The following is a 113,572-nucleotide window of genomic DNA, read 5'->3' on the forward strand; positions in this document are numbered from 1 at the left end:
GGTCGCCGTGGCCGGACGCCGGGGCCGGCAGCGGCTGTGGGACCTCGCGGAGCGCGTCTATCCGGCCGGCACCCCGGTGCTGTCCCCGAAGGAGGCCCACCGGGGGCGCACCGCCCGGCGGCTGCGCTCGCTGGGCATCGTGCGGGCCGGCGCGCCGGGCACGCCCGCGGAGCCGCTGGCCCTCGGAGAGGTCGGGGTCGAGGCGGTCGTCGAGGGCGTTCCGGGCACGTGGCGGGTGGACCCGGAGGCGCTGGGACGGCCGTTCGGGGGGCGCACGGTGCTCCTGTCGCCGTTCGACCGGCTGGTGCACGACCGGGCCCGGATCCGGGACCTGTTCGGCTTCGAGTACACCCTGGAGATGTACAAGCCGCGCGCCGCACGGCGGTGGGGGTACTTCGCGCTGCCCGTCCTGCACGGGGACCGGCTGATCGGGAAGGTCGACGCCGCGGCCGACCGCAAGAGCGGCACGTTCGCCGTCTCCGCGGTGCACGAGGACGTCCCCTTTCCCCCGTCCACGGCCGAGGCCGTGCAGGAGCAGCTCGAGGACCTCGCGGCCTGGCTGGGGCTCCGTCTCTCCCGGGGCGGCTGAGGCTCAGGCGGCGGCGGCCGGCTCCGCCCCGCCGTGCCGGTCCCCGGGGTGCTCCCCGCCCGGCACGATCCGCAGATCGGTCAGGTCGGCGCCGTCGAGCAGCGGCAGGATCGCGGTGGCCAGCAGGGCCAGCGCCGAGCCGTAGGCACCGGCGCAGCTCTCCGCCACGACGTCCATCCGCACCGAGAGCCCCTGCGCCCCGCTGCAGCGGGCCGCGCACCCGGCCACCGCTCCGGCCCGGCCGAGCGCCTCGACCGTGCCGGCGTCGACCCGCCCGGAGGTCCTGACCGTGGCCTCAGCGACCCACCGGGTCCCGGGGCCCGGGGCGTCCGGGCGTGCTCCCGCCTGCGCGACGTCGTCCATCGTTGCCTCCCCCTGGCTCGTCCCCGTGCCCCGGCTCCGCCCCCGAACCCGTGGTCACGACCTTGCGCGATGGTGCTGCGGCCGGCCCCGGCCGCCCTTCCATGGTCGGGGCCCGGCGGGGCGCCCCGCCAGCATCCGCTCCCGCCGGTGCGCTTTCCGGACCACCGGTGCCCGTTCAGGCGCGCAGCGTCGCCGCCGGGTTGCACCCGTGGCGCTCGCGGTAGGCGGCCGCGAAGCGCCCCCGGTGCACGAAACCCCACCGGGCCATCACCGTCTCCACGGTCGTGCCGGTGCCGGGAGCGGCCTCGAGCAGCGCGCGGTGCGCCGCGTCCAGGCGGGCGTCCCGCAGCCGGTGCGTCGGCGTGGTGCCCAGCTCCCGCCGGAACGCCGCCTGCAGGCCCCGGGGGCTCATCCGGGCCGCGGCGGCGATCTCGGCCAGGCCGATGTCCTCGTCCAGGTGCGCCTCGATGTGGGCCAGCGCCCGCCGCACGGCGGACGGCGGGGTCGCGGGGCCGCCGGTGCGCTCCCGGGAACGCTCCAGGAAGGAGCCCGGGAACGTCTGCAGCAGCGCCGTGACCAGGCACCGCACGGTCTCGGCGCGCACCAGCGGCGCCCGCATGAGCTCCTCGTGCGGCAGGACGTCCCGCCCCAGGTGCCTCACGGTGGCGCTCCAGTACCGGGCCATGGCCGGGTCCACCGGCCGGTCCCCGGTGAACTCCAGCCGGAAGTCCTCGTCGCCCAGCAGCCGCCGGGCGTGGGCCTGCACCGCCGCCGGGCGCAAGGAGACCGTCATGAGGTCGAGCTCCGCCCACCGGCTGGAGAACGGGCGGCGCGGGAACAGGAACGGTCCCCGGCGGGCGAAGCGGTCGCCGCGGCCGGTGGCCGTCAGCTGCCCGCCCAGCACATGGCCCACGCGCAGCACATCGGTGCCGTCCGTGCTGCCGGCGGCGGAGGAGCCGCCCAGGCGCAGCCGCTCGTGCCGCAGAGGTCCGGTGCCGGCCGAGGAGAGCTCCATCCGGAACGGCTCGTCGGGACTGCGGCGCACGTCCCGCACCGCGAAGACCCGGTCGAGCACGGCGACGCCCTCGGCGGGGTCCCGGGTGGCGAACGCGGCCCGGTGCATCTGCTGATCCATGCTGAGCAGGCTACGTGGGGAGACCGGCGGGGCAGCCCACTGTGACGGCGCGTTGAGCGGCCCGTGCCCGTGCGGCACAACGCGCCGGGCGGCTCAGGCGCCGCCGGGGCCCGCCCCGAGGCGGTCGAGCGTGTCGGCCACCCCGGCGGCGAAGAGATCGAGGTCGGGGACGACGTCGGCGTCGGCGACGACGCCGAGGTTCAGCTGCCCCGCGTAGGAGAGCGCGCCCACGGCGAGGGCGACGTTGCCCTGGACGGCGCCCAGCTGGAACAGCTCGAGCACCCGGGCGCCGCCGAGGCGCAGCGGCTCCGGGGGGCCGTGCAGGTTGCTCAGCCACAGGTTGACGAGCCGCTGACGGTGCATGGTGCGGGCGGTCCACCGCTGCAGCAGGCGGCCGCCGGGCACGTAGGGCGGGCGGTGGCGCTGCGCCGCGGTCACGGCCGCGATCCGGGCGAGCCGCGCGGCGGGGTCGGTTTCGCCCAGGGGGACCGGCACGATCCGCACGCCGGTGCGGTTGCCGCACGTCTGCCCGGGCCGGCGGACCGAGACGGGCACCGACACCTTCAGCACCAGGTCCGGGCTCAGCTCGCCGCGTGCGGCCAGCACGGCGCGGACGCCGCCGGCGGCGGCGGCGAGCAGGACGTCGTTGACGGTGCCCCCGTGACGGTGGGCGGCCTCCTTGGCGGCCGCCAGGTCCGCGCGCACCAGGGCCAGGGCCCGCCGGCGCCCCACCGGCCGGTTGATCGACAGTGCGGGCGCCCGTCCCTCGCGAGCGACGGCGCGCAGCTGCTGCACCAGACCCGCCGGCGCCGTCCACCACCGGCCGGATCGGGGAGCTCTGTCCGGCGGCGCCCCCGGTGTCCCGGCGGCGGTCAGCGGGGGAGCGGCGTCGAAGAGCGGGGTGAGCAGCGCCAGGGCCGCGATGCCGTCGGCGACCACATGGTGCATGCGCAGCAGCAGGCCGAGGCGCCCCCCGGGCATCCCCGGCAGGAACCACATCTCCCACAGCGGCCGGTCCGTCGCCAGGGGGCGCTCGTCGAGCTCGCGGCAGACGGCGAGCAGGGCGTCCTCGTCCGCGGGCTGCGGAAGCGGGCGCACCCGCACGTGGCGGCCGATGTCGAATCCCGGCGCGTCGGCCCAGCGCGGGCGGCGCAGCCGGTGCCGCGGACGGACGAGGACCTGGTGCAGGCGCGGGACGTCGCGGATCCGGCGGCCCACGAGCTCCTGGACGGTCCCTGCGGGCAGCCGTCCGTCCGCGGTGAGCAGGGCGGTGCCGTCGAGGACCGCCAGCGCGGCGATCGGCATGGGCGCCCCCCGCTCCTCGACGCGCAGGAAGCTCGCGTCCAGGGGGCTGAGCCGCTCGTCCCCGGGGCGGGCGCGTCGTGGTCGTCCTCGCACGGTCGTCCTCCGTTCCCGCGCACGGTCTTCTCGGGGCTCGCCCCACGACCTCCGGTGTCTAGGGCCGGGGGCCGCCGGTGTCCGGCGTGTCCTGCGCCAGCTCCCCGTACTCCTCGACGTCCACCAGCACGGCGGGTCCGGCCTGGGCGACCTGCAGGGCCACGGCCAGGCTCGTCACGTCGTCCTCGTCCAGGGGCTGGTCGGGCAGGTCCACGGCGTAGCGGGCCTCGCCGTCGACCACCACGGGGGTGATGTGGGCGGCGCCGGCCGCGAGGTCGACCACGGTCGCGGGGGCGACCACGTCGAGGGCGTCGGCATCGAGAGCGCCGGCACCGGGGGCGTCCGCGTCGTCGGGGGGAGCGGGGCAGGTCATGGTGTCCGTCCTTCGTCGGGGTGCTGCCAGGCTACGTGCTCCTCCGGCCGCCGGGCCGGACCGTGCGCCGTGGCGCGTCCGGTGCGGCGCCGGTGTGCCGGGCAGGGGCTCAGCGCAGCGCGCGCTTGATGTCCGCGCGCTCCTTCTCCAGCTTGCGCACCCGGTGGTTCAGCCGGAAGAGACGCACGGAGCCGACGAGGCCCATGACGAGGGCGCCGGCCACCGCCGCGAAGAGCATCGCGATGCCGAGGGGGAGGGCGAACTCCCAGCCGAGGAAGCGGAAGTCCGTCGCGACGTTGTTCTGCAGGATGAAGACCAGCAGCAGCACCAGGATCAGCAGCCCCAGCAGCAGGGCCGTCCACATGGCCCCCGAGACGCCGCGCTTCTGCTGCTCGTCGAGGGCGGGGTCGGTGCGCACCGGGGGCGGGCCCGGTGCCCGCTCCGCCGCGGTCGGCGCCGGCCCCGGTGCCGCGGAGGGGGTCGGTGAGGGTGTCGTGCCGGCCGGCCGCGGGTCCTCGGGCGGCAGGCCGGGGCGCGGTGCGTCGGGGGACTCGGGGGTGGGTGCCATGACGGTTCTCTCCCTGCTGGTGCGGACGCTCGCGGAGACGCTCGTGCTCCCACCGTAGCCCGCCGCGGGGCGGCGCTGAAGCCCCGGGCCGGGTCAGTCCGGCGCAACGGCCGTGCGCAGGAAGCGCAGCGTCTCGGCGGCGACCCGTCCGAGCGTCACCTCCTGCCCCAGCGCCGCCGACCGGCCCGTCCTGAGACCGTGGTCGGCGCCCTCGACCGGGACCACCTCGACCGGGTCCACCTCGACCGGCGGCGCCCCGTGCACGGCGGCCCGCAGCTCGGCCGCGGAGCCGAAGGGGTCCCGCGTCCCCTGCAGCACGAGCACCGGCACGCGCGGCGTCAGCAGCTCCTCGAGCCGGGACCGCTCCGGCCGCCCCGGCGGGTGGAGCGGGAAGGCCAGGCACGCGACGGCCGCGGCGCCCACGGCCCCGGCCGTGCGGCACGCGACACGGGCTCCGGCGCTGCGGCCGCCGACGACGAGGGGTGCCCCGCCGGCGAGCTCGGCGACCGCCGGGGCAGCGGCCAGCCAGGCGGCGTCCAGGGCGGCCGGGCGGGGCGCGATCCGCCGGCCGGCCACCACCCAGGGCTGCTCGTGCCGGACCACGGTGACGCCGTGCCGGGGCAGCTCGGCGGCGAGCGCGGCGAGGTCGCGGGACCCCGCGCCGCCGCCCGCGCCGTGCCCGAGCCACAGCACGGCCCAGGGGGAGCCGGCGGGGGAGGAGGCCGCGGAGACCAGGAGGCGTCCGGGGCCGGTCCCGGTGGGCACGGTGATCTCGTCCGGTGGCGGCATGGTCCCCACGGTAGCGGGACGGCCTAGCATGGCGGGATGGCACCAGCACGGACACCGCGCGGCACCCGGCCGAGCCGGGCGGACCTGGAGGCCGCGCGGGACACGACCCTGCCGGACCTGCTCGGCCCCGGGCTGCGGCTGCTGATCTGCGGCATCAACCCCAGCCTGTGGGCCGCGGCCACCCAGGCGCACTTCGCCCGCCCGGGCAACCGCTTCTGGCCGGCCCTGCACGACGCCGGACTCACCGGCCACCTCGTGGACTGCTCCGCCGGGATGAGCGACGCCGACCGGGAGCACGTCGTGGGCCGCGGCCTGGGCATCACCAACCTCGTGCGCCGGGCCACCGCCCGGGCGGACGAGCTGGACCCCGCCGAGTTCGTGGCCGGGCGGGAGCGGCTGGCCGGGCTCGTCGCCGAGCGGCGTCCCGCCGTCGTCGCGGTCGCCGGGGTCACCGCCTACCGGCACGCGTTCGCGGACCCCCGGGCCGCGCTGGGGCGCCAGGAGCGGGAGCTGGCCGGGGCGCAGCTGTGGGTGCTGCCCAGCCCCAGCGGGCTCAACGCCCACGCCTCCCGGGCGAGCCTGGCCGCGGCCTTCGCCGAGGCGGGGCGCGCCGCCGGGGTGCCGCTGGGCCCCGGCCCCTCGCTCGGCGCCGACCGCGCCCGGCCGCCCCGGCCCTGACCGCGCCGGCCCCGGCACCCGCCGGTCCCGGCCGCGACGGGCGGGCTCAGACGAACAGCAGCAGGCTCACGGCCATGACCGCCATCCCGGCCACGAGCCCGTAGACCGACAGGTGGTGCTCGCCGTACTCCTGGGCCGTGGGCAGCAGCTTGTCCAGGGAGATGAAGACCATGATCCCCGCCACGCCCGCGAACACCACGCCGAAGACGGCGTCGCTCATGAACGGGAGCAGGATCAGGTACCCGAGCACCCCGCCCAGCGGCTCGGCCAGGCCGGAGAGGAACGAGTAGCGGAACGCCTTGCGCCGGTCGCCCGTGGCGGAGTGGATGGGCACGGCCACCGAGATGCCCTCCGGGATGTTGTGCAGGGCGATGGCCACGACCACAGGGATCGCCACGGACGGCTCCTGCATCGCCGCGACGAAGGTCGCAAAGCCCTCCGGGAAGTTGTGGATCGCGATCGCCACCGCCGTCATGGTGCCCATGCGCATGAGCCGGCGCTGCCGCCCGCCGTCGTCGTGCGGGTACTCGTGCGGGTTGACCCTGCTGGGCACGAGCCGGTCGATCACGGCGATCAGCGCGATCCCCCCGAAGAACCCGCCCGCCGTGGCCCACGCCCCGGCGCGCTCCCCGAGCTCCGCCACGAGGGCCACCTGGGCCTTGACGAAGATCTCGACCAGGGACACGTAGATCATTACCCCGGCGGAGAAGCCGAGGCTGACCGCGAGGAACTTGGCGTCGGTGCGCCTGGTGACCAGGGCCAGGAAGGCCCCCGCCCCGGTGGCCAGTCCCGCGAACAGGGTCAGGCCGAAGGCGAACAGCAGCTCGTTCACGGGCGGGTGGACTCCGTTCCGGCCGGGGGATGGGCGCTCGCAGTCTAACGAACACGGGCGGGGCGGACGGCCGCCCGGTGGGCGAAGATGGTCCGGTGACCTGCGCGGAGGACGGACCCATGACCGACGACGGCGCGGCCCGGCTCCGGGCCGGGCTCGCGGAGCGCTACCTGGCCGCGTGGCAGCTGGCCCCCGACGGGCGGTCCCGCGACGACGACGGCGCCCTGGCGCTGCCGGTGCGCACCCGGGCGGGGGAACCGGCGCTGCTGCGGATCGGCCCGCCGGGTGCCCGGGCCGAGCACGAGCACCTGGCGCTGCGGCTGTGGAGCGGGCGCGGCGCCGTGCGGCTGCTCCGGGCGGAGCCCGCGGACCGGGCGCTGCTGCTCGAGCGCACCGGCGAGCGGGACCTGCGGGCCCTGCCGGACCTGGAGGCCTGCCGGGTGCTGGGCGAGCTGACCCGCACCCTGGCCCGCCCGCCCCGGCCCCCGTTCCCGGCGCTGTCCGCCGCGGCCCGGGGCTGGCGGGAGGACCTGGCCGGGGCCGCCGAGCTGGACGCCCGGTTCCCGCGGCGCTTCCGGCGGCAGGCGGTCGCGAACCTGGACCGGCTGCTGCGCGACGAGCTGGACACCGCCCTCGTGCACCAGGACCTGCACCCGGGGGCCGTGCGCGCCGCGCGGCGCGCCCCGTGGCTGGCCACTGGGGCGGACCCGGTGCTCGGCACCGTGGAGTTCGCCCTGGTGGCCGCCCTGTGGCCCCGCACCGAGGCCGCCGGCCACGGCGGGGCCCTGGCCGCGGCGCTCGAGGACCGGATCGAGGCGCTGTCCCTCGCGGCCGGCGCCGACGCCGAGCGCCTGCGCGCGTGGGCGCTCGTGCGGTTCGCCCTCGCCGCCCGGGAGGAGGCGGACCGGCCCACCGGCGCCCCGCACCGCGCGATCAGCAGGCTGGTGCAGCTGTGCAAGGCCGTGCAGAAAGGCGGCTGATCCCCCGGCCGCGCTCCCGGCTGTGATCCAGGTCACGGGATAGACTCCAGCACGTTTCCCGAGCACCCCCTGCTCGATCCCATCACCCCCCTGGAGACACCGTGAAACGTCGTCCATCCACCGTCCTGGCCGGTCTGCTGTCCGCCACCGCGGTCGGCGCCGCCCCGGTCGCCGTCGGCCTCGCCGCCGCCGCACCGGCCGCCGCCGCGCCCCCCGCCGTGACCCTCGTCGGCAGCCTGCAGGACGAGCTCGGCTGCTCCGCCGACTGGCAGCCGTCCTGCGCCGAGACCGTCCTCGCCCCCGTCGGCGGGGGCACCTACGAGGGGACCTTCGAGGTCCCCGCCGGCACCTGGGAGTACAAGGTCGCCCTCGACGGCGGGTGGGACGAGTCCCACCCCGCCGAGAACCTGCCGCTCGTGCTCGAGGGCCCCGCCACCGTGGTGTTCAGCTTCGACGACACCACCGACGCGGTCTCCGTGCGCCCGGCCGCGGTGGGCGGCGAGGAGGTCACCGAGCAGGACCGGGCGCTGGCCGGCGACAGCCTGCGCGCCCCGGTCACCTCCGAGCAGTTCTACTTCGTGATGGCCGACCGCTTCGCCAACGGCGACCCGTCCAACGACACCGGCGGGCTCGAGGGGGACCGGCTCGAGCACGGCTTCGACCCCACGGACAAGGCGTTCTACCACGGCGGCGACCTGCAGGGCATCCAGGAGAAGCTGGACTACATCGAGGGCCTGGGCACCACCGCCATCTGGCTGACCCCCTCCTTCAAGAACCGCCCGGTGCAGGGGGAGGAGGGCGCGGAGAGCGCCGGCTACCACGGCTACTGGATCACCGACTTCACCCAGATCGACCCGCACCTGGGCAGCAACGAGGACATGCAGCAGCTCGTCGACGCCGCCCACGCCCGCGGGATGAAGGTCTACTTCGACATCATCACCAACCACACCGCGGACGTCATCGACTACGCCGAGGGCACCACCGACTACGTCACCAAGGCCGAGGAGCCCTACCGCGACGCCGCCGGGGAGCCCTTCGACGACGCCCGCTACGCGGGCTCCCCGGAGTTCCCCGCGACCGATCCCGCGACGTCGTTCCCCTACACCCCGACCTTCCGCTCGCCGGAGGACGCCGGCGTCAAGGTCCCCGAGTGGCTCAACGACCCGAACCTGTACCACAACCGCGGGGACTCCACCTGGTCCGGGGAGTCCGTCACCTACGGCGACTTCGTCGGCCTGGACGACCTGTTCACCGAGCGCCGCGAGGTGGTCGACGGGATGGTGGACATCTACTCCGCCTGGGCGGAGATGGGCATCGACGGTTTCCGCATCGACACCGTCAAGCACGTCAACCTCGAGTTCTGGCAGGAGTTCAGCCCCCGGGTGCTCGAGGCGGCCCGGGCGCGCAACGAGGACTTCTTCATGTTCGGCGAGGTCTACGACGCCGACCCGGCGTACCTGTCCTCCTTCACCACGGACGGCCGGCTGCAGGCCGTGATCGACTTCGGCTTCCAGGCCCGGTCCCTCGAGTTCGCCAAGGGCGGCGCGACCACGTCCCTGCGGGACTTCTACGCCGCCGACGACCACTACACCGACACCGACTCGAACGCCTACCAGCTGCCCACGTTCACGGGCAACCACGACATGGGCCGCGCCTCCTGGCTGCTGTTCGACGCCGGTTTCCGGGACGAGGAGCTGCGGCGGCGCGTGGAGCTGTCCAACGAGCTGATGTTCCTGACCCGCGGCCAGCCGGTGGTCTACTACGGCGACGAGCAGGGCTTCGTCGGCTCCGGCGGGGACCAGCTGGCCCGCCAGGACATGTTCGCCACCCAGGTCCCGCAGTACCTGCAGGAGCCCATGATCGCGGCCGAGCCCGGTGCGGCCGACCGCTACGGCACCGACCACCCGCTCTACGAGCAGATCGCCGAGCTCTCCGCGCTGCGGGCGGCCCACCCGGCGCTCGCCGACGGCGCGCAGCTGCACCGGTACTCCTCCGACCAGGACGGGGTCTACGCGTTCAGCCGGATCGACGCGGACGAGCGGCGCGAGTACGTGGTGGTCACCAACAACTCCGAGCAGACCCGGACCGTGACCGTGCCGACGTCCTCGGACAACACCCAGTTCACCGCCCTCTACGGGACGGACGGCAAGGACAAGCGCAAGTCCGGCAAGGACGCCCGGCTCGACGTCGAGGTCGCCCCGCTGTCGACCGTCGTGTACCGGGCCGGGCGGGCCCTCAACCCCGAGCAGGAGGCCCCGCAGGTGCGCCTGCAGGCCCCCGACCTCGGGGCCGACGGCCGGACCGAGCTGCGGGCGGACGTCCCCGGCCGCGGCTTCGCCCAGGTCAGCTTCGCCGTGCGTCCGGCCGGGACGCAGGAGTGGACGGCGCTGGGCACGGACGACAACGCCCCGTACCGGGTCTTCCCCGACACCGCCGACGTGGCCGACGGGACCCTGCTCGAGTACCGGGCCGTGCTGAAGGACTCCTCCGGCAACCTCTCCGCCTCCTCGGCCTGGGCCGTGGCCGGTGCGGGGGGCGCCCCCGCGGACGGCGGGGGCACGGGCCCGGTGGTGGGCGAGGTGCAGCAGCCGGACGCGGTCTCCGTGCCCGGCACGCACAACACCGAGATGGGCTGCGACGCCGACTGGGCGCCCGCCTGCGAGCAGGCGCAGCTGCGCCTCGACCCCCAGGACGGGATCTGGAAGGGCACCTTCGACCTCCCGGCCGGGGGACACTCCTACAAGGTCGCCGTCGACCGCGCCTGGGACGAGAACTACGGCGCCGGCGGCGCGCTCGCCGGGGCCAACATCGGCTACGACGCCCCCGGCGGACCGGTGACGTTCTACTACGACCCGGCCACGCACTGGGCGACCACCGACGCCGACGGGCCCCTGCTCACGGCCTCCGGCACGTTCCAGGACGAGCTCGGCTGCGCCGCCGACCGCACCCCGGACTGCCTGCGCCCCTGGCTGCAGGACCCGGACGGGGACGGCACCTACGCGTGGTCCACGACCCTGATCCCGGCGGGGGAGTACACCTTCCGCGTGGTGGAGGACCTCGGCGCCGGCGCGGCGTACGGGCAGGACGGGGCCGTGGACGGCGCCGAGGTGAGCCTGACGGTCCCCGAGGACGGGATGGTGGCCACCATCGAGTACGACGCCGCCACCCACGAGATCCGCACCCGGACGGGCGCGGCCGAGCAGCCCGCCGCCGGCCCCGACCTGGGCACGGCCCGGGCCGCGTGGGTCGGGGCGGACCTGCTGGCGGTCCCGGCGGGCACGGTCCCGGCCGGCACGGACCCGGCCCTGCTGGACTGGTCCCTCACCTGGGGTCCGGACGGCGCCCTGGCCCTCGACGCCGAGACGGTCACCGGCGGGCGCAGCGTGCCGGTGACCGTCGCGGAGCTGCCGGCCGGCGTCGTCGCCGAGCACCCCGAGCTGGCGGGCGGGACCGCCCTGCGAGTGGACCGGCGCACCGCCCGGCAGGCCGGGGAGATCCTGGCCGGCCAGGCCGTGGTCTCCGCCACCGACGGCACGGGCCGGATCGTGGCCGCCACTGGCGTCACCGACGCCCGGTAGCACCGCACCGGCCCGGGCACCGGGCGCACGGAGAGGCCCCCGGAACCGCGGTTCCGGGGGCCTTTCCGTGCGCCGGGGCCGGCGGGCGCTCAGCCCTTCACGCCACCGGCCAGCAGCCCGCGGACGAAGTAGCGCTGCAGGGCCAGGAACACGATCATCGGCACGACCATGGACACGAAGGCCCCGGCGGAGAGCAGGTGCCACTCCGAGCCGCGCGTGCCGGCCAGCTCCCCGAGCCGCACCGTCAGGGGCGCCACGTTGAGGTTGGAGCCGAAGGTCAGGCCCACGAGCAGGTCGTTCCACACCCACAGGAACTGGAAGATCGCGAAGGACGCGATCGCCGGGACCAGCAGGGGCAGCAGCACCCGGAAGAAGATGGTCACGTGCCCGGCGCCGTCCATCCGCGCGGCCTCGATGAGGGTCCGGGGGATGTCCATCATGAAGTTGTGCAGCAGGAAGATCGCCAGCGGCAGGGCGAAGATCGTGTGCGAGAGCCACACCGCCCAGAAGGACCCGGACAGGCCCCACTGGTTGTACTGGGTCAGCAGCGGGATCAGGGTGATCTGGATCGGCACGATCTGCAGGGCGAACACGGCCACGAACAGCCAGGAGCGGCCGCGGAAGTCGATCCACGCGAACGCGTAGGCGGCCAGCAGCGCCAGCGTGATCGGGATGACCACCGCGGGCACCGTGATCACCACGGAGTTGACGAAGAACGCCGCGAAGCTCGAGGTCGCGGACCCGGTGATGACCTCCTCGTAGTTGGCCAGGGTCACGGACGGGTCCGCGAAGAACGTCCACCAGCCGGAGCGGCGGATGTCCAGCTCCGGGCGGAAGGAGGTGATCAGCAGGCCCAGCGTGGGGGTCGTCCACAGCACCGCGATGAGGACCGCGGCGAGGGAGGCCCACGGCGAGCTGAGCTTCGTCCTCGCCCGTGCGGCCCGCTCCCCGAGGCCGCGGCGCCGCCCCGGGGCCACGGTGGTCCCGGCGGGGCCGCTGCGCTCCGGGCGGCCGTCCTCGACGAGGTCCTCGGGCGAGGCGGGCGGGATGTTGGCGGCGGTGGTCATCGCTGCTCCTCGGAAAGCTTCATCTGCCGGATGTTGTAGAGCACGATCGGGACGACCAGCACGAACAGCGCCACGGCCAGCGCCGCGCCGATGCCCGGCTGCCCGAGCGGGAAGCTCTGCGTGTAGAACTCGTTGGCCACGATCGAGGTGCCGAAGTTGCCGCCGGTCATGGTGCGGACGATGTCGAAGACCTTCAGGGTGCCCATCGCGATCGTGGTGATCACCACGACGATCGCCGGGCGGATCGAGGGCACGGTGACGGAGGCGAACATGCGCCAGGCCCCGGCGCCGTCGAGCCGCGCGGCCTCCATGATGTCGTCCGGGATGGCCTTGATGGCCGCCGAGAGCACGGTCATCGCGAAGCCGGTCTGGATCCAGATCATCACGGCGATCAGGAAGAAGGTGTTCCAGGGCGGGTCCAGCAGGAATTGCTGGGGCGGCACGCCCAGCCACACCAGCAGCTGGTTGAGCAGGCCCGTCTGCCGGACGCCGGGCTGGTCCGGCTTGAACTCGTAGACGAACTTCCAGATGATCGACGCGCCCACCAGCGAGATCGCCATGGGCAGGAAGATCAGCGTCTTGGCGAGCTTCTCGAACCGGGTCCGGTCCACGAGCACCGCGTACACCAGCCCCACGGCCGTGGCCACGGTGGGCACGAGCAGCACCCACAGGGCGGTGTTGAGCAGGACGACCTGGAACCCGTCCTCGGTCAGGATGGTGCGGTAGTTGTCCAACCCCACCCAGGTCTGCCGGTCCCGGGCCTGGAAGGAGCCGAGCACGGTACGGGCGGCCGGGTACAGCAACCCGAAGACCAGAAGGGCCACGGCGGGGCCGAGGAAGCCCACCAGGGGCACCCAGCGGGGCAGGGAGGGCCGGTCGACGAGCCACAGCACGGCGGCCGTGACCCCCACGAACAGCAGGATCGCCACGCACATGACGATCAGTTTCTCCGCCGTCGTGTCGGCGTTCAGCAAAAGGTCCACGAAGAGCTCCTCAGGGCTCGGTTCCGGCGGCCGTCGTCGGCGCCGCGGGTCCGTCCGGCGGCACGGGGCGGGCGGGCCGGGTCGCGGGGACCCGGCCCGCCCGCCGGTGCGTCACGGACGGCCTGCGGTCACTCGGACGGCCAGCTCTTCTCGATGTCGGCCAGGACGGTCTCGCTGTCCTCGCCGAGGGAGATCCAGTCGGTCATGCCGTTCCAGAAGGACCCGGCGCCGACCGCCGCGGGCATGAGGTCCGAGCCGTCGAAGCGGAACACCGCGTTCTCGTCGGTCAGCTGCTCGTAGGCCAGCTTGTCGATCGGGGACTTCAGGTTCTCCGGGTCCAGGCCGGAGTTGGCGGAGATCCAGCCGAACTCGGTGGCCTGGGCCTTGGCGTTGGACCACTCCGGGCTGGTCAGGTAGGCCTGGAAGGCCTGGACCTCGGGCCGGTCGGCGAAGGCGACGGTGAACTCGCCGCCGCCCAGGATCGGCTTCTCGTCCTCGGACTTGCCGGGCAGGTAGAACGCGAAGACGTCGCCGTCCTCGGCCACGTTGGTGCCCTCGGGCCAGTTGGCCTGGTAGAAGGACGCCTGGCGGTGCATCCAGCAGGACCCGTCGAGGATCGGCAGGCCGGCGTCGCCGAAGGCCGTGGTGGCGATGGAGCGCACGTCGCCCAGGCCGCCGTTGACCATCTTGTCGTCCTTGAGGATCGCCCCGGCCGCGTCCAGGGCCTCGACGACCTGCGGGTCGTCGAAGGGGATCTCGTGGTTGACCCACTGGTCGTAGGCCTCGGGCCCGGCGGTGCGCAGCATGGTGTCCTCGAGCCAGTCGGTGGCCGGCCAGCCGGTGGCGTCGCCGGACTCGATGCCCGCGCACCACGGCTTGGCCCCGGTCCCGGCGATCGTGTCCGAGAGCTCCATGAGCTCGTCCCAGGTCTGGGGCACCTCGTAGCCGGCCTCCTCGAACATGGAGGGCGAGTACCAGACGAAGGACTTGGCGTTCGCCCCGAGGGGGGTGCCGTAGAAGGTGCCGTCGACCGTGCCGTACTCCTTCCAGGAGGGGTCGTAGTACTCGTCGACGTTGGCCGCGGCGTCCTCGCCGACCGGCTGGATGACGTCCGGGTGGTCCTCGGCGATGGTCCGGATCAGGCCCGGCTGCGGGACGAACGCGACGTCGGGCGCGCTGCCGGACTGCAGGCGCACGAGCAGCTGCGCCTCGAACTCGCGGGAGCCCTCGTAGACGATGTCCGCGCCGGTGCACTCCTCGAACGGCGCGTAGGAGTCGATGTGGGACTGGTCCTCGGGCGCCACGATCGAGGTGTAGACGCTCACGCTCTTGCCGCTGAGGTCGCCGTACTGCTCGAACGCGGAGCAGTCGACGTCGCCGCCGGCTGCGGTCGCGCCCTCGGAGCCGCTGTCGCCGCCGCAGGCGGTGAGCGTCACGGCCGCGGCCGTGGCGGCGAGCGCCAGGGTGATGCGTCGGGTGGAGGGGGATGTGGACATGGGCTGTCTCCGATTTCCCGGTCGGCCGGCGTGCGGGCCGGCCATGCGATGGTTTCGACTTCCGCACTCGGAGCCTGGGAAACCACGGGGGTTACCGCCGAGGAACATTTGTGCGAACGCGATGAAGGTACCACAACAGTGACCTGGCACACATTGGGTTCGGGACTCGAAGACAAGGTGTTGCAAACGGAAATGCGCGGTCCCCGTGAGGCCGGCCCGGCCGCGCTCGCCGCCGGGGCTCCGTGCGCGCGGCCCGGAGGCGGCCCGGCGGTGCGGTGCGCCGGGTCCGGGGCCGGCCCGTCACACGGTGCGGAGCCCTGGGGCCGGACGGACAATGAGGGCGTGAGCGCCGAGACCGTGCCGCCGGATCCCTCCCTGCGCGAGCCCGGGGAGCTGCTCGCCGAGCTCGGCGTGCAGGCCGACCGCGGGCTGAGCTCGCCGGAGGCCCGCCGGCGCCTGGAGCGGCACGGGCCCAACGAACTGCGCTCGGCCCCGCCCGTCCCGGGCTGGCGCAGGCTCCTGGCGCAGCTCCGCGACCCGCTCATCCGCCTGCTCCTGGTCGCGATCGTGGTCTCCACGGCGGCCTGGGCGGCCGAGGGCGCCGCGGGACTGCCGGTGGACGCGATCGTCATCCTGCTCGTCGTGGTCGCCAACGCGGTGCTGGGCCGGGTCCAGGAGGTGCGCGCCGAGGACGCCGTGGCGGCCCTGGCGGTGCTCACGGCCGCGAACTCGACCGTGCTGCGTGACGCCCGGCTCACCACCGTGCCCTCGGCCCAGCTGGTGCCCGGGGACGTCCTGGTCCTGTCCGAGGGGGATGCCGTGGGCGCGGACGCCCGGCTGCTCCGGGCCACGGCCCTGCGCGTGCAGGAGGCGTCGCTCACGGGGGAGTCCGAGGCCGAGCTGAAGGACCCGGCCGTCCTGCCGGGCCCGGTGCCGCTGGGCGACCGGCGGAACATGGTCTACCGGGGCACGGCGGTGGCCCAGGGGGTCGGCCGCGCCGTGGTCGTGGCCACGGGCATGGACACCCAGATGGGGGCGGTCGCCCGGATGCTGGACCGCACGCAGGCCGACCCGTCCCCGCTGCAGCGGGAGGTCGCGGCCGTGTCCCGGTCGCTGGGGCGGATCGTCGTGGCCGTCGCCGTCGTGGTGATGCTCGCGGTCGTCCTGGTCCACGGGGTGGAGGGGGTGCAGGACCTGGTGACGGTCCTGCTGCTCGGGGTCTCCCTGGCCGTCGCGGCCGTCCCGGAGGGGCTGCCCGCCATCCCGTCCCTGGTCCTGGCGATCGGGGTGCGGGCGATGGCGCGCCGCAACGCCGTGGTCAAGGACCTGCACTCGGTCGAGACGCTCGGGGCGGCCTCGGTGATCTGCGCGGACAAGACCGGCACGCTGACCCGCAACGAGATGACCCTCCGGCGGATCGTCACCCCCTCCGGGACGGTGGAGCTCTCCGGCTCCGGCTACGCCCCGGAGGGCCGGGCCACCGTCGTGGACGCCCGTGCTCCCGCCGGGCAGGTCCTGCAGGAGGCGCGCGGCGTGCTGGTGGCCGCCGCGGCGGTGAGGAGCTGTCCGGGCAGGCCTACCGCACCCTGGCCGTCGCCGGGCGGCGGGTGCCCGAGCACGAGACGGACGCGCCGGGCGAGGCCGCGGAGCGGGACCTGGTCTGGCTCGGCGTGGTGCGCGTCCTGGACCCGCCGCGCGAGGAGGCCGCGGCGGCCGTCGCCCAGGCCCGGGCCGCCGGTGTGCGCACGATCATGATCACGGGCGACCACCCCATGACGGCCGCGCGGATCGCCGCGGACCTCGGCATCGTGCCGCCGGGCGCCCCCGCCCTCACCGGCCTGCAGCTGGACGGGCTCACCGACGAGCAGTTCCGGGACGCGGTGCGTGACGTGTCGGTGTTCGCCCGCGTGGCCCCCGGGCACAAGCTGCGCATCGTGGACGCCCTGCAGGCCCTGGGCCACGTGGTGGCGATGACCGGGGACGGGGTCAACGACGCCCCCGCCCTGAAGGCCGCGGACATCGGGGTGGCCATGGGCCGCACCGGCACGGAGGTCACCAAGGAGGCCGGGCGGATGATCCTGGGCGACGACGACTTCGCCACCATCGTGGCGGCCGTCCGCCAGGGGCGGGTCATCTTCGACAACATCCAGAAGTTCCTGCGCTACCTGCTGTCCTCCAACATGGGGGAGGTCGCCACCGTGCTCCTCGGCGTCCTGCTCGCCGGGGCGCTGGGCCTCACCGCGGCCGGGGACGGCGGGATCGCCCTGCCCCTGCTGGCCACCCAGATCCTGTGGATCAACATTGTCACCGACTCCGGGCCCGCGCTCGCCATGGGCGTGGACCCCGAGATCGACGACGTCATGGCCCGCCCGCCGCGCCGGCCCGGGGACCGCATCCTCGACGCCGGCCTGTGGGTGCGGATCGTGCTGGTCGGGCTCGTGATGGCCGGCTCGTCGCTGCTGAGCGTCGACGTGTTCCTGCCCGGCGGGCTCGTGCCGGGCACCGGCTCCCTCGAGGAGGCCCGCACGGCCGGGTTCACGACGCTGGTGCTCGCCCAGCTGTTCAACGCCCTGAACTCCCGCTCCGAGCGCTCCAGCGCCTTCCACCGGATGTTCGTCAACCCCTGGCTGTGGGGCGCCCTGGGCCTCGCCGCGGCGCTGCAGGTGCTCGTGGTGCACGTCCCCGTGCTGCAGACCGCGTTCGGCACCGCGGCCCTGGACGCCCGGCAGTGGGCGGTGGCCGTCGGCGCGGCCTCCCTCGTGCTGTGGGCCGAGGAGCTGCGCAAGCTGCTGGCGCGGATCCTGGCGGGGCGGACCGCGGCGGGCCGGGTCCGGGGGCGGCGGGTCCCGGGGCGCCCGGGCCGTCAGTCGGCCCGGTGGCCGAGGGCCTCGACGGTCTCCGCGGCCAGGGCGATCCCGGCGCCGCTGTAGAGGTTGAAGACCGTGCGCACCCCGTGCCCGCGCAGCTCCTGCACCTCGTCGTCGTACTGCGCCACGGCCGCCACGGCTCCCGTGAACCCGGACTCCGTGAGCTGGCGCAGGGCCACGAGGTTGGAGCCGTGGAAGGGCATCGCCAGCACCGCGATCCGCACGTGGCCGGTCGCGATCACCCGCTCCCAGAACTCCTGGTCGGTCGCATCGGCCTCCTGGACGTCGAAGCCCTGGGCGCACAGCCGCTCGACCCGGTCCGTGGCGTTCTCGATGCCCACCACGGAGAACCCGTGCTCCCCGGAGAACTCCTGGTAGGCGGCCTGTCCGACCCGTCCCATGCCCAGCACCAGCACCTCGGCGTGACCGATGTCGATGGGCCGGTCCTCCGGGTGCAGCCGGTGCTCCGGGTGCTCCGGCAGCCGCCGGGCCAGGGTGCTGATCAGGGGGGAGCCGCGCCGGTTGACCAGCGCGGAGACCACGAAGCTCGCCGCGACCGCCACCGAGAGGACCACGAGCCAGCGCTCCGTGAGCATTCCGGCGGACACCCCGATGGCCCCCACGATCAGGGCGAACTCGGAGTGGTTGGCCAGGGCCAGCCCGCCGCGCAGCGACGTCCGGCGGCGCAGCCCGAACAGCCACAGCAGCAGCACGAACAGCATCGCCTGCACCGGCACGAGCACCAGCAGCAGCAGCCCCAGGAGCACCGTCATGGAGTCCGGCATGCCGTTGAACCCGATCGAGACGAAGAACGCCACCAGCAGCAGGTCCTTGAGGGTGAACAGGGTCCGGGAGAGCTCGCTCGCGTTCGCGTGCGAGGCCAGGAGCATGCCCACCAGCAGCGCCCCCAGGTCCCCCTTGATCCCGACCGCGGAGAAGGCGATGTAGCCGGGCACCAGGGCCATGACCACCCCGAACAGCGCCTGCATCTCCCCGTGCCCGATCCGGTCCCAGACCCGGCGGAACACCCAGGCGGCCGGGACCAGCAGCACCAGCGCGAAGGCCCAGGGGCTCGGCGGGTGCTCGTTCGTGGCGGTGATGAACACGACCGCCGCGATGTCCTGCATGATCAGGATGCCGATCGCCACGCGCCCGTAGAGGGACGTGGTCTCGCTGCGCTCCTCGAGCACCTTGAACACGAGCACGGTGCTGGAGAAGGACAGCGCGAAGCCCACCAGGGCGAGCGTGGGCAGGTCCGCGTCGGGCAGGGCCAGACCGGCCAGCATGAACAGCCCCAGGAAACCGGCGCCCAGGGCCGTGCTGAGCACCATGTGGATCCCGGCGGTGCCCCAGACCTCCTTGCGCAGCAGGAACCGCGGGTCCAGCTTGAGCCCGATCCCGAACAGCATGAGGGTCACGCCGATGTCGGCGAGCTCCTCCACGGCCGCCAGCCGCTCCACGCCCAGGCCGTTGAGCACGAAGCCCGCGGCGAGGAACCCCACCAGGGGCGGCAGCCGGAGCAGGACGGCCAGGGCGCCCGCGCCGAAGGCGACGACCAGGTACACGGCGACCGTTGTCACAGGAGGCTCCCTCGCCGGGCCGGTGGGTGGGGACCCTCCCAGTCTAGGGGCGGAGCACCTCCCCGGCGGGGCCGGGACGACATGCGCCCGTCCGGCGCCGTCCGGTCCGCCGACCGCCTACAGTGGTCGCAGCACCGCGGCAGCACCGCGGCTGCCCCGGCGCCGCGGCAGCCCAGCACCGCCGTGGTCGCCGCACCGCGCACAGGGGAAGGACCGGAGCATGCACGAGAGCCCGCGGCCCGCCGGCAGCACGTCCGCGCTGACGCGGTCGCAGCGGCTGGACCGGCTGCCGTACACCACCGAGCACCGGAAGCTGCTCGTCGGCTCGGGCGTCGGCTGGGCCCTGGACGCCATGGACGTCGGCCTCGTGTCGTTCGTGATGGCCGCCCTGGCCCAGCAGTGGGCGCTGAGCACGGGGGAGCTGTCCCTGCTCGCCTCGATCGGCTTCGTCGGCATGGCGGTGGGGGCCGGGCTGGGCGGGCTGCTCGCCGACCGGCTCGGCCGCCGCCAGGTGTTCGCGCTGACCCTGGTCGTCTACGGGCTGGCCACCGGCGCGTCCGCGCTCGTGGGCTCCCTCGCCGCGCTCGTCGTGCTGCGCTTCGTGGTGGGCCTGGGCCTCGGCGCGGAGCTGCCCGTGGCCTCCACCCTCGTCTCCGAGTACTCGCCCCGGCGGATCCGCGGCCGCCTGGTGGTGGTGCTCGAGTCCTTCTGGGCCGTCGGCTGGATCCTGGCCGCACTCATCGGCTACTTCGTGGTGCCGACCTCCCCGGACGGATGGCGCTGGGCGCTGGTCGTCGGCCTGGTGCCGGCCGCCTACGCGGTGGTCGTGCGCCGGGCGCTGCCCGAGTCCGTGCGCTTCCTGGAGAGCCGCGGCCGCACGGAGGAGGCCGAGGCCGCCGTGCGCGCGTTCGAGCGCGCCCCGGCCCTGGGCCGGTCCCGGGCGGAGTCCGCGGAGCAGGCCCTGGCCGCCGAGGCCGCCGCCGCGCCGGCGACCGGGGCGGGAGGCCTCTGGTCGGCCGGGCTGCGGCGGCGCACCGGCGCGCTGTGGACCGTGTGGTTCTGCGTCAACTTCGCCTACTACGGGGCGTTCACCTGGCTGCCCACGCTGCTGCTCCAGCAGGGCTTCACGCTGACCACGTCCTTCGGCTACGTCCTGGTCATCACGCTCGCCCAGCTGCCCGGCTACGCGGCGGCCGCCTGGCTGATCGAGGTCTGGGGCCGGCGGATCACCCTGGCCGTCTTCCTCGGGGGCTCCGCGGTGAGCGCGGTGCTGTTCGGCATCGTCTCGGTCGGCGCCGTCGTGCTCCCCTGGCAGGTGATCGGCTCCGGCATGGCCCTGTCCTTCTTCAACCTGGGCGCCTGGGGCGCGCTGTACGCCATCGGCCCCGAGCTGTACCCCACCGCGCTGCGTGGGACGGGCACCGGCGCCGCCGCCGCGTTCGGCCGGATCGCCTCCATCCTCGCCCCGCTGTCGGTGCCGGTCCTGCTGGGCCTGGGCGGGGAGCGCTACGACCTCGTGGTGGTCTTCGCGGTCTTCGGGGCCGCGTTCCTCGTGGCCGCGGCGGCCGCGTTCGCCCTGCCCGAGCAGCGCGGCCGGACCCTGGCATGACGTCCCCGCCCGTCCTCGGCGACCGGGAGATCGGCCTCGCCCGACTGGCCGCCCACGGGCTCGTGCGACCCGCTGACGCGGCCCCCGAGGACGTCGTGCGCGCCCTCGGGGCCGTCCAGGCCCAGGACCTGCCCGGCGCCCTCGTGTCGGTCGGGCTGCGCCGGGGCGCCGGGGCCGCCGGGGTGCGCGAGGCCTTCGCCGAGGGCCGGATCGTGCGCACGTGGCCCATGCGCGGGACCCTGCACCTGGTGCCCGCCGAGGAGCTGCGGGCGTGGCTGGCCGTGCTCGGGCCCCGCACCGTCTCCGCGACGGCGGGCCGGCGGCGGGAGCTGGGCGTCGACGAGCGCCTGGACGCCGCCCGGGAGACCGCCCTGGCCGCGCTGCGCCACGGACCCCAGCCCCGGGAGCGGCTGCACGCCGCGTGGGAGGAGGCCGGGCTGCTGGGCGCCCCGGGCCGGGCCTACCACCTCATGCTCGCCCTGCACCTGGACGCGACCCTGTGCATGGGCCCCCTGGCCGCGGACGCCCGCGACCAGCTCGTGGTCCCCGTCGCGGACTGGGTCCCGGGATCGGGGGAGGAGCCCGACCGGGGCCCCGCCGCCCCCGAGGCGCCGCCCGTCGTCGTGCGCTGGGTGCGCCGCTACCTGCGCAGCCACGGCCCGGCCTCCGTGGCCGACGCCGCCCGCTGGGCGGCGCTGCCGCGCGCCACGGTGCGCGCCGCGGTGGCCGCGCTCGACGACGTCGTGGCGGTGCGCGACGCCGGCGGCCAGGAGCTGTGGTGCGCCCCCGAGGTGCTCGAGGCCGCGGTGCGGGCGGACCGCCGGGCCGCCGGGGTGCACCTGCTGCCGCCGTTCGACGAGTACGTCCTGGGCTACGGGGACCGCTCGCACGTGCTGGCCGGCCGGCACGCCGCGCGCATCGTCCCCGGCGCCAACGGGGTCTTCAAGCCCACGGTGGTGGCCGGCGGACGCGTGGTGGGCACCTGGGGGCGCAGCCGCCGGGCGAGCTCGCCGGGACTCGTGCTGGAGCCCTTCGAGGAGCTCTCGGCCACCCGCCGCCGGGCCGCCGAGCGGGCGTTCGCGCGGCTGCCGGTCCTCTGATCCGGCCGCGGGACGGCGCCCGGGGGCCCTCTACCGCGGGGTGTTGACATGCGCACGACGGCCGAGGACCGTGGACCGTCCCAGGACGCGGGAGGAGCCGGCATGGACTACGAGGAGGCCGTCCGGGAGACCTGGCGCCGGGCCCCGGCCGGTGCCGGTGGGGAGTACGAGCGGCTGCGGTCGCTGGTCCACTACGCGAGCCTGGCGCCGTCCAGCCACAACACCCAGTGCTGGCAGTTCCGGCTGGACGGACGCACGATCTCGATCCTGCCCGACCTCTCACGGCGCTGCCCCGCCGTCGACCCCGACGACCACCACCTGTACGCCTCGCTCGGGTGCGCCGCGGAGAACCTGGTCCAGGCCGCGCGCGCGGACGGCTGGGAGCCGGTGGTGCGCTTCGAGGACCGGCCGCTCCCCGGGCGGGTGCGGGTGGACCTCACCCCGGCCCCGGCCCGCGCCTCCGACCTGTTCGACGCGATCCTGCGGCGCCAGAGCACGCGCACGGAGTACGACGGGACGCCGCTGGGTCCGGACGAGCTGGAACTGCTGCGCTCCGCCGGGACGGGCAGCGGCGTGCGCACCGTCCTGCTGACCGGCAGCCGGGCCAAGGAGACGGTCGTCGACCACGTGACGCAGGGGAACTCGGCCCAGCTCCGGGACCGGGCGTTCGTGCGGGAGCTGAAGCAGTGGATCCGCTTCAACGACGCCGAGGCCGTGCGCACCCGGGACGGGCTGTCCGGGCGCGCGACGGGCAACTCCTCGGCGCCCCGCTGGATCGCCGGCCCGCTGTTCCGGTTCCTCTCCCGCGCCGGACCCGCCAACGAGACGTACGCCCGGAGGATCCGCAGCGCCTCCGCCGTGGCCGTGCTCGTCTCCTCGACCGACGACCCCGGGCACTGGGTGGAGGCCGGGCGGTGCTACGAGCGCCTCGCCCTGCAGGCCACGGCGCTGGGCGTGCGCCACGCCTTCGTGAACCAGCCGGTCGAGGACGCAGCCCGGCGGCGCCGCTTCGCCCGGGCGCTGGGCCTCGACGGACGGCCTGACCTCGTGATCTGCCTCGGGCGCGGCCCCGAGATGCCCCGGTCGCTGCGGCGCCCGGTGGACGACGTGCTGCGCTGACGCCCGGAGGAGCGCCCCGCGGACGGCCCCGGATCCCCGGCGCTGGCCGGGCTCACACGGCGCTGGATAGGGTGGGGCCATGAGCGATCCCACCCGCCTGCAGGCCGACCTGTCCCGCCTCGAGCGCGAGACCGACAGGTTCCTCGCCACGGCCGAGTCCCTCTCCGAGGAGGAGCTGGCCGCGCCCTCGCTGTGCGGCGGCTGGAGCCGCGCCCACGTCGTCGCTCACCTCGCCTCCAACGGGCGGGCCCTCGTCCGGCTGGTCGACTGGGCCGTCACGGGCCGGGAGCAGCGCCCCTACGCGTCTCCCGAGGCCCGCAACCAGGAGATCGACGAGTTCGCCGCCCTGCCCCGCGAGGAGCTGCTGCGCCGGACCCGCGAGAGCGCGGCCTACTTCGCCGAGCAGTGCCGGCGGCTGGGCGGGGCCCTGGCCGTGGACGAGGTGCACATGCACGGCAAGCGGATCCCCGCCCTCGCCGTCGTGGCGCTGCGGAACTCGGAGATCGTCGTCCACCACCACGACCTCGACACGGCCTGGACCCTGGAGCGGGCCGAGCCGGACTCTCTGCTCGACGCCCTCGAGGCGGCGGTGCGCACCATGCGCGCCAAGGACGCCCCCGGGATGACGCTGGCCACCGAGGAGGGCGACGAGTGGGTGATCGGCGACGGCGCCGCGCGCGTCCGGTCCGACCGCGCCGGCCTGCTGGCGTGGCTGGCGCGCGGGCAGACCGGGCGCGTCACGGCGGAGGAGACCCTGCCGGCGCTGCCCACCTGGTGAGCCCCGCCCCGGCGCGCACCTGCTGAGCCGCGGGGTCCGAGCCCCCGAACCCCTGAGCGCCGAGTCCCCAGGCCTTGAACGCGCTGAGCGCCGAGTCCCCAGCCCTCGAACGCGCTGAGCGCCGAGTCCCCAGTGCTGCGGTGTCTCCCCAGGAAAGAGCATGGGGATGCACCAGAACACTGGGGACTCGCCTCTGTGCGTGGGGGCTCGGCGTTGCGCGTGGGGACTCGCTTCTGTGCGGGCGGGGCTCGGCGTCGTGCGGGCGGGGGAGGCAGGGCCGGGGTCGGCGGGGTCACAGCCTGCCGGGGTGCCGCCCGGGTGGTCCCGCAAGGTAGACTGTTCGGTGGCCCGCTGTGCGGGTGCCCCCGCCCGGGCCTCTCCGGGTGCGCGGCGGCGCCCCGGCCGCACCCATCGGGAGGGCTGCACCTCCCCCCGCATCTCCACCCGAAGAGAGACCCACGCGTATGTCTGTAACCTCCACCACCGCCCAGCGCGCCGACCTCCGCAACGTGGCCATCGTGGCCCACGTCGACCACGGCAAGACCACCATCGTGGACGCGATGCTCCAGCAGACGCACGCGTTCTCGGCCCACGGTGAGGTCGAGGAGCGCGTGATGGACTCCGGTGACCTGGAGCGCGAGAAGGGGATCACGATCCTCGCCAAGAACACCACGGTGTTCTACGACGGTCCCTCCGCGAACGGGGAGACCATCACCATCAACGTCATCGACACCCCCGGCCACGCCGACTTCGGCGGCGAGGTCGAGCGCGGCCTGTCCATGGTCGACGGCGTCGTGCTGCTCGTGGACGCCTCCGAGGGCCCGCTGCCCCAGACCCGCTTCGTGCTGCGCAAGGCGCTCGAGGCGAAGCTGCCCGTGATCCTCGTGGTCAACAAGGTGGACCGCCCCGACGCCCGGATCGACGAGGTCGTGGGCGAGTCCATGGACCTGCTGCTGGGCCTGGCCTCCGACATCTCCGAGGACGAGCCGGACCTCGACCTCGACGCCGTCCTGAACGTGCCCGTGGTCTACGCCGCGGGCCGCGACGGCCGGGCCTCCCTCGAGCAGCCCGCCAACGGGTCCCTGCCGGACAACGAGGACCTCGAGCCGCTGTTCCGGACGATCATCGAGCACGTCCCGGCCCCCTCCTACGACCCCGAGGGCGTGCTGCAGGCCCACGTGACCAACCTGGACGCCTCCCCGTTCCTGGGCCGCCTCGCCCTGCTGCGGATCTTCAACGGCACCCTCAAGAAGGGCCAGACCGTGGCCTGGGCGCGGGCGAACGGCGAGCTCAAGAACGTGCGGATCTCCGAGCTGCTGGCCACCAAGGGCCTGGACCGGGTCCCGGCCGAGTCCGCCGGCCCCGGTGAGATCGTGGCCGTGGCCGGGATCGAGGACATCACCATCGGCGAGACCCTCACCGACCCGGAGAACCCGCAGCCCCTGCCGCTGATCACGGTGGACGACCCCGCGATCTCCATGACCATCGGCATCAACACCTCCCCGCTGGCCGGACGCGTCAAGGGCGCCAAGGTCACCGCCCGCCAGGTCAAGGACCGCCTCGACAAGGAGCTCGTCGGCAACGTCTCGCTCAAGGTGCTCCCCACCCAGCGCCCCGACGCCTGGGAGGTCCAGGGCCGCGGTGAGCTGGCCCTGGCCATCCTCGTGGAGCAGATGCGCCGCGAGGGCTTCGAGCTGACCGCGGGCAAGCCGCAGGTGGTCACCAAGACCGTCGACGGCAAGGTGCACGAGCCCTACGAGCACATGACCATCGACGTGCCGGACGAGTTCCTCGGCGCCGTGACCCAGCTGATGGCCGCCCGCAAGGGCCGCATGGAGGCCATGGCCAACCACGGCACCGGCTGGGTGCGCATGGAGTTCAAGGTCCCCTCCCGGGGGCTCATCGGCTTCCGCACGAAGTTCCTCACCGAGACCCGCGGCGCCGGCATCGCCTCCTCCTACGCCGACGGCTACGAGCCGTGGGCCGGGGACATCGAGTACCGCACCAACGGGTCGATGATCGCCGACCGCGCCGGCGTGGTCACCCCGTTCGCGATGATCAACCTGCAGGAGCGCGGCTCCTTCTTCGTGGAGCCGACCTCCGAGGTCTACGAGGGCATGATCGTCGGGGAGAACTCCCGCGCCGACGACATGGACGTGAACATCACGAAGGAGAAGAAGCTCACCAACATGCGTGCGGCCTCCTCCGACACCTTCGAGAACCTCACGCCCCCGCGCAAGCTGACCCTCGAGGAGTCCCTCGAGTTCGCCCGCGAGGACGAGTGCGTGGAGGTCACCCCGGAGGCCATCCGGATCCGCAAGGTGGTCCTCGACGCCAACGAGCGCCTGAAGGCCAACCGCGCCCGCGCCCGGGCCTGAGCCACCGGCCCAGCAGGCGAGCGCAGCAGGCCCGGTCGTGACCCAGCCCGTCCCGTACTACCCCGAGCAGGGCGTCCTCGTGCGCGAGGACGCCCTGCCGGGTCTGCTGCCCGCCGGACTGCGCCCGGAGGACGCCCGGCTGCTGTTCGTGCACGCCCACCCGGACGACGAGTCCATCGCCACGGGCGCCACCATGGGCCGGTACGCGCGACTGGGCGCGCAGGTCGTGCTGCTCACCATGACCCGCGGGGAGCGCGGCGAGGTGATCCCCGAGCCCCTGCGCGGGCTCGAGGTCGGCCGTCCCGGCTGCACCGACGACGGCACCGCCCTGGGCCGCTACCGCGTCGGGGAGCTCGACGACGCCGCCGCCGCGCTGGGGGTGGCCGACCGCTACTTCGCGGGCGAGCCCCCCGCCCTGGACCCCGCCGTGGGCTTCGCCGGCGGCACGGGGCACTACCACGACTCCGGGATGTCCTGGGGCCCCGACGGCCGGGCGGCCCCGGCCGGGGACTCCTCCCCGCACAGCCTCACCGCGGCGTCCCCCGAGGAGGCCGCCGCGCACGTCGCCGCGGCCGTGCGCGCCGTCCGCCCCCACGTGCTCGTCACCTACGACGACGACGGGGGCTACGGCCACCCCGACCACGTCCGCACGGCCGCCGTCGCGGTGCGCGGCGCGGAGCTGGCCGCCCGCCCCGGCACGGACGCCGCGGGCGGGGCCGCCGAGCCCTGGCGCACCCCCCTCGTGTGGGCCGTCGAGGGGGAGGCCCGGGCGGACGACCCCCGCCCGCAGGCCGCCGTGCACGGCTCCGCCGAGCGCAAGCGGGCGGCCATGGCCGCCCACGCCACCCAGCTGGTGCTCGCCGAGGACGGCAGCCGCTTCGCCCTGTCCAACGGGGTCTGGCAGCCCTTCAGCGCCCTGGAGACCTTCCGCCTGCTCGCCGGGGACCCGGACGCCGCAGTGGGGGAGACGCGTGCCGACGCGGCCCCGGCCTCGCTGCCCACCACCCTGGTGACCTCGGTCGCCGCCGGTCTCGCCGGGGCGAGCGTGGCCACGGTGCTGCACGGCGCGATCTGGTACTCGCCGGCGGGCTGGTGGATCCCGTGGGGACTGCTCTTCGCCGCCGCCCTGCTGCTGAGCGTGTCCCTGTGGGTCGGCACCGCCACCCGCCGCGTGTGGGCCGCCGCCGTGCCCGGACTGATCGGCTACCTCGTCTCCTGGTTCTTCGCCTACGGCGGGGACGGGTCGGTGATCGTGGTGACCGATCCGAGCACGGTGGTCGGCGTCCTGGGCCTGGCCTGGTTCGTGGTGGTGTTCGCGGTGACGATCGCCTCCGTGCTCGTCACGGGCCGCTGGGTGCGCGCCCGGCGACGGGCGGCCCACCCCGCCTGAGCGCCCGGCCGACCGCGGCCCCGGCGCACGCCCAGCCCGACGGGCGGGCCCGCCCGCGCACCCGAGGCCCCTCGGGCCCGCCTTTCCCCGCTCGGCGTCCGTTCTGCCGCCGTTCAGCCGCCACGCGGCCGCCGGCGCGGCGGGGCCGGCGGCACCACCCGGGCGGCCCGCACCGACGCGGCGGGGATCAGCACGTCCCCGCGCCGCGTGCGCACCGTCACCGTCCCGGCGTCCCCCTCGGTGACCGGCCCCACCAGCTCGCCCAGGGCGTCGGTGAGCGGCAGCCCGGAGGCGTCGTCGGCGGGCAGGGCGTAGCGCACGCTGACCCGTGTACCGCGGGGCAGGCCAGCGAGCAACTCCAGGGCGGGGGATGACGGAACGGGCGAGGACGTTGAGCCGGATGTCGGGGAGACCATGGCTGTCATCGTAGCCAGGACACGGTGGCTAGACTGGGCGGAGAATTCCAGCAGAAAGGTGTGAAACGCCGTGACCTACGTCATCGCCCAGCCCTGTGTCGACGTCAAGGACAAGGCCTGCGTCGAGGAGTGCCCCGTCGACTGCATCTACGAGGGGGAGCGCTCGCTCTACATCCACCCCGACGAGTGCGTGGACTGCGGCGCGTGCGAACCGGTCTGCCCCGTGGAGGCGATCTACTACGAGGACGACACCCCCGAGGAGTGGGCCGACTACTACAAGGCCAACGTCGAGTTCTTCGACGACCTCGGCTCCCCGGGCGGGGCCGCCAAGCTCGGCAACACCCACACGGACCACCCGATGATCGCGGCCCTGCCCCCGCAGAACCAGGGCGCCCAGTGACCGAGACGGCACGGTCCTTCGGCCTCGCCCTCCCGGACTACCCGTGGGACACGATGGCGCCGTACCGCGCCGTCGCCGCGGAGCACCCGGACGGGGTCGTGGACCTGTCCATCGGCACGCCCGTGGACCCCACCCCGCTGGTCGTCCAGGACGCGCTGGCCGCCGCCGCGGACGCCCACGGCTACCCGACCACCCACGGCACCCCCGCCCTGCGGGAGGCCGTCGTGGCCTGGTACGCCCGCCGGCGCGGCGTGCCCGGTCTGGACCCGGCCGCGGTCATGCCCACGGTCGGCTCCAAGGAGCTCGTCGCCTGGCTGCCGCTGCTGCTCGGCCTGCGCCCGGGGGACGTCCTCGTGCGCCCCACGGTGGCCTACCCCACCTACGACATCGGGGCGCGGCTGGCCGGCGCCGAGGCGGTGGCCGCCGACGACCTCGACGAGCTCGAGGACGAGGTGCGCGCCCGGGTGCGCCTGGTCTGGCTGAACTCGCCGGCCAACCCCACCGGCATCGTGCGCGACGTCGAGTCGCTGCGCCGCCTCGTGGACCAGGCCCGGGGCCTCGGGGCGGTGGTCGTCTCCGACGAGTGCTACGCCGAGCTCGGCTGGGGCCGGTGGGACGTCCAGCAGGGCGGGGCCCCCGTCCCCTCGGTGCTGGACCCGCGGGTCAGCGGCGGGGACACCTCCCTGCTGCTCTCGGCGTACTCGCTGTCGAAGCAGTCCAACGCGGCCGGCTACCGCGCCGCGTTCCTCGCCGGCGACGCCCGGCTGATGGCCAACCTGGTGAACTCGCGCAAGCACGCCGGGATGATCGTCCCGGCCCCCGTCCAGGAGGCCATGCGGGTCGCCCTCGGCGACGACGCCCACGTGCACGCGCAGAAGGCGCTCTACCGGGCCCGGCGCGACCGCCTCGTGCCGGCCGTGGAGGCGTTCGGGCTGCGCGTGGAGCACTCCGAGGCGGGGCTCTACCTGTGGTGCACCGCCGGGGAGGACACCTGGGCCACGGTCCAGCGCCTCGCCGAGCGGGGCGTCGTGGTGGGCCCGGGCGTGTTCTACGGGACGGCCGGGGAGGGCTACGTGCGGCTCGCGCTCACCGCCACGGACGAGCGGATCGACGCCGCGGTGCAGCGGCTCGCCCGCGGCTGAGACGCCCCCGCGCGGCGCCGGGATTGGTCCGCTCGCCGACGGAACAGGTAGGTTGGACCCTGACGATCGCTGTGTCCCGAGACACGCCCGTGCTGCGCCACCGGTGCCGCCCGGCAGGGCCGCCCCGGACACCGGACACCGAAATCCACTCGCGGAGGACGAAGAACATGACCGAGTCTGCACAGAAGACCGAGACCGCTCAGCTCGACTACGGCAACGGCGGACGGCTCGAGCTGCCCGTCCAGGACGCCACCGTGGGCAACCGCGGGTACGCGATCACGAACCTGCTCAAGGAGACCGGCAACGTCGCCTTCGACCCCGGGTTCATGAACACCGCCAACGCGCGCTCGGCGGTGACCTACATCGACGGCAACAACGGCATCCTGCGCTACCGCGGCTACCCGATCGAGGAGCTCGCCCAGCACTCGACGTTCATCGAGACCGCGTACCTGCTGATCTACGGCGAGCTGCCCACCCCGGCCCAGCTCGAGGACTTCGACACCCGGGTGCGCCGGCACACCATGGTCCACGAGGACCTCAAGAGCTTCTTCAACGGGTTCCCGCGCAACGCGCACCCCATGCCGGTGCTCTCCTCGGCGGTCTCGGCGCTGTCCACGTTCTACGCGGACTCCCTCGACCCGTTCGACCAGCAGCAGGTGGAGATCTCCACGATCCGGCTGCTCGCCAAGGTCCCGACCCTGGCCGCGTACGCCTTCAAGAAGTCCAAGGGCGAGCCGATGCTCTACCCGCAGAACGACCTCAACTACACGGAGAACTTCCTCCGCATGTGCTTCGGGGTGCCCGCCGAGGACTATGAGATCGACCCGACGATGGCCAAGGCCCTCGACGTGCTCCTGATGCTGCACGCCGACCACGAGCAGAACTGCTCCACCTCCACGGTCCGGCTGGTGGGCTCGTCCCACGCGAACATGTTCGCCTCGGTCTCCGCCGGGATCAACGCCCTCTACGGCCCGCTGCACGGCGGCGCGAACGAGGCCGTGCTGGCCATGCTCAACCGGATCCAGCAGGAGGGCGTCAAGCCCGAGGAGTTCATGGAGAAGGTCAAGAACAAGGAGTCCGGCGCCCGGCTCATGGGCTTCGGCCACCGCGTGTACAAGAACTACGACCCGCGCGCGCGCATCGTCAAGGACTACGCCCACGACCTCCTCGAGAAGCTGGGCGGCAACGACGAGCAGCTCGAGATCGCGATGCGGCTCGAGGAGAAGGCCCTGGCCGACGACTACTTCGTGGAGCGCAAGCTGTACCCGAACGTCGACTTCTACACCGGGCTGATCTACAAGGCGATGGGCTTCCCGGAGAAGATGTTCACCGTCCTGTTCGCCATCGGCCGGCTGCCGGGCTGGATCGCGCAGTGGCGCGAGATGATCGAGGACCCGGAGACCAAGATCGGCCGTCCGCGCCAGCTCTACGTGGGCGAGGCCGAGCGTCACTACCCGCAGGGCTGAGCCGCACGGCCGGTGGCAGGGCCCGCGCCCCCCGAGGGGGCGCGGGCCCTGCCTTTTGCACCCGCCGCGCGCCCCGGTAGGGTGCGGGCCATGAGCGAGCAGCGGCACACCCCCGAGCGGATCACCGAGCTGGGCCCGGACGAGGTCTTCGTCTTCGGCTCCAACGCCCGCGGCGCGCACGCGGCCGGCGCGGCGCGGACCGCCGTGGAGCGCTTCGGCGCGGTGCCGGGGCAGGGCCACGGCCTGCAGGGGCGCTCCTACGCGATCGACAGCATGAGCGGGTTCCCCACCCTGGAGCGCGAGGCGGACGTGTTCGTGGACTTCGCCCGCGCCCACCCGGAGCTGACGTTCTGGCTCACCCGGGTGGGCACGGGCATCGCCGGCCACGACGAGCGCCGGGTGGCGGCGCTGTTCGCCGACGCGCCGCCGAACGTGGTGCGCCCGCCGGGCTGGTGAGCCCGGGGCCTCAGGACCCGGCGTAGCCCTCCGGGTTGCTCCTCTGCCAGTTCCAGTGGTCGCGGCACATGGTGTCGATGTCCCGCTCGGCCGACCAGCCCAGCTCGGCCAGGGCCGTGGAGGGGTCCGCGTAGGAGACGGCCGCGTCCCCGGGACGCCGCGCCGCGACCTCGTAGGGGATGCTGCGCCCGGACGCCCGCTCGAACGCGGCGTGCACCTCGAGCACCGAGTACCCCTTGCCGGTGCCCAGGTTCCACGTGTGCACCCCGCCGTGCCGGGCGAGGTGGTCGAGGGCCCGGAGGTGGCCCTCCGCGAGGTCGACGACGTGGATGTAGTCGCGCACCCCGGTGCCGTCGGCGGTGGGGTAGTCGTCGCCGAACACGCGCAGCTTCTCGCGTCGGCCCACGGCCACCTGGGCGATGAAAGGCAGCAGGTTGTTCGGCACGCCGGTGGGGTCCTCCCCGATCCGGCCGGACTCATGGGCGCCCACGGGGTTGAAGTAGCGCAGCAGGGCCACGCTCCACGAGGGGTCCGAGGCGGCCAGGTCCACGAGCATGTCCTCGATGTGCTCCTTGGTGCGGCCGTAGGGGTTCTGCGCGTCCATGGGCTGCTTCTCGGTCAGCGGCATCTCCTCCGGGGCGCCGTAGACCGTGGCGGAGGAGGAGAACACGATGGAGCGGCAGCCGTGGGCCGCCATGGCCTCCAGCAGGTTCAGCGTGCCGGTCACGTTGGTGCGGTAGTACCGCAGCGGCTGCTCGGCCGACTCGCCCACGGCCTTGAGCCCGGCGAAGTGGATCACCGCCTCCGGCCGGTGCTGCGCGAACAGGGCGTCGAGCCCGGCCGGGTCCAGCAGGTCGACCTCGGCGAACGCGGCCGCCGGGCGCCCCGCGAGCTCCTCCACGCGCTCCAGGGAGGTCCGCGAGGAGTTGGCGAGGTTGTCCATCACGACGACGTCGTGGCCGGCCTCCAGCAGGGCGAGGACGGTGTGCGAGCCGATGTAGCCGGTTCCCCCGGTGACGAGAATTCTCATGCGCCCAGCGTATCGGCCCGGGCCCGGACAGGCCCTCAGCGGCTCGCGAGGACCAGCACGACGTCGCCCGACGGAGGCGGACCGTCCGGGTGGGCCTCGGCGGCGTCCACCCAGCCGGGGGCGGGGGCGAAGCGGGTGGTCCGCTGGTCGGCCCGGACCCAGCTGCGCCCGTCGAAGGAGACCTCGGCGACGCCCAGCCGCTCGGCGGAGGCGACCGCCCAGTGCGCCACCGCCCAGCCCGTGGGCCCGGCCGGGGCGGGCACGACCACCCGGCCGGCCTCGGCGCGCGCGGCGGGGGCCGCGTCCCCGAAGGCCGCGCCCAGGGCGTCGGCGGCCGCGGCCGCGTCCCCGGGCTGGCCGGGCTCGGCGAGCACGCAGTTCAGGGACGCCTCGGTGCCCCCGGTCAGGCTGTCGGCGAAGGCCCGGGCCAGGGGCTCGTGCCGGGCGTAGGCGTCCGGGTGCGCGGAGCGCTGGACCGCCTGGGCGGCCTCGGTCACCGACAGCCGGGCGTAGTCCACCTCGGCGAGGCGGTCGTAGAAGGCCCCGGTGGCGTAGGACGGGTCCAGGATCTGCTCGACCGTGCCCCAGCCCTGGGACGGGCGCTGCTGGAAGAGGCCCACGGAGTCGCGGTCCCCGTAGTCGATGTTCACGAGCTGGGACTCCTGCAGGGCCGTGGCCAGGGCCACGACCGCCGCGTACGGGTCGGTGCCGCGCCGGACGGACTCGGCGGTGACCAGGGCCGCGTTGGCCGCCTGCTCGGAGGACAGGGTGTGCCGCCGGCGCTGTCCGTCCGGGTCCGTGGTGGCGACCACGCAGCGGGGCTCGCCGGCCGAGGGGCGCCCCGCCCGCAGCTCGACGACCACGAGGGCCCCGGCGGCGAGCACGGCGCAGACCAGCAGCAGCACGAACAGCGACAGCCCGGCCGTCCTGGTGCGGCGGCCGGAGGCGGGGGAGGACACGGGGGCTCCTGGGCGGGCGGGGAAGGCGGGTGCGGAGGAGGAGGCGCGGCCGGGGCCGCAGGACCGGGCATCCGGTCCCGCGGCCCCGGCCGGCGGGAGCCCGTCCGGCGGGGGAGACCCTCCGGGGCGGGGGCTCAGCCGGGATGGGGGCTCAGCCGGGAGGGGGGGCTCAGTTGGCGTGCAGGGCCGCGTTGAGCTCCACGGTCCGCCCGGCGCGCGGGAGCACCTCGACCGCGCCGGTGAGCGAGTTGCGGCGGAACAGCAGGTTCGGGACGCCGGAGAGCTCCGAGGCCTTGGCCGTGGACTGCGCCCCGTCGGCGAGCACGCTCACCCGCGTGCCGGCGGTGACGTACAGGCCGGCCTCGACCACGCAGTCGTCGCCGAGGGAGATGCCCACGCCGGAGTTCGCCCCGAGGAGCACGCGCTCGCCCACGGTGATCCGCTCCTTGCCGCCGCCGGAGAGGGTGCCCATGATGGACGCGCCGCCGCCGATGTCCGTGGCGTCGCCCACGACCACGCCGGCGCTGATCCGGCCCTCGACCATGGACTGGCCAAGCGTGCCGGCGTTGAAGTTCACGAAGCCCTCGTGCATCACCGTGGTGCCGGGGGCCAGGTGGGCGCCGAGCCGGATCCGGTTGGCGTCGCCGATCCGCACGCCCGAGGGCACCACGTAGTCCACCATCCGCGGGAACTTGTCGACGCTGTGCACGGTCACGTGCCCGCCGGTGGCCTTCATCCGCAGCAGGGCGAGGGTGAGCTCCTCGGCGAGCACGGGGCCCCGGTCGGTCCAGGCGACGTTGGCGAGCAGGCCGAAGACCCCGTCGAGGTTCACGGTGTTGGGCCGCACGAGGCGGTGGGAGAGCAGGTGCAGGCGCAGGTACGCGTCGGCGGCGTCGACGGGGGCGGCGTCGAGGTCGACGACCGTCTCGACGATCTCGCTGCGGATGTTGCGGTCCGGGTCGGCGGTGGCCGCCAGCCGCAGATCGGCGTCGAGGGAGGTGTCGACGGCGTCGGACAGGGCCGGGGAGGGGTACCAGACGTCGAGGACGGTGCCCTCCTGGGGGCCGGAGGCCACGACGGTGGCCAGGCCCAGCCCGGAGGCGGGACGACCGGGGGCCGGACGGCCGGCGGCGGGACGAGAGGTGGGAGAAGTCATGGCGTCCATCCTACGGGGGAGGCCGCGGCCGGGCCGATCCGGGCCCGGGACCCCCGCCGCTATGCTGGCAGCCATGATCGCACCCGACCTCGACCTCGCCGCGGACCCTGCCGAGCTCACCGCCGCCCTCATCGACCTGGAGTCCGTCTCCGGCGGGGAGGGGCCCATCGCCGACGCCGTCGAGGCCGCGCTGCGCCGGCTCCCGCACCTCACCGTGCACCGGGACGGGGACGCCGTGGTCGCCCGCACCGAGCTGGGCCGGGGCGAGCGGGTGGTGCTCGCCGGGCACCTCGACACCGTGCCCCTGCCCGCCGTGCCCGGCGCCCGCGGCACCGTGCCCTCGTCGTGGGAGGAGGCCGACGGCCACCGGATGCTCTACGGCCGCGGGGCCACCGACATGAAGGGCGGCGTGGCCGTCCAGCTCGCCCTCGCGGCGGCGCTGACCGAGCCGAACCGGGACGTCAGCTACGTCTTCTACGACCACGAGGAGGTCGACGCCGCGGCCAGCGGTCTGGGACGGCTGCAGCGCAACGCCCCGGAGCTGCTCGAGGCGGACTTCGCGGTGCTGCTCGAGCCCACGGACGGGACGGTGGAGGGCGGGTGCAACGGCACGATGCGCTTCCGGATCACCACCACCGGGCGGGCGGCCCACTCGGGGCGGTCCTGGATCGGGGAGAACGCCATCCACAAGCTGGCCGACGTCCTGGCCCGCCTGGCCGCCTACACCCCGCGGACGATCACCGTGGAGGGCCTCGACTACCGGGAGGGCCTCAACGCGATCGGGATCGGCGGCGGCGTGGCCGGCAACGTCGTCCCGGACACCGCCCACGTGGAGGTCAACTACCGCTTCGCCCCGGACAAGACCCCGCAGGAGGCCGTCGCCCACGTCCGGGAGGTCTTCGCCGGCTACGAGCTGGAGTTCACCGACCTCTCGGCCGCGGCCCGCCCCGGCCTGGACCGCCCCGCCGCCGCGGCGTTCGTGGCCGCGGTGGGCCAGGAGCCGAAGCCGAAGTACGGCTGGACCGACGTGGCCCGCTTCTCGGAGATGGGCGTGCCGGCGGTGAACTTCGGTCCCGGGGACGCCCTGCTCGCCCACACCGACGACGAGCACGTGAGCGCCGAGGCCGTGCGGGAGTGCTACCGGGCCCTCGCCGCCTGGCTCACCGACTGAGCCGCGCTCAGACGGTGGCCTCCTCGGCGGCGAGGGGGCCCTCGGCCGGCTTGGTGGAGCCGCCCGTGCGGTAGCTGAGGAACCGGGAGAGCCACGCGGCCAGCAGCGTCAGCAGGTAGTTGATCAGCACGAAGACCAGCGCCACGACGAACAGCGTCTGGAGGATGTTGCCGTCCCCGGAGCCCAGGCGCCGCCCGCTGGCGAGCAGCTCCGGGTAGGTGATGATGTAGCCCAGGGCCGTGTCCTTGAGGATGACCACGAACTGGCTGACCAGCGAGGGCAGCATGGCCGTCAGCGCCTGGGGGAGCTCGATCAGGCGCAGCGAGCGGGACGGCGTGAGCCCGATGACGAGCCCGGCCTCCCGCTGCCCCTTGGGCAGCTGGTGGACGCCGGAGCGGATCAGCTCGGCGATCACGGACCCGTTGTAGAACATCAGCCCGAGGACCACCGCCCAGAAGGGGACGTTCGACGGCTCGACCAGCCCGGCCCGCCCGATGCCCAGGTAGAAGAAGATCATCATCACGAGCACCGGGACGGCGCGGAAGAACTCCACGACCACGGTGCAGACCCCCCGGACGGGCGCGAGCTGGGAGAGCCGGCCGAGCCCGAAGACCAGGCCGAAGGCGACGGAGAGCACCACGGCCAGCAGCGCGGCCCGGAGGGTGTCCCACAGCCCCGGGAGCAGGAAGTTCTCCCACGTGCGCGCGGACAGCAGGGGGCTCCACTTCGCGGCGTCGAGCTGGCCCTTCTCGGCCAGCTCGCCCAGCACGATCCAGGCGAGGGCCGCCGCGAGCAGCACGCCGAGCACGTTGAGCGCCGCGCTGATCCGCCGGCCGCGGGGTCCTTGGACGTCGAAGAGGACGTTCTGGGTCTTGGCCATCAGCGCTTCACCGCCAGTTTCCGGGAGGCCCAGGTGGTGAGCAGGCCCACCGGGACCACGATGAGGACGAAGCCGAGGGCGACCACCAGGAAGATCGCGATGATCACGTCCGGGCGGAACTCGATCATGGTCTTCATGAGCGAGGAGATCTCGGTGACCGACGCGGCCGCGGCCACCGTCGTGTTCTTCGTCAGGGCGATCAGGGTGTTGCCGAGCGGCGTGACGGCCCCCCGCAGCGCCTGCGGGAAGATGATCAGCCGGGCGGCGGGCAGGAAGGACAGGCCGATGGCCCGGGCGGCCTCGGCCTGGCCGACCGGGACGGTGTTGACCCCGGAGCGGATGGCCTCGCAGACGAAGGCCGCGTGGTAGAGGCTCAGGCCGATGACCGCCCAGTTGAAGAAGTTCTGGTCGAAGTCGCCGGAGAGGTTGATCCCCAGCTGGCTCCACACGCCCAGGACCAGGAAGACGAGGATGATGGTCAGTGGCGTGTTGCGGAACAGGTTCACGTACCCGGTGCCCAGCAGCCGCAGCGACGCGATGGGGGAGATGCGCATCAGCGCGATCAGCCCGCCGAGGACCGCCGAGCCGATCGCGGCCCAGAAGGTCAGCCGGAGGTTGACCCAGAAGGCGGCCAGGACGTCGTACTGCTCGAACAGGCTGGCGAAGTCTGCCAGGTAGTCGCTCACGGGAGCTCCCGGGGATCGGGGTGGTGCTGGGTCACGCGAGGGCCCTTCGTCGTGGATCGGTCGGTGTGCTGCGGGGGCGCCGGTCCCGGGGCCGGCCGGAACCGGCCGGCCCCGGGACCTACGCGTCCGTCGTCACTCGCCGCAGGGCTCGGGCTCCGGCGGGTTCAGCTCCGCGTTGTACGAGTAGTCGGCCCCCTCGGTGTTGGCGGTGACCGCCTCCTCCCAGGCGCCCTCGTCGATCATCTTGGTGATGGCCTCGTTGACGGCCTCGCACTGGTCGGAGCCCTGGGGCAGGCCCACGCCGTAGCGCTCCTCGGAGAAGGTGTTGCCCACCACCTTGAACTTGCCCTGGTTGGCCTCGGTCGCGGCCAGGCCCGCGAGGATGATGTCGTCCGTGGTCACGGCGTCCACCTGGCCGGACTCCAGCGCGGTGAGGCAGTCGGCGTAGCCGGGCTGCTCGACGAGGTTGGCGCCGGGCTGGTCCTCCTTGACCTTCTGCGCGGAGGTCGAGCCCGTCACCGAGCACAGGTTCTTGCCCTCGAGGTCGTCTGGGCCGGTGATCGAGGTGTCGTCCGTGCGGACCAGCAGGTCCTGGCCGGCCACGAAGTAGGGGCCGGCGAAGTCCACGGTCTGGTCGCGCTCCTCGGTGATCGAGTAGGTCGCGAAGATCATGTCGACCTGGTCGTTGGCGAGCATGTTCTCGCGGTTGGCGGAGGGGGACTCCACCCACTCGATCTGGTCCTCCGAGTAGCCGAGCTCGGTGGCGACGTACTTCGCGACGTCGACGTCGAAGCCGGTGTACTGGTCCCCGTCCCGGAAGCCGAGGCCCGGCTGGTCGTACTTGATGCCGATCCGGACGGACTCGCCGGACCCGCCGGTCTCCCCGCCGCCGGCCTGCTCCTCGCCGCCGCCGCCGCACGCGGTGAGGGTCAGGGCCGCGGCCGCGGCCATCGCGGCGAGTCCGAGGGGCTTGGTGTTGCGCATGGTCTGCTCCTTGCAGTCGAGGTGGTGACGTTCGGTCGGAGGGGCGGGTGGACGGTCAGTGGCCGAGGATCTTGCCCAGGAAGTCCTGGGCGCGCGCGGAGCGCGGATTGGTGAAGAACTCCTCGGGGGTGTTCTCCTCGACGATCTGCCCGTCGGCCATGAACACCACGCGGTCGGCGGCCTTGCGGGCGAAGCCCATCTCGTGGGTCACCACGATCATCGTCATGCCCTGCTTGGCCAGGGCGACCATGGTGTCGAGCACCTCGTTGATCATCTCGGGGTCGAGGGCGGAGGTCGGCTCGTCGAAGAGCATGACCTTCGGCTCCATGGCCAGGGCGCGGGCGATCGCCACGCGCTGCTGCTGGCCGCCGGAGAGCTGGGCCGGCAGCTTCTCGGCCTGGTTCGCCACGCCCACCCGGGTCAGCAGCTCCATCGCCTGCTTCTTCGCCTCGCCCGCCGAGCGGCCACGGACCTTCACGGGCCCGAGGGTCACGTTCTGCAGGACCGACTTGTGGGCGAAGAGGTTGAACGACTGGAAGACCATGCCCACGTCCGCGCGCAGCCTCGCGAGGGCCTTGCCCTCCTCGGGCAGCCGCTTGCCGTCGATGAGGATCTCCCCGTCGTCGATGCTCTCGAGCCGGTTGATCGCGCGGCACAGGGTCGACTTCCCGGACCCGGACGGGCCGATCACCACGACGACCTCGCCGCGGCGCACCTCCAGGTTGATGTCCCGGAGCACGTGGAGGTCCCCGAAGTGCTTGTTGACGTGCGACATGCGGACCAGGGCCTCGCCCGTGCCGGGCGCGGCGGCGGACGGTGCGGCGGCCGGCGGAGTGGCGTGTGACATACCGGAAAGATATCCCAGAATTCTTCCGTGTGATGGCGAACACGTTGCGAGCACGTTAAATGCGTACCGATCCGTAGGAATGTTTCGCGTCCGGGCGGTCGCCCGGCAGCCGGGCTCCGCGCGCCCGCCGCATAGCCTGGTGGCATGACCGAACTCTTCGTGGTGCTGACCGGCCTGGTGCTGCTGCTGACCCTCGTGGGCGTCGTCCTGCTCGGCCGCGAGCGGCTCTCCGGCTGGACCGCTCCCGCCCGGGACGGGATCCGCGCCGAGCGCGCCCCGGACGCCCCTCTCGTGCTGCCCGAGGTGATGACGCGGGAGGACGTCGGGCGGATCGCCTTCTCCATCCGGCGCCGCGGCTACGACCCCGGGGAGGTGCACGCCGTGCTCGAGCGCCTCGCCCGGCAGCTGCCGGCCCAGGACCCCGGACCCGGTCCGGCGCGGGGAGCGTGAGCTCCCGGCTGGCCGCCGCCCCCTGGTGGGCCCAGGCCGCGCTCGTCTGGGCGGCCTCCCGGGTGTGGGCGTGGGCCGTGTTCACCACGGTGGGGCGTCAGCAGGGCCCCGGCCCGTGGGGGGACGGCGCCCTGGGCTACCTCGCGTTCACCGGCATCTGGGACTCCGACTGGTACGAGCGGATCGCCCGGGAGGGCTACCCGGGATCCGTGCCGCGGGACGAGGCCGGGCGCGCCCAGGAGAACGCCTGGGCGTTCTACCCGGTCTTCCCGCTGCTCGTCCGGGCGGTGACCGGGCTCACCGGGGCCGGCTGGGACGCCGCGGCCTCGGCGGTGTCCCTGGCCGCGGGATTCGCGGCGGCGCTGCTCGTCCACCGGCTCTTCCTCCGGTTCGCGGCCCCGGACACGGCCCTGTGGGGGCTGGCGTTCGTGGCGTTCAACCCGGTGGCCCCGGTGCTGCAGGTGCCCTACGCCGAGTCGCTGCACCTGGCGCTGCTGGCCGGGGCCCTGCTGCTGGTCTCCCGGGGCCGTCACCTCGCGGCGGCGCCGGTGGTGCTCGTCATGTGCCTGACCCGTCCCGCGGGGGTGCCCTTCGCCGCCGCCCTCGGGATCACCTGGCTCGTGCGGACCGTGGCCCGGCGCCGGGCCGGGCAGCTGCGCCGGGCGGCAGACGCGTTCGACGGGCTGTTCGCCCTGGCGGTGTTCTCCTGCGCCGCCGCGCTGGCCTGGCCGGCGATCGCCTGGTGGGCCACGGGGGAGCCGACGGCGTACACCGAGACGGAGACGGTCTGGCGGGGCGGAGGACTGGTGCCGGTGGTCCCGTGGTTCGACGCCGGGACGGACCTCCTCGGCCCGGTCGCCGGACTCGTGGCCCCGGCGCTGCTGGTGGCGGGCGGTGTCCTGGTGCTGCGCTCGCAGGTGGTGCGCGAGCGGCTGGACCTGCTCACCCGGGTGTGGCTGGCGAGCTACGCCGTCTACCTGCTGCTGTTCCTGCACCCGCAGACCAGCACCTTCCGGCTGCTGCTGCCGCTGTTCCCGCTCGCCCTGCCGCTGGCCGCGGTCTCGGACTCTCGCGCCTACCGGGTTGCGTGCGTGCTCTTCGGCGCCCTGCTTCAGCTGGTCTGGGTGGGCTGGCTGTGGCACTGGAAGCAGCTGCCCGGGGGCGGGGACTACCCGCCGTGAGCCGGTCCGGGGTGGCGCCGACGCGCGCCGCCCCGGTCCCGTGCCGTCCGGGTCCACTGCGACGGCTCGGATAGGATGGGAACAACACCAACTGAGGAAGAGGAGTTCCCACATGGCGGCCATGAAGCCGAGAACCGGTGACGGACCGATGGAGGTCACCAAGGAGGGGCGCAGCCTCATCATGCGCGTGCCGCTCGAGGGTGGCGGCCGGCTCGTGGTCGAGCTGAAGCCGGGCGAGGCCGCGGAGCTCAAGGAGTGCCTGGCCGGCGTGACCGAGTGACGGCCCGCCCGTGACGGCGGAGGGCCCGGCACCCCCTGGGGCCGGGCCCTCCGCCGTGCTGCCGACCCGTCCTGCGCGGTCCCGTCCGGTACGGTTCCTGACGGGGGAGCTCCCTTCCCGGGACCGGGTCAGCGGCGGACGGCGAGCAGCAGGCCCGAGCCGGTGGTGAGCAGCGCGGTGCTGAAGCGCTCGTCGTCCCGGAACAGCCGGTGCACGGCCCGCATGGTCCGGGTGTTCTCCTCGCGGTTGGCCGGCTGCGCCACCTTGTCCTGGTGCAGGGCGTCGTTGACCACCAGCATGCCGCCCGGGCGCAGCAGCCGCACCGCCTCCTCGGCGTAGTCGAGGGTCCCCTCGGAGTCCGCGTCGAGGAACACGAGGTCGTAGGCCCCGGCGCTGAGCCGGGGCATCACCAGGGAGGCGCGGCCGGGGATGGTGCGGGTCCGGCTCGTCGGCACCCCGGCCTCCCGGAACGTGTCCCGCGCCGCGCGCAGGGCCCGGATGTCGGTGTCGATGGTCGTCAGCACGGACGTGGCCGGCAGCCCGCGCAGCAGCGCGAGCCCGGAGACCCCCGCCCCGGTGCCCACCTCCACGACGGTGGCGGGCCGCGCCGACGCGGCGAGCACCGTCAGGGCGGCGGCCGTACCCGGGGTGACCGGCGGGATGCGCAGGGCGAGGGACCGCTCCCGGGCGCGGTAGGCGAGCTCGTCCTCCACGGCGAACGCCTCGGCGTACGACCAGCTCGTCGTCTTGTCCGCGCCCATGTTCCGCCCTTCGTCGCTGTGGTCAATGCGCGCCATCCTACCGGCTGGCTCCCCGCGCCCGGCCATCGTCCAGTCCGCGTCCAGCTTGCCCGCCGATCATGGGACCGACGCCGCGCCCCGCGCCCGGCCCCGCCCACCAAGCGCCCGCACGAAGGAGGCCCGATGCCCCGCCCGGACCGCGCCGCCCCGGTGCCGGCCCGTCCCCGCAGCAACGCGGTCCCGGTGGCCGCCGCGACCGTCAGCGCGGTGCTGACCCTGCTGCTGGGCTCGGGCTACGCGGTCGGGCGCTCCGTCGTGGCGGAGTCGGCGCACTCCGCGGGCACCGCGGAGCAGGCCCCGGTCTCGGCGTGGCGCGGCACCGGCGGGGTCCTGCACGCGGACGAGGCGTCCGCGGACCGCTGGCGCGCGGAGGGCTGGACGCTGCCCACCCTCGCCTCGGACGGCTACCAGGTGCTCTCCATGTCCCGCGACACCCGCTCCGGCCACCCGGTCGTCGAGGTGCGGCTGCAGCGCGGCGAGGAGGTCGTCGTCGTGGTCGAGCAGCGCGGCGGGACCGACCGGGAGAACCCGATGGACGGGATCACCGGGCTGCCCGTGAGCGCCGAGGGACTCCGGTCCTCCCCGGTCGAGGGCGTCCCGCTCTGGCTGGACGCCGGTCCGCCGTGGCGGGTGGTGCTCGTGGGGGAGGACGTGGTGTACACGGTCACCGGGGACAGCGGCCCGTCCGCGATGGCCCGCACCGTCCACCACGTCCTGGCCGACGAGCTCAGCCGGGTGGCCGAGCCGGCCGCGGACGACCCCGGCGTCGCCGAGACGGTGGCCGCCGGGCTGCGCCGGATCTTCGGCTGACCGGCCCGGCTCCCTCCGACTGGTAAAATTTCTTCCTGTGCTCGGCATCAACGGCGGCGAAGCGATCATCCTGGTGCTCCTTGCCCTGTTCATCATCGGGCCGGAGCGGCTGCCGGAGTACGCGGAGAAGCTCAAGGACTTCGTCAAGGCGGCCAAGCGCTACGCCACCGGCGCCACGGAGGAGCTCAAGGAGACCCTCGGGCCCGAGATCGCCGACGTCGACTGGCGCCGGCTGGATCCCCGCCAGTACGACCCCCGCACCATCGTGCGCCAGGCGCTGCTGGAGGAGGACGAGCCCGCCCGGCCCGCCCCGCAGCGCCCCCGGCCCTCGACGACCCGGCTGGCGCCCGGGGAGCGGGCCCCCTTCGACACCGAGGCGACCTGAGCCGCCCGTCCGGGAGGACCGGCCACAGCCGACCGGCCGGCAAGGAGCGGCCGGTGCGGCCCGGTCAGCGGGGGCCGAGGCCCAGCGGCCGGCCGGCCAGCCCGAGCGGCCGGGAGCCCAGCGCGTCGGCCACCGAGCGCAGCGCCGCCGCCGCGGGCGAGTCCGGGGCCGACCACACCACCGGCCGGCCCGTGTCCCCGCCCTCCCGGAGGGCGACGTCGAGGGGCACGCCCCCGAGCAGCGGCACCTCGTAGCCGAGCCGGCGGGTCAGCGACTCCGCGATCCGGGCGCCGCCCCCGGCCCCGAAGAGCTCGAGCACGCTGCCGTCCGGCATGGGCATGCCCGCCATGTTCTCGATCACCCCGGCCACCGTCTGCCCGGTCTGCACGGCCAGTGCACCGGAGCGCTCGGCGACCTCGACCGCGGCCTGCTGGGGGGTGGAGACGACCAGCACCTCGGCGGTGGGCAGCAGCTGGGCCACGGAGATCGCGACGTCCCCGGTGCCCGGCGGGAGGTCGAGGAAGAGGTGGTCCAGGTCCCCGAAGTGCACGTCCGTGAGGAACTGCTCGACCGCCCGGTGCAGCATCGGCCCGCGCCAGGCGACCGGCTGGTCCGGGTCCACGAACATCCCGATCGAGATGACCTTGAGCACCCCGGCGCGGCCGGTGTCCTGCCGGGCGGCCGCGGGGACCTCCACCACCGGGGGCAGGATCATGTCCCCCACCTGGGTGGGGGACCTGTCGATGCCCAGCAGACCCGGGACGGAGAAGCCGTGGACGTCCGCGTCCACGATCCCCACGGACCGGCCCCGGGCGGCCAGCGCGGCGGCGAGGTTCACGGTGACGGTCGACTTGCCCACCCCGCCCTTGCCGCTGGTCACGGCGTGCACCCGGGTCAGGGAGGACGCGTCGTTGAAGGGCACGGTCCGGGTGTGGCCCACCCGCTGCTTGAGCGCGGCGCGCTGCTCGGGCGTCATCACCCCGACCTCCACGGCCACGGAGCGCACCCCCTGCACGGTCGACACGGCCTCCCGGACGTCGTGCTCGATGGTCGAGCGCAGGGGGCAGCCGCTGATCGTCAGCAGCACGTGCACCGCGGCGCGGCCGGCGTCGTCGAGGACGGCGGAGCGGATCATGCCGAGCTCGGTCACGGGCCGGCGCAGCTCGGGGTCGAGCACGCGGTCCAGCGCCGCGCGCAGCGCGGGGTGCAGGTCCTCGGGGGCGAGGACGTCGTCGGCACGGGGGTCAGACACGGGGGATTCCTCTGGTCTCGGGGGCGGCGGGGCGGTCGAGGCTCCTGCTCCGGCGGCGGGGGCTCTTGCGCGGGTGGGCGGCCGGCTCGTCGGCGTCCGGGGCCTCCTCCTGCGCCTCGAGGAGGTCCTCGAGCACCGAGCGCAGCTCGGAGCGGACGAAGTCGCGGGTGGCGACCTCGCGCAGCGCGATCCGCAGCGACGCGATCTCCCGGGTCAGGTACTCGGTGTCGGCGAGGTTCTGCTGCGCCCGGCGCCGGTCCTCCTCCTGGGTCACCCGGTCCCGGTCGTCCTGCCGGTTCTGCGCCAGCAGCAGCAGGGGCGCGGCGTAGGAGGCCTGCAGGGAGAGCATCAGCGTCAGCAGCGTGAAGTTCAGGGCCCGGGAGTCGAACTGCAGCTCCCGCGGGGCGAGGGTGTTCCAGCCCAGCCACAGCGTCACCAGCACCGTCATCCAGAACAGGAACTGGGGCGTGCCCATGAAGCGGGCGAAGCCCTCCGTCCACTTGCCGAACGCGTCCGGGTTCGGCCGGAACCGGTCCAGCAGGCCGGGGCGGTGCTCCCGCGGCTGGTCCAGGGCGTTGACGCGGGCGCGCCGGGCCTCCCGCTCACTCATACCGCTTGCCCACCTTCCGGATCGGGGTGCCGTCGTCGGCGGTGCGCCAGTCCTCGGGCAGCAGGGCGTCGAGGACGTCGTCGATCGTGATCGCCCCGACCACCCGGTCGTGGTCGTTGACCACGGGGATGATGGTGAGGTCGTAGGTCGCCAGCTCGCGGGCGACGTCCTGGAGGGACGCGAGGTCGGAGACCGGCTCGAGCGAGCGGTCGATGAGGTTGCCCACGGCCTCGGGGGGCGGGTAGCGCAGGAGCTTCTGGGTGTGCACCATGCCCAGGTACTTGCCGGTGGGGGTCTCCAGCGGCGGGCGGGAGACGATCACGGCCGCGGCGACGGCGGGGCTGACCTCCTCCTGCCGGATGTGCGCGAGGGCCTCGGCGACCGTGGCCTCCGGCGGCAGGATGATCGGCACGGGGGTCATCAGCGAGCCGGCCGTGCCCTCCTCGTACTCCAGCAGGCGCCGGACGTCCTCGGCGTCCTCGGGCTGCATGAGGGCGAGCAGCTCCTCGGCCTGGGCGTCGGGCAGCTCGTTGAGCAGGTCGGCGGCGTCGTCGGGCTCCATCTCCTCGAGCACCGTGGCCGCGCGGTCGCGCGCCATATTGGTGAGGATGTAGACCTGGTCCTCCTCCGGGAGCTCCTCCAGGACGTCGGCGAGCCGGTCGTCCTGGAGCTCGTGGGCGATCTCGAGCATGCGCTTGGCCGACATGTCGTGGATCTCGTCGGCGAGGTCGGCGGGCTGCTGCTCCTCGTGGGAGGCGACCCACTGGGTGGCCGGCTGGTGGCCCGCGGCGGAGGGGTCCCCGGCGTCCTCCCAGTCGATGATCAGCGTCTCGTTGCGCCGGCGCATCAGGCCCCCGCCGGTGCCGGTGCGGCGGACGAAGAGCTGGGTGATCAGCCAGTCGCCGGTGTTGCGCTTGCGCTCCATGGCCATGTCCTCGACCGTGGCCTCCCCGGAGCCGTCGCGCAGCACCACGGTGCGGTCGAAGACCTCGCCGACGGCCAGGGTCTCCGCGCCGCGCTGCTCGAAGCGGCGCAGGTTGACGAGCCCCGTGCTGATGATCTTGTCGGCGTCGATGCTGGTCACCCGGGTCATGGGCACGAACACGCGCTTCTTGCCGAGGACCTCCACCACCAGGCCCACCACGAGCGGGCGGCGGGAGGAGCGACCGTACCGGGAGCTGCCGCGCATCAGCACGACGACGTCGCGCAGCCGCCCCAGACGGTCCCCCAGGGGGTCGAACACGTCGAGGCCGATCAGGCGCGCGATGAAGATCTTGTCGATGTTGCTGCTCACCGTACAAGACTACCCACCGGGCCCACGGGGCCCGATCCGGCCGGGGGAGGGCCCGGAGGGCGCCGGGCATGGGGGAGAATGGGGCCATGAGCACGCCACGGTCCCTGCCCCCCGCCAGCCCCGCCGTCCGCGGCCTGCCCCGCGGGGAGGTGATCGGCCGCTACGGCACGTACGCCGACGCCCAGAAGGCCGTGGACCACCTCGCGGACGAGCAGTTCGAGGTGGACCGGATCGCGATCGTCGGCAACGACCTGAAGTCCGTGGAGCAGGTGACCGGCCGGCTGAGCTACCCGAAGGTCGCCGGTCAGGGCGCGCTCAACGGCATGGTCTTCGGCGCCTTCCTCGGGATGATCCTCTCCCTGCTGGCCGGCGGCGAGTGGGTGTCCTCCCTGCTGGTGTCGGTGCTGCTCGGCGGGGCGTTCTGGATGCTGCTGGCCACGGTGACCTACGCGATGCAGCGCGGCAAGCGGGACTTCACCTCCACCAACCAGATCGTCGCCACCTCCTACGACGTCGTGGCCGCCCCGGAGGTGGCCCAGCGCGCCCGGCAGGTGCTGCAGGGGCTGCGCGGGCTGCAGAGCCTGCCGCTCGGCGGGTCCTTCCGGCCCGGCCCCGCGCAGGGCCCGGCGCACGGCCAGGGCCCGGCGCACGGCCAGAACCCGCCGGGGGCCCCGTGGCAGCGCCCGGCCTACGGCGCCCCGGCCGGTCAGGGCTCCGGGCCGCAGACCCCCGGGCAGCAGGGCCCCGCGCCGCAGGGTCCCGCACCGCAGGGCCCGGCGGGTCCGGCCCCCGCGCAGCGGCCCGAGGAGCCGGTGCCCGGGCGCTCCGCCGGCTTCGAGGACCTCCCCGACGGGCGGCCCCAGTACGGCATCCGCCTCCCGGCCGGGGAGCAGGCCCGCCGCGACGCCGGACCGGCCGAGCACGGGGCCGCCCCGGAGAGCGGCCCGGGCGAGCCGCCCACCGGCGGGAGCACGTCGGCCGGCGCCTCCCGCTGACGGGCGGGGGGCCCGCCGGTGGGCCCCGCCGCCGGCGGGGCGGGTCCCTCCTGCCGCCGGAGCGCGCGGCTCAGCTGGGGTCGACGCCCTCCCGGGCGTGCCACAGGCCCGTCATCCAGGCCTCGACCTCGTCCGGGGTGCGCGGCAGCCCCGAGGAGAGGTTGACGTTGCCGTCCTCGGTGATCAGCACGTCGTCCTCGATCCGCACGCCGATGCCCCGGTACTCCTCCGGCACGGCGAGGTCCTCGGCCTTGAAGTAGAGGCCCGGCTCGATCGTGAACACCATCCCCGGCTCGATCACGCCGTCCACGTACAGCTCCCGCTTGGCCTGCGCGCAGTCGTGCACGTCCAGGCCCAGGTGGTGGCTGGTGCCGTGGGGCATCCAGCGCCGGTGGTGCTGGCCCTCCGCGGACAGCGAGACCTCCGCGGGCACGGGGAGCAGCCCCCAGCTCTCGAGCCGGCGGGCGAGCACCTCCATGGCAGCGGCGTGCACGTCCCGGAAGCGGTTGCCGGGCACCGCGGCGTCGAACGCGGCGTCGGCGGCGTCCAGGACCGCCTGGTAGATCCGCCGCTGGACGTCGGTGTAGCGACCGTTCACCGGCAGGGTGCGGGTGATGTCGGCGGTGTAGAGCGAGTCGGCCTCCACGCCGGCGTCCACGAGGATCAGCTCCCCGGGGATCACCCGGCCGGTGTTGCGGATCCAGTGCAGGACGGTGGCGTTGTTGCCGCACGCCGCGATGGTGTCGTAGCCGAGGTCGTTGCCCTCGGTCCGGGCGCGGGCGAAGAACGCGCCCTCGACCATCCGCTCGCCGCGGTGGCGGTGGCCGGCGGCCGCGGGGAGCACGTGCACGATGTCGGTGAACCCGGCGATCGTCGCGTGCACGGCCTCGCGCAGCTGCTCCACCTCGTGCTCGTCCTTGACGAGGCGCAGCTCCGAGAGCGCCTCGGTGAGCTCGCCGTCGAGGGCGTCCGAGCTCTCCAGCTCCACGCCGGTGTTGATCCGGGAGGTGTCGACCAGGGCGTCGACGTTGAGGTCGACCTCGCGCACCAGGCGGATCCGCACCCCGCCCAGGGCCGCCGGCCCCGCGTTCTTGGTGATGGCGTCCTCGAGCCCGCCCAGGTCCCGGGTGCGCAGCCCGTAGGCGGTGCCCAGCTCCTCCAGGGTCGGGCGGGGCCCCACCCAGAACTCGCCGTTCTTGGCGTCGGCGTAGAACTCCTTGGAGTCGCGCCCGGCCATCGGGTGGAAGTACAGGGTGGCCTCGTGCCCGCCGCCGTCGTCGCCGCGGCCCTCCGCCACGGGCTCGAGCACCAGGACGGCGTCCGGCTCGTGGTCCACCCCCAGGCCCGTGAGGTGGGCGAAGGCGGAGTGCGGGCGGAAGCGGTAGTCCGTGTCGTTGGAGCGGACCTTCAGGGGCCCGGCGGGCAGCACGAGCCGCTCGCCGGGGAACCGCTCGGAGATCCGCCGGCGGCGCCGGGCCGCGAAGTCGGCCACCGGCTCCCGGCGGATCTCGGCCGGCTCCGGGTCGGCCCACTGGGAGGCCATGAACTGCTGGAAGGCGGGGGAGTCGGGCCGCTGCGACCGGTTCTCGACCCGGTCGGAGAGCGGCTGGTCGGCGTCCTGGGGTGTGCTGCTGTGCTCTGTCATGGTTCCTTTCCTCGTCTCGTCCGTCTCATCGTGCCACGGCGGGCCGCGGGCCGTCCCGGCCGGGACCGGTATCGTGGAGGGGTGAAGATCGACCTGCACACCCACTCGGCGGAATCCGACGGCACGGAGCGCCCGGCGGACGTCGCCCGCGCCGCCCACGCGGCGGGGCTGGACGTGTTCGCGCTGACCGACCACGACACCACCTCCGGGTGGCAGGAGGCCGGGGACGCGGCGGTGGCCCTCGGGGTCGCCTTCGTGCCCGGCATGGAGATCTCCTGCACCACGGACACCGGGATCTCCGTGCACCTGCTGAGCTACCTGCACGATCCCGCGGACCCGGCGCTGCTGGCCGAGGTCGAGTCCTCCCGCGGCTCCCGGCGCACCCGGGCCCAGCGCATGGTCGAGCTGCTCTCGGAGGACTACCCCATCGACTGGGACGTGGTGCTGGACCACGTCCACGAGGACGCCACGGTGGGCCGCCCGCACATCGCCGACGCCCTGGTCACCGCCGGGGTCGTGGAGGACCGCAGCGCAGCCTTCGCCTCGGTGCTGCACAGCCGCTCCCGCTACTACGTCCCGCACTACGCCCCGGACCCGGTGCACGCGGTGCGCCTGGTGCGCGCCGCCGGCGGGGTCCCGGTGTTCGCCCACCCGCTGGCGGCCGCCCGGGGCCGGGTGGTCGGCCCCGAGGTCTTCGAGGCCATGATCGACGCCGGCCTGGCCGGGCTGGAGGTCGCCCACCGGGACAACCCGGACGACGCCCGGGCGCGCCTGGTGCAGACGGCCTCCGAGCACGACCTGCTGGTGACGGGCTCGAGCGACTACCACGGCACCGGCAAGCCCAACCGCCTCGGGGAGAACCTGACGTCGGTGCAGTCGCTCGTGCGGATCGAGGAGCAGGCGACCTCCGGCGTGGTCGTCCGCTACCCCTGAGCCGCCCGGCTCAGCTGCGCACGGCGGCGTGCGGCAGACGGGCCCGCATGACCTCGACCGCCTCCGGGTTGCAGTCCACGCACACGAACCGCCGGCCCAGCTGCTGGGCGGCGGCCCCGAGGGTCCCGGAGCCGGCGAAGAAGTCCAGCACCCAGTCCCCGCGGGCGGAGCTGGCCGCGACCATCCGCCGCACCAGGCCCACGGGCTTCTGGGTGGGGTAGCCGGTCTTCTCCCGCCCGGTGGGGGAGACGATGGTGTGCCACCACACGTCCGTGGGCAGCTTCCCCCGCTCCACCTTCTCGGGGGTCACCAGCCCCGGGGCCATGTAGGGCTCCCGGTCCACCTCCGTGCTGTCGAAGAGGTAGCGCTCCGGGTCCTTCACGTAGACCAGGACGTTGTCGTGCTTGGCCGGCCATCGGCGGCGCGAGCGCCCGCCGTAGTCGTAGGCCCAGATGATCTCGTTGAGGAAGCACTCCCGGCCGAAGATCGTGTCCAGCATGACCTTGGCGTAGTGCACCTCCCGGTAGTCCAGGTGCAGGTACAGCGTCCCGTCGTCGGCCAGCACCCGCCACGCCTCCCGCAGCCGGGGCTCCAGGAAGCCCCAGTAGTCGGCGAACGCGTCGTCGTAGCTGCGCAGCGCGCCCAGCACCGTCGTGTAGGAGCGACCGGCGAAGCCGGTCCGGTCGCCCTCCCCGTCCACCGCGGGGGTCATGCTGGAGGCGCGCCGGCGCTGGGTGCGGCCCGTGTTGAAGGGCGGGTCCACGTAGATCATGCGGAAGGCCCCGCCGGGCAGACGCCGCAGGAGATCCAGGTTCTCCGCGGCGACCACCGCGTCGGGGCCCTCGGCGTCGAAGACGAAGGGGATCACTCGCCGTCGGTGCCGCTCTGCGCCCGCTGGGCCTCGCCGCCCTGGCCGCCGCGCCGGCGCCGGCGCCGGCGGGTGGTGCCGTCGGAGGTGCGCTCCACCGAGGTCTCCCGGGCGGCCTCCGGGGCCTCTCCGCGCCGCTCGCCCGCCGCCGGGGTGTCCTCCCGGCGGCTCCGGCGCTCGCCGCGGTCCTCCGGGTTCCGGTCCTGGCCCCGGCGGGGGCCGCCGCCGGAGCGGGTCGCGTCACGGTCGCGGGAGCGCCCGCCCCGGCCCTCGCCGCGGGGGCCGGCCTTGCGCCCGCCGGGCTCGCCGAGGTCCTCGAGCACCTCGGCCTCGAGCCCGGCGTGGGTGCGCTTGGAGCGGGGCAGCCGGCCCTTGGTGCCCTTGGGGATGCCCAGGTCCTCGTACAGGTGCTCCGAGGAGGAGTAGGTCTCCCGCGGCTCGGGGATGCCCAGCTCGAGGGCCTTGTCGATGAGCCGCCAGCGGGGCACGTCGTCCCAGTCCACGAACGTCACGGCGGTGCCCTTGTTGCCGGCGCGCCCGGTGCGCCCCGTGCGGTGCAGGTAGGTCTTCTCGTCCTCGGGGCACTGGAAGTTGATGACGTGCGTGACGTCCTCGACGTCGATGCCGCGGGCGGCGACGTCGGTGGCCACGAGCACGTCCACCTTGTTGTTGCGGAAGGCCCGCAGGGCCTGCTCGCGCGCCCCCTGCCCGAGGTCGCCGTGCAGCGGGGCGGCGGCGAAGCCGCGGGAGATCAGCTCGTCCGCCAGCTTGGCGGCGGCGCGCTTGGTCTTCGTGAAGACGATCGTGCGCCCGCGGCCCTCGGCCTGCAGGATCCGGGCCACGACCTCGTCCTTGTCGAGGTGGTGGGCCCGGTAGACGACCTGGCGGATGTCCTTCTTGGTGGCGCCCTCGTCCGGCGCGGCGGCCCGGATGTGCATGGGCTTGGTCATGTAGCGCCGGGCCATGGCCACCACGGGGCCGGGCATCGTCGCGGAGAAGAGCATGGTCTGGCGGACCTCGGGCACCGCCGCGAGGAGCTTCTCGACGTCGGGCAGGAAGCCCAGGTCCAGCATCTCGTCGGCCTCGTCGAGGACCACGGCGCGCACCGCGGAGAGGTCGAGGTGGCGCTGCCGGTTGAGGTCGATGAGCCGGCCCGGGGTGCCCACGACCACTTCGACGCCGCGCTGGAGCTCCTCGATCTGGGGCTCGTAGGCCCGGCCGCCGTAGATCGTGGCCACGCGGGCGTCCCGGGTCCGCGCGGCGGTCGAGAGGTCCTGGCCGACCTGGACGGCCAGCTCGCGCGTGGGCACCACGATGAGGGCCTGGGGGGCGCCCGGCTTCTTCAGCTGGTCCCAGCCGGCGTCGCCGCGGCCGACGACGCGCTGCACCACGGGGATGCCGAAGCCCAGGGTCTTGCCGGTGCCGGTCTTCGCCTGGCCGATGATGTCCTGCCCGGACAGGGCCACCGGCAGGGTCATGGCCTGGATGGGGAAGGGGTGGACGATGCCCTCGGCGGCGAGGGAGTCCACGATGTCCTGGCGCACCCCGAACTCGCCGAAGCCCTGCGGCAGCGGCTGGGGGTGCTCGTCGGTCTCCACGACGACGTCGGGGGTGCCGACCGGCGTCGCTTCGCCGGGTGTGAGGTCCTCGGGTGCGGTGTCGGTGATGTAGTCGGTCACGATGCGGGTTCCTTCGTTCGGGCACGCCCGCGCCAGGGGCGCGGACCGGGGTCCGGCCTCGGGCCGCCGTGGTGGCGGCCGCCGGGGGCGTGCGGTGGGTGGAAGCCGATCGCGAGCGTGCGCCGCCCCGACCGGGCGCGCCACGGGATCGTGGGGCCCGGCTCCGGTCCCGTGCGCGGCCGCCGTGCGGGGCCTGGTCGCCGGGAGCGGGGGCGAGAAGGTGTCTGTTCGTTCGTGGGATCGCGGGTACGACCGGTCATCCAGTGCGCTTAACAGTGTAGCCCGACGACCGCGCACACTCCGTGCGGTCGCCGGGCCGGGGTCCGCCGTGCTCGGCGGGTGGGCGCTCAGTCGTCCTTCGTGAAGGGCATGAACCCCACGGGGCGCTTCTGCTCGGCGCCGACGGCGGCGTAGCCGATGACGTTCGCGGGGACGACGGTCACGTTGCCCTTCGCGTCGGTGAGGGTCAGCGGGGTCCCGGAGGAGATGGCCGCGGTGATCTGCTCGACGGCTTCCTGCGCCTCGAGCGCGGAGTCGACGACGATCTCCCTCGCGACGTGCTGAACACCGATCTTGATCTCCATGGGTCCTCCTCGAGTGCGGGGTGCGGGTGCGTCCCGGTCAGTCTAGGGAGGGGCCTACTCCCAGTCCTCGTCGATCACCGAGATTCCGCCCCAAGCTAAACGGAAGATCTGCCGCTGGGCCTCGGCGCGCCCGCCGGTGCCCGGGTTGCGGATCCAGTGCACCGCCGCGGTCTGCGCCATGCCCGTCAGGGACCGGGAGACGAGCACCGCGTGCGGGTGGCTGAGCCCCGCGTTGGGCCCGAGCACCGTGGCGATCGCGTCGGCCACGGTCAGGTGGAAGGTCTCGAACCGTTCGGCGACCTCGGGGTCCGCGAGCAGGTCCGACTCGAAGATCAGCCGGTGGGCCTCCGGGTTGGCCTCCACGAAGCCGAAGTAGACGTCCAGCATGGACTCCACCCGCTCGCGGTTGACCTCGCTGCCCCGCAGCGCGGCGACGAGGGCCTCCGAGAGCTCCTGGAGGTAGTAGTCGACGAGCGCCAGGTAGAGCTCGCGCTTGCCGGGGAAGTGCTGGTACAGCACCGGCTTGCTCACCTGGGCGGCGTCCGCGATGTCGTCCATCGACGACCCGTGGTAGCCGTTGGAGGAGAACACGGTCAGCGCCGTCTCCAGCAGCTGCCGGCGGCGTGCCTCCCGCGGCAGGCGCGCGGGGCGGCCTCTCCTGGTCTCAGTCATGAACCGTTCCTCCTCAACCGGCCGGCGGAGCCGGCCGCACGAAATGCTGCCCTACCCTGCCGCCTTCGGACGGTGGTCGATCTCCGTGGCCGGAGCAGGGGCCGGGGGCGCGGTCCGTTCGGCCGGGGCCGCGGGGACCTCGATGCCGTACAGGGCCTCCAGGCCGGTGATGTACTCGTCCTGCCGGCCCTGCGCGGCGAGCTCCCGCGCGCGCACGGTCGGGGTGTGCAGCAGGGAGCGCACCATGCGACGCATGGCCAGCTCGATCTGCTCCTTCGCGGCCGTGCAGCCGTGGTGCGACGTGACCTTCTCGAGCTCGGCGTCGAGCACCGCCATGGTGTGCCGGCGCAGCGCGACGATCGCGGCGTCCATGTCCCGCCCGTCCTGGCTCGCGGCGAACTCCTGGGCGGCGTGCTCCACGATCCCGGTCGCGGCCTCGACCGACTCCAAGGTCTCCTCGGGAGCGGCCAGGCGCACCGACTCCAGGGTGATCAGGTCCACGCCGGGCAGGTCCGCCACGGCCGGGTCGAAGTCGCGGGTGAGCGCCAGGTCGACGACGGTGCGCGGCCCGGCGGGCAGCGCGGACGCGCCCATGGGGGAGGAGCCGCCGCTGCAGCCGATCACCACGTCGGCGCGCTCCAGGGCGGCCGGCAGCCCCGCGGGCTCCACCGGGGTCCCGCCGCGGTTCTGCGTGAACTGCTCGGCGCGGCCGGAGGCGGAGAACACCTCGATGTCGGCGCAGCCGCGGTCGCGCAGGGCGGCCATGGTCGCCCCGGCGTAGGCGCCGGTGCCGAACACGAGGGCCCGACGCGAGGCCCAGGTGCCGGTCGTGACGTCGTCGGCGAGGTCCAGGGCCACGGAGACGATCGACCGGCCCCGCTCGCCCAGCGCGGTCTGCGTGCCCACCTTCCGCGCCGTGCGCGCGGCCGCCTCGAACAGGCGCAGGAGCCGACCGGAGGCGGTGCCCGCCTGCTGGGCGTCGTTGAGCGCCCGCCGGACCTGCCCGGTGATCTCGCGCTCGCCCACCACGGCGGACTCCAGCCCCGAGACGACCGTGAAGAGGTGTCGCGCGGCGCCCGAGTCGGTGAAGACCCGCAGCGAGCCGGTGACGAACTCCGGGTCGAGCCCGGAGCGGGAGCCGATCTGCTCGGCGAGCTCCGCGAGGACCTCGTCCAGGGCGGCCTGCGGGGAGGCGCCCGGCGCGGGGGCGAGCTCGCCGTAGAGCTCCAGCCGGTTGCACGTGGACAGGGTCACGGCCCCCTGGAGCCGGCCGGCGCCGACCATCTCCTCGGACAGGCCGAGGGCACCGGTGCTGAGACGCGCAACGGTGTTCAGATCGACGTTCTGGTGGGAGGCGACGAGTGCGAAGAGGACCACAGTCCATTCATACTAGACGGTCACCGTGCGTGCGCGCCTCGGTGACGCGTGAGAGGCCGCTCACTCCGGGCGGTGACGCTGCGTCGGTAAACGACGTCGGTGTTCCTTGGCACAATGGAGGCACTATGCCTACCACCCCTGAGACGGCGAGCACGCCGGACACGTCGACCGCAGCCGTTCCCGGGCATTCCACGGGCGGCACCCACCCCACGACGGCGTTCGACCGCCTGACCGGATCGCTCGGGGCGCTGCCGGAGCGCCACCCGCTGCGCGCCGCCGGGACGATGGACGCGCCGCTGCTGCAGGCGCTCACCGGCCGCACGCCCGACCGCCGCCCGGTGTGGTTCATGCGGCAGGCCGGCCGCTCGCTGCCGGAGTACCGCAGCCTGCGCCAGGGCACCGCGATGCTCGACGCCTGTCTCGACCCGGCGATGGCCGCCGAGATCACGCTCCAGCCGGTGCGCCGCCACGACGTGGACGCCGCCATCTTCTTCTCCGACATCGTCGTGCCCATGCGCGTGGCCGGCGTGGACGTCGAGATCGTCCCGGGCCGCGGCCCCGTCCTGGAGCACCCGGTCCGCACCGCCGCGGACGTCGCCGCGCTCCCGGAGCTGGCGGACGCCGCCCTGGACCCCATCCGGGAGGCCGTCGCCCGCACCGTCGCGGAGCTCGGGGCCACCCCGCTGATCGGCTTCGCCGGCGCCCCCTTCACCGTGGCCGCCTACATGGTGGAGGGCGGGCCCTCGCGGGACCACCTCCTGCCGCGCACGATGATGCACGCCGACCCCGCCGCGTGGCGGGCGCTGGCGGAGTGGGCGGCCCGGACCTCCGGGGCGTTCCTGCGCGCCCAGGTCGAGGCGGGCGCCTCGGCCGTGCAGCTGTTCGACTCCTGGGCGGGCTCCCTCTCGCTGACCGACTACCGGGCGCACGTGCTGGAGCACTCGACGGCCGCGCTCGGGGCCGTCGCCGACCTCGCCGTGCCCCGCGTGCACTTCGGGACCGGCACCGGCGAGCTGCTCGCGGCCATGCGCGACGCCGGCGCGGACGCCGTCGGCGTCGACTACCGGCTGCCCCTCGAGGAGGCCAACCGCCGGCTCGGCGGCCGCACGGTGCTCCAGGGCAACATCGACCCCGCCCTGCTCGCGGCCCCGTGGCCGGTGCTGACCGAGCACGTGCGCGAGGTGCTGCGCGGCGGGGACCGGGCGCCCGGCCACGTCGTCAACCTCGGCCACGGCGTCCCGCCCGGGACCGATCCCCAGGTGCTGACCGATCTCGTGGGCTTCGTCCACGACCAGCCGGTGGAGCGGGCCCCGCGCGGGAGCACGCCGTGAGCCCCCGGCCCGCCGGGCGGCCGGCCCCGCCCCGCTCCGCCCTCGTGGTCGGCGGCGGCGTCGCCGGCCTCGTGGCCGCCCACGACCTCGCCGCCCGGGGCCTGCGCGTCACGCTGGTCGAGGCGGAGGACCACCTGGGCGGCGCCGTCGGCGCCCACCAGGTGGCCGGTCTCGTCATGGACTCCGGCGCGGAGTCCTTCGCGACGCGCTCCCGGGCGGTGCCCGACCTCCTGGAGGAGCTCGGGCTGGGCGACCGCGTGGTGCAGCCCCGCCGGGGCGGCTCCTGGCTGTTCCTGCCCGAGGGCGCGGTCCCCGCACCGGACTCCGGGATCCTGGGCATCCCCGCCGATCCGACCGCCCCGCGGCTGCGGGCCGCCATCGGCCGCGCAGGCGTGGTCCGGGCCGGCCTCGACCGCCGGCTGCCCGCCTTCGTCGGCATGACCGAGCGCTCCCTGGGCGGTCTCGTCCGGGTGCGGATGGGGGAGCGGGTGCTGGAGCGGCTCGTCGCCCCGTTCACCACGGGCGTGCACTCCGCCCACCCCGACGACCTCGACGTCGACGCGGTGGCCCCCGGCCTGCGCCGGGCCCTGCGCGAGCACGGCTCGCTCGGCGCCGCGGCCGGGGCCCTGCGCCGCGCCGCGCCCGCGGGGGCGAACGTGGCCGGGCTGCGCGGCGGGATGAACGCCCTGTCCGAGGGGCTCGTGCGCGAGCTCGAGCGCGCGGGCGTGAAGCTGGTCACCGACTACGACGTCATCGCCCTGGACCGCGATCCCCGTCGCGAGGGCTGGATGGTCATCCAGCGCCAGCCCCGCCGCGGCGAGAAGACCGCGGTGGCCCGCGGGGAGCTGCTGGTCGTGGCCACGGACGGCGCGACCGCCGTCCGGCTCCTGGCCGGGCACCGCCACGAGCTCCAGCGCTTCACCCCGGAACCGGGACCCCAGGTGGCCCTCGCCACCCTCGTGGTGGACGAACCGCGCCTGGACGGCGCGCCCCGGGGCACGGGGCTGCTCGTCAGTGAGGACGCCCGCGCGGTGCGCGCCAAGGCCCTGACCCACGCCACCGCCAAGTGGGACTGGCTGCGGGAGGCCGCCGGCCCGGGCCGGCACGTGCTGCGCCTGTCCTACGGCCGCGCCCAGCCCGACGCCTCCGCCGTGCCCCCCGAGGTCGCCCTGCCTGACGAGCAGCTGATCCGGCTCGCGCTCTCCGACGCCTCGACCCTGATAGGGGTGCCCCTGCGTCCCGCGCAGCTGGCCGGCGCGGACATCGTGCGCTGGCGCTCGGCGCTGCCCCGCGCGGGGGTCGGCCACGCCCGCCGGGTGGCGGAGTTCCGCCGGGCGCTGGCGCAGCTGCCCGACGCCGTCGCCGTCGGCGGCTGGCTGGCCGGCACGGGGCTCGCCTCCGTCGTCGCCGACACCCGCTCCCAGGTCCGCGCGCTCCTCGCCGAGGCCGGCGTCCCGGAGGCCGCCGCGCCGCCCGGGTCCGGGCCGGCCCGGACCGACATCGACCCCACCCGACGAAAGGACTGAATCCTTGAGCCACGACACCAGGCCGCAGTCGCACGACGGCCGTCCCGCCGCCGAGCCCGGACAGGCGCAGGAGGGGGGTGCGGAGCGGCTCTACTGGGCCGTCTGGACCGTGTTCGCCCGGCCCGCCGGGCCCTCCGGCGCGGCCTCCGCCGATCCCGACGGGGCCGCCGCGGAGTTCGACGGCGTCGTCGAGCAGCTGGCCGCCGAGGGCGTGACGCTGCGCGGGGTCTACGACGTCTCCGGGATGCGCGAGGACGCCGACGTCCTGACCTGGCTGCACGGCGAGGACCCGCAGGCCCTGCAGGCGGCGGTCCGCCGGCTGCGCCGCACCGGCCTGCTGGCCGGCACCGCCCAGGTCTGGAACGCGATGGGCGTCCACCGGGAGGCCGAGTTCACCCGCAACCACTCCCCGTCCTTCGCCCGGGGAGTCCCGGCCGAGCAGTGGGTGTGCGTCTACCCGTTCGTGCGCTCCTACGAGTGGTACTACATGAACCCCCAGCGCCGCGGCGAGATGCTGCGCAACCACGGCATGGCCGCCCGGGACTACCCCCAGGTCCTGGCCAACACCATCGCCTGCTTCGGGCTCAACGACTTCGAGTGGCTGCTGGCCCTGGAGGCGCCCGAGCTCGTGGACCTCGTGGACGTGATGCGGGCCTTCCGCAACACGGAGGCCCGGCTGCACGTGCGCGAGGAGACGCCCTTCTACACCGGCCGCCGGATCGGCACCCAGGAGATCGCGGAGGTGCTGCGATGACCGCCGAGAGCGACCTGTCCCGCGCCCGCGCCCACCGGCCCGAGGACTACGACGCCGTCATCCTCTCCTCCTTCGGCGGCCCCGAGGGCCAGGACGACGTCCTGCCCTTCCTGCGCAACGTCACGAAGGGCCGCGGCATCCCCGACGAGCGGCTCGAGGAGGTCGCCACCCACTACCGGGCCAACGGCGGCGTGAGCCCCATCAACGACCAGAACCGCGCGCTGCGCTCCGCCCTCGAGGCGGAGCTGCTGGGCCGGGGGATGCACGTGCCCGTGCTCTGGGCCAACCGCAACTGGGCCCCCTACGTGACCGACGTGGTCCGGGAGTGCCACGCCCGGGGCATGCGCCGCCTGCTGGTGCTGGCCACGAGCGCGTACTCGAGCTATTCCGGGTGCCGGCAGTACCGCGAGGACTACGGCGTCGCGCTCGAGGAGCTCGGCCTGCGGGACGAGATGCACATCGACAAGGTGCATCAGTACTACGACTCCGAGGGGTTCGTGCAGCCGTTCGTCGAGGGACTCCGGGACGGCCTCGCACAGGTGCGGGACCGGCTGGGCGCCGAGGGCGGGCGGATCGCCATCCTGTTCTGCACCCACTCCATCCCGACCACCGACGCCGAGGCGTCCGGGCCGGCGCGGATGGACTTCGAGGAGAACTCCGCGTACGTGGCGCAGCACCTCGCCGTCGCCCGGACCGTGCTCGAGCGCGTCGGGCCGGAGGAGCTGGGGGACCACACCTGGGACCTCGTCTACCAGTCCCGCTCCGGGCCCCCGCAGGTGCCGTGGCTCGAGCCGGACGTCAACGACGCCCTCGAGGAGGTCGCCGCGCGCGGGGTCGCCGGCGCGGTGCTGGTGCCGCTGGGCTTCGTCTCCGACCACATGGAGGTCAAGTGGGACCTCGACACCGAGGCCCTCGAGACCTGCGAGCGGCTGGGCGTGCCGGCCGTCCGCACCCCGACCGCCGGCACGCACCCGGCCTTCGTGTCCGGGCTGGCCGACCTCGTCGAGCAGCGGGTCGCCGGGCGCGCCGCGCCGCCGCGGACCTCCGCGTGCGCCCAGGGCACGTGGTTCGACGACTGCGCCCCCGACTGCTGCGTGAAGGTGCTGCGGGGTGCCGCCGGGCCGCGCCCGACCATCGCCCAGCGGCCCGAGGGCGACCCGATCCCCGTCGACCTCGACGAGTCGGGGGAGGTGCGGTACGCGTGACGGCCGAGACCGCCCCGGACCGGCCCGTCCTCCGGGTCGGGACCCGTGGCTCCCAGCTGGCCCTGACCCAGACGGGCACGGCGGCGCGCGCCGTGGCGGCCGCGGGCGGGCTCGAACCGGAGCTCGTCACGATCCGCACGGAGGGTGACGTCCTGACCGGCCCGCTCTCCCAGATGGGCGGCACCGGGGTCTTCGCCACGGCCCTGCGCGCGGCGCTGCTGGCCGGTTCGGTGGACCTGGCCGTGCACTCGCTCAAGGACCTGCCCACCGCCCCCGTGCCCGGTCTCGAGGTGGCCGCGGTGCCGGAGCGGGAGGACCCCCGGGACGCCCTGTGCGCCCGCGACGGGCTCACCCTGGCGCAGCTGCCGGCCGGGGCGAAGGTCGGCACCGGCTCGCCGCGGCGGGCGGCGCAGGTGCGCGCCGCCCGCCCGGACCTGGAGATCGTGGACATCCGCGGCAACGTCGGCACCCGCCTGGCCCGCGTGGCCCCCGGCGACCTCGACGCCGTGGTCCTCGCCGCCTCGGGGCTGCACCGGCTGGGCAGGCAGGACGCGATCACCGAGCTGATCGACCCGTCCGTGATGCTCCCGGCACCGGGCCAGGGCGCCCTGGCCCTGGAGTGCCGGACCGAGGACGCCGCCGGGGACGCTCCGCTCGCCGTCGGCCTGGCCGCGGTGGACCACCTGGAGACGCGGCTCGCCGTGACCGCCGAGCGGGCGCTGCTGACCCGCCTCGAGGCCGGCTGCGCCGCCCCCGTCGGCACCTACGGGCGGCTCCGGGGCGGCGAGCTGGTGCTCGACGTGGTCGTGGCCGACCCGGACGGCAGCCGGGTGATGCGCCGCGGCGGCAGCACGGCGGAGCGCACCGTCGACGCGGCCCGGGAGCTGGGCACCCGGCTGGCCGACGAGCTGCTCGCCGACGGCGCCGGCCGGTTGGCCCGGTTGACGCTCTGAGACCCGTGCCGCGCCCCGGCCACGACGACCGCTCCGGCGCCCTGCGCGGGGCCCGGGTCGTCGTCACGCGCTCCGCCGGGCGGGCCCGGGAGCTCGTGGCACTGCTGCGCGCGGACGGGGTCCGCGTCCGGCTGGCGCCGCTGCTCGAGCCGACCCTGCCGGAGGACACCGCGGCGCTGTCCGCGCTGCTGGACCGCGCGGCGGCACCCGGGCCCGCGAGGCGCACCTGGCTGGCGGTCACCTCGGTCAACACCGTGCGCGCCCTGCAGGCGGTGGCCGGCGCCCCCGGCCCGTCGCAGCTGGGCGCGCGGCTGGCCGCGGCCAGGAGCGCGGGACTGCGCGTGGCGGCGGTGGGGGACGCCACGGCCGCGGCCCTCGCGGACGCCGGGCTGGCCCCGGACCTCGTCCCCGGCACGGCGCACTCGGCCGCGGGGCTGCTCGCGGACTGGCCGGCCGAACCGGCCCCCGGCACCGTCCTGCTGCCGCTCTCCGCCCGGGCCCGGCCGACCCTCGAGGCGGGTCTCACCGCGAAGGGGTACCGTGTCCTCACGGCCACGGCCTACGACACGGTCCCGTGGCCGGCCCCGGAGCCCCTCGTGCCCGAGACCGCGCCCGACGCCGGCGCCGTGCCGACGCTGGACCGGGCCGGGCTCCTGGCGGCCCTGGCCGCCGGTGAGGCCGACGCGGTGGTGCTCACCGCGCCCTCCCACCTCGCCGAACTGGTGGGCGAGGACCCCGCCGTGCTGGCGGGCACCGCCCTCGTGGCCATCGGCGAACCGACCCGGCAGGCGGCCGCCGACCGCGGCCTGACCGCCCTCGCGGCGGCCCGGCCCACCCCGGAGGCGGTCCGCGCCGCCCTCGCCCGCGCCCTCACGGGCCCCGCCGGGCCGCGGCGCCCGGAACCGACGACACCGACGACATCCCCGACCGAGGAGACGACTCCCGTGACCCACCGAACCCCGCGCTACGACCTCGTGTCCCGGCCCCGCCGGCTGCGCACCACTCCCGCCGTGCGGCGCCTGGCCGCCCAGACCCGGGTGCACCCGTCCGACCTCATCCTCCCGGTGTTCGTGCGGGAGGGCCTCACCGAGCCCGCCCCGCTCGGCTCCATGCCGGGCGTCGTCCAGCACTCCATGGACTCCCTCCGCCGCGCCGCGGCCGAGGTGGCGGCCAAGGGCCTGGGCGGGATCATGCTCTTCGGCGTGCCCGCGCAGCGGGACGCCCTGGGCAGCGCCGGGTGCGACCCCGAGGGCGTCCTGAACCGTGCCCTGCGCGCCGTGCGCGCCGAGGTCGGCGACGACACGGTGGTCATGGCCGACCTGTGCCTCGACGAGTTCACCGACCACGGGCACTGCGGCGTCCTGGCCGAGGACGGGACCGTGGACAACGACGCGACCCTGGAGGTCTACGGCCGGATGGCCGTGGCCCAGGCCGAGGCGGGCGCCCACGTGCTCGGGCCCTCCGGCATGATGGACGGCCAGGTCGGGGTGATCCGCGCCGCCCTCGACGAGGCGGGCCGGCCCGACGTGGCCGTCCTGGCCTACTCCGCGAAGTACTCCTCGGCGTTCTACGGCCCGTTCCGGGAGGCGGTGGACTCGCAGCTGCAGGGCGACCGGCGCACCTACCAGATGGATCCCGCCAACCGGCGTGAGGCGCTGCACGAGCTGCAGCTGGACCTGGACGAGGGCGCCGACATGGTCATGGTCAAGCCCGCCATGAGCTACCTCGACATCCTGCGCGACGTCGCCGAGGTCTCCCCGGTGCCCGTCTCCGCGTACCAGATCTCCGGGGAGTACGCCATGATCGAGGCCGCCGCGGCCAACGGGTGGATCGACCGGCGCGCCGCCGTCCAGGAGTCGGTGCTCTCCATCCGCCGCGCGGGGGCCGACTCCGTGCTGACCTACTTCGCCGTCGAGCTCGCGGACTGGTTCCGCGAGGAGAACGGCCTCTCCTGAACCCCACCCTCCCCCGAGCCGGCACCCCCGGCGGAAGGAAGCAGACAGAACCCATGAGCGTTTCCCAGGAACTCTTCGACCGAGCCCGCAAGGTCATGCCCGGCGGGGTCAACTCGCCGGTGCGCGCCTTCGCCTCCGTGGGCGGCACCCCGCCGTTCATCACCGCGGCCAAGGGCCCGTACCTCACCGACGTCGACGGCCGCGAGTACGTCGACCTCGTCAGCTCGTGGGGGCCCGCCCTCATCGGCCACTCCCACCCCGCGGTGATCGAGGCGGTGCACGAGGCCGTGGAGCGGGGCCTGTCCTTCGGGGCGACCACCCGCGGCGAGACCGAGCTCGCCGAGCTGGTCGTCGACCGGATCGGCGCGATCGACGAGCTGCGGATGGTCTCGACCGGCACCGAGGCGGCCATGACCGCGATCCGCCTGGCGCGCGGCGTGACCGGCCGGGACCTGATCGTGAAGTTCGCCGGCTGCTACCACGGCCACGTCGACTCCCTGCTGTCCGAGGCGGGCTCCGGCGTCGCGACCCTGGCCCTGCCCGGCTCGGCCGGCGTCACCGCGGCCACCGCCGCGGAGACCCTCGTGCTTCCCTACAACGACCTCGCCGCCGTGGAGGAGGCCTTCGCCGCCCACCCGGGCCGGATCGCGGCCGTCATCACCGAGGGCGCCCCCGCCAACATGGGCGTCGTGACGCCCCTCGAGGGCTTCAACGCGGGCCTGCGCCGGCTCACGCGCGAGCACGGCGCGCTGATGATCTTCGACGAGGTGCTGACCGGCTTCCGCGTGCACGAGGCCGGCTATTGGGGGCTCACCGCGGCCGGCGAGGACGGCTGGGAGCCGGACCTGTTCATGTTCGGCAAGGTCATCGGCGGCGGGCTGCCCGTGGCCGGGGTGGGCGGCCGCGCCGACGTGATGAACCACCTGGCGCCGCTGGGTCCCGTCTACCAGGCGGGCACGCTGTCCGGGAACCCGGTGGCGATGGCCGCGGGCGCGGCGACGCTGCGCACCGCGGACCGGATCGCCTACCAGACCGTCGACCGCCGGTCGGCCCAGCTGCAGGAGGCCGTGCGCGCCGCGCTGGACGAGGCCGGGGTGGACCACTCGATCCAGTCCGCCGGCAGCCTGTTCTCGGTGGCCTTCGGCACCTCGGCCACCGGCGTGCACGACTACGCGCAGGCCCGGGCGCAGGAGGCGTTCCGCTACCCGGCCTTCTTCCACGCGATGCTGGACCAGGGCGTGTACCTGCCCCCGTCCGTGTTCGAGGCGTGGTTCCTCTCCGCCGCCCACGACGACGCGGCCATGGACCGGATCGTCTCCGCCCTGCCCGCAGCGGCGCGGGCCGCCGCCGAGGCCCGGCCCGCCGCCTGAGCACGGACCGTCCCGGGGACGCTCAGGCGTCCTCGGGACGGCGCAGCGGCCAGGCGCCGTCCACCACCGCGTCCGGCCGGGTCCGGCGGAAGTACTCCTGCAGGCTCGCGGCCTGCTCCGCCGCCCAGACCACCTGGTCCTCGTGCAGCTCGGCGGCCGGGCGCACGAGCTCGGGGAACCGCCGCGCCATCAGCACCGCCAGCCGCTCGGTGGCCACCGAGTCCGCCGCCGAGGTGTGCGCGGCGGTGAGCTCGACCCCGTACTCCTCGCACAGCGCCCCGAGGGTGCGCTTGCCCCGCCGGTACCGGTGCACCTGCTTGTTCAGGACGTAGGGGTCGAGCACCGGGAACGGCTGCGGCACCTCGACTCCGTGCCGCCGCCCCTCGTGGGCGAGGACCGTGAAGTCGTAGGAGGCGTTGAACACCAGCACGGGCGTCCCGGCCGCGAACAGCTCGGCCAGGACCCGGGCGATCTGCGCGACGACCTCCGCCGCCGGCCGGCCCTCGGCGCGGGCCCGCTCGGTGCTCACCCCGTGCACGGCCGCCGCCTCCTCGGGGATCTCCACCCCCGGGTCCGCCAGCCACTCCCACTCGTCCGTCACCGCGCCGGAGGCGTCCGTGCGCACGACGGACGCCGTGACGATGCGGGCGGTGTGCGGGTCCCGTCCGGTCGTCTCCAGGTCGAAGGCCGCCCGCGGCCCCTCGGTCCACGCCGGGGCGGCGCCGGGCGCGCCCGGCGGAGGGTCGAGCTCGAACAGGACGTCCTGCTCCGCGTCGGCGCCGGCCGCCGAGGGCGCCGGCGGCGCGGCGCGCAGCGGCGCGGCGTCGAACAGGGGCGGCTGGTCGGTGGGCTCGGCAGGGCGTGAGGGCGAGGACATGGATCCACCGTACCGGCCCCCTCCGACCCGCCAGGCCGCGCCGCCGGGCACGACCGGCCGGCCGGCCCGGCGGCGGATCCCTCCCCGCGGCGCGCGGGCCCCGGGACCGCACCATGATGACGCCTGCCCGCTCCGGTCCGGGATCGTGGCGCCGGGCGGGGTCTTGCCGGAACAGGTGAACTATGCTTCACTTGTCGCCACAGGGAGGGGAGTATCCCAGCAGCGTTCCGTCGTCACTACGGCCCCGCGAGGGGTCCGGCGGACGGGCCCGCACGGGCCGGGAGAGACCTCCGATCGGATCGATCGGAAGGTGCTGTCATGGATGTCCCGTTCTGGATCTGGGCCGCGGTGCTCGGCTTCATCGTGGTGATGCTGGCCGTGGACCTCTTCGCCCACCGGCGCGCCCACGTGATCGGGGTGCGCGAGGCGGCGGTGTGGTCCGGGGTGTGGGTGGCCTTCGGCGTCGGCTTCGGTGCTCTCGTCTGGTGGGGCTGGGGGGCGGAGTTCGGCCAGCAGTACTTCGCCGGCTATCTGATCGAGAAGTCCCTGGCGGTGGACAACGTGTTCGTCTGGGCGATCATCTTCAGCTACTTCGCCGTGCCCCGGGAGTTCCAGCACCGGGTGCTGTTCCTGGGGGTGCTCGGCGCACTGGTGTTCCGCGGGATCTTCATCGCCGCCGGGGCGGTGCTCATCGAGAACTTCTCCTGGATCCTCTACGTCTTCGCCGCGTTCCTGCTCTACACCGGGTGGAAGATGATCCGCCAGCGCAACGAGCACCTGGACCCGGAGCGGTCGGTGGTGCTGCGCGGGTTCCGCCGCTTCGTGCCGATGAGCGAGGCCTACCACGGCCAGAAGCTGCTGGTCCGGCGCGACGGGGTGCTGCTGGCCACCCCGCTGCTGGCGGTGCTGGTGCTGATCGAGGTCACCGACATCGTCTTCGCGGTCGACTCGATCCCGGCGATCTTCGCGGTGACCGAGGAGGTGTTCCTGGTCTTCACCGCCAACGCCTTCGCGATCCTGGGGCTGCGGGCGATGTACTTCCTGCTGGCGGACCTGATCCACCGCTTCGTGTACCTGAAGATCGGCCTGGCCCTGGTGCTGATCTGGGTCGGGATCAAGATGCTGCTGAAGATCGACATCGTCTACATCCCCACCGGCATCTCCCTGGCGGTGGTCGCCACGATCCTCACCGTCTCCGTGGTCGCCAGCCTGCGGGCCACCCGCGGGCAGGGCCGCCGGTCGCTGCCGGCCCCGGCCCAGCCCCCGTTCCGGGTCGCCACCGCCGAGGAGAACGCGGCCCTGGACCCGGTGTGGCGCCGCCGGCGCCCCACCGAGCACGAGCAGGCCGAGCGGGTCCACGACGGCGCCGTCCCCGCCCGCGACGGCGCCGAGGACGGCTCCCGGACCGCTGCCCGGGACGACCACGGCCGACAGCACGGAGGAGGAGTGCGATGAACGGTCCCGCCACCGGAGCCCGGCACCCGGTCGCCGCGGTCATCACCGACGGCCCCGAGGCCGCCGCGGTCGCCCGCCGCGCCGCCCGGATCGCCGCGGAGGCGGGCCGGCCGCTGCTGCTGCTGGTGCCGATGCTCCGGTCGGCGTTCACCGACGACGCCGTCATCGGCCGGCACGTGCACGAGGAGGCGCTGCAGGACGCGCGGGCCGTCGCCGCCCGCGCCCTGCCTGCCCTGGAGGCCGCCGGCGTGCCGTTCCGCGTGCAGGTGGTCTGGCACCGCAGCTGCGGCCTCAGCGGCGCCCGGCAGGTCCGTGCCATCGCCCTGGCCCACGCGGCGCACCGGGCCGGGGCCCCGGTCGTGGTCACCCCGGTGCAGCTGCCGGTGCCCACGGTCGAGCACGGGCCCGGCGTGGTCCTCGTGGCCTCCGGGCCGGCCGCCCCGCTCACGGTGCACCGCCCGGCGCGCTCCCGCCGGCTGGACCAGCTGTGACCCGCCCGCAGCACGGAAGGAGCCCACGGTGACCCGTTCCGCCGTCCCCGCGGGCACCGACGCCCCGACATCCGACGCCTCGGCCCCCGACGCCCCGGCTCCCGGCGGCCCGGCCCCCGACACGCAGCGCGGCGACGGCCCGCGCGACGGGCGGAACCGGGCACCCGGGCCGCCCGTGCCCGCCGGCCCCGTCGTCCGACCGCCGTGGACCTTCCTGACCAACCACGGTCACGTGCTGCTGGCCGTGGCCCAGTCCCAGGACGCCCTGGTCAGCGAGATCGCCGCCCGGGTGGGCATCACCACGCGCGCCACGCTGGCGATCCTCAAGGACCTCGAGTCCGCCGGCTACCTCCGCCGCCACCGGAACGGGCGCCGCAGCCACTACACGGTCGACGGCCACCGGCCCTTCCGGCACCCGGCCATCGCCGCCCACGAGATCGGGGAGCTGCTGGACGTCCTCGCCCCGGCGCCGGCCGGGTCCGAGGGCGCCTCCTGACGGGTCGCCGCGGCCGGTGGCGTTATCCCGTCGGAGTGCCGTGATGGGATGAGTCCCATGCGGCACTCCGAGGACAGCACCCAGACCACCAGCACCGCCGCTGCGCCCGGGGCGGGGCCGGTGCGCTGGAACCTCGTGCCCCCGTCCGGTGCCGGACCGGCCCGGCCGCCGTGGCGGCCGAGTCCCGAGCAGGAGGCCGTGGCCGGGCTGCCGGCCGGGTGCGGGCCCCGGCTCGTGCTCGGCGGGCCCGGGACCGGGCGCACCCGGGTGCTCGTGGAGCTGGCGGCGCGCCGGATCCGGGCGGGCCTGGACCCGGACCGGCTGCTCGTGCTCACCCCCTCCCGCCTCTCCGCCGCCCGGGTGCGGGACGAGCTCACAGCCTCCGTGTCCGCCACCATGAGCACCCCGCCGGTGCGGGCCTGGCAGTCCTACGCCTTCGACCTGCTCCGGCGGGCGCAGAACGAGGGCCTGCTGACCGGCGTGGCCCACAGCCCCAAGCTGCTGTCCGGGCCCGAGCAGGACGTCCTGATCGGAGAGCTCATGGCCGGGCACGCCGCGGGAGAGGGCGCCGCCGTCGTCTGGCCGGAGGACCTGCGGGAGGCGCTGGGCACGCGGGGCTTCCGGCAGGAGGTGCGCGAGCTGTTCGACCGGATGTCCGAGTACGACCTCGCGCCCGGGGACCTGCGCGACCTCGCCCGCCGGCTGGGCCGCCCCGACTGGTCCGCCGCCGCCGCGATGCGCGCCGAGTACCAGGCCGTGCGCCGGCTGCGGATGCCCGAGTCCTACGACCCCTCGGCCCTGGTGACCGAGGCCGCGCGGGTCCTCGAGGAGCAGCCGGACTTCCTGCGCGCCGAGCAGGAGCGCCTCGACCTCGTGCTCGTGGACGACCTCCACGAGGCGACGCCTTCGATCCACCGGCTGCTCGCCGTGCTCTGCCGGGGCCGGGACACCGTGCTGACCGCCTGCGCCGACACCGTCGTGCAGGGCTTCCGGGGGGCCCGCCCCGACCTGCTGCGCACCCTCGACGACCGCCTCGCCGAGCCCGCCCGCCCGCTGCAGCGGCACCTGCTGGGGGAGAGCCGCCGGATGCCGCCGGCGGTCGCGGAGGTCTGGCGGCGCGTCGCGGAGCGCATCCCCGCCGTGGCCGGCGCGCGGCACCCGCGGCGGCTGGAACCGTCCGACGCCGTGGCGGGGGAGGGCGAGGTCGTCACCGTCGTGCTCTCCTCCCCGCTGCACGAGGCCCGCTGGATCGCCCACGAGATCCTCGAGCGCCACCTCGTGCACGACGTCCCCCTGGCGGACATGGCCGTGGTCGTGCGCAGCGGCCGCTACCTGGAGAGCCTGGAGCGCCAGCTCTCGGCCCTGGGCGTGCCCGTCAGCACGTCCGCCGCCGAGACGCCGGTGCGGGACGAGGCGGCGGTGCGCCCGCTGCTGGGCGCCCTGCGGATCGTGACCGAGGCGGACGCCGCGGCCGCCGAGCGGGACGGGGGCGGGCACTTCGCCGCCCTCACGGTGCAGGCGGCCGTGGAGCTGCTGTCCTCCCGGATCGGCAACGCCTCCCCGATGGACGTCCGGCGGCTGCGCCAGCGGCTCCGGGCGGAGGAGCTCGCCGCCGGCGGCGGCCGGACCAGCGACGACCTGCTCGTCGAGGCCCTCGTGGCCCCCGGCGCGCTGGACGCGGCCGGAGTGCGCTCCGTGCCGGCCCGCAGGATCGCCCGGATGCTCACCGCCGGCCGCCGCGCCCTGCGCGAGGAGGGCGCCACCGCGGAGACGGTCCTGTGGGCGCTGTGGGAGGCCGCCGGGGTCGCCGAGTCCTGGCGCCGCCGCGCCCTGGAGGGCGGCCCCGCGGGCGAGCGGGCCGACCGCGACCTCGACGCCGTCGTCGGCCTGTTCGAGGCGGCCGAGCGCTACGTCGACCACCTGCCCGGGGCGAGCCCCGCGCAGTTCCTGGACTACATCGACAGCCAGGAGCTGCCCATGGACACCCTGGCCGCCCGCGCCCCGACCGACGAGACCGTCGAGATCATGACCCCGGCCACCTCGGCCGGCCGGCAGTGGCCGGTCGTCTTCGTCGCCGGGGTCCAGGAGGGCGTGTGGCCGAACACCCGCCTGCGCGGGCAGCTGCTCGCCGCGGACCTGCTCACGGACGCCCTCGACCTCGGCGTCGAGCAGGCCTCACGGGTCACCCCGGTCACCCGGATGCGGGAGGTCCGCCACGACGAGCTGCGCTCCTTCTCCGCCGCGGTCTCCCGCAGCCGGGGCACGCTCGTGGTGACGGCGGCCTCCGACGAGGACCAGCAGCCCTCCGAGTTCCTGGACCTCGTCGACCCGCCGGGCACGGGTCCCGGGGACGGCGTCCGGGCGGTCGTGGACGCCCCCCGGCCCATGACCCTGCGCGCCCTGGTGGCGGAGCTGCGGCAGTGGGTGCAGCTGCACGACGAGGACCCCGTGCGCGCCGAGGCCGCCGCACGCCTGCTGCACCGCATCGCCTCGTCCCCGCGGCCGGTGCCCGGGGCCCACCCCGACACCTGGTGGGGCGCGGCCGAGCTCACCAGCACGGCCCCGGTCTTCGACGACGGGGTCCCGGTGCCCGTCTCGCCGTCCCGGATCGAGACCATCCACCGGTCCCCCCTCGACTGGTTCGTCGCGGCCGCCCGCGCCGAGGCCGCCACCGACCTCAGCCGCAGCCTCGGCTCGCTCGTGCACGCCATCGCCGAGGAGCTGCCGGAGGCCTCCGGGTCCGAGCTCGTGGCCGAGCTCGACCGCCGCTGGCCCACGCTGGGGCTCCCGGAGACGTGGGAGTCCGAGGTCCAGCTGGAGCGTGCCCGGCAGATGCTGCGCAAGTTCGCCCAGTACGTGGTGGACGCCCGCAGCCGGCACGGCCGGCGGCTGGCCTCGGTGGAGGGCTCCTTCAGCGTGCTCGTCCAGGGCAGGGCCCGGGACGCCCTCCTGCGCGGACGCGTGGACCGGCTGGAGCTGGACGAGCAGGGGCGCTACGTCGTCGTCGACCTCAAGACCGGCCGGAACCAGCCGGCCGGGGCGAAGATCGCCGAGCACCCCCAGCTGGCGGCCTACCAGGTGGCGCTGTCCGCGGGCGCGGGGACGGCCATGGTCGCGGGCGAGGACGATGCCGTCCTGGAGCTGCCCGGCGGCACGGTCACGGAGCTCTCCGGCGGTGCCCTCCTCGTCCAGCTCGGCACCCGGGCGAAGTCCCCCTCCGTGCAGCAGCAGGACCCCCTGGACCCGGCGGACACCTGGGCGCGGGACCTGATCACCCGCGCCGCGGAGCTGGTGGCCGGGGACCACTTCGTCTCCCGCCACGACCAGGCGGAGGGCGCCTTCGGCGGGCACGGGTGCCGGCTGCCGCAGATCTGCCCCCTCTGCGCCGAGGGCCGGCAGGTGAGCGAGCCGTGAGGGCCGTCCCCGGGTCCGCCGGACCCCGTGCCGGGCGCCCCGGCACCACTGTCCCCCGAGCACAGGAGGATCCAGCCCCCATGACCGAGGCCCCCACCACCCCCACGGCGCGGGCCGGGCACGACCCGGACCACCCCTACGGCGGTGTCGACCCCCGGTACAGCCCGGAGGAGCTCGCGGAGCTGCTCGGCGGCAACCGCCCCACCCAGCAGCAGTCCGCCGTGATCTCCGCCCCGCTCTCGCCCCGGCTCGTGGTCGCCGGCGCGGGCTCGGGCAAGACCGCCACCATGGTCGACCGGGTCGTGTGGCTCGTGGCCAACGGCATCGTGGCCCCCGACCAGGTCCTCGGCGTGACCTTCACCCGCAAGGCCGCCGGGGAGCTGGGGGAGCGGATGCGCACCCGGCTCGCCCGCCTGCGCGCCGAGGGGCTCGTCGCGCCCGTCGGCGCCGAGGACGACGACGTCCCGGCCGCGCCCCAGGACCCGATCGTCAGCACCTACCACTCCTACGCCAACACGCTCGTGCGCAACTACGGGCTGCGGATCGGCATCGAGCCGGACACCACGCTGCTGGGTCAGGCCCGGACGTGGCAGATCGCCGCGCAGACCGTGGAGGCGTGGACCGGGGAGCTGCTCGAGGCCATGCCCGCGAAGTCCACCATGGTCCGCGCCGTCCTCGACCTCGCCTCGGCGTGCGCGGAGCACCTCGTGGAACCGGCGGCCGTGGAGCGCTTCGCGGCCCGGCTGCTGGGCGAGCTGGCCACCACCCCGCCGGGCCGGCGGAAGAAGACCCTCGGCGCGTCGCTGAAGAAGGTCGAGGAGAACCAGCGCACCGCGTGGGTGCTCGCCGAGCTCGTGGCCGACTTCGCCCGGCGCAAGCAGGAGGCCCAGGCCATGGACTTCGGGGATCTGCTCTCCGCGGCGGCCCGGCTGGCCGAGCAGGACCCGGCCGCCCGCCGGACCGAGCGGGAGCAGCACCGCGTGGTGCTCCTCGACGAGTTCCAGGACACCTCGCACGCCCAGCTGCGGCTCTTCGCGGCCCTGTTCGGGCAGGGCCACTCCGTGATGGCCGTGGGCGATCCCCAGCAGTCGATCTACGGCTTCCGCGGGGCCTCGGCCGGCCAGCTGTTCGGCTTCTACGACTCCTTCCCGGTCGCCCCGGGCCAGGACGGGGACCCCAGCTTCCTGACGACGGCGTGGCGCAACGACGCGAGCATCCTCGACGTCGCCAACACTCTCGCCGCCCCCCTGCGGAGCCTGCCGGCGTGGGCGCGGGGGACGTCCTCCCTGACGGTCCCCGAGCTCACGCCCCGGCCGGGCGCCGGCCCCGGGCACGTGCGGCTCAGCCGGTACGCGACGGACGTCGAGGAGGCAGCCGCCCTCGCCGAGCAGGTCCGCGCCCGCCGCGAGGAGCACCGCGGGGACCCGGAGGATGAGATGCCCACCATGGCGGTGCTGTGCCGCAAGCGGGCCCAGATCGAGCCCGTGCGCCGGGAGCTCGCCGCCCGCGGGATCCCCTACGAGGTCGTGGGCCTCGGCGGGCTGCTCAGCACCCCGGAGGTCTCCGACGTCGTCGCGACGCTGCGGGTGCTGGACGACCCCGGCCGCTCGGACGCGCTGGTGCGCCTGCTCGCGGGGGCCCGGTGGCGGATCGGGGCCCGGGACCTCATGGCGCTGTCCGACTGGGCGTCGCACCTGGAGCGGCGCCGGACCGAGGCCGCGCAGGCCGGGCGACCGGAGGACCTCGAGAGCCCCGTGACCGCGGCGGAGGCCGAGGAGGAGGCCCTGGTCGAGCCGGACCTCTCCGACCACGCCTCGCTGGTCGAGGCGCTCGAGACCCTCCCGCGCCCGGGCTGGACCTCCACGCACGGGCGGTCCCTGTCCGAGGCCGCCCGGCAGCGGCTCGCCACGCTGCGGGCCGAGCTGGCGCACCTGCGCTCCTACCTCTCGGACGACCTGCCCAGCCTGCTGCACGAGATCGAGACGGTCCTCGGCCTCGACATCGAGGTCGCCGCGCACCCGCACCGCTCCTCCCACCAGGCGCGGCGCAACCTGGACGCCTTCCAGGAGGCGGCGCAGTCCTTCACCGCCTCCTCCGCGACCGGCGACGTCTCGGCGTTCCTCGCCTGGCTCGACGTCACGCTGGCGGAGGAGAACGGGCTCGAGCCGGGCCCCGACCGCGCCCGGCACGACGCCGTGCAGCTCGTCACCGTGCACTCGTCCAAGGGCCTCGAGTGGGACCACGTCTACGTGCCCGGCCTCAACGCCCGGAACTTCCCGACCGACAACCCCGCGCGCTGGACCCTCGACACCGGTGCCCTCGCGTGGCCGCTGCGCGGGGACGCCCGGTTCCTGCCGCAGTGGTCCGTGGACACCACCGACCTCAAGGCCCTCGAGGAGTCCCACACGGAGTTCCTCGAGCTCGCCGCGCAGCACGCCGAGGACGAGGAGCGGCGCCTGGCGTACGTGGCGGTGACCCGTGCCCGGACGGTGCTGGAGCTCTCCAGCACCGTCTTCCGCGGCACGGCCGCCAAGGGCCAGGAGCCCTCCACGTTCGTGGCCGAGCTGGCGCCGCTGACCGAGGGGGCGGCGCCGCCCGTCCGGCTCGGGCCGTGGGCCGAGGTGCCCGAGGGGACGCGCAATCCGGCCGCCGCGACCGTGCTGAGCGCGCCGTGGCCCTACGACCCGCTGGAGGGCCCGGAGATCACCGAGACGGTCACGGGGGAGGACGGCACGGACACCGTGCGGGTGAGCCCGCCGGCCCACCTCGGGCGCCGGTCCCGCCTGGAGCGGGCCGCCCGGGCGGTCCGGGAGCGCGGCTTCGAGGACACCGCGGACCTGGACGTGGAGGACCTGCTCGGCGCCGGGGAGCGTGACGGGCGGTCCCCGGACCCGCGGCGCTGGTCCGAGGAGGCCCGGATCCTGCTGGCCCGGCACGAGGACGCACGGGCCGAGCGGTCCGTGCCGATGCCGTCCCACGTCTCCGCCTCGACGCTCGTGGCGCTGTCCCGCGACCCGCTCGAGGTCGTCTCGGGGCTGCGACGACCCATGCCCCGGCGGCCCGGCACCGCCGCCCGGCGCGGCACCACCTTCCACGCGTGGATCGAGCAGTACTACGGCAGCTCCGCGATCTTCGACGTCGGCGAGCTGCCCGGCACTGCCGACGAGTACGTCGACGAGGCCTACGACCTCCCGGAGCTCGCGGCGACGTTCCGGTCGAGCCCCTGGGCGGACCGGCAGCCGCACGCCGTGGAGTTCCCGCTCGAGACCCCGATCGCCGGCATCACGGTGCGCGGGCGCGTGGACGCGGTGTTCCGCAACGGCGACGGCACGTGGGAGCTCGTCGACTGGAAGACCGGGCGGGCACCGGCCGGACAGGAGCTGCGGGAGCGCTCGGCGCAGCTGGCCGTCTACCGCCTCGCGTGGTCCCGCCTGCGGGGGGTCCCGCTCGAGGCGGTCACCGCGGCGTTCTACTACGTGGCCGAGGACCGGGTGGTCCGCCCGCACGACCTCTCCGGGGCCGAGGAGCTCGAGGCGGTGATCCGCGAGGCCTACGACGTGGTGCTGCGGTCCTGACCGGATCCGGTCGCTGGCGGCTCACCCGCGGCCCGCCCGGGCCCCGCGGCCGGGCGCGGGACGCCGCCGGCGGTCCCGTCCCCGATGCTGTCCCCGGGGCCGTCCCCGGTGCTGTGCCCGGGGCCCCGGTCCCCGGACTGCCCGTCGGAGACCACCGGTTCCCCGGCGGTCCGGGCCCCGGTGCCCGGCGCCGGGCCCGGTGCGGTGCCCTGCGGCGGCGCCGGTGCGGCGGCCTGCGCGGTGGCCCGCGCCTCCGCGGCGGAGCGCCGGGCGACGTCCTGGGCGAGCGTGTCGAGCATCTGCTCCGCGTCCGCCACGAGGCCGTCCATCCCGCGGTCCACCGCGCGCACCAGCCACTGCGCGAGGGCGAGCTCCGCGTCCAGCCGGGCGCGGTCCAGCAGGTGCGGGTCCGGCTCCCGGTCCGGGGCCTGGAAGGAGGTGCGGCGGCAGGCCGCGGCGTAGGCCTCCAGCACGCTCTCGGCGAGGCGGGCGTCCCGCGCCGCGAGCAGCCACGCGAAGTCTCCCGCGGGGTCGCCCACGTGCAGGTCCGTCCAGCCGGTGACCCCGCGCACCCGCCCGCGGGAGATCAGCAGGTCGTCCTCCTGCAGGTCGCCGTGCACGACCCGGGGCGGGAACTGCCACACGGCCCGGTCCTCGAGGACCTGCTCCCACCGGTGCAGCAGCGCGGCGGGCACCCGGCCCGTGGCGGCGGCCCGGCCCAGCTCCACCAGGCGCCGCTGCCGGCACTGCTCGGCGGTGTAACTCGGCAGGTCCGCGTCGAGCACCAGCGCTTGCGGCAGTGCGTGGATCGCGGCCAGCAGGCGCCCGAGCTGCACGCTCAGGGTGGGGGGCGGCTCGGCGCTCGGGACGTGCCGGTGGTGCTCCGGGTCCGGGGCGGCGGCCATGCGGGCGAGCTCGTCGATGTCCAGCGGCGCCCCCTCGATGTGCGAGTGCACGAAGGCGTGCAGGTGCCCGTCCTCGACCGAGCCCGCCGCGGTGGGCACGAGGAAGGGTAGCCGGGAGCGGATGGCGGGGGTGAAGCAGCGCAGCACGAGGTGCTCCGTCTCCAGGCGCACGCTCGCCTCGGGGCTCAACGGCGAGCGCACCCGCCACCGGCGGCCCGCGGCGTCGAGGACCACGGCGGAACGGAAGTCGGCGTCGTCGTCCGGGGAGGGGCCCACGGCCACGGGCGCGAGTCCGGGGACGCCTGCGGCGGCGACGGCGGCCAGGTGCTCGAGGGAGGTGCTCACGGCGTTCACCCTACAAGAGGCCCGGTCGGGGGCGACCACCGTCGTCCCCGGTCACCGTCCGGCCCACTCCGGGGTCCGCCGGGATCGCTACAGTGGGGAGCGTGTCCGCCTCCACCGTTCCCCTGCCCGAGCCCGGCCCCGGCGCGTCCTCCGCGCCGGCCCCCGGGCGCCTCAGCGCGGCCCGGCTGCCGTTCGCCGCGACCGCCTTCGACCGCGACGCCGTCGACCGCGAGCTCGAGGACGTCCGCGTGCTCGCCGCCCAGGACCCCTCCTCGCTCGTGCTCGTGCTCGCGGGCGGCCTCGCCCCCGTGGCCGGCGACGCCCTGGTCCTCGTGCCGGTCGGCGACGTGCCGCGCGTCGACCACGACCCGCGCCGGCCGGAGGTCTACCTGGGCCGGCTGCCCGGCGCCGAGGGCGAGCGGGGCCCGCGCGTGCTGCTGCGGGCCGTCCCGGCGCCGGAGCCCGCGGACGCGGACGCGGCGGCCGAGCCGTTCGCGGTGCCCGAGCCCGTCGTGGTGGCGGTGACGGCCTCGGCCGCGGCGCGCGGCGTGGAGGGGATGCGCTGGGCCGGACTGCGGGAGCTGGGCCCGGTGCTCCCCGCCGCGGACACCGCGCTGCTGGTCACCGCGCAGTCCGTGGGGCTGTGGCACCGGGACCACCCCCGGTGCCCGCAGTGCGGGGAGCCCACCGAGGTGATCCGCTCCGGCTGGGCGCGGCAGTGCCCCAACGACCGGTCCCTGCACTTCCCGCGCACCGACCCCGCGATCATCGTGGCCGTCAGCGACGGCCACCCCGACCCCGCCCGGGAGCGGCTGCTGCTGGGCCGCTCGGCGCTGTGGAAGGGCAACCGGTTCTCGACGCTGGCCGGGTTCGTGGAGCCGGGGGAGTCCCTCGAGCAGGCCGTGGTCCGGGAGGTGGCCGAGGAGGCGGGGCTGGTCGTGGGGGACGTCCACTACCTCGGCTCCCAGCCCTGGCCGTTCCCGCGGTCCCTGATGCTCGGCTGCCGGGCCGTGGCGCGCTCCGGCGCGGCCGTGCCGGACGGCCAGGAGATCCTGGAGCTGCGCTGGTTCACCCGGGCGGAGCTGCGGGAGGCCGCGCGCACCGGGGCCGTGACGCTGCCCGGGCGGGTCTCGATCGCCCACGCCCTCATCGAGCACTGGCTCGGCGAGGACCTGCCGGAGACCGCGTGGTGAGCGGGGAGGACGCCGGACAGCTCGCGGAGGCCGGCCCCGAGGAGCGGATCCTCGCCGGGCTGGACCCGGAGCAGCGGGAGGTGGCGACGACGCTGCGCGGCCCCGTGTGCGTGCTGGCGGGGGCCGGGACGGGCAAGACCCGGGCGATCACCCACCGCATCGCGTACGGCATCGCCACGGGCGTGTACACCCCGCAGAAGGTCCTGGCCCTGACGTTCACGGCGCGCGCCGCCAACGAGATGCGCAATCGTCTGCGCGGCCTGGGCGCCGGCGGGGTGCAGACGCGCACCTTCCACGCCGCCGCGCTGCGCCAGCTCCAGTACTTCTGGCCGCAGGCGGTGGGCGGGCCCCTGCCCGGGCTCGTGGAGCACAAGGCCCGGCTGATCACGGAGGCCGCGCAGAACATGCGTCTGTCCACGGACCGCGCGGCCGTGCGGGACCTCGCCGCAGAGATCGAGTGGGCCAAGGTCTCGATGCTCACGCCCGACACCTACCCGGTCCGGGCGGCCCGGCGGGACATGCCGCTGGGCTACGAGGTGCGCACCGTGCAGCGGCTCTACCAGTCCTACGAGGAGCTCAAGACCGACCGGCACCTCATCGACTTCGAGGACGTCCTGCTGCTGACCGTGGCCGTGCTCGAGGAGGACGAGCGCGTGGCGGCGACCGTCCGCGAGCAGTACCGGCACTTCGTGGTCGACGAGTACCAGGACGTCTCCCCGCTGCAGCAGCGCCTGCTCGACGCCTGGCTCGGCGGGCGGGACGACGTCTGCGTGGTGGGCGACGCCTCCCAGACGATCTACTCCTTCACCGGCGCGAGCTCCCGGCACCTGCTGGAGTTCCCGCACCGGCATCCGGAGGCCCGGGTGGTCAGACTCGTGCGGGACTACCGCTCCACCCCCCAGGTCGTGGAGACCGCCAACCGCCTGCTCGCCGCCCGCCGGCCGGGCCCGGGCTCGACCCCCGGCTCCTGGGCGACCCCGCTGCACCTCGTGGCCCAGCGCCCGGACGGCCCCCGCCCGTCCTGGAACGAGTACCCGGACGACGAGGCCGAGGCCGCCGGGACGGCCGCGCGCATCCAGGACCTGATCGACGACGGCGTGCCCGCCTCCGAGATCGCCGTGCTGTTCCGCACGAACGGGCAGTCCCAGGCCTTCGAGACGGCCCTGGCCGAGGCCGGCATCGGGTTCCAGCTGCGCGGCACGGAGCGCTTCTTCAACCGCCCGGAGGTCAAGCAGGCCGTGGTGCAGTTGCGCACCGCCGCGCGGGCCGCCGAGGCCTCGGACGAGCCCACCCGGCTGGTGCGGGACATCCTCTCCTCGCTGGGCTACTCCGACCGGGCGCCGCGCTCCACCGGGGCGGTGCGGGAGCGGTGGGAGTCCCTGGCCGCCCTCGTCTCCCTCGCGGACCGGATGGCCGAGGACGCCGCGGCCCGCGGGGAGCAGTTCCTGCTGCCGGACCTCGCGGCCGAGCTGGAGCGCCGCACGGCCCAGCAGGACGCCCCCGTGATGAACGGGGTGACCCTGGCGTCCCTGCACTCCGCCAAGGGCCTGGAGTGGGACGCTGTGTTCCTGGCCGGGCTCAGCGAGGGGCTCGTGCCCATCGGCTTCGCCGAGACCGCGGACGAGATCGACGAGGAGCGCCGCCTGCTCTACGTGGGGATCACCCGGGCCCGCGAGCACCTGGTGCTGTCCTGGACGCTGTCCCGCACCCCGGGCGGGCGGCCCACCCGCAAGCCCTCACGGTTCCTGGACGGGCTGCGCGAGACCCAGCCGCCCCGGGCACGCGGCCCGCGCGGCCGGGGCGTGCGGGCTCACGCCTGACAGAGTCCGCACAGGCAGAGGCTGCGGTCGAGCTCCAGCAGCGCCTCCTCGCCGGGCCACGGCGGGGCGAGCAGCCGGGCGAGCGGCCGGCCGCCGCTCGTCCCCTCCGGGGTGCGCCACGGCTCCGCGGGGACTCCCGCGCCCGGCGGCGCGTCGCCCCACAGCCCGTCCAGGGCCACGGCGAGCACCTCGACCGCCAGGCCGCCGGCCAGGGCCTCCGCGTGGGCGGGCCGCGCCCAGGCGGTGAGGACGGCACCGAGGCCCCCGGGCACCGGACCGGGCTCCCGGGCGCGGACGGTGGCCCGCAGGCAGTCCGGGCACGGCCGCTGCGCCCAGGGCACCGTGGGCCAGCGCAGCAGCGCGCCGTCGGCGTGGTGCAGCGACACCAGGGGGTGGTGCGGGTCGAGGGCCGGCTCCGTCCACACCGCGCCCCCGCCCGCCGGCGGGTGCCGGGTGCTGCGCACCACCACCGTGCCCGGCAGCAGCGCCCCGGGGAACAGCTCCGGCCCGCTGACCGGGACGCACCGGGGATCCAGCGCGCGCAACCGCCGGCGCAGGGCCTCGTCCCGCGGGCGGCCGAGATCGGCCGGACGGTATACGCCGCCGTCCAGGTCGGCGGCGGTCACGGGCGAGCCGTCGTTGACATTGAGGCCGAGCACCCCGCAGCGCAGCAGGAGCACGGCCAGTGCGGCCGCGAGGCCGTCGAGGCCCAGCAGCAGGACGTGCACCTCCTCCGGGCGCGGCGGCTCGAGCCGGGGCGGGCCCGGCTGCGGCGCGGGGCGGGGACCGGGGACGGCGGGCAACGGCACGGCGTACCTTCCGGACGGGCGGGCGGGTTGCCGCCATCGTCGCCCGGGCCGGACCCGCCGCGCGCTCGGGCGCGGCCCGTCCACTGTCCACGTCGGGGGCCGTCCACACGCCCGGGCCGCCGGTTCGCGGCCGGCGGCGCGGGCGTGTTCAATGACCCCATGCCCGTACCGTCGCAGCCCGAGGTCGTCGTGCGCCGCTCCGCACGCCGGCGCAAGACCGTGTCCGCGCACTGGAGCGAGGACACGGTGGTGCTCTCCGTCCCGCAGTCCGCGACCCGGCGGGAGATCGAGCACTGGACCCGTGAGCTCGTCCCCCGGGTCGTGGAGCGCCGCCGCCGGGAGGCGGCCCGGGGCGCCGACCGCCGGTCCGACGACCGGCTCCTGGAACGGGCCCGGGAGCTGTCCCGGCGCCACCTCGAGGGCCGGGCCCGGCCCTCCGACGTGCGCTGGTCGACGCGGCAGAACACGCGGTGGGGCTCGGCGACGCCGGCCACCGGCGTGATCCGGATCTCGGCGCAGCTCCAGGAGGCCCCGGAGTGGGTCCTCGACTTCGTGCTGGTGCACGAGCTGGCGCACCTGCTCGAGGCCGACCACAGCCCCCGCTTCCGGGAGCTGGAGGCCCGGTACCCCCTGGCCGGGAAGGCCCAGGCGTTCCTCGACGGCGCCGCCTGGGTCCACCGGTCGGGAGGGGCCGCGGAGGATCAGCGGGGCGCGTCCCCGCCCTGAGGGCCCTCGCCCTCCGGCCGCTGCGGGCCGGTGCCGCCGTCCCCGCCGGGGCCCTCGTAGCCGCCCGAGAGCAGCCGCTGGAGCGCGGCGTCGACCTCGTCCTCGGAGGCGGTGAGCAGACCCCGGCGCTCGGAGAAGCCCGCGGGGTCGTCCAGGTCCTGGTCGGTGGGCAGCAGCTCCGCGGCCTCCCACAGCCCGTCGCGGTCCTGGATCCCGCGGCGCTCGCCGACGTACTGCCAGAACTCCGCCGCCTCGCGCAGCCGGCGCGGGCGCAGCTCGAGGCCCACCAGGGCCCCGAAGGCGTGCTCGGCCGGGCCCCCGGAGGCACGGCGGCGCCGCACGGTCTCCGAGAGCGCCCCCGCGGAGGGCAGGTTGGCCGTCGAGTCGACCGTGACCACGTGCACCCAGCCCTCCACGAGCGCCAGCACCGTCTCGAGCCGCTTGAGCGTGGCCTCCTGGTCCGGGGTCTGCTGCGGGGCGAAGATCCCCGAGGAGAGGGCGTCCTGCATGCTGGAGGGGTCCATGGGGTCGATGTCCCGCGCCGCCTCCTCGATCCGGGACATGTCGATGTGGATGCCCGCGGAGAAGCGCTTGATGAGCTCCAGGATGTGCTCCCGCAGCCAGGGGTTCGCGGCGAACAGCCGGACGTGGGCGGCCTCGCGCACGGCGATGTAGAGCATGATCTCCTGCGCCGGGATGTCCAGGCCCTCGCCGAACTGCCTGATGCTGGCGGGCAGCAGCCCGGACCGGCCCTCCGCCAGCGGCAGCCCGATGTCGGTGGAGCACAGCACCTCGCGGGAGAGCCCGCCGATGGCCTGCCCCAGCTGCATGCCGAACAGCATCCCGCCGGCGCCGGCCAGCATCCCGGAGGCCCCGCCCATCATGCTCGACAGCTCGGCCGGCAGCTGCTGGGTGAGGGCGTCGGTGAGGGCCTGGGTCACCGACTCCGCGACGGGACCGGTCATGTCCTTCCACGTCTCCTGCGTGGCCTCGATCCACTCCGCGCGCGACCACGCCTGCGGGCGGATCGAGGTCTGCCCGAACTCGGTGTGGTCCACCAGCCACAGCTCGGCGAGCCGCATCGCGTCCTCCACCGCCCCCCGCTGGGCGGGCGTGACGGAGGGGTCGCCGTCCGCCGCGGCGATCCGGCGGGCCTGGTCGTGGGCGAGCTTCCAGTTCACGGGCCCCTCGCCGGCGCCGGCGCCCATCATGGACTGGATCTGCTGGAACATCATGGACATCGCCTGCGGGTCCATCGGGATCCCGGCGCGGCCCAGGTCCTCGGGGCTCATCCCGCCCTGGCCCATGAGGCGCTCGAGCATCTCCTGGAAGGGGTCCTTGCGGTGGTCGCCGGAGTCGTCCCCGGGGGTGTCGCCGGGGGTGTCCCCGGAGCGGTCGTTGGGGGGCTGCGGAGTCATGGGTCCACCGTTTCGTCGGATCGGTCACGGGATCGGGGCGCGCGGGCGCTCCCGACGTCTCTGCGTCCAGCCTAGCGATCCCCGGTCGGGGCCGACCATGGGCCAACTCCCAGTTCGCTGGAAGCTCACGGGGGCTCCGGCGCGATAAACTGGACCGTCCGGACCGGGAGGCTCCCGGCCGCACCGACGACCCCCGAGGACTGCCCGTGACCGTTTCCCCCCGCCCGCGCCGCGGCCTGCGCCGCCGGAGCCTCGAGTCGTGGGCGCTGCTGGGGTCCGCCGGGCTGCTGCTCGCGGGGACGGTGCTGCCCGCGCCGTTCGTGATCGAGTCGCCGGGGCCCACGTTCAATACGGTGGGGGAGCACGACGGGCGGCAGCTGCTGGGCGTGAGCGGCGCGCCGACCTATCCGAGCGACTCCGTCCTGGACCTCACCACGGTCTACGTCACCGGGGGCCCCACCAGGAACGTCAACGTCCTCACGGTGCTGGGCTCCTGGCTGGACCCCTCCGCCTCCGTGGTGCCGGCCGACAGCCTCTACCCGCGGGAGGTCTCCGGGCAGCAGGTGGACGACGCCGGGATGCTGGCGATGACGTCCTCGCAGGAGCACGCCGTCGCGGCGGCCCTGGACCACCTGGGCATCGACTTCGACACGGAGCTGTCGGTGCACGGCACCGTGCCCGGCGGTCCGGCCGACGGGGTCCTGGAGAGCGGCGACGTGCTGCGCCGCGTCGACGGCGCGCCCGTCTCGTCCCTGTCCGGTCTCAAGGACGCGCTCGACGCGGCGGGGGAGCGGGGCGTGCGCCTGGAGGTCGAGCGCTCCGGCGAGCCGCGCGAGGTCGCGGTGGACACCGTGCGGGACGAGGCGACCGGCGCCTGGCAGCTCGGCGTCTTCCTCGTGCCCGACTTCGGCTTCCCCGTGGACGTGGACTTCGACCTCGACGAGGTCGGTGGCCCCAGCGCGGGCATGATGTTCGCCCTCGGGATCGTGGACGAGATGACCCCGGGCTCGATCGCCGGCGAGCGCCACCTGGCGGGCACGGGCACCATCACCCCGGAGGGGGACGTCGGGCCCATCGGCGGGATCCGGCAGAAGCTCGAGGGGGCGCGGCAGGCGGGGGCCGAGGTGTTCCTGGTCCCCGAGGGCAACTGCGCCGAGGCGCGGGGCCACGTGCCCGAGGGCCTGACGGCGGTGTCCGTGCGCACCCTCGACGACGCCGTGGCCGCCGCGGAGGCCGTCGCCGAGGGCCGGGACCTCTCGGCGCTGCCCGGGTGCACCGCCACATGAGCACCCCCGCGTGCACGATTGCACCCCCGAGAACGGCCCGGGCAGAATGGTCGGGGCCCCCCGTCGATCCGTCGGCGGACCTGATCCCGCCCGGGGCAGCGCAGCACCCACGACTCCACGCACCACATCTGACGATCGACGCGGAATGCAGAGGTAACCAGTGACCGCCGGACCCACAGCCCCCCGACCACCGAGGCAGCAGCCAGCAGGACAGCGGCGGAAGCGGGGTGCGCTCTGGCCGACCGTCGTCATCGTGCTCGTCCTCGTGGCCGCCTTCGTGGGGCTGACCCAGCTCTACACGGACGTCCTGTGGTACGACCAGCTGGGCTACCTGAGCGTGTTCTTCACCGAGAACGCCACGAAGATCGCGATCTTCGTGGTCTCCGCCGTGCTCGTGGCCGCGCTGATGTTCGGGAGCCTGTTCCTCGCCTACCGCAGCCGGCCCATCACGGCCGAGTCGATCGTCGACGACAACCTGCGCCGCTACCAGGAGGCCCTCGAGCCGGTCCGCAAGATCGTCATGATCGTCGTGCCGGTGCTGTTCGGGCTCTTCGCGGCGAGCACGGCGATGACCCAGTGGGACACGGTCCTGCTGTTCCTCAACCAGGAGCCGTTCGGCCAGGAGGACCCGCAGTTCGGCCTGGACCTGGGCTTCTACGTCTTCACCCTCCCGTTCCTGCGCTTCCTCATCGGCTTCCTGGTTTCGGCGATCCTGCTGGCCGGCGTCGCCGGGATCCTGATGCACTACGTCTACGGCGGGATCCGGATCACCGAGCGCGGGCTGTCCACCACCCGGGCCTCCCGGGTGCACCTGGGCGTGCTGGCCGCGCTGTTCCTGCTGCTGCAGGCGGCGAACTTCTGGCTGGACCGGTACTCCACCCTGCAGTCGACCTCCGGGGAGTGGACGGGCGCGCTGTACACCGACGTCAACGCGGTGATCCCCACCAAGGCGATCCTCGCCGCCGCGGCGCTGATCGTCGCGGTCCTGTTCGTCGTGGCGTCCTTCGTCGGCCGCTGGCGGCTGCCGGTGATCGGCACGGCCATGCTGCTGGTGGTCGCGGTCGTGGCCGGCGGGATCTACCCGTGGATCGTCCAGCGCTTCCAGGTCCTCCCGACCGAGCAGGCCCTGGAGAGCCAGTACATCGAGCGCAACATCCAGCTCACCCGCTCGGCGTACGGGCTCGACGCGGCCGAGGTGATGCCCTACGACGCCACCACCCAGACCGAGCAGGGCGCGCTGCGCCAGGACACCGAGACGACGTCGAACATCCGCCTGCTGGACCCCAACGTGGTCTCCTCCGCGTTCTCCCAGCTGCAGCAGTTCCGCCCGTACTACCAGTTCCCCGACACCCTCAACGTGGACCGCTACGAGATCGACGGCGAGGTCCAGGACACGGTCATCGCCACGCGCGAGCTGAACCCGGACCAGAACCAGGGCTGGTACAACCAGCACGTGGTCTACACCCACGGCTACGGCGTGGTCGCGGCCTACGGCAGCCGGGTCGAGGCGGACGGCAAGCCGCAGTTCATGCAGTCCGGCATCCCCTCCCGGGGCGTCATCTCCGACGACTACGAGCCGCGCATCTACTTCGGCGAGAACTCCCCGATGTACTCGATCGTCGGCGGCGGGGAGGGCGACGAGCCGCTCGAGCTCGACCGCCCGCAGACGGCCGGGGACGAGGCCGGCGACGCCAAGACCACGTTCGCCGGCAACGGCGGGCCCAGCATCGGCAACTTCTTCAACCGCCTGGCCTACGGCATCAAGTTCCAGTCCTCGGACCTGCTCCTGTCGGACGCCGTGCGCCCGGAGTCCCAGATCCTCTACGACCGGGACCCGCGCGAGCGGATCGAGAAGGTCGCCCCCTACCTGACGGTCGACGGCGCCCCGTACCCGGCGATCATCGACGGCCAGGTGCAGTGGATCGTCGACGCCTACACCACCTCCGACGCCTACCCGTACTCGACGCCGTCGGTGCTGGAGGAGGCCACGCAGGACACCCAGACGGCCCAGGGGGCCGCCGCGACCCTGCCGCCGGAGCGGGTGAACTACATCCGCAACTCGGTCAAGGCCACGGTCAACGCCTACGACGGCTCGGTGTCCCTGTACGCCTGGGACGACCAGGACCCGGTGCTGAAGGCGTGGCAGAACGTCTTCCCGGACACGCTCAAGCCCTACTCCGAGATGTCGGCGGAGCTGATGGCCCACGTGCGCTATCCGCAGGACATGTTCAAGGTCCAGCGCGAGCTGCTCAACCGCTACCACGTGACGGATCCGAACAGCTTCTACCAGAACGACGACGTCTGGTCCGTGCCCAACGACCCGACGCAGGACTCCGAGGTCGCGCTGCCCCCGTACTACCTGTCGATGCGGATGCCCGGTGAGGAGGAGGCCAACTTCTCCCTCACCACGTCCTTCATCCCGCAGCAGTCCGAGACGGGCAACACCCGCAACGTGATGTACGGGTACCTCTCGGCCAACTCCGACGCCGGCACCGGCGAGGACGGCGTGAAGAGCGAGGAGTACGGCACGCTGCGCCTGCTCGAGCTCCCGCGCTCCTCGGTGGTGCCCGGGCCCGGCCAGGCGCAGAACCTCTTCAACTCGGACACCGACGTCTCGACGGAGCTCAACCTGCTCCGCCAGGGCGCGTCCGAGGTGATCAACGGCAACCTGCTCACCCTGCCCGCCGGCGGCGGCATGCTCTACGTGCAGCCGGTCTACGTGCAGTCCTCGGGCGACGCCGCGTACCCGACGCTGCGGCGCGTGCTCGTCGGCTTCGGCGAGGAGGTCGGCTTCGCGCCCACCCTGGAGGAGGCGCTCGACGAGGTCTTTGGGGGCGACTCCGGCGCCCAGACCTCCGCCGGCGCCGGCGTGAACGACGCCGAGGCGCAGTCCCCGGACGGGGAGGCCCCGGCGGACGGCGAGGCCCCGGCCGGCGGCGGCCTCGACGACGCCCTGCGGGAGGCCAACCGGGCGATCCAGGAGTCGGAGCAGGCGCTCGCGGACGGCGACTGGACCGCCTACGGGGAGGCGCAGCAGCGGCTGCAGGACGCCCTCGAGCGGGCGCTCGAGGCGGAGGGCGTCGTCGACCCGGAGGCCGAGGGCGCGCTGGCCCCCGAGCAGCCCGCCGAGGAGCCGGCCGGGTAGCCCGCCGAGCAGCCGGTTTGCGGCTCCACCCCGCGGCACGTATAGTCGTACCTGTCGCCGCGGGGTGGAGCAGTTCGGTAGCTCGCTGGGCTCATAACCCAGAGGTCGCAAGTTCAAATCTTGCCCCCGCAACCACGGAAGGCCCCCGGACCGTCACGGTCCGGGGGCCTTCGCCGTGCCCGCCGCGGACGTCGTCCCGGTGCCCGGCACCCGGTGGGACCGCGCGGGGTCCCGGGCACGGCAGAGGCCCCGCGGCCGTGCGCCGTGGGGCCTCTGCCGTGTCCGGGGGCGGGCCTGTCAGACCTCTTCGGAGGAGACGATCTTCTCGGCGTTGCGGGACTTCAGCGCCGCCAGACGGGCCTCGATCTCGCTCTGCTGGCCCAGGGCCTCCAGGGACTCGAACTGCGCGTCGAGGGAGGAGGAGGCGAGCTCCTGCTGGCCGAGCAGGCGGGCCTCCTCGCGGCGGATCTTGTCCTCGAAGCGGGAGACCTCGCTGGTCGGATCGAGCACGTCGAAGGCCTTGATGGCGTCCTGGACCTGCGACTGCGCCTGGACGGACTTCTGCCGGGCGTTGAGCTCGTCGCGCTTGTTGGACAGCTCCTGGAGCTTCCCGCGCATCTTGTTGAGCCCGTCCTTGAGCTTCTCCACGACCTGGGTCTGGGACTGGATCTGCGGCTCGGTGCCCCGCGCCTCCGTCTCGTACTGGATCTGGCGCTGGAGGGCGACCTTGGCGAGGTTGTCGAACTTGTCGGCCTCGGAGGACCTGCCCGAGGCGCGGAACTCCTCGGCCCGGTTGGAGGCGGCCAGGGCCTTGTTGCCCCACTCCTGGGCCTCGCGGACGTCCTCCGCGTGGTCCTGCTCGAGCAGGCGGAGGCTGCCGATGGTCTGGGCGACGGCGGCCTCGGCCTCCCGGATGTTCTCGGTGTAGTCGCGCACCATCTGGTCCAGCATGAGCTGCGGGTCCTCGGCGGCGTCGATCATGGCGTTGATGTTGGCCTTCGCCAGCTGGGCGATGCGGCCGAAGATGGACTGCTTGATCATGGTTCCTTCTCTCCTCTGGTGCTTCCGGGAGGTGTCTCCCGGATCGTCGGACGGTCGTGGTCGGGGTCGTGGTCGGAGTGGTCGTCGTGGTGGAGGTCGAGGTCCTGGCCGGGCCGGCCGCGGTCCGGTGGGGCGGCGGCGCTCAGAACCCCCCGCCGATGTCGCCGCCGAAGCCGCCCCCGCCGAAGCCGCCCCCGAAGCTGCCGCCGAACCCGCCGCCACCGTCGAAGCCGCCCCCGCTGAAGCCGCCCCCGCCGTTGAGGATGGAGCCGAGCAGGATCCCGCCGAGCATCGCGCCGCCGAGCCCGCTGTTGGACCGGCCCCGGTAGCCGCCCATGCCCATGGGGCCGCCGAAGCCGCCGTAGGAGAAGGACTCCACGTCCCGCTGGGCGGCGTACTGGGCCTCGCCGGCGAGCCGGATCGCCTGGTTGGCGTAGCCGAGGGCCTCGGAGGGCTGCGACTGCCGAGCCTGCTGGGCCGCCTCCAGGTGGCGCTCGGCCTCGGCGAGGCGGGTGCGGGCCTCCGGGCCCACGCCGCCGCGGCGGGCCCAGATGTACTCGCTGGCCGAGCTGACCTGGGCCTGCGCGGAGACGAGGGTGTGGGCCAGGGTCTCCCGCGCGGAACGGTCGCGGTCGTTCTGCGAGCGCACGGAGGCCAGCCCCTTGTCGAGCTCGTCCTTGGCCACGGCCAGCCGGCGGCTCAGCCCGAGCGGGTCGATGCGCCCGGCGCGCATCTGCTCCTCGACGGTGCCCAGCACGGCGGCGACGCCGGCCACGGCCCCGGCCAGCTCCGGGTTGGACCCGCGCCGGACGAGGGCGTCCGCCTCGGCAACGTCCCGCTGGGCGATCGTCACGGCGTCCCGGAGGGACTCCTCGGCGGCGGCGAGCTCGGTGGCGGCGTGGTCCACGGCGTCGAGCAGGCCCCGGGCCTGGCCCACGCCCTCCTCGGCCGCGCGGATGTCCACCACGGCGTCGCTCGTGCGGCCGGCCGCGAGCTCCTGGCGGGCCTCGTCCACGGCGGCGCCCACGAAGTCGAGGCGGTCGCGGGCCTGGTCGATGTTGTCGCGGACCGGGGCGAGGGCGGTGTCGTTGTAGCGGGCGGCGAGCTCCCGCAGCCGGGCGTCGGCGGTGCCGAAGCGGGGCCGCACGGCCTCGGCCTCGCGCTGGACGTCCACGAGCGCGTCCGGGGCGCGGGTCTCCAGCTGCCGCAAGGAGCTGAAGGCCTCCTGGTGCTCCTGGAGGGGGCGCTGGGCGTCCTGCGACCGGGCGATGATCTCGGCGAGCCAGGCCCGCTGCTGCTCCTCGGTGTCCGGGATGTGGTCCTCCAGCTGCTGCTGCAGGGCGAAGGAGGCCTGCATGTGCTTCTTGGCGTCCTGGATGGCCCGGCGGAACGGCTCCACCTGCTCGTCCCCGTACTGCAGCTGGGCGAAGGCCAGCTCCTGCTCGGAGTGCTGGATCGCGTTGTCGGTGGCCACCAGCAGCGTCCCGGCGCGCTTGCGCAGCTCGGGCACCGGGACGTCCGGGTAGGGCCCGGCCGGGTGCTCCTGCGCGGGCTGCCGCCCGTCGTGCTGCTGTCCGCGCTGTCGGCGCTTCTTGTTGCGCGAAGCGATGCCGTAGACGGCCAGCCCGCCCAGGCCCAGGGCGCCGAGGCCCAGGATGCCCGCGCCCGCGCCGCCGCCGCCGCCGCCGGAGGCGCCCTCCTCGCCGCCGCCGGTGCCGCCGAGCTCCGCGTCGATGCCCTCGACCGCTCCGCGGACCGCGCCGTCCCAGTCCTCCGCGGACAGCGCGGGAGAGATGTGCTCGCGGTAGATGCGCTCCTGCTGCGCCTGGTCCAGCGGGCCGGCGGAGGAGGCCGAGAAGCGCGCCTGACGGTCTTCGGTGGCCACGACCAGCACGGCGTCGGAGCTGCCGAAGCCGTTGAGCGCGGCGAACTCCTCCAGCCACGCCTCCGGCTCGTCGGGGCTGGTGAAGGTCTCGACGAACACCGCCGTGAGGTTGACCCCCTCCTCGGTGGCGAGGCCGCGCACGTCCTCCTCCAGCGCCGCGGGGTCCTGCAGGACCCCGGAGCCGTCGACGATCCGCTCGCCCGGGGGCACGTCCACGGGGGGCTCCGCGACGGCCGCCCCCACGGGCACGAGCAGGGCGAGCGCCAGGCCGCAGCCGGCGGCGGTGCGGCGGGACACGGGGCACCAGTGCATGATCTCCCTCACGTGGTTGGTGGTCCCGATTCTAGGGCGGGGCCGCGGCGCCGTCCCGGAGGACGGGATGCCTACGCGCAGGGCGAAATCACAAGGAGGCTGTCGACCAGACCGCGAGCGTGCGGGTGGTGCCCAGGAACTGCCCGGACGCCCTTCGGGCGGCTCCCGGGCGACGGTAAGGGCTCTCAGCGTAGTTTCAGTGCCGCGCGGGATACTGGGGAGCAGATCCGCCCGTACCGCCCCGCCCGGCGGCCCGGGCCCGGCCGTTCCCAGGAGGAGAGCCCCCATGTCCGAGCCCCGCGACCCGCGCGTCGACGCCGAGACCCAGCACACGCAGCCGATCCCGCCGGTCGGCGACCGTCCGTCCCCGGACCCCTGGTCCTCCGGCGCGGGACCCGCGCCGGGCGCCCGCCCCGTCTACGGGGCGGCGCCGGACGGGCCCGGGCAGCCCGCCGCGCAGCACGGGTGGGGCAGCGGCGCCGGGGACGGGGCCGCGGGGACCCGTCCCGGCCGGCGCAAGGGCTTCTCGGCGGGCGCCTTGGTCACGGGGATGGCGCTCGCCGCGCTCGTGGGAGCGGGGGCGGCCGTGGGGACCGACGCCCTGCTGGACGGAGGCGGCCCCGGCACGGTCGCCGGCGGCTCGACGTCGGAGTCGATCATCGTCAACGACCAGGACGAGGTGAACGCGGTCACCGCGGCGGCGGTCAAGGCCTCCCCGTCGGTGGTGACGATCTCCGCCTCCGGCGGCGGCCAGTCCGGCTCCGGTTCCGGCGTGATCCTCGACGACGAGGGCCACATCCTGACCAACACGCACGTGGTGACGCTCGACGGCACGGCCAGCGACCCCGGCATCGAGGTCCAGCTCGAGGACGGCAGCGTCCACCGGGCCACCGTGGTCGGCACGGACCCGCTCTCCGACCTCGCCGTGATCAAGATCGACGTGCAGGGCCTGACGCCGGCGACCCTGGGCTCCCTGGACGACGTCAACGTGGGCGACACGGCGATCGCGATCGGGGCCCCCCTCGGGCTCGCGGGCACGGTGACCGACGGCATCGTCTCCACCCTGAACCGCACCATCGCCGTGGCCTCCTCCGCCGCGCCGTCCACGCCCTCCGAGGGCGGCTCCGAGCAGGGTGACGGCAACGACTTCTTCTTCGACCTCCCGGACGAGGACGGCCAGGGCGGGGGCTCGCAGGGCGCCGCCGCGTCGGTCTACCTCAACGTGATGCAGACCGACGCCGCGATCAACCCGGGCAACTCGGGCGGTCCGCTGATCAACACCGACGGCGAGGTCATCGGGATCAACGTGGCGATCGCCTCGGCCGGGGCCGCCACGGAGGCCGGCAACATCGGGGTCGGCTTCTCGATCCCGATCGACACCGCCCAGCGCGTGGCCGAGGAGATCATCGCGGACGGCAGCGCCAGCCACGGCTACCTCGGCACGAGCGTCAGCGCCGCGCCCGCCGCGGACGGGCAGAGCCGGGCGTTCTCCGACGGCGCCGTGGTGCGCGAGGTCGTCCCGGGCTCGCCGGCCGACGAGGCCGGGCTGGAGGTCGACGACGTCGTCACCGAGTTCAACGGGCACCGGATCGAGGACGCGAACTCCCTCACCGCGGCCGTGCGGGAGCTGCCGGCCGGCGGGACCGGCAGCATGACGTTCCTGCGCGACGGCGAGGAGCGCACCGTCGAGGTGACCGTCGGGGACGCGGCCGAGCAGTCCTGACCCCCGCCGGCCTACCGGCCGGCGCCGGCGAAGCCCAGCTGGCGCCAGGCCTCGTAGACGGCGATGGACGCCGAGTTCGCGAGGTTGAGCGAGCGGCGGGCGGGCAGCATCGGGATGCGGACCCGCGCGGTGACGTGCGGGTCCGCCTTGACCTCGGGGGGCAGCCCCACGGACTCGCGGCCGAAGAGCAGCACGTCGCCGGGGCGGTAGGCCACGTCGGTGTGCGCCAGCTCCCCGTCCGTGGTGAAGGCGAAGACCCGTTCCGGGGCCAGGGCCGCCCACGCCGCCTCCAGGTCCGGGTGCACGCTCAGCACGGCGAGGTCGTGGTAGTCCAGGCCGGCCCGGCGCAGGTGCGCGGAGCCGAAGTCGAAGCCCAGGGGCTCCACGAGGTGCAGCTCGGCCCCGGTGACGGCGGCCAGGCGGATCGCGTTGCCGGTGTTGCCCGGGATCTCGGGGGTGTGGAAGAGGATGCGGAGCATGCCCGCCAGTCTACGGACGCCGGGCCGGCGCCCCGTTCGGCGTCCTAGACTGGAGGGCGTGCCGCACCGTCCCGTCTACCTCGACCACGCCGCCACCGCGCCCCTCCGGCCCTCCGCGCTCGCCGCGGTCACCGAGCAGCTGGCCCGCGGCGGCAACCCCTCCTCGCTGCACCGGGCCGGGCGGTCGGCACGCACCGTGGTCGAGCAGGCCCGCGACGACGTCGCCGCGGCCCTCGGCGCGGACCCCGTCGAGGTGATCTTCACCTCCGGGGGCACGGAGGCCGACAACCTGGCCGTGCAGGGCCTGTACCGGCACCGCCGGGAGGCCGACCCGCGCCGCCGCCGGATCCTCGTCTCCTCGGTGGAGCACGCCGCGGTCGCCGAGACCGTGGAGTGGCTGGCCGAGCACGAGGGCGCCGAGCCCGTGCACCTGCCCGTCGACGCCGCCGGCCGGGTGGACCCGGAGACGGTCCGGGCGGAGCTGGCCCGGGACCCCGGCGCCGTGGCGCTGCTGAGCGTCATGTGGGCCAACAACGAGGTCGGCACCGTCCAGCCCGTGGCGGAGCTGGCCGCGCTCGCCGAGGAGTTCGGCGTCCCCTTCCACTGCGACGCCGTCCAGGCCTTCGGCTCCCTGCCCGTCGACGCGCACCTGCCCGGGCTGACCACGCTGGCCGTCTCGGCGCACAAGCTGGGCGGACCGGTGGGCGCGGGAGCCCTCGTGGCCGGGCGGGCGGTGGGGCTCGCGCCGGTCCAGCACGGCGGCGGGCAGGAGCGCCGGATCCGCTCCGGCACCCTCGACGCCGCCGCGCTCGCCGGTTTCGGGGTCGCCGCCCGGGAGGCCGTGGCCGAGCGGGCGGACGAGGCCGAGCGGCTCGCGACCCTGCGGGACCGGCTGGTGGCGGGCGTGCGGCGGATCGTGCCGGAGGCGGTCCTGCGCGGACCGGAGGACCCGGATCGCACGGGCGCCCGGCTGCCCGGCAACGCCCACTTCACCTTCCCGGGGTGCGAGGGCGACTCGCTGCTGTTCCTGCTCGACGGCGCCGGGATCGCCTCCTCCACCGGCTCGGCCTGCCACGCCGGGGTGCCCCGGGCGTCGTCCGTGCTGCTGGCCATGGGCCTGGACGAGGCCACCGCCCGCGGGGCCCAGCGCTTCAGCCTGGGGCGCACGAGCACCGAGGCCGACGTCGACGCCCTGCTCGACGCGCTGCCCGAGGTCCACGCCCGGGCCCGGCGCGCCGGGCTCTCCGGCGCGCCCCCGGGCTGAGCCCGCGCCCCCCGGGCCGGGAATAGGCCCCGGCACCGGGTCGTTGAGCCCACGACCCCCGACCCCGACCCACCTGCCCCCGCGCAGGGGAAGGACCCGACCGTGCGAGTACTGGCAGCCATGAGCGGCGGCGTCGACTCGGCCGTGGCGGCGGCCCGCGCCGTCGACGCCGGCCACGACGTCACGGGCGTGCACCTGGCCCTCTCCCGCACCCCCGGCACCCTGCGCACCGGCTCCCGCGGCTGCTGCACGATCGAGGACTCCCGGGACGCGTGGCGCGCCGCCGACGTGCTGGGCATCCCCTACTACGTGTGGGACTTCTCCGAGCGCTTCCAGGCCGACGTCGTGGACGACTTCGTGGCCGAGTACGCCGCCGGGCGCACGCCCAACCCGTGCCTGCGCTGCAACGAGAAGATCAAGTTCGCGGCCCTGCTGGAGAAGGCCCTCGCCCTGGGCTTCGACGCCGTGTGCACCGGCCACTACGCCAAGGTCGTCCAGGACGCCGACGGCCGGCGGGAGCTGCACCGGGCCGCGGACTGGGCCAAGGACCAGTCCTACGTGCTGGGGGTGCTCACCGCCGAGCAGCTCGAGCACGTGCTGCTCCCGCTGGCCGACACCCCGTCCAAGGCCGAGGTGCGGGCCGAGGCGGCCCGGCGCGGTCTGTCCGTGGCGCAGAAGCCCGACTCCCACGACATCTGCTTCATCCCCGACGGCGACACCCGCGGCTGGCTCGCGGAGCGCATCGAGATGCGCGAGGGCGAGATCCGCGACGTCGAGGGCACCGTCGTCGGCACCCACCCCGGGGCCAACGCGTTCACCGTGGGCCAGCGCAAGGGCCTGCGGATTGGCACCCCCGCCCCCGACGGCAAGCCGCGCTTCGTGCTGGAGATCCGGCCGAAGACCAACGAGGTCGTCGTGGGCCCGGAGTCGATGCTCGCCGTGGACGAGCTGCGCGGGATCCGCCCCTCCTGGGCCGGGGCGCCCGTGCCCGAGGCGGTGCCGGTGCTGCGGCCCGGGGCCGCGGCGGGGGAGGCGTCGTCGTCGTTCCCCGTCCTCGCGCAGGTCCGGGCGCACGGGGACCCGGTGGCCGCCCGGGCCCACGTGGAGGTCGTCGAGGGGCCCGACGGCGCCCCCGCGCCCGAGCTGGTGGTCCGCCTCGAGCAGCCGCTGCGCGGAGTCGCCCCGGGGCAGTCCGTCGTGCTCTACCAGGGCACCCGCGTGCTCGGGCAGGCCACCGTGGACCGCGCGCACTCGCTGGCCCGCCCCGACGTCGCGGGCGGGTCCGGCGCCGGCCGATAGACTGGCGGGCATGAGCGCTCCGCACCCCCACGCCTCCGCCGACGTCCGTGCCCACCACGACTTCGACCCCGCGGCGTCCTCGCTGCGGGGCGAGGCGGATCCCCGGGTGCTCGCCGAGCTGCAGTCCATCCGCGGCACCATCGACAACATCGACGCCGCCCTCGTGCACCTGCTCGCCGAACGGTTCAAGGCCACCCAGCGCGTCGGGGTGCTCAAGGCCACCCACGGCCTGCCCGCCGGGGACCCGGACCGCGAGACGGCCCAGATCGGCCGGCTGCGCGCCCTCGCCGCCTCCGCCCAGCTCGACCCGGAGTTCGCGGAGAAGTTCCTGAACTTCATCATCAGCGAGGTCATCCGCCACCACGTGGCCATCTCCGAGGACCACCGGCGGCAGGACCCGGACGAGTCGTGAGCCGCTCACCCGACCCCCGGCGCACCGACCCCGACGTCCCGCACGTCGTGGGCACGGCCCTGGGCGCGATGCCCGGCACCGACGTGGTGGAGACCGTCACGCTGCTGCGCGGCGAGCTCGGGGCCCCGCACCTCTCCTTCCTGCCGTCCCTGCCCGCCCGCGGGCCGGCCGCGGACCCGGTGGCCCGCACCGCCGCGGTGCTCGACGAGCTCCACGCGGACCGCCAGCCGCACGGGCTGCGCGTCTCCGGGGTCCCCGGCAAGGATTCCCGGGCGGCCCGGGCCCTGCTGGCCGGCGACGTCAACGTCCTCGCCGACGTGATCGGCGCCGAGAGCGGCGGCGACGACGCCCCGGTCAAGACGCAGCTGCTCGGCCCGCTCACCCTCGCCGCCCGGCTGCACCTGCACGCGGGGGAGCGCGCTCTCAAGGACCACGGCGCCCGCCGCGACCTGCGCGACTCCCTGGCCTCCGGCGTCACCGCGCACGTGCGCGCCGTGCGGGCCGCGGCGGCCGGCCGCGAGGTCGTCGTCCAGCTGGACGAGCCGGACCTGGCGCAGGTGCTCGCGGGCGCCCTACCCACGATGAGCGGCTACCGGACCCTGCGGGCCGTGCCCGCCGCGGAGGCCCGGACCTCCCTGGCCGCCGTGGTCGAGGCCTGCCGGCAGGCCGGTGCCGCCGCCGTCGCGCTGCGGCTGCCCCCGGGGGCCGACCCCAGGCTGGCCCCGGAGGCCGGCGCCGACGCCGTGCAGCTGAGCGCCCCGGAGGGCACCGCCCGCAGCTGGGAGCCGCTCGCCGCGCTCGTGGAGAACGGCACCGAGCTGTGGCTCGGCCTCGTCCCCGTGCCCCCCGCCGGGCCCGGCGCCGACGCGCTCGCCGCGGCGGTGTGGGGGATCTGGCGCGACCTCGGGCTGCCTGCGGCGGCCCTGGACCGCGTGCGCATCACGCCGCGGGAGGACCTCCTCGGCCTGGGCCCCGAGGGGGTGCGCGAGGTCCTCTCCCGCGTCACCGGGACCGCCGCGGCCCTCGCCCGCACCGCGGCCGAGGCCTGAGGCGGGGACCCGTGGCGACCGACACACTGCGCGCCGAGGTGCGCGCCCCGGCCGGGATCGGGGACAATGCAGGTGGACCACGGTCCAGCACGGTGCCCCGGACCTCCCGGGGCCACGGCGGGAGCCGCCTCCGGCGGGTCCGCCCGATCCCAGCGGAGAGGCGATGAACGCGCGAATACTGGTCGTCGACGACGACGCCGCCCTGTCGGAGATGATCGGGATCGTCCTGACCGCGGAGGGCTTCGAGCCCGTCTTCTGCTACGACGGCGGCACGGCCGTGGACACGTTCCGCGCCGTGCGCCCGGACCTGCTGCTGCTCGACCTCATGCTCCCGGGCAAGGACGGCATCCAGGTCTGCCGGGAGATCCGCACGATCTCCGACGTCCCGGTGGTGATGCTCACCGCGAAGTCGGACACCGTCGACGTGGTGCGCGGGCTGGAGGCCGGCGCCGACGACTACGTGCCCAAGCCCTTCAAGCCCGCCGAGCTCGTGGCCCGGGTCAGGGCGCGCCTGCGCCCGGTCGAGCGCGCCCACTCCTCCGAGCTGCGGATCGGTGACCTGACCATCGACGTCAGCGGGCACAGCGTGCACCGCGGCGACCACGAGATCAACCTCACCCCGCTCGAGTTCGACCTGCTCACCGCCCTGGCCCGCGCTCCGCACCAGGTCTTCTCCCGCGAGATGCTGCTGCGCGACGTGTGGGGCTACCAGCACGCCGCCGACACCCGGCTGGTCAACGTCCACGTGCAGCGGCTGCGCTCCAAGATCGAGCGGGACCCGGAGAACCCCGAGATCGTGGTCACCGTGCGCGGCGTCGGCTACAAGGCGGGCTCGTCCGCCCGATGACCCCGTCGGACGCCGTCGCCTCCCCCCGGCGCCGCGGGCCGGTCCGCTCCACGGGCCGCCGCCTGCAGCTGTTCCGGCTCCTCCTGGCGCGCCGCTGGCGGCAGTCCCTGCAGTTCCGCGCCATCGCCGTGTCCCTGTCCCTGACGGCACTGGCGTTCTTCGTCACTGGCAGCTTCCTCTCGCACCAGATCGCCGACCGGCTCTTCAGCGAGCGCCTCGACCAGGTGCTCGCCTCGGCCACCGCGGACTTCGAGCAGGTGCAGGACAGCTTCGACGCCTCGGACGCCTCGGACCGCGACGAGCTGCAGGCGCTCGTCGCCTCCACCCTGGGCGCGCTCTCGGTCGACGGCGCCGAGTCGGAGCGCTGGATCCTGCTGCCGATGGACTACACGAGCGGGCAGACCCTCATCCCGGCGCAGAGCCAGAGCCCGTGGATGACGTCGAGCACCGTCCCGCAGGAGCTGCAGGAGCGGCTCGCGGAGCAGGACGGGGTGTTCTGGCAGCCCGGCTCGGTGCCAATGACGGAGAACGGCGACGAGGCCCCGGTCGTCGTCGTGGGCACGGTGGTGGAGCTCTACCAGAACTCCCGCTACGGGCTCTACCTCGTCTACGACTTCTCCGAGCCCCAGCGGACCCTGGACGCGATGCACGCGGTGCTGCTGCTGTCGGTCGTGGTGCTGCTCCTGCTCGTGGGCGCGATCGTCTGGTACGTGACCCGGGAGGTCGTCCGCCCCGTCTCCAGCACGGCCCGGGTGGCCGAGCAGCTCGCCGAGGGCGACCTCGGGGTGCGCCTGCCGGTCAGCGGCTCGCACGAGGTCGCCCGGCTGGCGCGCTCCTTCAACCGGATGGCCGACAGCCTGCAGGAGCAGATCACCCAGCTGGAGCAGCTCTCCTCGATGCAGCAGACCTTCGTCTCCGACGTCTCCCACGAGCTGCGCACCCCGCTGACCACGGTGCGGATGGCCGCGGAGGTGCTGTTCAACGCCCGCGAGGACTTCGACCCCGTCAACCGGCGGTCCGCCGAGCTGCTCTACCACCAGGTGGACCGCTTCGACTCCCTCCTGGCCGACCTGCTCGAGATCTCCCGCTTCGACGCCGGCGCCGCCCGGCTCGAGGTGGCCAGCGTGGAGCTGTTCTCGGTGGTGCACGACGTCGTGGAGGGCGCCGCCCCGCTCGCCGTCTCCTCGGGCTCGGCCGTGCGCGTGCGCTCCGAGCTGTCCCGCTGCACGGTCCAGGGCGACCAGCGGCGGATCGAGCGGATCCTGCGCAACCTCGTCGTGAACGCCCTGGAGCACGGGGAGGGCCGGCCCATCGACATCGTCGTGGGCGCCTCCGACGTCGCAGCGGCCGTGGCCGTGCGGGACCACGGCATCGGCATGGACGAGGAGGAGGCGGAGAAGGTGTTCAACCGCTTCTGGCGCGCCGATCCCGCCCGGGCCCGCACCACGGGCGGGACCGGCCTGGGCCTGGCCATCGCCACCGAGGACACCCGCCTGCACGGGGGCCGCCTCGACGTCTGGGGTGCTCCGGGGGAGGGCGCCTGCTTCCGGCTCACCCTGCCCCGCACCCGCGCGCGCCGGCTCGGCCCGGAGGACCCCAGCCCCGTCGGGCTGCCCCCGGACTCCGCCGCCTACCCGGAGACGGCGGAGGTGACGGCCACCGGCACCCTGGTCCTGACGTCCGCCCGTCCGCCGGAGCAGACCCCTCCGGCGGCGCCGGTCGACGAGGAGGACCGGCCGTGACCCGCACCCACCGCCGCCGGGCGACGGCCGCCGCCGCCCTGTGCCTGGCCGTGGTCCTCGGCGGCTGCGGCGCCATCCCGCGCTCCGGGCCGGTGCACCGCCACGCCGAGCCCACCCGCACCACGGCCGAGCCCACCTACGACGTCGCGCCGGCGGGTCCCCAGGAGGGCGCGGAGCCCGAGCAGGTGGTCCGCGGCTTCCTCGCCGCCGGCACGGGCGTGGACGACGACTACTCCGTGGCCCGGGAGTACCTGACCCCGGAGCTCGCAGCGACCTGGCACCCCGACGCGCGCACCGTCGTGCACCGCGGCGAGCCGTCGCTCGTGCCCCGGCTGGAGGAGAACGAGTACCGGATGAGCCTCGAGGTCGCCGCCGTGGTGGACGGCGCGGGCGTGATCGAGCGCAAGCCCGCCGGGGCCACCGAGGTGCTCGACTTCGACGTGGTCCAGGTGGACGGGCAGTGGCGGATCTCGGACGCCCCCGACGCCACCGTGCTCACCGCCACGGACTTCGAGGAGATCTTCGAGCCCCACCAGCTCTACTTCGCCGACACGGACCAGAGCAACTTCGTGGCGGACCCGCGCTGGTTCCCCGACCGCACCCCCGTGTCCACCTCGATCGTGCGCGGCCTGCTCGGCGGCCCCGCCCCCTACCTGCGCGGCGCGGTGAGCACCGCCTTCCCCGCCGGCACCACGCTGGCGCGCTCGGCGGTGCCGGTGCGCAACGGCACGGCCACCGTGGAGCTCAGCGTGCCGGACTTCGACCCGGCGAACATCGAGATCAACCGGCGGATGCACGACCAGCTCGCGCTGAGCCTGCGCTCGCTCACCGCCGTGAACGACGTCGAGCTGCTCGTGGACGGCGCGCCCGTGGAGCTGGGCGCGGGCTGGACCGACACGGCCCCCGTGGAGGACGTCACGGTCCCGTCCCGGCAGATCGGCCTGCGCGACGGCGAGCTCGTGTTCTACCAGGGCGGCCAGACCGACGCCGTCAACGGCCTCGCGCCGCTGGACGGCCACCGGCCCTCCAGCCCGGCGATGGACGCCGCCGCCGAGCACTTCGCGTTCGTGGACGCCGGCACCGGCGCCCTGGTGACCGTGGACCGCGAGTCGGAGCCCGTGGAGCGCTTCAGCGGCACGGGCCTGACCCGCCCGAGCTTCGACGAGCACGGGTGGGTGTGGGCGGCGGACTCGGCCGGGACGGTGCGGGCCGTGCGCCCCGGGGTCCGGAACGCGGAGCCGGTGCGCGTCGAGGCCCCGTGGCTGGCCGCGCGGACGGCGACGTCCCTGCGGATCTCCCGCGGCGGCACCCGGGCGCTCGTGGTCACCCAGGACGAGGGGGTCGCCCAGGTGTGGGTCTCGGGCGTGGTGCGCGGGCCCGAGGGCGCCCCGCAGCGGCTCAACGAGCCGTACCGGGTGGCCGCCGACGTGGACGCGGACGTGGCCCTGTGGCTCAGCGACCGGGAGTTCGTGACCGCCCCCCTCGGCGGGACCGGGTCCGTGCGGCCCCGGGTCTACGACGTGTCGGGGCGCCACCGGGAGCTGCCCGGCCTGGAGGGGGTCACGGGGCTCAGCGGCGGCAACGGCACCTCCTCGGTCTACGCCGTGGCCGGGGGGACGCTGCACATGCTCACCGGCAGCGCCTGGGCCCCGCAGAGCGAGGACGTGCGGGACACCGCCTTCGCCGGCTGACGGGCCCGCCGCGGTCCGCCGGCCGTAGCCGGGCGGCCCGCCGGTGGACCGTCCGGCGCCGGGCCGTCCACAGGTGCGGCCGTCCGGATCCGGGACCGCCCCGGGCACCGGCGGGACCCTCCGGCCCACGATGGTCCCATGCCTGCCGTTCCGCCCCGCGCCCGCGTCCCGGACCGTGCGGCCGCCCGTGTCCTGGACCGTGCTGCCGTCCGTGTCCTGGACCGCCTGGCCGAGGCCGCCGAGGTCCTCGTTCCGGTGGAGTGCGCGGTGTGCCGGGCGCCGGGCAGCGGCCTGTGCCGGGGCTGCCGGATGCTGCTGCGCCGCTCCTGCGCCCGGCCGTTCGAGGCCTCCTCGGCCGCGCCCCTGCTCGGGCCGTGCCTGCCGGTCACCGCCGCGGGCCGCTACGCCCACGAGCTCGCGACCTGCCTGCTCGCGTTCAAGAACGGCGGCCGCACCGACCTCGCCCCCGTCCTCGCGGCCGGTCTGGCCACGGCCCTGCGCGCGGCCGCCCCGTCGTGGCCGCCGGGGCCCGTGCTCCTGGTCCCGGTCCCCACGGCCCCGTCGGCCCTGCGCCGGCGCTGGTTCGATCCCGTGCTCGTCCTGCTGGAGGACTGCGCACGCCGCGGGGTGCTCCCGGCGGGCAGCGCGGTCGCCGGGCACCTGCGGCACCGCGGCGGCGCCGGCGTGCTCCCCGCGCCGGCGCAGAAGAGGCTCGGCCGGGCCGGTCGGCGCGCCCGGCCGGCGGGGTCGCTGCGGGCGGTCGTGCCCGCCGGGGCCCGATGCGTCGTCGTCGACGACGTGCTGACCACGGGGGCGACCCTCGCCGAAGCGGCCCGGGCGCTGCGGGCCGGCGGCGCGGACGTGGTGGGCGCCGTGGTCCTCGCGGCCGTGCGCCCGCCGGCGGTTCCGCTGACCGCTGATTCCCGTCCGGCCCCTCCGGGGGCTGGTGAATATCGACTGTGATTCCACTAACGTTGAGTCACGGGACGCAACAATCCTCCCGGGTGGGCGGCCCCATCCGCCCACGTCACCCCCGACAACTGGAGGGCATCATGGAACTGAACGTCATGGGGCGCAACGTCGCCGTACCGGAGCGGTTCAAGGAGTACGCCGCCGAGAAGGTCGTCAAGTTCGAGGAGCTGGGCGAGAAGGTCCAGCGCATTGATGTCAAGGTCACCAAGGACCACGCCATGCCGGGTCACCAGGGCATGGGCGTGGAGATCACCGTGTCCGGGCGCGGCCCCGTCCTGCGGGCCGAGGCGCGCGGCGACGACAAGTTCGCGGCCTTCGACGAGGCCTACAGCAAGCTGCTCGAGCGGCTGCGCCGCGCGCGCGACCGCCGCAAGGTGCACCGCGGCGCCCACCGCCCCACCGCCGTTCACGAGGCCACCGGCGCCCTGCCCGTGGTCCCGAGTTCCGGACCCATCTACACCACCCCCGAAGAGCTCGCGACCGCCGAGCAGGAGGCGTTCGACCAGAGCGTGAGCCTCACCGACGCGGTCACGCCCGTCGAGATCCGGCGCAAGCGGTTCCCCGCCGCCGAGCTGAGCGTCGACGAGGCCGTCGACCACATGGAACTGGTCGGCCACGACTTCTACCTCTTCCTCGACAAGGAGACCGGGGAGCCCTCCGCCGTCTACCGCCGCAAGGGCTGGAGCTACGGCGTGATCAGCCTCAGCGAGGACGGCGAGGAGCCCCAGGAGAGCGTCCGGGCGTACCAGACCGAGGGTGCCCGCTGAGCACGAAGCACTGAGCGCGGGACCCCGCCGGCTGCGAGCCGGCCGGGTCCCACCCCGGAGGAGCCCGGTGGTCGACGCCACCGGGCTCCTCCGTGCCCGCCGGGACGGGCCTGCTCCCGTAGACTGGAGGAGGTGCCGTAATACCCCCCACCAGCCCAACGCGGCAGTCGAACACCGAGGAGCGTGTGCACGTGGCGTCATTCCTGGAGAAAGTCCTCAGGACCGGAGACAAGAAGGTCCTGACGAGGCTGCGGTCCTACACGGCCGCCATCAACAGCCTCGAGGACAGCTTCCGGGAGCTCAGCGACGCGGAGCTGCGCGCCGAGACGGACGCGTTCCGCGCCCGGGTGGCCGACGGCGAGTCGCTGGACCGGCTGCTGCCCGAGGCCTTCGCCGTGGTCCGGGAGGCGGCCTCGCGGACCCTGGGCCAGCGCCACTACGACGTCCAGCTCATGGGCGGCGCCGCCCTGCACCTCGGCAACATCGCCGAGATGAAGACCGGCGAGGGCAAGACCCTCGTCGCCACGGCCCCGGCCTACCTCAACGCGCTCACCGGCAAGGGCGTGCACGTCGTCACCGTGAACGACTACCTGGCCGAGTACCAGGCCAACCTGATGGGCCGCGTCTACCGGTTCCTCGGCATGGAGACCGGGGTGGTCCTGGCCAACCAGGACCCCGCGACCCGCCGGCAGCAGTACGTCGCGGACATCACCTACGGCACGAACAACGAGTTCGGCTTCGACTACCTGCGCGACAACATGGCGTGGAGCCCCGACGAGCTGGTCCAGCGCGGGCACAACTTCGCGATCGTCGACGAGGTGGACTCCATCCTCATCGACGAGGCGCGCACCCCGCTGATCATCTCCGGGCCGGCGTCCGGCGAGGCCAACCGGTGGTACACCGAGTTCGGCCGCCTCGTGCAGCGCCTGCAGCCGGAGACGGACTACGAGGTCGACGAGAAGAAGCGCACCGTGGGCGTGCTCGAGTCCGGGATCGAGAAGGTCGAGGACTGGCTGGGCATCGACAACCTCTACGAGGCGCAGAACACCCCGCTGATCGGCTTCCTGAACAACGCGATCAAGGCCAAGGAGCTCTTCCGGGCGAACAAGGACTACGTGGTGCTCAAGGGCGAGGTGATGATCGTCGACGAGCACACCGGCCGCATCCTCGCCGGGCGCCGCTACAACGAGGGCATGCACCAGGCCATCGAGGCCAAGGAGGGCGTGGAGATCAAGGCGGAGAACCAGACCCTCGCCACGGTCACCCTGCAGAACTACTTCCGCCTCTACGACAAGCTCTCCGGCATGACGGGCACGGCCGAGACCGAGGCCGCCGAGTTCATGAACACCTACGGGCTGGGCGTCGTGTCCATCGAGACCCACCGCCCGCTCGCCCGCATCGACCGCCCCGACCTCGTCTACAAGAACGAGGTCGCCAAGTTCGCCGCCGTGGTCAAGGACATCGAGGAGCGCCACGCCAAGGGCCAGCCGGTCCTGGTGGGCACGGTGTCGGTCGAGAAGAGCGAGTACCTCTCCAAGCTGCTGGCCCAGCGCGGGGTCCGCCACGAGGTGCTCAACGCGAAGAACCACGCCCGCGAGGCCGCGATCGTCGCCCAGGCCGGTCGCCGGGGCGCCGTCACGGTCGCCACGAACATGGCCGGGCGCGGCACCGACATCATGCTCGGCGGCAACGCCGAGTTCAACGCGGTGGACCGGATGCGCGAGCGGGGTCTGGACCCTCAGCGCGACGCCGAGGAGTACGAGCGCGTCTGGCCCGAGGTGCTGGCCGCCTGCGAGGCCGAGACCAAGGCGGAGCACCAGGAGGTCGTCGAGGTCGGCGGTCTCTACGTCCTGGGCACCGAGCGGCACGAGTCCCGGCGCATCGACAACCAGCTGCGCGGGCGGTCCGGGCGCCAGGGCGACCCGGGCGAGTCGCGGTTCTACCTGTCGCTGGCCGACGACCTCATGCGCCTGTTCAACGCCGGCGCCGCCCAGCGGCTCATGGCAGGGGCCCCGGACGACACCGCGCTCGAGCACAAGATCGTCTCCCGGGCCATCGCCTCCGCGCAGAGCCAGGTGGAGGGCCGCAATGCCGAGCAGCGCAAGAACGTCCTGAAGTACGACGACGTCCTCAACCGCCAGCGCGAGGCCGTCTACCGGGACCGCCGCCGCGTCCTGGAGGGCGACGACCTGCAGGAGCAGATCGTCCAGTTCGTCGACGAGGTCATCAGCTCCACGGTCGAGGACCGCACCGCGGCGGGCCATCCCGAGGACTGGGACCTCGAGGGCCTGTGGGAGTCCCTGCGCACGATCTACCCGGTGACCCTCACGGTCGACGAGGTCGTGGAGGAGGCCGGCGGGCGCACCCGCCTCACCGCCGAGTTCCTGCGCGAGCAGATCCTCTCCGACGCCCGCCTCGTCTACGCCCAGCGCGAGGAGGAGGTCGGCCCGGAGGCGATGCGCAACCTGGAGCGGCGTGTGCTGCTCTCGGTCATCGGGCGCAAGTGGCCCGAGCACCTGTACGAGATGGACTACCTCAAGGAGGGCATCGGGCTGCGCGCCATGGCCCAGCGGGACCCGCTCGTGGAGTACCAGCGCGAGGGGTACGCGATGTTCCAGGAGATGATGGGGGCGATCCGCGAGGAGACGGTCTCCACGCTGTTCCGGATGGAGATCCGCCGTCAGCGCGTGGGCGCCGACGGCGGCCCCGTGGAGCTGCAGATCCCGCGCCAGCCCAGCTTCCTGCAGTACACCGCGCCGGGGGAGACCGGCGGGACGCAGACCCGGGTGGAGCCGGCACCCGCGGCGGCCCGAGCCGCCGCGGACGAGGCGGCTCCGAACCGGGCCGGGCGCAGGGCCCGCGCCCGGGCCGGCACCGCCGAGGCCGCCGAGGGCTGAGGGGAGCGGGGCGCACCGGGCCGGCGTCAGCCGACCTCGAGCTCGGTGACGCTCCAGCCCCGCCCCAGGCGCTCCACCCGCATGGCCACGGCCCGCCCGCGGCGCGGCTCGACCACCACGAGGGCCACCTCGTAGACACCGCGGTCCACCCGGCAGACCCGGCACCGGCGGACGTGCGGGTTGCGGTGCAACTCCTGCAGCGAGGCCTTGCCCTCGAACTGCTCCTGGAGCAGACGCAGCATGTCGGCCCGCTGCTGGAAGCGCTCCACGATCTCCGGGGTGGTCCACCGGCCCAGCTGCCCTGCCGGCCGGCTGCCGCCGAGCACCTCCACGGCCGCCTGGCCGATGGAGCGGGCGAGCGCGGTGACGCGGCCGAGCTCGTCCTCGGCGGTGCCGCCGACCACGCGGGTGGCGCCCCAGGTGTACCCGCCCGGGGCCGTGGGCGGGGCCGGGCGCTCCCGGCGGACGGGCGGCGCGGCCGGGGACGGCCGGGGAGCGAGCGGCCGGGCGACAGGATCGGAACCGGCGGCGGGTGCGTTCATGACGGGCCTCCTGGGAGCGGTGCGACGGTGGTCGGGACGGACTGGTCGGAGCGGACTGGTCGGGACGGGTGGTCAGTGGTCCCCGGTGCCGGGGACCACGAGCCGCTGACCGGGCAGCAGCAGATGGGGCCCGTGCGGCAGGACGTGCCGGTTCAGCTCGTACCAGGCGGGCCAGGCGCGGCCGACCTCCTCGGCCGAGGCGCCGGGGCCGAGGTGCGCCGCCGCCAGGGACCACAGGGTGTCGCCGCGCAGGACGGTGACGGCGCCGTCGACCGTGCGCTCGGCCGGCGTCGGGTGCGCCCCGGAGGACCGCGATGCCTCCCCGTGCGGGGACCCGGCAGGCGGGGGCGGCACGGGAGAGGACGGTCCGGGAGAGGACGGCGCGGGGCGGACCGCGCCGGCGGGCGGCTGCGCCGGTCCGTCCGGAGCGCTGCCGGAAGACCCGCGCACCTCCGCGCCGCCGGACCAGAAGGGGGAGGGCGCCTCGTCGGCGACCGCGCCCTGGGCCGCGACGAGCTGCAGACCCAGGGCCGTCGCGGCGGCCCGGCGCAGCAGCGCCGGGGAGCAGCGCCCGCACAGCCGGCCCAGGCGCTCCCACCGGTGGCGCCCGGCCACCACCGCCAGGACGGCGAGGGCGGCGGCCGCCGACCAGGCCACCACCACCGCGCAGCCCAGGCCGGCCGCAGCAAGTCCGATCAGCTGCTCGGGATCCCCGGCAGCGGCCCACGGGGTGCCGCCCGTCCCGCTGCTGGGTCCGCCCCCGGCGGGAACACCGCCGAGAAGGACGGCACCGCTGGCGGCGAGCGACAGGCCGAGGGCGGGGAGCAGCAGGGCCGGCCACAGCTCGGCCACGGCGCGGGACGCTGAGCCCGCCGTGGTGCTCACGAGCGTTCCCCGCCGTTCCCGCCGAAATACCCCCTTTGATGCCGTTTGATGTCGTTTGACATGTTTTGGCGTCATGGGAGATTGGTAGCACCGTGACCGACCGGGTGTAAAGGTCTCCGCGTCCTCCGGTGGACACGGAACTCCTTGACGGCCGTACAGGGCGGTCCTAGGTTGAGGGCCTGCGCGGCCGGAGGCGCCGGGCACGGAGGGGGGGGCCGGGTGCGCTGGGAGCAGCTGTTCGCGGACATGGAGGCCCAGCTGGCCGCCGCGGGCCAGCAGGCCCTCGAAGCCGAGGCTGCCGAGCAGGCCCGGGCCGAGTACGCGCGGGTGCAGCTGGCGGAGCGTCTGCGCCGGCGGCGCGGTGACCCGGTGCGGGCGCTGCTGGCCGGGTCCGTGCCGGTCGAGGGGCGGGTGCGGGCGCTGGGCGCCGGGTGGGTCGCTCTCGAGGACCGGGGCGCCGAGCACCTCGTGCCGCTGGGCGCGGTGCTGTGGTGGGAGTCCCTGGGCCGGGGATGGCAGCCGGCCGCGGACACCGTGACCGTGCGCCTGGGGCTGGCCCACGCGCTGCGGGCGCTCGCCCGGGGACGGGTCAGGGTGCGGGTCCGACTCGCCGGCGGCGGGGCCCCGGGGGAGCTCGACGGGACCATCGACGGGGTGGGCGCCGACTTCGTGGACCTGGCCCTGCACCCGGACGACGACTACCGCAGGCGGGGCAGCGTGACCGCCTCGCGGACGGTGCCGTTCTCGGCCCTGGTCTGCGTCTCCTCGCTCACCGGAGCGTGAGCGCCGCGCCGGAGCGGGACCGTGCGGGCACCGGTCAGTCCAGGGAGCCGGAGCGCACGGCCTCCGCGGTGCGCTCGTAGCCGCGGGCGATGTACTCCTCCAGCTTGGCCGTCTCCACCCGCCACTGACCACGCCCGCCCACCTGGATGGCCGGCAGCTCCCCGCTGCGCACCAGGGCTCTCGCCTGCGTGGCCGAGATGTTGAGGATCTCGGCGACGTCGGCCAGGGTCAGGAAGCGCTGCTGCGCCATGCTCCGCCTCCTCGCAGGTCGTTGCTCGTCCGTCCCAGTCTGCCACCGAACGCCCGTCGCCGGGTGGCCGTCCACAAGGGAGGACGCCCCGTCCCGCACACCGGGAGCCGGTGCGGGGCGGGCGCGGGCCTGTCCCCAGTTGTGCACCGGGCTGTTCCCGTGTTCCTGCCGCGGGGGCAGAATGTGGGCGACGAGCGCGGCGCCACGGCCCGCCCATGCAGCAGGAAGGCGGTCGCCGATGAGCGGCACGGTCAGGGGCGCGGACGCCGCATCGGCCCGGTTCAGGAAGCCGACCTGGAAGGATCCGCGGCTGCTCACCGGGCTGCTGCTCGTGCTGCTCTCCGTCGCCGGGGTCACCGCGGTGGTGACGGCCACCAATCGCACGGACCCCTATCTGGCCGCGGCCCGCGACCTCGAGGTCGGACAGGCCGTGACCGAGGACGACGTCGTGACCGTGGACGTCCGCCTCCAGGGCGCCGCCGACCTGTACGTCCCGGCGGGGGCCGCCCCCGCCCCGGGCACGGTGGCGACCCAGCGGATCCCGCAGGGCCAGCTGCTGCCGGGGGCCGCCCTCGGCACGGCCGACCGGCTCGATCGCAAGCCGGTCGCGGTGCCCGTCGAGCACCCGCTGCCCGAGGACGCCGCGGCGGGCTCGCGCGTCGACGTGTGGGTCGCGGCCCAGAAGCCCTCCGGCCGTGGCCACGAGTCCGCGCGCCTGCTGCTGCCCGCCGCGGAGATCGCCTCGGTCTCCGCGGAGGAGACCGCTCTGGGGGCGGGCCGCGGCACGGTGGTGCACGTGCTCGTCGAGGAGGGCCCGATGGAGGACGTCGTGGACGCCCTGGGCAACGACGCCCGGGTCACGCTCGTGTGGAACCCGGCGGGCGCTCCGTGACCGGGCTGCCGGTCATGGCCCTCGGGATCTCGACGTGGCCCCTGGTCGACGGCATCGAGCGGCTGCACGGGCCCGTCACGGTGGTCCGGCGCTGCCTGGACCTCACCGAGCTCCTGGCGGCGGCGCGGGCGGGCCTCGGCCGGGCCGCCCTGGTCGCGGAGGGCGCCGAGGAGCTGACCGCCAGCCTGCTGGAGCAGGTCCGGCTCGGCGGAGCGGTGCTGCTGGTGCTCGAGGGGCACGACCACCGCCGGCTCGCGGGGCTCGGCGCCGTGGTCGTCCCGGAACGAGCGGGACCGGCCGACGCCGCGCGCCTGGTGGAGGAGGCGGTGGCCGCCGCGGCGGCCGCACCGAGCGCCGCCGGCTACGCCGACGTCGCCGCGCAGGCACCGGAGCGGCAGGCCGCCGGTTCGGAGGCCGCCGACGTGGTGATCACCGGGCCCGAGCCGGCCCCGCCCGGCGCGGATTCGCCGAGCCCGCCCCGGTCCGGGCGGATCGTGGCGGTGTGGGGGCCCACCGGGGCGCCCGGTCGCACGACCGTGGCGGTCAACCTCGCGGCGGAGCTCGCGCTGCTCGGCGAGGACACGGGGCTGGCGGACGCCGACACCTACGGGCCCTCTGTGGCCGCCGCCCTCGGGATGCTGGACGAGGCGGCGGGGCTCGCCCAGGCCTGCCGCCTGGCCGACCAGGGCCGGCTCGACGGCCCGGCGCTGCGCCGGACCGCGGCCGACGTCGCGGTCGCCGGGCGGACCGTGCGGGTGCTCACCGGCCTCACCCGCCAGGACCGGTGGCCGGAGCTGCGCTCGGGAGCGGTGGCGACGGTCCTCGAGCGCTGCGCCCAGGAGTTCGGGACGACGGTCGTGGACTGCGGCTTCGCGCTCGAGGCCGACGAGGAGCTCACCGTGGACACGATGGCGCCCCGCCGGCACGCGGCGGCGCTGACGGTGCTGGAGCGGGCCGACGTGGTCGTGGCCGTGGGGGCGGCGGACGCCATCGGTGTTCCACGGCTGGTCAAGGCCCTGCCCGACGTCGCCGCGGCGGCGCCGGGCGCCCGGCTCGTCGTCACGGTCAACAAGCTGCGCCGCTCCGCGGCGGGACGGGCCCCGGAGCTGGGGATCCGCGAGGCGTGGGCCCGGTTCGGCTCCGGACCGGCCGTGGAGCACTTCGTGCCGTGGGACCCGGAGACCTTCGACGAGGCGCTGCTGGCGGGCGCGGTGCTGGCGGAGACCGCGGCCGGCTCGCCCGGGCGGGCGGCGCTGCGCGGGCTCGCCGCCCGGGTGATCGCCGAGCCGGAGGGCGCGGACGCCGGCGGGGAACCGGTGGTGCGCGGTACTAGGCTGGGCGGCAGGATCGGGGCCTGGTTGCGCCGCTGATCCCGGGGGGCCGTCCGGTTCCTCCGCCCGCGACGACCGGAGGCGAAGTGGCGTTCACGGAACCCCTGAGGAACTGCGGGGACTTCGGTCCCGGCGACTACGAGTGGCTGCACCTGCTCGTGGGGGACTGGCAGCTCATCTCCGACCTCGCCTTCGGCGACCTCGTGCTGAGCTTCCCGGTGGACTACATCCCCTCCGCGGGCAGCGGCAACGGCCGGGGCATGCCCGCCCCGGGCAGCCCCTTCCGGGTGCTCGCCCACGTCCGGCCGGCCACCGGGCCCACCGTCTTCCACCAGGACATGGTCGGGGAGCTGATGCCCGAGGAGCTCACCGGGCCGCTGCGCGCGGCGTGGGTGGGGCGGAGGATCGAGCTCCTGCGCGCGGGAGGGGACGGGCCCGCCTCGGCCGCCCAGGTCAAGATCGTCCCGCTCGTGCGCAACGGCCGCACCCTCGCCCTGCTGACCGTGCACACCGGACGCAGATCCGGGCAGGTGTCCTCCCTCCAGGAGGTCGTCTACCGGGAGGCCGCGGACGCGCTGCTGCGGATGGCCAACGAGGGCCTGTGGCCGGACTTCTCGGCGCCCACGGGCTCCCGCCGCGGCGCGCCGCGGGTGGGGGACGGAGCCATCCGGATCGACGCGGACGACCGGGTGGCCTACGTCTCGCCCAACGCCGAGTCCGCGTTGCGCCGGCTGGGGATCGACGGGGAGCTGGTCGGCAAGCGCCTCATGGACGTCGTCCCGCCCGCGTTGGGTCCCGGCGTCGAACCGGACGAGACGCTCGCCCCGGTGCTCAGCGGGCGCACCGCCTGGCGCACCGAGGTGGAGGGCGCCCGGGTGAGCGTGAACTTCCGCTCCGTGCCCCTGCGGGACCGGTCGGGCCGGCTGGGCGCCGTGCTGCTGTGCCGCGACGTCACCGAGCTGCGCCGCCGGGACCTGGAGCTCGTGTCGAAGGACGCGACCGTCCGGGAGATCCACCACCGGGTCAAGAACAACCTGCAGACGGTCTCCGCCCTGCTGCGGCTGCAGGCCCGGCGGATGACCACCGACGAGGCCCGGCACGGGCTCGAGCAGGCGATGCGCCGCGTGGCGACGATCGCCATGGTGCACGAGACGCTCTCGCAGGGGTTCTCGCAGAACGTGGACTTCGACGAGCTCATCGAGCGGCAGTTCCGGCTCGCCGCGGAGGTGGCGGCCCCGGAGCAGTCGGTGCGCACGCGGATCATCGGGGAGTTCGGCGAGCTGCCGACCCGCCTGGCCACGCCCCTGGCCCTGGTCATCAACGAGCTGGTCACGAACGCGGTCGAGCACGGGCTGGCCGGCCGCACCGGGACGGTGACCCTGGAGGCCTCCCGGCTGCCCGACGAGGAGGGCGCCGGCCAGCTGCTGGAGGTCGTGGTGAGCGACGACGGGGTGGGGATGGGCACCGCCGTGGCCGAGGAGTCCGGTGCGGGGGCGTTCCGGCGGGCGGACGCCGGGGAGGGCCTGGGGATGCAGATCGTGCGCACCCTCGTGGCCGGGGAGCTGGGCGGGTCGATCCACTGGTCCCCCCGCCAGGGAGGAGGCACCGAGGTCACGGTGCGGGCCCGTCTCGACGACCAGCCCGCCCCCTGACGACGGAGGACCGGAACCCCGTGGGGTCCCGGTCCTCCGGGTGCCGCGGACGTCCTCGTCCCGTGCGGGCGCCTCAGGAGGCGCGGCGGGCGCGGGCGGCGCGGCGCTTGAGGGCGCGCCGCTCGTCCTCGCTCATCCCGCCCCAGACCCCGGCGTCCTGGCCGGACTCGAGGGCCCACTGGAGGCAGGTGTCCATCACGGGGCAGCTGCGGCACACGGCCTTCGCCTCTTCGATCTGGAGCAGAGCAGGTCCGGTGTTGCCCACGGGGAAGAACAGCTCGGGATCCTTCTCCAGGCATGCTGCGCGACTACGCCAATCCATGGTCAGCGATCGCTCCTTTCAAGGACGGGTCCCGGCGCACAGGGCAGAACGATCCTGCGGCAGGGGCGTCCGGGACAAGAGAAAAGGCCCACTCGCACGGGCCTTGTGAAGAACTGTCGTCCACCTTCCCACGCCGCAGGGTGGGGGACAAGGGGTTTGGGGCGCCGGTCACACCCGTGTCGGTGAGGTGTTCCTCACAGCCGGGCCCGGGAGGGCGTTCCGCGGGCGTCCCCGCCGCTGCGCGGCGCACTATGGTGGCGGGGGAGCGCGGCAGCCCGCGCTCCGCCGCCCGGCCGGAAGGAGACCGTCACCATGTCCACCCCCTCCCCGGGTGTGCGCCCGCGCGAGATCGCGGTGCTGGCCGGCATCGTGCTGCTGGAGGCCCTGGCCCTGGCCGTCGCCGGGCTCCGCCTGGTCTGGACGCTGCTCTTCGAGCAGCCCCTGACCGTGGGCGGGACGGTCTTCCTGGTGCTGGTGCTCCTCGGCGGCGCGCTGTGGCTGCTGCACGTGGGCCGCGGCCTGTGGCGCGGCTTCCGCTGGCCGCGGGCCGCGGCGCTGGTCGTCCAGCTCTTCGTGCTGGTGCTCGCCCTCCCGCTGCTCCAGGCCGGGCAGTGGGCCCTCGGCCTGGTCCTGGCCGCGCCGGCCGTCGTCGTGCTCCTGCTGCTGTTCCGCCCGGCGGTGCTCGCCTGGACGAGCCGCACGGTGCGGTAGGAGCGGGCCAGTACAGTAGGAGCGCCCGCGCCCGGCGCCGTCGTGCCCGGCCCCCGGGCCCCCCGCCCTTGTCCCTGCCCGTCGAGAAGCTCCGAACAGGTGGTCTCCCCGTGACTCCCCGCCGCGTCGTCATCGTCAGCCGCATCTTCGCCCCCGAGCCGGCGGCCGCGTCCTTCCGGCTGCGCGCCCTGGCGCGGGGCCTCACCGAGCGGGGTGCGCAGGTGCGGGTCCTCACCACGCGCCCGCCCGCGGGGACGGAGATCGAGCCCGAGCCCTATCCGGTGCGGCGCTGGCCCGTCCTGCGGGACCGGTTCGACTACGTCCGCGGCATCGTGCCGTACCTCAGCTTCGACGTCCCCGTGTTCTTCCGGCTGCTGCTCACCCGGGCCGACCTCGTGGTCAGCGAGCCGCCCCCCACCACGGGGATGGCCGTGCTCGCCGCCTCGGTGCTGCGGGGCCGGCCCTACATCTGGTACGCGCCGGACATCTGGACGACCGCCGCGGAGAAGATGGACGTCTCGCCGCTGGTCAAGCGGGCCATGCAGGTCATGGAGACGCTCGCGGCGCGGCGGGCCGCCGGTGTGCTCACCGTCTCCGAGGCCATGGGGCGGGAGCTGCAGTCCGTCACCGGCGTCGCGTGGGAGAAGGTGCTCGTGGCCGAGAACGGCATCGACACCGACGTCTTCCGGCCCGACGGCCCCGTGGCCGATCCCGGCGCCCCCTACTTCGTCTACGCCGGGTCGATGTCCGAGTGGCAGGGCGCGGACGTGTTCGTCCGCGCCATGCCCCGGGTCCTGCGGGCCCACCCCGACGCGCAGCTGCGCTTCTTCGGCCGCGGCTCCGACATCGACCGGGTCGAGGAGATCGCCGCCCGCACGGCCCCCGGCCACGTCGTGTTCGAGGGGCTGCGCCCGGCCGCCGAGACCGCCGAGTGGACCCGCGGGGCGGTGGCGGCCCTGGGCGCCGTGCTGCCGAACATCGGCTACGACTTCACCAAGCCCACCAAGATCTACGCCGCCGCCGCGTGCGGCACCCCCGTCGTCTACGCCGGGGCCGGCGTCGCCGCCGAGCTCGTGGAGGACAACGGCCTGGGCGCGGCCGTGGACCACGACGCGGACGCGGTGGCCGAGGCGATGATCGCCGCCCTGGACCGCCGCCGCGACCCGGCCCTCGCCGAGGAGAACGACCGGCTGCGGCGCCGGCGCGCGGACTGGGCGGCCGAGAACGCCTCCCTGGCGGCCACCGGCAGCCTCGCCGCCGAGTGGCTGCTTCAGGGCTTCCCGGACTGATCAGGTACTTTGGTACGCAGCGCACGCCCGGCGCGCCCGTGCCTCCCCCCACCGGCCGGATGTCGGCCGGGCCCACCAGGACACCAATGTCAGGAGTTTGCCCGTGAACGCAGATCTCGTCGTCGTCGGGTCGGGCCTTTTCGGCCTGACCGTGGCCGAGAGGGCCGCCAACGAGCTGGACCTCAACGTGGCCATCATCGACCGTCGCTCCCACATCGGGGGCAACGCCTACACGGAGAACGAGGAGCAGACCGGGATCGAGGTGCACCGCTACGGCGCCCACCTCTTCCACACCTCCAACGAGCGGGTCTGGGACTACGTCAACCGCTTCACCGACTTCACCGACTACGTCCACCGCGTCTACACGCGCCACCAGGACGAGGTCTTCCCCATGCCGATCAACCTCGGCACCATCAACCAGTTCTTCC

General features: G+C 75.0%; 99 protein-coding genes, 1 tRNA gene and 1 pseudogene (2 of these 101 cut by a window edge). 61 read left to right on the plus strand and 40 right to left on the minus strand.

All coding sequences use genetic code 11. From position 1 onward, the window contains the following. Positions 1–589: the 3' portion of a DNA glycosylase AlkZ-like family protein gene (locus GMA12_RS00290; RefSeq protein WP_156266185.1), read on the plus strand. It extends 500 nt beyond the left edge of the window; only the last 589 of its 1,089 coding nucleotides appear in the window; its start codon lies beyond the left edge, outside the window; the stop codon is at positions 587–589. Positions 590–592: 3 nt separating this feature from the next. Here GMA12_RS00290 and GMA12_RS00295 read toward each other — a convergent pair whose 3' ends face one another. The 6 genes from GMA12_RS00295 to GMA12_RS00320 all read right to left on the minus strand — a co-directional run bounded on the left by GMA12_RS00295 (position 593) and on the right by GMA12_RS00320 (position 5,215). Further along, positions 593–952 (minus strand): hypothetical protein, encoded by a 360-nt coding sequence (locus GMA12_RS00295; RefSeq protein ID WP_156266187.1) that lies wholly within the window; start codon positions 950–952, stop codon positions 593–595. Between the two features lie 175 nt (positions 953–1,127). Beyond that, complete coding sequence (locus tag GMA12_RS00300; protein WP_156266188.1) at positions 1,128–2,087, minus strand: AraC family transcriptional regulator; 960 nt, start codon at positions 2,085–2,087, stop codon at positions 1,128–1,130. A gap of 93 nt (positions 2,088–2,180) precedes the next feature. Further along, complete coding sequence (locus GMA12_RS00305) at positions 2,181–3,485, minus strand: wax ester/triacylglycerol synthase domain-containing protein (protein ID WP_206064614.1); 1,305 nt, start codon at positions 3,483–3,485, stop codon at positions 2,181–2,183. A 58-nt stretch (positions 3,486–3,543) separates the two neighbouring features. Continuing rightward, the gene (locus tag GMA12_RS00310) at positions 3,544–3,858 is read right to left on the minus strand and encodes a hypothetical protein (RefSeq protein WP_156266190.1); all 315 of its coding nucleotides are present in this window, start codon (positions 3,856–3,858) and stop codon (positions 3,544–3,546) included. Positions 3,859–3,967: 109 nt separating this feature from the next. After that, complete coding sequence (locus tag GMA12_RS00315) at positions 3,968–4,426, minus strand: LapA family protein (protein ID WP_156266192.1); 459 nt, start codon at positions 4,424–4,426, stop codon at positions 3,968–3,970. A 93-nt stretch (positions 4,427–4,519) separates the two neighbouring features. Continuing rightward, a complete protein-coding gene (locus GMA12_RS00320) occupies positions 4,520–5,215 on the minus strand; it encodes an alpha/beta hydrolase family protein (RefSeq protein WP_240898507.1) in 696 nt (231 codons plus the stop codon). A gap of 36 nt (positions 5,216–5,251) precedes the next feature. Here GMA12_RS00320 and GMA12_RS00325 point away from each other — a divergent pair, with 36 nt between their 5' ends. Further along, complete coding sequence (locus GMA12_RS00325) at positions 5,252–5,893, plus strand: mismatch-specific DNA-glycosylase (protein WP_156266196.1); 642 nt, start codon at positions 5,252–5,254, stop codon at positions 5,891–5,893. A 46-nt stretch (positions 5,894–5,939) separates the two neighbouring features. On the opposite strand, the gene zupT is transcribed toward GMA12_RS00325, so the two are convergent. Continuing rightward, complete coding sequence (zupT, locus tag GMA12_RS00330; RefSeq protein WP_162459268.1) at positions 5,940–6,725, minus strand: zinc transporter ZupT; 786 nt, start codon at positions 6,723–6,725, stop codon at positions 5,940–5,942. A 119-nt stretch (positions 6,726–6,844) separates the two neighbouring features. On the opposite strand from zupT, the gene GMA12_RS00335 reads away from it, so the two are divergent. Together GMA12_RS00335 and GMA12_RS00340 are read left to right on the plus strand one after the other, a co-directional pair. After that, positions 6,845–7,705: an aminoglycoside phosphotransferase family protein gene (locus GMA12_RS00335; protein ID WP_162459269.1), complete on the plus strand. Its 861-nt coding sequence runs from the start codon at positions 6,845–6,847 to the stop codon at positions 7,703–7,705. 101 nt (positions 7,706–7,806) lie between these two features. Then, positions 7,807–11,283, plus strand: a complete 3,477-nt coding sequence (locus GMA12_RS00340) for a pullulanase X25 domain-containing protein (protein ID WP_162459270.1) — start codon at positions 7,807–7,809, stop codon at positions 11,281–11,283. Positions 11,284–11,372: 89 nt separating this feature from the next. Here GMA12_RS00340 and GMA12_RS00345 read toward each other — a convergent pair whose 3' ends face one another. The 3 genes from GMA12_RS00345 to GMA12_RS00355 form a co-directional block, all read right to left on the minus strand. Beyond that, on the minus strand, positions 11,373–12,350 hold the full coding sequence (locus GMA12_RS00345; protein WP_081994430.1) for a carbohydrate ABC transporter permease: 978 nt from the start codon (positions 12,348–12,350) through the stop codon (positions 11,373–11,375). Next, positions 12,347–13,333, minus strand: coding sequence for a carbohydrate ABC transporter permease (locus tag GMA12_RS00350; RefSeq protein WP_035927438.1), 987 nt, complete (start codon positions 13,331–13,333; stop codon positions 12,347–12,349). Before GMA12_RS00350 ends, GMA12_RS00345 begins: the two co-directional genes overlap by 4 nt. A gap of 128 nt (positions 13,334–13,461) precedes the next feature. Then, the gene (locus tag GMA12_RS00355) at positions 13,462–14,829 is read right to left on the minus strand and encodes an ABC transporter substrate-binding protein (protein ID WP_156266201.1); all 1,368 of its coding nucleotides are present in this window, start codon (positions 14,827–14,829) and stop codon (positions 13,462–13,464) included. A 342-nt stretch (positions 14,830–15,171) separates the two neighbouring features. Here GMA12_RS00355 and GMA12_RS00360 point away from each other — a divergent pair, with 342 nt between their 5' ends. Both GMA12_RS00360 and GMA12_RS00365 read left to right on the plus strand, forming a co-directional pair. After that, positions 15,172–16,584, plus strand: coding sequence for an HAD-IC family P-type ATPase (locus tag GMA12_RS00360; protein ID WP_162459271.1), 1,413 nt, complete (start codon positions 15,172–15,174; stop codon positions 16,582–16,584). Beyond that, positions 16,503–17,759, plus strand: coding sequence for a cation-translocating P-type ATPase (locus tag GMA12_RS00365; RefSeq protein ID WP_370829952.1), 1,257 nt, complete (start codon positions 16,503–16,505; stop codon positions 17,757–17,759). Before GMA12_RS00360 ends, GMA12_RS00365 begins: the two co-directional genes overlap by 82 nt. Here GMA12_RS00365 and GMA12_RS00370 read toward each other — a convergent pair. Further along, positions 17,693–19,276, minus strand: coding sequence for a cation:proton antiporter domain-containing protein (locus GMA12_RS00370; protein ID WP_162459272.1), 1,584 nt, complete (start codon positions 19,274–19,276; stop codon positions 17,693–17,695). The two genes, GMA12_RS00365 and GMA12_RS00370, sit on opposite strands and share 67 nt — an antisense overlap. Positions 19,277–19,496: 220 nt before the next feature. Here GMA12_RS00370 and GMA12_RS00375 point away from each other — a divergent pair, with 220 nt between their 5' ends. From GMA12_RS00375 to GMA12_RS00400, 6 genes are all read left to right on the plus strand, one after another. Next, positions 19,497–20,885 carry an MFS transporter gene (locus tag GMA12_RS00375; RefSeq protein ID WP_156266207.1) on the plus strand — a complete coding sequence of 463 codons (1,389 nt, stop codon included), beginning with the start codon at positions 19,497–19,499 and terminating at the stop codon, positions 20,883–20,885. Next, entirely contained in the window at positions 20,882–21,985 is a 1,104-nt protein-coding gene (locus GMA12_RS00380) for a winged helix DNA-binding domain-containing protein (RefSeq protein ID WP_156266209.1), read from the plus strand. The genes GMA12_RS00375 and GMA12_RS00380 overlap by 4 nt, the downstream gene beginning before the upstream one ends. Positions 21,986–22,087: 102 nt before the next feature. Further along, complete coding sequence (locus tag GMA12_RS00385) at positions 22,088–23,104, plus strand: Acg family FMN-binding oxidoreductase (protein ID WP_156266211.1); 1,017 nt, start codon at positions 22,088–22,090, stop codon at positions 23,102–23,104. A gap of 79 nt (positions 23,105–23,183) precedes the next feature. Further along, entirely contained in the window at positions 23,184–23,882 is a 699-nt protein-coding gene (locus GMA12_RS00390; RefSeq protein WP_156266213.1) for a maleylpyruvate isomerase family mycothiol-dependent enzyme, read from the plus strand. A 464-nt stretch (positions 23,883–24,346) separates the two neighbouring features. Then, on the plus strand, positions 24,347–26,260 hold the full coding sequence (gene typA / locus GMA12_RS00395) for a translational GTPase TypA (protein ID WP_156266215.1): 1,914 nt from the start codon (positions 24,347–24,349) through the stop codon (positions 26,258–26,260). 37 nt (positions 26,261–26,297) lie between these two features. Further along, positions 26,298–27,650 carry a PIG-L family deacetylase gene (locus tag GMA12_RS00400; protein ID WP_370829680.1) on the plus strand — a complete coding sequence of 451 codons (1,353 nt, stop codon included), beginning with the start codon at positions 26,298–26,300 and terminating at the stop codon, positions 27,648–27,650. 113 nt (positions 27,651–27,763) lie between these two features. On the opposite strand, the gene GMA12_RS18495 is transcribed toward GMA12_RS00400, so the two are convergent. Further along, positions 27,764–28,066 carry a putative acetyltransferase gene (locus tag GMA12_RS18495; RefSeq protein WP_170301011.1) on the minus strand — a complete coding sequence of 101 codons (303 nt, stop codon included), beginning with the start codon at positions 28,064–28,066 and terminating at the stop codon, positions 27,764–27,766. A gap of 70 nt (positions 28,067–28,136) precedes the next feature. Between GMA12_RS18495 and fdxA the strand changes: the two genes are divergently transcribed. The 4 genes from fdxA (at position 28,137) to GMA12_RS00425 (ending at position 31,530) form a co-directional block, all read left to right on the plus strand. Beyond that, a complete protein-coding gene (fdxA, locus tag GMA12_RS00410) occupies positions 28,137–28,466 on the plus strand; it encodes a ferredoxin (RefSeq protein ID WP_047801516.1) in 330 nt (109 codons plus the stop codon). Beyond that, complete coding sequence (gene dapC, locus GMA12_RS00415; RefSeq protein ID WP_162459274.1) at positions 28,463–29,608, plus strand: succinyldiaminopimelate transaminase; 1,146 nt, start codon at positions 28,463–28,465, stop codon at positions 29,606–29,608. Before fdxA ends, dapC begins: the two co-directional genes overlap by 4 nt. Positions 29,609–29,775: 167 nt before the next feature. After that, positions 29,776–31,074, plus strand: a complete 1,299-nt coding sequence (locus tag GMA12_RS00420; protein WP_156266217.1) for a citrate synthase — start codon at positions 29,776–29,778, stop codon at positions 31,072–31,074. A gap of 90 nt (positions 31,075–31,164) precedes the next feature. Continuing rightward, complete coding sequence (locus tag GMA12_RS00425; RefSeq protein WP_156266219.1) at positions 31,165–31,530, plus strand: A1S_2505 family phage non-structural protein; 366 nt, start codon at positions 31,165–31,167, stop codon at positions 31,528–31,530. A 10-nt stretch (positions 31,531–31,540) separates the two neighbouring features. Here GMA12_RS00425 and galE read toward each other — a convergent pair whose 3' ends face one another. From galE to dapD, 3 genes are all read right to left on the minus strand, one after another. Further along, positions 31,541–32,560 carry a UDP-glucose 4-epimerase GalE gene (galE, locus tag GMA12_RS00430; RefSeq protein ID WP_156266221.1) on the minus strand — a complete coding sequence of 340 codons (1,020 nt, stop codon included), beginning with the start codon at positions 32,558–32,560 and terminating at the stop codon, positions 31,541–31,543. 35 nt (positions 32,561–32,595) lie between these two features. Further along, positions 32,596–33,519: a hypothetical protein gene (locus tag GMA12_RS00435; RefSeq protein WP_370829684.1), complete on the minus strand. Its 924-nt coding sequence runs from the start codon at positions 33,517–33,519 to the stop codon at positions 32,596–32,598. Between the two features lie 169 nt (positions 33,520–33,688). Beyond that, a complete protein-coding gene (gene dapD / locus GMA12_RS00440; protein WP_156266223.1) occupies positions 33,689–34,675 on the minus strand; it encodes a 2,3,4,5-tetrahydropyridine-2,6-dicarboxylate N-succinyltransferase in 987 nt (328 codons plus the stop codon). A 61-nt stretch (positions 34,676–34,736) separates the two neighbouring features. On the opposite strand from dapD, the gene dapE reads away from it, so the two are divergent. Then, positions 34,737–35,846, plus strand: coding sequence for a succinyl-diaminopimelate desuccinylase (gene dapE, locus GMA12_RS00445; protein ID WP_156266225.1), 1,110 nt, complete (start codon positions 34,737–34,739; stop codon positions 35,844–35,846). A 7-nt stretch (positions 35,847–35,853) separates the two neighbouring features. Here the strand turns inward: dapE and GMA12_RS00450 are convergent, their stop codons facing one another. The 4 genes from GMA12_RS00450 to GMA12_RS00465 form a co-directional block, all read right to left on the minus strand. Next, positions 35,854–36,726, minus strand: coding sequence for an amino acid ABC transporter permease (locus GMA12_RS00450; protein ID WP_156266227.1), 873 nt, complete (start codon positions 36,724–36,726; stop codon positions 35,854–35,856). Next, a complete protein-coding gene (locus GMA12_RS00455; protein ID WP_162459275.1) occupies positions 36,726–37,412 on the minus strand; it encodes an amino acid ABC transporter permease in 687 nt (228 codons plus the stop codon). Before GMA12_RS00455 ends, GMA12_RS00450 begins: the two co-directional genes overlap by 1 nt. A gap of 132 nt (positions 37,413–37,544) precedes the next feature. Then, the gene (locus GMA12_RS00460) at positions 37,545–38,396 is read right to left on the minus strand and encodes a glutamate ABC transporter substrate-binding protein (protein WP_156266229.1); all 852 of its coding nucleotides are present in this window, start codon (positions 38,394–38,396) and stop codon (positions 37,545–37,547) included. A 55-nt stretch (positions 38,397–38,451) separates the two neighbouring features. Then, entirely contained in the window at positions 38,452–39,171 is a 720-nt protein-coding gene (locus tag GMA12_RS00465) for an amino acid ABC transporter ATP-binding protein (protein ID WP_170301014.1), read from the minus strand. A gap of 216 nt (positions 39,172–39,387) precedes the next feature. Here GMA12_RS00465 and GMA12_RS19170 point away from each other — a divergent pair, with 216 nt between their 5' ends. The 3 genes from GMA12_RS19170 to GMA12_RS00480 all read left to right on the plus strand — a co-directional run bounded on the left by GMA12_RS19170 (position 39,388) and on the right by GMA12_RS00480 (position 41,154). Next, positions 39,388–39,693: a DivIVA domain-containing protein gene (locus GMA12_RS19170; protein WP_206064615.1), complete on the plus strand. Its 306-nt coding sequence runs from the start codon at positions 39,388–39,390 to the stop codon at positions 39,691–39,693. Continuing rightward, positions 39,690–40,874: a putative hexosyltransferase gene (locus GMA12_RS00475; RefSeq protein WP_162459276.1), complete on the plus strand. Its 1,185-nt coding sequence runs from the start codon at positions 39,690–39,692 to the stop codon at positions 40,872–40,874. Before GMA12_RS19170 ends, GMA12_RS00475 begins: the two co-directional genes overlap by 4 nt. A gap of 112 nt (positions 40,875–40,986) precedes the next feature. Further along, positions 40,987–41,154, plus strand: coding sequence for a DUF3117 domain-containing protein (locus GMA12_RS00480; protein ID WP_075872508.1), 168 nt, complete (start codon positions 40,987–40,989; stop codon positions 41,152–41,154). 128 nt (positions 41,155–41,282) lie between these two features. On the opposite strand, the gene GMA12_RS00485 is transcribed toward GMA12_RS00480, so the two are convergent. Then, positions 41,283–41,915 (minus strand): O-methyltransferase, encoded by a 633-nt coding sequence (locus GMA12_RS00485; RefSeq protein ID WP_062734861.1) that lies wholly within the window; start codon positions 41,913–41,915, stop codon positions 41,283–41,285. 162 nt (positions 41,916–42,077) lie between these two features. Here GMA12_RS00485 and GMA12_RS00490 point away from each other — a divergent pair, with 162 nt between their 5' ends. Together GMA12_RS00490 and GMA12_RS00495 are read left to right on the plus strand one after the other, a co-directional pair. Then, positions 42,078–42,764 (plus strand): hypothetical protein, encoded by a 687-nt coding sequence (locus GMA12_RS00490; RefSeq protein WP_156266231.1) that lies wholly within the window; start codon positions 42,078–42,080, stop codon positions 42,762–42,764. Positions 42,765–42,801: 37 nt separating this feature from the next. After that, positions 42,802–43,149 (plus strand): twin-arginine translocase TatA/TatE family subunit, encoded by a 348-nt coding sequence (locus GMA12_RS00495; protein ID WP_162459277.1) that lies wholly within the window; start codon positions 42,802–42,804, stop codon positions 43,147–43,149. Between the two features lie 64 nt (positions 43,150–43,213). On the opposite strand, the gene GMA12_RS00500 is transcribed toward GMA12_RS00495, so the two are convergent. Genes GMA12_RS00500 through GMA12_RS00510 form a run of 3 tightly spaced genes read right to left on the minus strand, consistent with a single transcriptional unit; the run spans position 43,214 to position 46,305 of the window. Beyond that, positions 43,214–44,401: an Mrp/NBP35 family ATP-binding protein gene (locus tag GMA12_RS00500; RefSeq protein WP_162459278.1), complete on the minus strand. Its 1,188-nt coding sequence runs from the start codon at positions 44,399–44,401 to the stop codon at positions 43,214–43,216. After that, a complete protein-coding gene (locus GMA12_RS00505) occupies positions 44,394–45,011 on the minus strand; it encodes a DUF1003 domain-containing protein (protein ID WP_156266235.1) in 618 nt (205 codons plus the stop codon). The genes GMA12_RS00500 and GMA12_RS00505 overlap by 8 nt, the downstream gene beginning before the upstream one ends. Further along, positions 45,004–46,305, minus strand: coding sequence for a magnesium transporter MgtE N-terminal domain-containing protein (locus GMA12_RS00510; RefSeq protein ID WP_162459279.1), 1,302 nt, complete (start codon positions 46,303–46,305; stop codon positions 45,004–45,006). Before GMA12_RS00510 ends, GMA12_RS00505 begins: the two co-directional genes overlap by 8 nt. 86 nt (positions 46,306–46,391) lie before the next feature. On the opposite strand from GMA12_RS00510, the gene GMA12_RS00515 reads away from it, so the two are divergent. Continuing rightward, positions 46,392–47,300, plus strand: coding sequence for a YflT domain-containing protein (locus GMA12_RS00515; protein ID WP_206064616.1), 909 nt, complete (start codon positions 46,392–46,394; stop codon positions 47,298–47,300). Positions 47,301–47,370: 70 nt separating this feature from the next. Here the strand turns inward: GMA12_RS00515 and GMA12_RS00520 are convergent, their stop codons facing one another. Beyond that, on the minus strand, positions 47,371–48,945 hold the full coding sequence (locus GMA12_RS00520; RefSeq protein WP_156266237.1) for an aminopeptidase P family protein: 1,575 nt from the start codon (positions 48,943–48,945) through the stop codon (positions 47,371–47,373). Positions 48,946–49,026: 81 nt separating this feature from the next. Between GMA12_RS00520 and GMA12_RS00525 the strand changes: the two genes are divergently transcribed. After that, a complete protein-coding gene (locus tag GMA12_RS00525; protein WP_162459280.1) occupies positions 49,027–49,878 on the plus strand; it encodes a PHP domain-containing protein in 852 nt (283 codons plus the stop codon). A 10-nt stretch (positions 49,879–49,888) separates the two neighbouring features. Here GMA12_RS00525 and GMA12_RS00530 read toward each other — a convergent pair whose 3' ends face one another. The 5 genes from GMA12_RS00530 to GMA12_RS00550 all read right to left on the minus strand — a co-directional run bounded on the left by GMA12_RS00530 (position 49,889) and on the right by GMA12_RS00550 (position 55,058). Beyond that, positions 49,889–50,746, minus strand: coding sequence for a DNA-methyltransferase (locus GMA12_RS00530; protein WP_162459281.1), 858 nt, complete (start codon positions 50,744–50,746; stop codon positions 49,889–49,891). After that, the gene (locus GMA12_RS00535) at positions 50,743–52,425 is read right to left on the minus strand and encodes a DEAD/DEAH box helicase (RefSeq protein ID WP_370829695.1); all 1,683 of its coding nucleotides are present in this window, start codon (positions 52,423–52,425) and stop codon (positions 50,743–50,745) included. Before GMA12_RS00535 ends, GMA12_RS00530 begins: the two co-directional genes overlap by 4 nt. A 347-nt stretch (positions 52,426–52,772) precedes the next feature. After that, positions 52,773–53,009: a DUF3107 domain-containing protein gene (locus tag GMA12_RS00540; protein WP_047803470.1), complete on the minus strand. Its 237-nt coding sequence runs from the start codon at positions 53,007–53,009 to the stop codon at positions 52,773–52,775. A 54-nt stretch (positions 53,010–53,063) separates the two neighbouring features. Then, entirely contained in the window at positions 53,064–53,681 is a 618-nt protein-coding gene (locus tag GMA12_RS00545) for a TetR/AcrR family transcriptional regulator (RefSeq protein ID WP_156266239.1), read from the minus strand. A 51-nt stretch (positions 53,682–53,732) separates the two neighbouring features. Further along, positions 53,733–55,058: a glutamyl-tRNA reductase gene (locus tag GMA12_RS00550; protein ID WP_162459282.1), complete on the minus strand. Its 1,326-nt coding sequence runs from the start codon at positions 55,056–55,058 to the stop codon at positions 53,733–53,735. 125 nt (positions 55,059–55,183) lie between these two features. Between GMA12_RS00550 and hemE the strand changes: the two genes are divergently transcribed. From hemE to hemL, 8 genes and pseudogenes are all read left to right on the plus strand, one after another. Further along, positions 55,184–56,389: a uroporphyrinogen decarboxylase gene (hemE, locus tag GMA12_RS00555; RefSeq protein WP_156266241.1), complete on the plus strand. Its 1,206-nt coding sequence runs from the start codon at positions 55,184–55,186 to the stop codon at positions 56,387–56,389. Beyond that, complete coding sequence (hemG, locus tag GMA12_RS00560) at positions 56,386–57,915, plus strand: protoporphyrinogen oxidase (protein ID WP_370829698.1); 1,530 nt, start codon at positions 56,386–56,388, stop codon at positions 57,913–57,915. Before hemE ends, hemG begins: the two co-directional genes overlap by 4 nt. 4 nt (positions 57,916–57,919) lie before the next feature. After that, positions 57,920–58,669: a hydrogen peroxide-dependent heme synthase gene (gene hemQ / locus GMA12_RS00565; protein WP_156266243.1), complete on the plus strand. Its 750-nt coding sequence runs from the start codon at positions 57,920–57,922 to the stop codon at positions 58,667–58,669. Beyond that, positions 58,666–59,874: a ferrochelatase gene (locus GMA12_RS00570; RefSeq protein WP_156266245.1), complete on the plus strand. Its 1,209-nt coding sequence runs from the start codon at positions 58,666–58,668 to the stop codon at positions 59,872–59,874. The genes hemQ and GMA12_RS00570 overlap by 4 nt, the downstream gene beginning before the upstream one ends. Continuing rightward, complete coding sequence (gene hemC, locus GMA12_RS00575; protein WP_162459283.1) at positions 59,871–60,827, plus strand: hydroxymethylbilane synthase; 957 nt, start codon at positions 59,871–59,873, stop codon at positions 60,825–60,827. The genes GMA12_RS00570 and hemC overlap by 4 nt, the downstream gene beginning before the upstream one ends. Positions 60,828–60,922: 95 nt before the next feature. Then, positions 60,923–61,660: pseudogene (locus GMA12_RS18670) on the plus strand (uroporphyrinogen-III synthase); the annotation flags it as partial. 111 nt (positions 61,661–61,771) lie between these two features. Next, positions 61,772–62,782, plus strand: a complete 1,011-nt coding sequence (gene hemB / locus GMA12_RS18675) for a porphobilinogen synthase (RefSeq protein WP_170301015.1) — start codon at positions 61,772–61,774, stop codon at positions 62,780–62,782. A 53-nt stretch (positions 62,783–62,835) separates the two neighbouring features. Further along, entirely contained in the window at positions 62,836–64,152 is a 1,317-nt protein-coding gene (gene hemL / locus GMA12_RS00585; RefSeq protein ID WP_156266249.1) for a glutamate-1-semialdehyde 2,1-aminomutase, read from the plus strand. Positions 64,153–64,174: 22 nt separating this feature from the next. On the opposite strand, the gene GMA12_RS00590 is transcribed toward hemL, so the two are convergent. Beyond that, positions 64,175–65,029 (minus strand): 3'-5' exonuclease, encoded by an 855-nt coding sequence (locus GMA12_RS00590; RefSeq protein ID WP_156266251.1) that lies wholly within the window; start codon positions 65,027–65,029, stop codon positions 64,175–64,177. Between the two features lie 318 nt (positions 65,030–65,347). On the opposite strand from GMA12_RS00590, the gene GMA12_RS00595 reads away from it, so the two are divergent. The 5 genes from GMA12_RS00595 (at position 65,348) to GMA12_RS00615 (ending at position 74,460) form a co-directional block, all read left to right on the plus strand. Further along, complete coding sequence (locus GMA12_RS00595; protein ID WP_156266253.1) at positions 65,348–66,484, plus strand: TerC family protein; 1,137 nt, start codon at positions 65,348–65,350, stop codon at positions 66,482–66,484. Beyond that, positions 66,481–66,975 (plus strand): adenine nucleotide alpha hydrolase family protein, encoded by a 495-nt coding sequence (locus GMA12_RS00600; RefSeq protein ID WP_156266255.1) that lies wholly within the window; start codon positions 66,481–66,483, stop codon positions 66,973–66,975. Before GMA12_RS00595 ends, GMA12_RS00600 begins: the two co-directional genes overlap by 4 nt. A 28-nt stretch (positions 66,976–67,003) precedes the next feature. Then, entirely contained in the window at positions 67,004–67,471 is a 468-nt protein-coding gene (locus GMA12_RS19370) for a helix-turn-helix transcriptional regulator (protein ID WP_306438927.1), read from the plus strand. A 57-nt stretch (positions 67,472–67,528) separates the two neighbouring features. Next, complete coding sequence (locus tag GMA12_RS00610; RefSeq protein WP_156266257.1) at positions 67,529–70,885, plus strand: ATP-dependent helicase; 3,357 nt, start codon at positions 67,529–67,531, stop codon at positions 70,883–70,885. Positions 70,886–70,965: 80 nt separating this feature from the next. Further along, positions 70,966–74,460 carry an ATP-dependent helicase gene (locus GMA12_RS00615; RefSeq protein ID WP_156266259.1) on the plus strand — a complete coding sequence of 1,165 codons (3,495 nt, stop codon included), beginning with the start codon at positions 70,966–70,968 and terminating at the stop codon, positions 74,458–74,460. On the opposite strand, the gene GMA12_RS00620 is transcribed toward GMA12_RS00615, so the two are convergent. Continuing rightward, on the minus strand, positions 74,436–75,710 hold the full coding sequence (locus GMA12_RS00620) for a macrolide 2'-phosphotransferase (RefSeq protein WP_370829708.1): 1,275 nt from the start codon (positions 75,708–75,710) through the stop codon (positions 74,436–74,438). The genes GMA12_RS00615 and GMA12_RS00620 overlap by 25 nt on opposite strands. A 101-nt stretch (positions 75,711–75,811) precedes the next feature. On the opposite strand from GMA12_RS00620, the gene nudC reads away from it, so the two are divergent. Then, complete coding sequence (gene nudC, locus GMA12_RS00625) at positions 75,812–76,903, plus strand: NAD(+) diphosphatase (RefSeq protein WP_162459285.1); 1,092 nt, start codon at positions 75,812–75,814, stop codon at positions 76,901–76,903. After that, a complete protein-coding gene (locus tag GMA12_RS00630; RefSeq protein ID WP_370829711.1) occupies positions 76,897–78,723 on the plus strand; it encodes an ATP-dependent helicase in 1,827 nt (608 codons plus the stop codon). The genes nudC and GMA12_RS00630 overlap by 7 nt, the downstream gene beginning before the upstream one ends. Here the strand turns inward: GMA12_RS00630 and GMA12_RS00635 are convergent. Continuing rightward, positions 78,714–79,532 carry a ThiF family adenylyltransferase gene (locus GMA12_RS00635; protein ID WP_162459287.1) on the minus strand — a complete coding sequence of 273 codons (819 nt, stop codon included), beginning with the start codon at positions 79,530–79,532 and terminating at the stop codon, positions 78,714–78,716. The two genes, GMA12_RS00630 and GMA12_RS00635, sit on opposite strands and share 10 nt — an antisense overlap. A 159-nt stretch (positions 79,533–79,691) precedes the next feature. Between GMA12_RS00635 and GMA12_RS00640 the strand changes: the two genes are divergently transcribed. Continuing rightward, the gene (locus tag GMA12_RS00640; RefSeq protein WP_156266263.1) at positions 79,692–80,258 is read left to right on the plus strand and encodes a M48 metallopeptidase family protein; all 567 of its coding nucleotides are present in this window, start codon (positions 79,692–79,694) and stop codon (positions 80,256–80,258) included. Here GMA12_RS00640 and GMA12_RS00645 read toward each other — a convergent pair. Further along, positions 80,234–81,676 carry a zinc-dependent metalloprotease gene (locus GMA12_RS00645; protein ID WP_156266265.1) on the minus strand — a complete coding sequence of 481 codons (1,443 nt, stop codon included), beginning with the start codon at positions 81,674–81,676 and terminating at the stop codon, positions 80,234–80,236. The two genes, GMA12_RS00640 and GMA12_RS00645, sit on opposite strands and share 25 nt — an antisense overlap. Positions 81,677–81,882: 206 nt before the next feature. On the opposite strand from GMA12_RS00645, the gene GMA12_RS00650 reads away from it, so the two are divergent. The 3 genes from GMA12_RS00650 to GMA12_RS00660 all read left to right on the plus strand — a co-directional run bounded on the left by GMA12_RS00650 (position 81,883) and on the right by GMA12_RS00660 (position 86,242). After that, complete coding sequence (locus GMA12_RS00650) at positions 81,883–82,962, plus strand: YlbL family protein (protein WP_162459288.1); 1,080 nt, start codon at positions 81,883–81,885, stop codon at positions 82,960–82,962. Positions 82,963–83,122: 160 nt separating this feature from the next. Further along, positions 83,123–86,107, plus strand: coding sequence for a UPF0182 family membrane protein (locus GMA12_RS00655; protein ID WP_162459289.1), 2,985 nt, complete (start codon positions 83,123–83,125; stop codon positions 86,105–86,107). 58 nt (positions 86,108–86,165) lie between these two features. Then, positions 86,166–86,242 (plus strand) — tRNA-Met (locus GMA12_RS00660). A 162-nt stretch (positions 86,243–86,404) separates the two neighbouring features. Here the strand turns inward: GMA12_RS00660 and GMA12_RS00665 are convergent. Continuing rightward, positions 86,405–87,148, minus strand: coding sequence for a PspA/IM30 family protein (locus GMA12_RS00665; RefSeq protein ID WP_156266268.1), 744 nt, complete (start codon positions 87,146–87,148; stop codon positions 86,405–86,407). A gap of 142 nt (positions 87,149–87,290) precedes the next feature. Then, a complete protein-coding gene (locus GMA12_RS00670; RefSeq protein ID WP_156266269.1) occupies positions 87,291–89,345 on the minus strand; it encodes a TPM domain-containing protein in 2,055 nt (684 codons plus the stop codon). A 286-nt stretch (positions 89,346–89,631) separates the two neighbouring features. Here GMA12_RS00670 and GMA12_RS00675 point away from each other — a divergent pair, with 286 nt between their 5' ends. Then, positions 89,632–91,068, plus strand: coding sequence for a S1C family serine protease (locus GMA12_RS00675; protein ID WP_156266271.1), 1,437 nt, complete (start codon positions 89,632–89,634; stop codon positions 91,066–91,068). 11 nt (positions 91,069–91,079) lie between these two features. On the opposite strand, the gene GMA12_RS00680 is transcribed toward GMA12_RS00675, so the two are convergent. After that, positions 91,080–91,547: a tRNA (cytidine(34)-2'-O)-methyltransferase gene (locus GMA12_RS00680; RefSeq protein ID WP_156266273.1), complete on the minus strand. Its 468-nt coding sequence runs from the start codon at positions 91,545–91,547 to the stop codon at positions 91,080–91,082. A gap of 58 nt (positions 91,548–91,605) precedes the next feature. On the opposite strand from GMA12_RS00680, the gene GMA12_RS00685 reads away from it, so the two are divergent. The 10 genes from GMA12_RS00685 (at position 91,606) to secA (ending at position 104,487) form a co-directional block, all read left to right on the plus strand. Beyond that, positions 91,606–92,811, plus strand: coding sequence for a cysteine desulfurase family protein (locus GMA12_RS00685; RefSeq protein WP_370829718.1), 1,206 nt, complete (start codon positions 91,606–91,608; stop codon positions 92,809–92,811). Positions 92,812–92,913: 102 nt separating this feature from the next. Beyond that, complete coding sequence (mnmA, locus tag GMA12_RS00690) at positions 92,914–94,110, plus strand: tRNA 2-thiouridine(34) synthase MnmA (RefSeq protein ID WP_370829721.1); 1,197 nt, start codon at positions 92,914–92,916, stop codon at positions 94,108–94,110. 10 nt (positions 94,111–94,120) lie between these two features. After that, complete coding sequence (locus GMA12_RS00695) at positions 94,121–94,522, plus strand: chorismate mutase (RefSeq protein ID WP_047802252.1); 402 nt, start codon at positions 94,121–94,123, stop codon at positions 94,520–94,522. Beyond that, positions 94,519–95,571 carry a uroporphyrinogen decarboxylase/cobalamine-independent methonine synthase family protein gene (locus tag GMA12_RS00700; RefSeq protein WP_370829725.1) on the plus strand — a complete coding sequence of 351 codons (1,053 nt, stop codon included), beginning with the start codon at positions 94,519–94,521 and terminating at the stop codon, positions 95,569–95,571. The genes GMA12_RS00695 and GMA12_RS00700 overlap by 4 nt, the downstream gene beginning before the upstream one ends. Before the next feature lie 163 nt (positions 95,572–95,734). After that, positions 95,735–96,418 carry an MtrAB system response regulator MtrA gene (gene mtrA, locus GMA12_RS00705; RefSeq protein WP_156266277.1) on the plus strand — a complete coding sequence of 228 codons (684 nt, stop codon included), beginning with the start codon at positions 95,735–95,737 and terminating at the stop codon, positions 96,416–96,418. Continuing rightward, on the plus strand, positions 96,415–98,160 hold the full coding sequence (gene mtrB / locus GMA12_RS00710) for an MtrAB system histidine kinase MtrB (protein WP_156266279.1): 1,746 nt from the start codon (positions 96,415–96,417) through the stop codon (positions 98,158–98,160). Before mtrA ends, mtrB begins: the two co-directional genes overlap by 4 nt. Continuing rightward, a complete protein-coding gene (locus GMA12_RS00715; protein WP_370829730.1) occupies positions 98,157–99,851 on the plus strand; it encodes an LpqB family beta-propeller domain-containing protein in 1,695 nt (564 codons plus the stop codon). The genes mtrB and GMA12_RS00715 overlap by 4 nt, the downstream gene beginning before the upstream one ends. A gap of 138 nt (positions 99,852–99,989) precedes the next feature. Continuing rightward, positions 99,990–100,814 (plus strand): ComF family protein, encoded by an 825-nt coding sequence (locus GMA12_RS00720; RefSeq protein WP_156266281.1) that lies wholly within the window; start codon positions 99,990–99,992, stop codon positions 100,812–100,814. 89 nt (positions 100,815–100,903) lie between these two features. After that, the gene (gene hpf, locus GMA12_RS00725; protein ID WP_156266283.1) at positions 100,904–101,590 is read left to right on the plus strand and encodes a ribosome hibernation-promoting factor, HPF/YfiA family; all 687 of its coding nucleotides are present in this window, start codon (positions 100,904–100,906) and stop codon (positions 101,588–101,590) included. A gap of 191 nt (positions 101,591–101,781) precedes the next feature. Further along, positions 101,782–104,487, plus strand: a complete 2,706-nt coding sequence (gene secA / locus GMA12_RS00730) for a preprotein translocase subunit SecA (RefSeq protein ID WP_370829735.1) — start codon at positions 101,782–101,784, stop codon at positions 104,485–104,487. A 26-nt stretch (positions 104,488–104,513) separates the two neighbouring features. Here secA and GMA12_RS00735 read toward each other — a convergent pair whose 3' ends face one another. Together GMA12_RS00735 and GMA12_RS00740 are read right to left on the minus strand one after the other, a co-directional pair. Then, entirely contained in the window at positions 104,514–105,029 is a 516-nt protein-coding gene (locus GMA12_RS00735; protein WP_156266285.1) for an Rv3235 family protein, read from the minus strand. Between the two features lie 72 nt (positions 105,030–105,101). After that, positions 105,102–105,914: a LysM peptidoglycan-binding domain-containing protein gene (locus GMA12_RS00740; RefSeq protein WP_162459291.1), complete on the minus strand. Its 813-nt coding sequence runs from the start codon at positions 105,912–105,914 to the stop codon at positions 105,102–105,104. 219 nt (positions 105,915–106,133) lie between these two features. Between GMA12_RS00740 and GMA12_RS00745 the strand changes: the two genes are divergently transcribed. Beyond that, positions 106,134–106,697, plus strand: coding sequence for a hypothetical protein (locus tag GMA12_RS00745; RefSeq protein WP_162459292.1), 564 nt, complete (start codon positions 106,134–106,136; stop codon positions 106,695–106,697). 34 nt (positions 106,698–106,731) lie between these two features. Here the strand turns inward: GMA12_RS00745 and GMA12_RS00750 are convergent, their stop codons facing one another. Next, positions 106,732–106,947: a helix-turn-helix domain-containing protein gene (locus GMA12_RS00750; RefSeq protein WP_047802457.1), complete on the minus strand. Its 216-nt coding sequence runs from the start codon at positions 106,945–106,947 to the stop codon at positions 106,732–106,734. 238 nt (positions 106,948–107,185) lie between these two features. Between GMA12_RS00750 and GMA12_RS00755 the strand changes: the two genes are divergently transcribed. From GMA12_RS00755 to GMA12_RS00765, 3 genes are read left to right on the plus strand one after another with little or no spacing between them, the layout of a single operon-like run. Then, positions 107,186–107,839 carry an SAF domain-containing protein gene (locus GMA12_RS00755; protein WP_156266289.1) on the plus strand — a complete coding sequence of 218 codons (654 nt, stop codon included), beginning with the start codon at positions 107,186–107,188 and terminating at the stop codon, positions 107,837–107,839. After that, entirely contained in the window at positions 107,836–109,209 is a 1,374-nt protein-coding gene (locus tag GMA12_RS00760; RefSeq protein WP_370829747.1) for a CpaE/TadZ family protein, read from the plus strand. The genes GMA12_RS00755 and GMA12_RS00760 overlap by 4 nt, the downstream gene beginning before the upstream one ends. A gap of 47 nt (positions 109,210–109,256) precedes the next feature. Further along, a complete protein-coding gene (locus GMA12_RS00765) occupies positions 109,257–110,822 on the plus strand; it encodes a sensor histidine kinase (protein WP_162459293.1) in 1,566 nt (521 codons plus the stop codon). 73 nt (positions 110,823–110,895) lie between these two features. Here the strand turns inward: GMA12_RS00765 and GMA12_RS00770 are convergent, their stop codons facing one another. Next, positions 110,896–111,144 carry a WhiB family transcriptional regulator gene (locus GMA12_RS00770; RefSeq protein ID WP_017833636.1) on the minus strand — a complete coding sequence of 83 codons (249 nt, stop codon included), beginning with the start codon at positions 111,142–111,144 and terminating at the stop codon, positions 110,896–110,898. Positions 111,145–111,456: 312 nt separating this feature from the next. Here GMA12_RS00770 and GMA12_RS00775 point away from each other — a divergent pair, with 312 nt between their 5' ends. The 3 genes from GMA12_RS00775 to glf form a co-directional block, all read left to right on the plus strand. After that, positions 111,457–111,855 (plus strand): hypothetical protein, encoded by a 399-nt coding sequence (locus tag GMA12_RS00775; RefSeq protein WP_156266293.1) that lies wholly within the window; start codon positions 111,457–111,459, stop codon positions 111,853–111,855. A gap of 110 nt (positions 111,856–111,965) precedes the next feature. After that, positions 111,966–113,144: a glycosyltransferase family 4 protein gene (locus tag GMA12_RS00780; protein WP_162459294.1), complete on the plus strand. Its 1,179-nt coding sequence runs from the start codon at positions 111,966–111,968 to the stop codon at positions 113,142–113,144. A 103-nt stretch (positions 113,145–113,247) separates the two neighbouring features. After that, positions 113,248–113,572, plus strand: the 5' end (the start) of a protein-coding gene (gene glf / locus GMA12_RS00785) for a UDP-galactopyranose mutase (protein WP_162459295.1). 863 nt of this gene lie beyond the right edge of the window; 325 of the gene's 1,188 nt are visible here — the first part of the coding sequence; the start codon lies at positions 113,248–113,250; the stop codon falls past the right edge of the window.

Origin of the sequence: Kocuria sediminis, assembly GCF_009735315.1 — a bacterium.
GTDB classification, from domain to species: Bacteria; Actinomycetota; Actinomycetes; order Actinomycetales; family Micrococcaceae; genus Kocuria; species Kocuria turfanensis.

What these genes read in the sequence shown, in the direction of transcription:
- GMA12_RS00645 (WP_156266265.1), bottom strand. Translation starts at nt 81,676, where the DNA reads ATGACTCCGCAGCCCCCCAACGACCGCTCCGGGGACACCCCCGGCGAC.
- GMA12_RS00390 (WP_156266213.1), top strand. Translation starts at nt 23,184, where the DNA reads ATGAGCGATCCCACCCGCCTGCAGGCCGACCTGTCCCGCCTCGAGCGC.
- GMA12_RS00720 (WP_156266281.1), top strand. Translation starts at nt 99,990, where the DNA reads ATGCCTGCCGTTCCGCCCCGCGCCCGCGTCCCGGACCGTGCGGCCGCC.
- GMA12_RS00755 (WP_156266289.1), top strand. Translation starts at nt 107,186, where the DNA reads ATGAGCGGCACGGTCAGGGGCGCGGACGCCGCATCGGCCCGGTTCAGG.
- GMA12_RS00320 (WP_240898507.1), bottom strand. Translation starts at nt 5,215, where the DNA reads ATGCCGCCACCGGACGAGATCACCGTGCCCACCGGGACCGGCCCCGGA.
- GMA12_RS00770 (WP_017833636.1), bottom strand. Translation starts at nt 111,144, where the DNA reads ATGGATTGGCGTAGTCGCGCAGCATGCCTGGAGAAGGATCCCGAGCTG.
- hemE (WP_156266241.1), top strand. Translation starts at nt 55,184, where the DNA reads ATGCCTACCACCCCTGAGACGGCGAGCACGCCGGACACGTCGACCGCA.
- hpf (WP_156266283.1), top strand. Translation starts at nt 100,904, where the DNA reads ATGGAACTGAACGTCATGGGGCGCAACGTCGCCGTACCGGAGCGGTTC.
- GMA12_RS00480 (WP_075872508.1), top strand. Translation starts at nt 40,987, where the DNA reads ATGGCGGCCATGAAGCCGAGAACCGGTGACGGACCGATGGAGGTCACC.
- mtrB (WP_156266279.1), top strand. Translation starts at nt 96,415, where the DNA reads ATGACCCCGTCGGACGCCGTCGCCTCCCCCCGGCGCCGCGGGCCGGTC.
- typA (WP_156266215.1), top strand. Translation starts at nt 24,347, where the DNA reads ATGTCTGTAACCTCCACCACCGCCCAGCGCGCCGACCTCCGCAACGTG.
- GMA12_RS00300 (WP_156266188.1), bottom strand. Translation starts at nt 2,087, where the DNA reads ATGGATCAGCAGATGCACCGGGCCGCGTTCGCCACCCGGGACCCCGCC.
- GMA12_RS00460 (WP_156266229.1), bottom strand. Translation starts at nt 38,396, where the DNA reads ATGCGCAACACCAAGCCCCTCGGACTCGCCGCGATGGCCGCGGCCGCG.
- GMA12_RS00665 (WP_156266268.1), bottom strand. Translation starts at nt 87,148, where the DNA reads ATGATCAAGCAGTCCATCTTCGGCCGCATCGCCCAGCTGGCGAAGGCC.
- GMA12_RS00385 (WP_156266211.1), top strand. Translation starts at nt 22,088, where the DNA reads ATGGACTACGAGGAGGCCGTCCGGGAGACCTGGCGCCGGGCCCCGGCC.
- GMA12_RS00540 (WP_047803470.1), bottom strand. Translation starts at nt 53,009, where the DNA reads ATGGAGATCAAGATCGGTGTTCAGCACGTCGCGAGGGAGATCGTCGTC.
- GMA12_RS00505 (WP_156266235.1), bottom strand. Translation starts at nt 45,011, where the DNA reads ATGAGTGAGCGGGAGGCCCGGCGCGCCCGCGTCAACGCCCTGGACCAG.
- GMA12_RS00695 (WP_047802252.1), top strand. Translation starts at nt 94,121, where the DNA reads ATGAGCGCTCCGCACCCCCACGCCTCCGCCGACGTCCGTGCCCACCAC.
- GMA12_RS00465 (WP_170301014.1), bottom strand. Translation starts at nt 39,171, where the DNA reads ATGTCGCACGTCAACAAGCACTTCGGGGACCTCCACGTGCTCCGGGAC.
- GMA12_RS19170 (WP_206064615.1), top strand. Translation starts at nt 39,388, where the DNA reads ATGACCGAACTCTTCGTGGTGCTGACCGGCCTGGTGCTGCTGCTGACC.
- GMA12_RS00590 (WP_156266251.1), bottom strand. Translation starts at nt 65,029, where the DNA reads ATGTCCTCGCCCTCACGCCCTGCCGAGCCCACCGACCAGCCGCCCCTG.
- GMA12_RS00775 (WP_156266293.1), top strand. Translation starts at nt 111,457, where the DNA reads ATGTCCACCCCCTCCCCGGGTGTGCGCCCGCGCGAGATCGCGGTGCTG.
- mtrA (WP_156266277.1), top strand. Translation starts at nt 95,735, where the DNA reads ATGAACGCGCGAATACTGGTCGTCGACGACGACGCCGCCCTGTCGGAG.
- GMA12_RS00485 (WP_062734861.1), bottom strand. Translation starts at nt 41,915, where the DNA reads ATGGGCGCGGACAAGACGACGAGCTGGTCGTACGCCGAGGCGTTCGCC.
- GMA12_RS00375 (WP_156266207.1), top strand. Translation starts at nt 19,497, where the DNA reads ATGCACGAGAGCCCGCGGCCCGCCGGCAGCACGTCCGCGCTGACGCGG.
- GMA12_RS00545 (WP_156266239.1), bottom strand. Translation starts at nt 53,681, where the DNA reads ATGACTGAGACCAGGAGAGGCCGCCCCGCGCGCCTGCCGCGGGAGGCA.
- GMA12_RS00420 (WP_156266217.1), top strand. Translation starts at nt 29,776, where the DNA reads ATGACCGAGTCTGCACAGAAGACCGAGACCGCTCAGCTCGACTACGGC.
- GMA12_RS00615 (WP_156266259.1), top strand. Translation starts at nt 70,966, where the DNA reads ATGACCGAGGCCCCCACCACCCCCACGGCGCGGGCCGGGCACGACCCG.
- GMA12_RS00325 (WP_156266196.1), top strand. Translation starts at nt 5,252, where the DNA reads ATGGCACCAGCACGGACACCGCGCGGCACCCGGCCGAGCCGGGCGGAC.
- GMA12_RS00450 (WP_156266227.1), bottom strand. Translation starts at nt 36,726, where the DNA reads ATGGCCAAGACCCAGAACGTCCTCTTCGACGTCCAAGGACCCCGCGGC.
- GMA12_RS00310 (WP_156266190.1), bottom strand. Translation starts at nt 3,858, where the DNA reads ATGACCTGCCCCGCTCCCCCCGACGACGCGGACGCCCCCGGTGCCGGC.
- GMA12_RS00750 (WP_047802457.1), bottom strand. Translation starts at nt 106,947, where the DNA reads ATGGCGCAGCAGCGCTTCCTGACCCTGGCCGACGTCGCCGAGATCCTC.
- GMA12_RS00570 (WP_156266245.1), top strand. Translation starts at nt 58,666, where the DNA reads ATGACCGCCGAGAGCGACCTGTCCCGCGCCCGCGCCCACCGGCCCGAG.
- GMA12_RS00345 (WP_081994430.1), bottom strand. Translation starts at nt 12,350, where the DNA reads ATGACCACCGCCGCCAACATCCCGCCCGCCTCGCCCGAGGACCTCGTC.
- dapE (WP_156266225.1), top strand. Translation starts at nt 34,737, where the DNA reads ATGCTGGCAGCCATGATCGCACCCGACCTCGACCTCGCCGCGGACCCT.
- GMA12_RS00670 (WP_156266269.1), bottom strand. Translation starts at nt 89,345, where the DNA reads ATGCACTGGTGCCCCGTGTCCCGCCGCACCGCCGCCGGCTGCGGCCTG.
- GMA12_RS00520 (WP_156266237.1), bottom strand. Translation starts at nt 48,945, where the DNA reads ATGACAGAGCACAGCAGCACACCCCAGGACGCCGACCAGCCGCTCTCC.
- GMA12_RS00315 (WP_156266192.1), bottom strand. Translation starts at nt 4,426, where the DNA reads ATGGCACCCACCCCCGAGTCCCCCGACGCACCGCGCCCCGGCCTGCCG.
- GMA12_RS00640 (WP_156266263.1), top strand. Translation starts at nt 79,692, where the DNA reads ATGCCCGTACCGTCGCAGCCCGAGGTCGTCGTGCGCCGCTCCGCACGC.
- hemL (WP_156266249.1), top strand. Translation starts at nt 62,836, where the DNA reads ATGAGCGTTTCCCAGGAACTCTTCGACCGAGCCCGCAAGGTCATGCCC.
- GMA12_RS00680 (WP_156266273.1), bottom strand. Translation starts at nt 91,547, where the DNA reads ATGCTCCGCATCCTCTTCCACACCCCCGAGATCCCGGGCAACACCGGC.
- GMA12_RS00595 (WP_156266253.1), top strand. Translation starts at nt 65,348, where the DNA reads ATGGATGTCCCGTTCTGGATCTGGGCCGCGGTGCTCGGCTTCATCGTG.
- GMA12_RS00600 (WP_156266255.1), top strand. Translation starts at nt 66,481, where the DNA reads ATGAACGGTCCCGCCACCGGAGCCCGGCACCCGGTCGCCGCGGTCATC.
- GMA12_RS00735 (WP_156266285.1), bottom strand. Translation starts at nt 105,029, where the DNA reads ATGAACGCACCCGCCGCCGGTTCCGATCCTGTCGCCCGGCCGCTCGCT.
- GMA12_RS00610 (WP_156266257.1), top strand. Translation starts at nt 67,529, where the DNA reads ATGCGGCACTCCGAGGACAGCACCCAGACCACCAGCACCGCCGCTGCG.
- GMA12_RS00335 (WP_162459269.1), top strand. Translation starts at nt 6,845, where the DNA reads ATGACCGACGACGGCGCGGCCCGGCTCCGGGCCGGGCTCGCGGAGCGC.
- GMA12_RS18495 (WP_170301011.1), bottom strand. Translation starts at nt 28,066, where the DNA reads ATGGTCTCCCCGACATCCGGCTCAACGTCCTCGCCCGTTCCGTCATCC.
- dapD (WP_156266223.1), bottom strand. Translation starts at nt 34,675, where the DNA reads ATGACTTCTCCCACCTCTCGTCCCGCCGCCGGCCGTCCGGCCCCCGGT.
- GMA12_RS00425 (WP_156266219.1), top strand. Translation starts at nt 31,165, where the DNA reads ATGAGCGAGCAGCGGCACACCCCCGAGCGGATCACCGAGCTGGGCCCG.
- galE (WP_156266221.1), bottom strand. Translation starts at nt 32,560, where the DNA reads ATGAGAATTCTCGTCACCGGGGGAACCGGCTACATCGGCTCGCACACC.
- GMA12_RS00515 (WP_206064616.1), top strand. Translation starts at nt 46,392, where the DNA reads ATGAGCACGCCACGGTCCCTGCCCCCCGCCAGCCCCGCCGTCCGCGGC.
- GMA12_RS00355 (WP_156266201.1), bottom strand. Translation starts at nt 14,829, where the DNA reads ATGTCCACATCCCCCTCCACCCGACGCATCACCCTGGCGCTCGCCGCC.
- GMA12_RS00380 (WP_156266209.1), top strand. Translation starts at nt 20,882, where the DNA reads ATGACGTCCCCGCCCGTCCTCGGCGACCGGGAGATCGGCCTCGCCCGA.
- GMA12_RS00490 (WP_156266231.1), top strand. Translation starts at nt 42,078, where the DNA reads ATGCCCCGCCCGGACCGCGCCGCCCCGGTGCCGGCCCGTCCCCGCAGC.
- GMA12_RS00295 (WP_156266187.1), bottom strand. Translation starts at nt 952, where the DNA reads ATGGACGACGTCGCGCAGGCGGGAGCACGCCCGGACGCCCCGGGCCCC.
- GMA12_RS00675 (WP_156266271.1), top strand. Translation starts at nt 89,632, where the DNA reads ATGTCCGAGCCCCGCGACCCGCGCGTCGACGCCGAGACCCAGCACACG.